General features: G+C 61.5%; 106 protein-coding genes, 1 tRNA gene and 1 riboswitch (2 of these 108 cut by a window edge). Of the genes, 38 read left to right on the top strand and 69 right to left on the bottom strand.

Going from position 1 to position 114,525, the window contains the following annotated elements; all coding sequences use genetic code 11:
* A protein-coding gene (locus VH564_RS11585; RefSeq protein ID WP_423339968.1) for an invasion associated locus B family protein crosses the window boundary here: on the bottom strand, positions 1-322 show its 5' portion. 176 nt of this gene lie to the left of the window's left edge; only the first 322 of its 498 coding nucleotides appear in the window; its start codon is at positions 320-322; its stop codon lies beyond the left edge, outside the window.
* 280 nt (positions 323-602) lie between these two features.
* Here VH564_RS11585 and VH564_RS11580 point away from each other — a divergent pair, with 280 nt between their 5' ends.
* A complete protein-coding gene (locus VH564_RS11580; RefSeq protein ID WP_423339967.1) occupies positions 603-1,448 on the top strand; it encodes a hypothetical protein in 846 nt (281 codons plus the stop codon).
* A gap of 113 nt (positions 1,449-1,561) precedes the next feature.
* Positions 1,562-3,733 (top strand): UvrD-helicase domain-containing protein, encoded by a 2,172-nt coding sequence (locus VH564_RS11575; RefSeq protein ID WP_423339966.1) that lies wholly within the window; start codon positions 1,562-1,564, stop codon positions 3,731-3,733.
* A gap of 5 nt (positions 3,734-3,738) precedes the next feature.
* Here the strand turns inward: VH564_RS11575 and VH564_RS11570 are convergent, their stop codons facing one another.
* Positions 3,739-4,317, bottom strand: a complete 579-nt coding sequence (locus VH564_RS11570; protein WP_423339998.1) for a J domain-containing protein — start codon at positions 4,315-4,317, stop codon at positions 3,739-3,741.
* 714 nt (positions 4,318-5,031) lie between these two features.
* Here VH564_RS11570 and VH564_RS11565 point away from each other — a divergent pair.
* A complete protein-coding gene (locus tag VH564_RS11565; RefSeq protein ID WP_111223035.1) occupies positions 5,032-5,244 on the top strand; it encodes a cold-shock protein in 213 nt (70 codons plus the stop codon).
* Positions 5,245-5,565: 321 nt separating this feature from the next.
* Here the strand turns inward: VH564_RS11565 and dusA are convergent, their stop codons facing one another.
* The 4 genes from dusA to VH564_RS11545 form a co-directional block, all read right to left on the bottom strand.
* A complete protein-coding gene (dusA, locus tag VH564_RS11560; protein WP_423339965.1) occupies positions 5,566-6,579 on the bottom strand; it encodes a tRNA dihydrouridine(20/20a) synthase DusA in 1,014 nt (337 codons plus the stop codon).
* 158 nt (positions 6,580-6,737) lie between these two features.
* A complete protein-coding gene (locus VH564_RS11555; protein ID WP_423339964.1) occupies positions 6,738-6,938 on the bottom strand; it encodes a hypothetical protein in 201 nt (66 codons plus the stop codon).
* A gap of 281 nt (positions 6,939-7,219) precedes the next feature.
* Positions 7,220-7,441, bottom strand: a complete 222-nt coding sequence (locus VH564_RS11550) for a hypothetical protein (RefSeq protein WP_423339963.1) — start codon at positions 7,439-7,441, stop codon at positions 7,220-7,222.
* Positions 7,442-7,488: 47 nt separating this feature from the next.
* The gene (locus VH564_RS11545) at positions 7,489-7,968 is read right to left on the bottom strand and encodes a DUF2938 domain-containing protein (RefSeq protein WP_423339962.1); all 480 of its coding nucleotides are present in this window, start codon (positions 7,966-7,968) and stop codon (positions 7,489-7,491) included.
* A gap of 231 nt (positions 7,969-8,199) precedes the next feature.
* Between VH564_RS11545 and VH564_RS11540 the strand changes: the two genes are divergently transcribed.
* The gene (locus VH564_RS11540) at positions 8,200-9,402 is read left to right on the top strand and encodes an amidohydrolase family protein (protein WP_423339961.1); all 1,203 of its coding nucleotides are present in this window, start codon (positions 8,200-8,202) and stop codon (positions 9,400-9,402) included.
* A gap of 53 nt (positions 9,403-9,455) precedes the next feature.
* Here VH564_RS11540 and VH564_RS11535 read toward each other — a convergent pair whose 3' ends face one another.
* On the bottom strand, positions 9,456-10,307 hold the full coding sequence (locus tag VH564_RS11535; protein ID WP_423339960.1) for an alpha/beta hydrolase family protein: 852 nt from the start codon (positions 10,305-10,307) through the stop codon (positions 9,456-9,458).
* 451 nt (positions 10,308-10,758) lie between these two features.
* Between VH564_RS11535 and VH564_RS11530 the strand changes: the two genes are divergently transcribed.
* Positions 10,759-11,451, top strand: coding sequence for a fumarylacetoacetate hydrolase family protein (locus VH564_RS11530; protein ID WP_423339959.1), 693 nt, complete (start codon positions 10,759-10,761; stop codon positions 11,449-11,451).
* Positions 11,452-11,462: 11 nt separating this feature from the next.
* Positions 11,463-11,993: a gamma carbonic anhydrase family protein gene (locus VH564_RS11525; RefSeq protein ID WP_423339958.1), complete on the top strand. Its 531-nt coding sequence runs from the start codon at positions 11,463-11,465 to the stop codon at positions 11,991-11,993.
* A gap of 183 nt (positions 11,994-12,176) precedes the next feature.
* Here VH564_RS11525 and VH564_RS11520 read toward each other — a convergent pair whose 3' ends face one another.
* The 15 genes from VH564_RS11520 to VH564_RS11450 all read right to left on the bottom strand — a co-directional run bounded on the left by VH564_RS11520 (position 12,177) and on the right by VH564_RS11450 (position 25,705).
* Positions 12,177-12,311 (bottom strand): hypothetical protein, encoded by a 135-nt coding sequence (locus tag VH564_RS11520; RefSeq protein ID WP_423339957.1) that lies wholly within the window; start codon positions 12,309-12,311, stop codon positions 12,177-12,179.
* 86 nt (positions 12,312-12,397) lie between these two features.
* On the bottom strand, positions 12,398-13,258 hold the full coding sequence (locus tag VH564_RS11515; RefSeq protein WP_423339956.1) for an alpha/beta hydrolase: 861 nt from the start codon (positions 13,256-13,258) through the stop codon (positions 12,398-12,400).
* A gap of 287 nt (positions 13,259-13,545) precedes the next feature.
* Complete coding sequence (locus tag VH564_RS11510; RefSeq protein WP_423339955.1) at positions 13,546-14,481, bottom strand: lipid A biosynthesis lauroyl acyltransferase; 936 nt, start codon at positions 14,479-14,481, stop codon at positions 13,546-13,548.
* A 3-nt stretch (positions 14,482-14,484) separates the two neighbouring features.
* Positions 14,485-15,513, bottom strand: a complete 1,029-nt coding sequence (locus VH564_RS11505) for a zinc-binding dehydrogenase (protein ID WP_423339954.1) — start codon at positions 15,511-15,513, stop codon at positions 14,485-14,487.
* 191 nt (positions 15,514-15,704) lie between these two features.
* A complete protein-coding gene (locus tag VH564_RS11500; RefSeq protein WP_423339953.1) occupies positions 15,705-16,991 on the bottom strand; it encodes a beta-ketoacyl-ACP synthase in 1,287 nt (428 codons plus the stop codon).
* Positions 16,992-17,004: 13 nt separating this feature from the next.
* Complete coding sequence (locus VH564_RS11495; protein WP_423339952.1) at positions 17,005-18,207, bottom strand: beta-ketoacyl-ACP synthase; 1,203 nt, start codon at positions 18,205-18,207, stop codon at positions 17,005-17,007.
* A gap of 41 nt (positions 18,208-18,248) precedes the next feature.
* Positions 18,249-18,722 carry a 3-hydroxyacyl-ACP dehydratase FabZ family protein gene (locus VH564_RS11490; RefSeq protein WP_423339951.1) on the bottom strand — a complete coding sequence of 158 codons (474 nt, stop codon included), beginning with the start codon at positions 18,720-18,722 and terminating at the stop codon, positions 18,249-18,251.
* A gap of 120 nt (positions 18,723-18,842) precedes the next feature.
* Positions 18,843-19,121 carry an acyl carrier protein gene (locus VH564_RS11485; RefSeq protein WP_007814022.1) on the bottom strand — a complete coding sequence of 93 codons (279 nt, stop codon included), beginning with the start codon at positions 19,119-19,121 and terminating at the stop codon, positions 18,843-18,845.
* A gap of 124 nt (positions 19,122-19,245) precedes the next feature.
* Positions 19,246-19,674: a L,D-transpeptidase gene (locus VH564_RS11480; RefSeq protein ID WP_423339950.1), complete on the bottom strand. Its 429-nt coding sequence runs from the start codon at positions 19,672-19,674 to the stop codon at positions 19,246-19,248.
* Between the two features lie 142 nt (positions 19,675-19,816).
* The gene (gene cbiB / locus VH564_RS11475; RefSeq protein ID WP_423339997.1) at positions 19,817-20,797 is read right to left on the bottom strand and encodes an adenosylcobinamide-phosphate synthase CbiB; all 981 of its coding nucleotides are present in this window, start codon (positions 20,795-20,797) and stop codon (positions 19,817-19,819) included.
* Positions 20,797-21,795 (bottom strand): threonine-phosphate decarboxylase CobD, encoded by a 999-nt coding sequence (cobD, locus tag VH564_RS11470; RefSeq protein ID WP_423339949.1) that lies wholly within the window; start codon positions 21,793-21,795, stop codon positions 20,797-20,799. The genes cbiB and cobD overlap by 1 nt, the downstream gene beginning before the upstream one ends.
* On the bottom strand, positions 21,792-23,099 hold the full coding sequence (locus VH564_RS11465) for a cobyrinate a,c-diamide synthase (protein ID WP_423339948.1): 1,308 nt from the start codon (positions 23,097-23,099) through the stop codon (positions 21,792-21,794). The genes cobD and VH564_RS11465 overlap by 4 nt, the downstream gene beginning before the upstream one ends.
* Positions 23,096-23,935 carry a uroporphyrinogen-III C-methyltransferase gene (gene cobA, locus VH564_RS11460; protein ID WP_423339947.1) on the bottom strand — a complete coding sequence of 280 codons (840 nt, stop codon included), beginning with the start codon at positions 23,933-23,935 and terminating at the stop codon, positions 23,096-23,098. Before cobA ends, VH564_RS11465 begins: the two co-directional genes overlap by 4 nt.
* Before the next feature lie 267 nt (positions 23,936-24,202).
* The gene (locus tag VH564_RS11455) at positions 24,203-25,153 is read right to left on the bottom strand and encodes a nucleoside hydrolase (RefSeq protein ID WP_423339946.1); all 951 of its coding nucleotides are present in this window, start codon (positions 25,151-25,153) and stop codon (positions 24,203-24,205) included.
* A gap of 129 nt (positions 25,154-25,282) precedes the next feature.
* On the bottom strand, positions 25,283-25,705 hold the full coding sequence (locus VH564_RS11450; RefSeq protein ID WP_423339945.1) for a cobalamin biosynthesis protein: 423 nt from the start codon (positions 25,703-25,705) through the stop codon (positions 25,283-25,285).
* Positions 25,706-25,845: 140 nt separating this feature from the next.
* On the opposite strand from VH564_RS11450, the gene VH564_RS11445 reads away from it, so the two are divergent.
* Positions 25,846-26,631, top strand: a complete 786-nt coding sequence (locus VH564_RS11445; protein WP_423339944.1) for a TSUP family transporter — start codon at positions 25,846-25,848, stop codon at positions 26,629-26,631.
* Between the two features lie 23 nt (positions 26,632-26,654).
* On the opposite strand, the gene VH564_RS11440 is transcribed toward VH564_RS11445, so the two are convergent.
* The 8 genes from VH564_RS11440 to cobU form a co-directional block, all read right to left on the bottom strand.
* Positions 26,655-27,080 (bottom strand): EamA family transporter, encoded by a 426-nt coding sequence (locus VH564_RS11440; RefSeq protein WP_423339943.1) that lies wholly within the window; start codon positions 27,078-27,080, stop codon positions 26,655-26,657.
* Complete coding sequence (cobO, locus tag VH564_RS11435; RefSeq protein ID WP_423339942.1) at positions 27,080-27,727, bottom strand: cob(I)yrinic acid a,c-diamide adenosyltransferase; 648 nt, start codon at positions 27,725-27,727, stop codon at positions 27,080-27,082. The genes VH564_RS11440 and cobO overlap by 1 nt, the downstream gene beginning before the upstream one ends.
* The gene (locus VH564_RS11430) at positions 27,724-27,885 is read right to left on the bottom strand and encodes a hypothetical protein (RefSeq protein WP_423339941.1); all 162 of its coding nucleotides are present in this window, start codon (positions 27,883-27,885) and stop codon (positions 27,724-27,726) included. The genes cobO and VH564_RS11430 overlap by 4 nt, the downstream gene beginning before the upstream one ends.
* Before the next feature lie 7 nt (positions 27,886-27,892).
* Complete coding sequence (locus VH564_RS11425) at positions 27,893-28,174, bottom strand: Txe/YoeB family addiction module toxin (protein ID WP_423339940.1); 282 nt, start codon at positions 28,172-28,174, stop codon at positions 27,893-27,895.
* Positions 28,171-28,431, bottom strand: a complete 261-nt coding sequence (locus VH564_RS11420) for a type II toxin-antitoxin system Phd/YefM family antitoxin (RefSeq protein ID WP_423339939.1) — start codon at positions 28,429-28,431, stop codon at positions 28,171-28,173. Before VH564_RS11420 ends, VH564_RS11425 begins: the two co-directional genes overlap by 4 nt.
* Positions 28,432-28,466: 35 nt before the next feature.
* Positions 28,467-32,534: a cobaltochelatase subunit CobN gene (gene cobN / locus VH564_RS11415; RefSeq protein WP_423339938.1), complete on the bottom strand. Its 4,068-nt coding sequence runs from the start codon at positions 32,532-32,534 to the stop codon at positions 28,467-28,469.
* Between the two features lie 238 nt (positions 32,535-32,772).
* Positions 32,773-33,819: a cobalamin biosynthesis protein CobW gene (gene cobW / locus VH564_RS11410; RefSeq protein WP_423339937.1), complete on the bottom strand. Its 1,047-nt coding sequence runs from the start codon at positions 33,817-33,819 to the stop codon at positions 32,773-32,775.
* Positions 33,820-33,822: 3 nt separating this feature from the next.
* Positions 33,823-34,347, bottom strand: a complete 525-nt coding sequence (gene cobU / locus VH564_RS11405; RefSeq protein WP_423339936.1) for a bifunctional adenosylcobinamide kinase/adenosylcobinamide-phosphate guanylyltransferase — start codon at positions 34,345-34,347, stop codon at positions 33,823-33,825.
* A 151-nt stretch (positions 34,348-34,498) separates the two neighbouring features.
* Positions 34,499-34,890, bottom strand: a riboswitch (cobalamin riboswitch).
* Positions 34,891-35,056: 166 nt separating this feature from the next.
* On the opposite strand from cobU, the gene VH564_RS11400 reads away from it, so the two are divergent.
* From VH564_RS11400 to pbpC, 5 genes are all read left to right on the top strand, one after another.
* Positions 35,057-36,847 carry a chloride channel protein gene (locus VH564_RS11400; protein ID WP_423339935.1) on the top strand — a complete coding sequence of 597 codons (1,791 nt, stop codon included), beginning with the start codon at positions 35,057-35,059 and terminating at the stop codon, positions 36,845-36,847.
* A gap of 109 nt (positions 36,848-36,956) precedes the next feature.
* A complete protein-coding gene (locus VH564_RS11395) occupies positions 36,957-37,811 on the top strand; it encodes an oxidoreductase (RefSeq protein ID WP_423339934.1) in 855 nt (284 codons plus the stop codon).
* 136 nt (positions 37,812-37,947) lie between these two features.
* Positions 37,948-39,816 (top strand): glycoside hydrolase family 15 protein, encoded by a 1,869-nt coding sequence (locus VH564_RS11390; RefSeq protein ID WP_423339933.1) that lies wholly within the window; start codon positions 37,948-37,950, stop codon positions 39,814-39,816.
* A 173-nt stretch (positions 39,817-39,989) separates the two neighbouring features.
* Positions 39,990-45,452, top strand: coding sequence for an MG2 domain-containing protein (locus VH564_RS11385; RefSeq protein ID WP_423339932.1), 5,463 nt, complete (start codon positions 39,990-39,992; stop codon positions 45,450-45,452).
* Positions 45,452-47,536 (top strand): penicillin-binding protein 1C, encoded by a 2,085-nt coding sequence (pbpC, locus tag VH564_RS11380; protein WP_423339931.1) that lies wholly within the window; start codon positions 45,452-45,454, stop codon positions 47,534-47,536. The genes VH564_RS11385 and pbpC overlap by 1 nt, the downstream gene beginning before the upstream one ends.
* An 81-nt stretch (positions 47,537-47,617) precedes the next feature.
* Here the strand turns inward: pbpC and VH564_RS11375 are convergent, their stop codons facing one another.
* Positions 47,618-48,043: a winged helix-turn-helix transcriptional regulator gene (locus VH564_RS11375; RefSeq protein WP_423339930.1), complete on the bottom strand. Its 426-nt coding sequence runs from the start codon at positions 48,041-48,043 to the stop codon at positions 47,618-47,620.
* Between the two features lie 102 nt (positions 48,044-48,145).
* On the opposite strand from VH564_RS11375, the gene VH564_RS11370 reads away from it, so the two are divergent.
* A complete protein-coding gene (locus VH564_RS11370) occupies positions 48,146-49,084 on the top strand; it encodes an aromatic alcohol reductase (protein ID WP_423339929.1) in 939 nt (312 codons plus the stop codon).
* 153 nt (positions 49,085-49,237) lie between these two features.
* On the opposite strand, the gene VH564_RS11365 is transcribed toward VH564_RS11370, so the two are convergent.
* Positions 49,238-50,692, bottom strand: a complete 1,455-nt coding sequence (locus tag VH564_RS11365) for a cobyric acid synthase (protein ID WP_423339928.1) — start codon at positions 50,690-50,692, stop codon at positions 49,238-49,240.
* A gap of 229 nt (positions 50,693-50,921) precedes the next feature.
* On the opposite strand from VH564_RS11365, the gene VH564_RS11360 reads away from it, so the two are divergent.
* The 4 genes from VH564_RS11360 (at position 50,922) to VH564_RS11345 (ending at position 54,979) form a co-directional block, all read left to right on the top strand.
* Complete coding sequence (locus tag VH564_RS11360) at positions 50,922-51,065, top strand: hypothetical protein (RefSeq protein ID WP_423339927.1); 144 nt, start codon at positions 50,922-50,924, stop codon at positions 51,063-51,065.
* A gap of 743 nt (positions 51,066-51,808) precedes the next feature.
* Positions 51,809-52,807 carry an ABC transporter substrate-binding protein gene (locus VH564_RS11355; protein ID WP_423339926.1) on the top strand — a complete coding sequence of 333 codons (999 nt, stop codon included), beginning with the start codon at positions 51,809-51,811 and terminating at the stop codon, positions 52,805-52,807.
* A gap of 212 nt (positions 52,808-53,019) precedes the next feature.
* The gene (locus tag VH564_RS11350) at positions 53,020-53,931 is read left to right on the top strand and encodes an ABC transporter permease (RefSeq protein ID WP_423339925.1); all 912 of its coding nucleotides are present in this window, start codon (positions 53,020-53,022) and stop codon (positions 53,929-53,931) included.
* Positions 53,924-54,979, top strand: a complete 1,056-nt coding sequence (locus tag VH564_RS11345; protein ID WP_423339924.1) for a quaternary amine ABC transporter ATP-binding protein — start codon at positions 53,924-53,926, stop codon at positions 54,977-54,979. Before VH564_RS11350 ends, VH564_RS11345 begins: the two co-directional genes overlap by 8 nt.
* A gap of 58 nt (positions 54,980-55,037) precedes the next feature.
* Here VH564_RS11345 and glf read toward each other — a convergent pair whose 3' ends face one another.
* The 6 genes from glf to VH564_RS11315 form a co-directional block, all read right to left on the bottom strand.
* A complete protein-coding gene (gene glf / locus VH564_RS11340; protein ID WP_423339923.1) occupies positions 55,038-56,204 on the bottom strand; it encodes a UDP-galactopyranose mutase in 1,167 nt (388 codons plus the stop codon).
* 28 nt (positions 56,205-56,232) lie between these two features.
* Complete coding sequence (locus tag VH564_RS11335) at positions 56,233-57,354, bottom strand: DUF707 domain-containing protein (RefSeq protein WP_423339922.1); 1,122 nt, start codon at positions 57,352-57,354, stop codon at positions 56,233-56,235.
* Between the two features lie 77 nt (positions 57,355-57,431).
* Positions 57,432-57,869 carry an adenylyltransferase/cytidyltransferase family protein gene (locus VH564_RS11330; protein ID WP_423339921.1) on the bottom strand — a complete coding sequence of 146 codons (438 nt, stop codon included), beginning with the start codon at positions 57,867-57,869 and terminating at the stop codon, positions 57,432-57,434.
* Positions 57,860-59,398: an asparagine synthetase B family protein gene (locus tag VH564_RS11325; RefSeq protein ID WP_423339920.1), complete on the bottom strand. Its 1,539-nt coding sequence runs from the start codon at positions 59,396-59,398 to the stop codon at positions 57,860-57,862. Before VH564_RS11325 ends, VH564_RS11330 begins: the two co-directional genes overlap by 10 nt.
* Before the next feature lie 50 nt (positions 59,399-59,448).
* On the bottom strand, positions 59,449-61,080 hold the full coding sequence (locus tag VH564_RS11320) for a CDP-glycerol glycerophosphotransferase family protein (protein WP_423339919.1): 1,632 nt from the start codon (positions 61,078-61,080) through the stop codon (positions 59,449-59,451).
* Positions 61,080-62,057, bottom strand: coding sequence for a glycosyltransferase family 2 protein (locus VH564_RS11315; protein ID WP_423339918.1), 978 nt, complete (start codon positions 62,055-62,057; stop codon positions 61,080-61,082). The genes VH564_RS11320 and VH564_RS11315 overlap by 1 nt, the downstream gene beginning before the upstream one ends.
* Positions 62,058-62,261: 204 nt before the next feature.
* Here VH564_RS11315 and VH564_RS11310 point away from each other — a divergent pair, with 204 nt between their 5' ends.
* Positions 62,262-63,473, top strand: a complete 1,212-nt coding sequence (locus tag VH564_RS11310; protein WP_423339917.1) for a glycosyltransferase family 2 protein — start codon at positions 62,262-62,264, stop codon at positions 63,471-63,473.
* A 31-nt stretch (positions 63,474-63,504) separates the two neighbouring features.
* Positions 63,505-63,843 carry a hypothetical protein gene (locus VH564_RS11305; RefSeq protein ID WP_423339916.1) on the top strand — a complete coding sequence of 113 codons (339 nt, stop codon included), beginning with the start codon at positions 63,505-63,507 and terminating at the stop codon, positions 63,841-63,843.
* Between the two features lie 7 nt (positions 63,844-63,850).
* On the opposite strand, the gene VH564_RS11300 is transcribed toward VH564_RS11305, so the two are convergent.
* The 5 genes from VH564_RS11300 to VH564_RS11280 all read right to left on the bottom strand — a co-directional run bounded on the left by VH564_RS11300 (position 63,851) and on the right by VH564_RS11280 (position 68,869).
* A complete protein-coding gene (locus VH564_RS11300; RefSeq protein WP_423339915.1) occupies positions 63,851-64,606 on the bottom strand; it encodes a phosphodiester glycosidase family protein in 756 nt (251 codons plus the stop codon).
* A gap of 153 nt (positions 64,607-64,759) precedes the next feature.
* Positions 64,760-64,918 (bottom strand): entericidin, encoded by a 159-nt coding sequence (locus VH564_RS11295; protein ID WP_423339914.1) that lies wholly within the window; start codon positions 64,916-64,918, stop codon positions 64,760-64,762.
* A 160-nt stretch (positions 64,919-65,078) separates the two neighbouring features.
* A complete protein-coding gene (locus VH564_RS11290; RefSeq protein ID WP_423339913.1) occupies positions 65,079-66,014 on the bottom strand; it encodes a LysR substrate-binding domain-containing protein in 936 nt (311 codons plus the stop codon).
* A 346-nt stretch (positions 66,015-66,360) separates the two neighbouring features.
* Positions 66,361-67,830, bottom strand: a complete 1,470-nt coding sequence (locus VH564_RS11285; protein WP_423339912.1) for a diguanylate cyclase domain-containing protein — start codon at positions 67,828-67,830, stop codon at positions 66,361-66,363.
* Between the two features lie 142 nt (positions 67,831-67,972).
* Entirely contained in the window at positions 67,973-68,869 is an 897-nt protein-coding gene (locus tag VH564_RS11280) for a LysR family transcriptional regulator (protein WP_423339996.1), read from the bottom strand.
* Between the two features lie 311 nt (positions 68,870-69,180).
* Between VH564_RS11280 and VH564_RS11275 the strand changes: the two genes are divergently transcribed.
* Both VH564_RS11275 and VH564_RS11270 read left to right on the top strand, forming a co-directional pair.
* Positions 69,181-70,017, top strand: a complete 837-nt coding sequence (locus tag VH564_RS11275) for an alpha/beta fold hydrolase (protein ID WP_423339911.1) — start codon at positions 69,181-69,183, stop codon at positions 70,015-70,017.
* 39 nt (positions 70,018-70,056) lie between these two features.
* Positions 70,057-70,743, top strand: a complete 687-nt coding sequence (locus VH564_RS11270; protein ID WP_423339910.1) for an alpha/beta fold hydrolase — start codon at positions 70,057-70,059, stop codon at positions 70,741-70,743.
* Between the two features lie 69 nt (positions 70,744-70,812).
* On the opposite strand, the gene VH564_RS11265 is transcribed toward VH564_RS11270, so the two are convergent.
* Positions 70,813-71,316, bottom strand: a complete 504-nt coding sequence (locus VH564_RS11265; RefSeq protein WP_423339909.1) for a hypothetical protein — start codon at positions 71,314-71,316, stop codon at positions 70,813-70,815.
* 204 nt (positions 71,317-71,520) lie between these two features.
* On the opposite strand from VH564_RS11265, the gene VH564_RS11260 reads away from it, so the two are divergent.
* Together VH564_RS11260 and VH564_RS11255 are read left to right on the top strand one after the other, a co-directional pair.
* The gene (locus VH564_RS11260) at positions 71,521-72,309 is read left to right on the top strand and encodes an SDR family NAD(P)-dependent oxidoreductase (protein WP_423339908.1); all 789 of its coding nucleotides are present in this window, start codon (positions 71,521-71,523) and stop codon (positions 72,307-72,309) included.
* A 717-nt stretch (positions 72,310-73,026) separates the two neighbouring features.
* Positions 73,027-73,980 carry an NmrA/HSCARG family protein gene (locus VH564_RS11255; protein WP_423339907.1) on the top strand — a complete coding sequence of 318 codons (954 nt, stop codon included), beginning with the start codon at positions 73,027-73,029 and terminating at the stop codon, positions 73,978-73,980.
* 2 nt (positions 73,981-73,982) lie between these two features.
* On the opposite strand, the gene VH564_RS11250 is transcribed toward VH564_RS11255, so the two are convergent.
* Entirely contained in the window at positions 73,983-74,918 is a 936-nt protein-coding gene (locus tag VH564_RS11250; protein ID WP_423339906.1) for a LysR family transcriptional regulator, read from the bottom strand.
* A gap of 161 nt (positions 74,919-75,079) precedes the next feature.
* Positions 75,080-76,195: a metallophosphoesterase gene (locus VH564_RS11245; RefSeq protein WP_423339905.1), complete on the bottom strand. Its 1,116-nt coding sequence runs from the start codon at positions 76,193-76,195 to the stop codon at positions 75,080-75,082.
* Positions 76,196-76,875: 680 nt separating this feature from the next.
* Between VH564_RS11245 and VH564_RS11240 the strand changes: the two genes are divergently transcribed.
* Positions 76,876-78,126 (top strand): tlde1 domain-containing protein, encoded by a 1,251-nt coding sequence (locus tag VH564_RS11240; RefSeq protein ID WP_423339904.1) that lies wholly within the window; start codon positions 76,876-76,878, stop codon positions 78,124-78,126.
* Positions 78,127-78,206: 80 nt separating this feature from the next.
* On the opposite strand, the gene VH564_RS11235 is transcribed toward VH564_RS11240, so the two are convergent.
* Complete coding sequence (locus VH564_RS11235; RefSeq protein ID WP_423339903.1) at positions 78,207-79,115, bottom strand: LysR family transcriptional regulator; 909 nt, start codon at positions 79,113-79,115, stop codon at positions 78,207-78,209.
* Between the two features lie 105 nt (positions 79,116-79,220).
* On the opposite strand from VH564_RS11235, the gene VH564_RS11230 reads away from it, so the two are divergent.
* The 5 genes from VH564_RS11230 to VH564_RS11210 all read left to right on the top strand — a co-directional run bounded on the left by VH564_RS11230 (position 79,221) and on the right by VH564_RS11210 (position 82,672).
* Entirely contained in the window at positions 79,221-79,787 is a 567-nt protein-coding gene (locus VH564_RS11230) for a chromate transporter (protein ID WP_423339902.1), read from the top strand.
* Complete coding sequence (locus VH564_RS11225) at positions 79,784-80,314, top strand: chromate transporter (RefSeq protein ID WP_423339901.1); 531 nt, start codon at positions 79,784-79,786, stop codon at positions 80,312-80,314. The genes VH564_RS11230 and VH564_RS11225 overlap by 4 nt, the downstream gene beginning before the upstream one ends.
* Positions 80,315-80,525: 211 nt before the next feature.
* Positions 80,526-80,834 carry a hypothetical protein gene (locus tag VH564_RS11220; RefSeq protein ID WP_423339900.1) on the top strand — a complete coding sequence of 103 codons (309 nt, stop codon included), beginning with the start codon at positions 80,526-80,528 and terminating at the stop codon, positions 80,832-80,834.
* A 374-nt stretch (positions 80,835-81,208) separates the two neighbouring features.
* Positions 81,209-82,099: a DMT family transporter gene (locus VH564_RS11215; protein ID WP_423339899.1), complete on the top strand. Its 891-nt coding sequence runs from the start codon at positions 81,209-81,211 to the stop codon at positions 82,097-82,099.
* 144 nt (positions 82,100-82,243) lie between these two features.
* On the top strand, positions 82,244-82,672 hold the full coding sequence (locus VH564_RS11210) for a DUF4174 domain-containing protein (RefSeq protein ID WP_423339898.1): 429 nt from the start codon (positions 82,244-82,246) through the stop codon (positions 82,670-82,672).
* A 218-nt stretch (positions 82,673-82,890) separates the two neighbouring features.
* Here VH564_RS11210 and VH564_RS11205 read toward each other — a convergent pair whose 3' ends face one another.
* Complete coding sequence (locus VH564_RS11205; RefSeq protein WP_423339897.1) at positions 82,891-83,820, bottom strand: TIGR03571 family LLM class oxidoreductase; 930 nt, start codon at positions 83,818-83,820, stop codon at positions 82,891-82,893.
* Between the two features lie 150 nt (positions 83,821-83,970).
* Between VH564_RS11205 and VH564_RS11200 the strand changes: the two genes are divergently transcribed.
* Positions 83,971-84,630: an alpha/beta fold hydrolase gene (locus VH564_RS11200; protein WP_423339896.1), complete on the top strand. Its 660-nt coding sequence runs from the start codon at positions 83,971-83,973 to the stop codon at positions 84,628-84,630.
* Positions 84,631-84,953: 323 nt separating this feature from the next.
* Positions 84,954-87,527: an excinuclease ABC subunit A gene (locus tag VH564_RS11195; protein WP_423339895.1), complete on the top strand. Its 2,574-nt coding sequence runs from the start codon at positions 84,954-84,956 to the stop codon at positions 87,525-87,527.
* Between the two features lie 14 nt (positions 87,528-87,541).
* Here VH564_RS11195 and VH564_RS11190 read toward each other — a convergent pair whose 3' ends face one another.
* Positions 87,542-88,183: a GNAT family N-acetyltransferase gene (locus VH564_RS11190; protein WP_423339894.1), complete on the bottom strand. Its 642-nt coding sequence runs from the start codon at positions 88,181-88,183 to the stop codon at positions 87,542-87,544.
* A gap of 112 nt (positions 88,184-88,295) precedes the next feature.
* Here VH564_RS11190 and VH564_RS11185 point away from each other — a divergent pair, with 112 nt between their 5' ends.
* The 4 genes from VH564_RS11185 (at position 88,296) to VH564_RS11170 (ending at position 91,101) form a co-directional block, all read left to right on the top strand.
* On the top strand, positions 88,296-88,697 hold the full coding sequence (locus tag VH564_RS11185) for a DUF2177 family protein (RefSeq protein ID WP_423339893.1): 402 nt from the start codon (positions 88,296-88,298) through the stop codon (positions 88,695-88,697).
* 28 nt (positions 88,698-88,725) lie between these two features.
* Positions 88,726-89,349: a hypothetical protein gene (locus VH564_RS11180; RefSeq protein WP_423339892.1), complete on the top strand. Its 624-nt coding sequence runs from the start codon at positions 88,726-88,728 to the stop codon at positions 89,347-89,349.
* A gap of 235 nt (positions 89,350-89,584) precedes the next feature.
* Complete coding sequence (locus VH564_RS11175) at positions 89,585-89,794, top strand: hypothetical protein (RefSeq protein ID WP_423339891.1); 210 nt, start codon at positions 89,585-89,587, stop codon at positions 89,792-89,794.
* Positions 89,795-90,054: 260 nt separating this feature from the next.
* Positions 90,055-91,101, top strand: coding sequence for a GlxA family transcriptional regulator (locus tag VH564_RS11170; RefSeq protein ID WP_423339890.1), 1,047 nt, complete (start codon positions 90,055-90,057; stop codon positions 91,099-91,101).
* A 16-nt stretch (positions 91,102-91,117) separates the two neighbouring features.
* Here VH564_RS11170 and VH564_RS11165 read toward each other — a convergent pair whose 3' ends face one another.
* From VH564_RS11165 to VH564_RS11115, 11 genes are all read right to left on the bottom strand, one after another.
* On the bottom strand, positions 91,118-92,458 hold the full coding sequence (locus VH564_RS11165; protein WP_423339889.1) for a diguanylate cyclase: 1,341 nt from the start codon (positions 92,456-92,458) through the stop codon (positions 91,118-91,120).
* A 164-nt stretch (positions 92,459-92,622) separates the two neighbouring features.
* Complete coding sequence (locus tag VH564_RS11160) at positions 92,623-93,453, bottom strand: response regulator (RefSeq protein WP_423339888.1); 831 nt, start codon at positions 93,451-93,453, stop codon at positions 92,623-92,625.
* Positions 93,454-93,581: 128 nt separating this feature from the next.
* The gene (locus tag VH564_RS11155; protein WP_423339887.1) at positions 93,582-96,260 is read right to left on the bottom strand and encodes a mechanosensitive ion channel family protein; all 2,679 of its coding nucleotides are present in this window, start codon (positions 96,258-96,260) and stop codon (positions 93,582-93,584) included.
* Between the two features lie 118 nt (positions 96,261-96,378).
* A complete protein-coding gene (locus VH564_RS11150) occupies positions 96,379-97,437 on the bottom strand; it encodes a histidine kinase dimerization/phosphoacceptor domain -containing protein (protein WP_423339886.1) in 1,059 nt (352 codons plus the stop codon).
* On the bottom strand, positions 97,434-97,880 hold the full coding sequence (locus tag VH564_RS11145; RefSeq protein ID WP_374108266.1) for a response regulator: 447 nt from the start codon (positions 97,878-97,880) through the stop codon (positions 97,434-97,436). The genes VH564_RS11150 and VH564_RS11145 overlap by 4 nt, the downstream gene beginning before the upstream one ends.
* Positions 97,877-99,319 (bottom strand): sensor histidine kinase, encoded by a 1,443-nt coding sequence (locus VH564_RS11140; protein ID WP_423339885.1) that lies wholly within the window; start codon positions 99,317-99,319, stop codon positions 97,877-97,879. The genes VH564_RS11145 and VH564_RS11140 overlap by 4 nt, the downstream gene beginning before the upstream one ends.
* A gap of 243 nt (positions 99,320-99,562) precedes the next feature.
* Positions 99,563-99,979, bottom strand: a complete 417-nt coding sequence (locus tag VH564_RS11135) for a DUF2267 domain-containing protein (RefSeq protein ID WP_423339884.1) — start codon at positions 99,977-99,979, stop codon at positions 99,563-99,565.
* A 156-nt stretch (positions 99,980-100,135) separates the two neighbouring features.
* Entirely contained in the window at positions 100,136-100,603 is a 468-nt protein-coding gene (locus tag VH564_RS11130; protein ID WP_423339883.1) for an RrF2 family transcriptional regulator, read from the bottom strand.
* Positions 100,604-100,773: 170 nt separating this feature from the next.
* Positions 100,774-102,210 (bottom strand): FAD/NAD(P)-binding protein, encoded by a 1,437-nt coding sequence (locus VH564_RS11125; protein ID WP_423339882.1) that lies wholly within the window; start codon positions 102,208-102,210, stop codon positions 100,774-100,776.
* 409 nt (positions 102,211-102,619) lie between these two features.
* The gene (locus VH564_RS11120; protein WP_423339881.1) at positions 102,620-103,102 is read right to left on the bottom strand and encodes a pyridoxamine 5'-phosphate oxidase family protein; all 483 of its coding nucleotides are present in this window, start codon (positions 103,100-103,102) and stop codon (positions 102,620-102,622) included.
* A 29-nt stretch (positions 103,103-103,131) separates the two neighbouring features.
* On the bottom strand, positions 103,132-103,989 hold the full coding sequence (locus VH564_RS11115) for an SDR family oxidoreductase (RefSeq protein ID WP_423339880.1): 858 nt from the start codon (positions 103,987-103,989) through the stop codon (positions 103,132-103,134).
* Between the two features lie 174 nt (positions 103,990-104,163).
* On the opposite strand from VH564_RS11115, the gene VH564_RS11110 reads away from it, so the two are divergent.
* Both VH564_RS11110 and VH564_RS11105 read left to right on the top strand, forming a co-directional pair.
* A complete protein-coding gene (locus tag VH564_RS11110; protein WP_423339879.1) occupies positions 104,164-104,499 on the top strand; it encodes a hypothetical protein in 336 nt (111 codons plus the stop codon).
* A 120-nt stretch (positions 104,500-104,619) separates the two neighbouring features.
* A complete protein-coding gene (locus tag VH564_RS11105) occupies positions 104,620-105,084 on the top strand; it encodes an NUDIX domain-containing protein (RefSeq protein ID WP_423339878.1) in 465 nt (154 codons plus the stop codon).
* A 42-nt stretch (positions 105,085-105,126) separates the two neighbouring features.
* Here the strand turns inward: VH564_RS11105 and xth are convergent, their stop codons facing one another.
* From xth to VH564_RS11060, 9 genes are all read right to left on the bottom strand, one after another.
* A complete protein-coding gene (gene xth / locus VH564_RS11100) occupies positions 105,127-105,900 on the bottom strand; it encodes an exodeoxyribonuclease III (RefSeq protein ID WP_423339877.1) in 774 nt (257 codons plus the stop codon).
* Between the two features lie 82 nt (positions 105,901-105,982).
* Positions 105,983-106,246, bottom strand: coding sequence for a hypothetical protein (locus VH564_RS11095; protein ID WP_423339876.1), 264 nt, complete (start codon positions 106,244-106,246; stop codon positions 105,983-105,985).
* An 85-nt stretch (positions 106,247-106,331) separates the two neighbouring features.
* Entirely contained in the window at positions 106,332-106,565 is a 234-nt protein-coding gene (locus VH564_RS11090) for a hypothetical protein (RefSeq protein WP_423339875.1), read from the bottom strand.
* A 248-nt stretch (positions 106,566-106,813) separates the two neighbouring features.
* Positions 106,814-106,889 (bottom strand) — tRNA-Lys (locus VH564_RS11085).
* A gap of 124 nt (positions 106,890-107,013) precedes the next feature.
* Positions 107,014-107,931 (bottom strand): PhzF family phenazine biosynthesis protein, encoded by a 918-nt coding sequence (locus VH564_RS11080; RefSeq protein WP_423339874.1) that lies wholly within the window; start codon positions 107,929-107,931, stop codon positions 107,014-107,016.
* A gap of 69 nt (positions 107,932-108,000) precedes the next feature.
* Complete coding sequence (locus tag VH564_RS11075; protein ID WP_423339873.1) at positions 108,001-108,741, bottom strand: NUDIX hydrolase; 741 nt, start codon at positions 108,739-108,741, stop codon at positions 108,001-108,003.
* Between the two features lie 236 nt (positions 108,742-108,977).
* Positions 108,978-110,012 carry an ABC transporter ATP-binding protein gene (locus tag VH564_RS11070; RefSeq protein WP_423339872.1) on the bottom strand — a complete coding sequence of 345 codons (1,035 nt, stop codon included), beginning with the start codon at positions 110,010-110,012 and terminating at the stop codon, positions 108,978-108,980.
* Positions 110,000-111,694: an ABC transporter permease gene (locus VH564_RS11065; protein WP_423339871.1), complete on the bottom strand. Its 1,695-nt coding sequence runs from the start codon at positions 111,692-111,694 to the stop codon at positions 110,000-110,002. The genes VH564_RS11070 and VH564_RS11065 overlap by 13 nt, the downstream gene beginning before the upstream one ends.
* Positions 111,695-111,728: 34 nt before the next feature.
* Positions 111,729-112,706: an ABC transporter substrate-binding protein gene (locus tag VH564_RS11060; protein ID WP_423339870.1), complete on the bottom strand. Its 978-nt coding sequence runs from the start codon at positions 112,704-112,706 to the stop codon at positions 111,729-111,731.
* A 219-nt stretch (positions 112,707-112,925) separates the two neighbouring features.
* Between VH564_RS11060 and VH564_RS11055 the strand changes: the two genes are divergently transcribed.
* Positions 112,926-114,525, top strand: partial view of a CASTOR/POLLUX-related putative ion channel gene (locus VH564_RS11055; protein WP_423339869.1) — the 5' portion only. It continues 299 nt past the right edge of the window; the window shows 1,600 of its 1,899 coding nt (coding positions 1-1,600); the start codon lies at positions 112,926-112,928; its stop codon lies beyond the right edge, outside the window.

Below are 114,525 nucleotides of genomic sequence, written 5' to 3'. Positions count from 1 at the left end.
TGGACACCATGGCGAAACGCTTGTCATCGACCGCAACGGTGATCGGCGCGCCCGGCTTCAGCATATAGCCGCGCACCGCCTCGGGCACGAACCCGCCGCCGTTAGACGCCGGAGAAACGAGAAAATAGTTCTTGCCGTGGTCGATCCCCGCAGGCTCCATCTTCTTCGGCATCGACAGCGCATAGCAGACCGTCCCCGATTTCGCCGCATAGGAATAGACACCCCAGTCGTCATACTGCTGGATGCGGCTGGGCTCGGCATGGGCTGACAGAGCGGAGGCGACAAGGGCGGCGACGGCAAGAATGGGGGTTTTTGCGGGCATGATCTTCCAGACAGGTTTTGGACAAACTCAGACCGGATTTTGAAAAACCTCCGGCCGCGATAACGGCCCAATTGGAGCCCGCGGAGGGTTACCGGGAGGTTAAGGGAGTGGTTACGATTTTGTGATGGGGGAGTTTGAGACAAAACCATGATCTCAATTATAAGCAAAAATTCTCTAGCGCGAATTGCAAGCAAGCGTTACACGTATATCTTGCAACCCATCACACTTGAAGTTTTGGTCATTGCCGTCAATACCGTGAATATAGACCGAAAGTCTCTTAATGATCAGCCGGCCACACCCAAAAGAGCTAACGCAAGGCACCATTTTCACGTGTGCAGCATCAGAGAATTACGGCGAGGTTGACGTATACGGACTTATAATCACAGCACGTTGCGACATTGCTAACGGTAAAGCACCAATTTTTAGTTATATACCGCTCTTGTCCTACATGGACTGGGCGGTCCGCGACGGTGCGGGAATTGTGGCATCAAGGATTTCTGCGAATTGCTCAGGCGAACTTCGCAAAATTGTGAAGAGCGCCGGTCTTTCAGACAGCGTTCTTGAGACAATTTCCACTGATTTAATTCTCGACCTTCTCGACAAAGAAAAAAGCAAAGAGGGCAAAGTTCGTTCGACTAGATTTAGAGAAAATCTTCAAAAAAAATCCGACTGTGATGAATATTTGTCAACAGGTAGCATCCAATCCGCTAAGGCCATTATTTCTCAAAGCAACGGAATATATCACGGTCTTGTGAAGGAGCTTGTGGGCAATGGCGTGGCTGACTTTCACTATTTGGATCAAATTGAATTCGGAAAAGAGCCGACAGGATACGTAGCTTCATTGCGCGAAATTCGCTTTATGCCAGCTAGAGTTGCGTCTAGAATTATCGATGGCATTGACCGCCAGACCTATATCGCACTTGACGGGGCAGCAAATGGGGGCATGCACTTCCGCTCAGACGATGACTACGCGATGCCAGTTGGATTGCTGAAGTCACCATTTATCGAATTCCTGATGCAGCGACTGACAACACTGTTCAGTAGGATCGGGGTAACGGATATAACAAGCAACCGAATTGAATCGCTTAAGAACGCGTTTTCCGAAATCGAGAGGGTGTCAAAGTGAAGTACGTCGCGGTACGCGCAGATGCAATTTCGGACCTTATATCCGACCGCTCTCTCCAGTCTGCTGATTTCCAATCTGGGAGAGATTTTGCATCGGTAATGCGAGGTAATAGCATGCAGTTGACCGCGTTACAGGTCGAATGCATGGACGCAGGAGATGGCTTAGTAATTTTCGGAACCGATGCTGACGAAAAGAAATATGTAATATTCGATCTTATTCAAAGCGGCCTTTCAGGAGTGGATTCCGATTACGATATTCTTCAGTACGTGCAGAGGACTTTGCGCTTCTCCATTAAGTACTGGACTAAATCTGTCCGATCGCCAAATGAAAAAATAGTTAGCGCAAGAATTGCTGTTGTTTTTCCATTCTCCCTTAGTCAAAGAAATGGAACGAGAATTGCGATAGACTTAAATCCTGACGTAGATCGCCTTTCTAAACGTGGACAATCTGGGCGATATCTTCTTTTTTACAAAATCAGCAAGAATGAAGGCGCGGGGCCCGACGAAACTTCCCAGCCAAACATTCTTCGGAAATTTATCGACGAGTTACCGAGTGGGCTCACAACGAGGGGCGTCGCGTCGAATAATTACACGCAAGGTACGTCGGGAATTCACTTCCTAGAAACCGTACTGGATAAGACTGCAAAAAAGAATGTCGACATTCACCAATCGTACGAGACGTGGTTACGTCTAATTACGGAAAATCAGCAAAGAGTAATATTTGGGAGCCTTGGGCACCCCGTAAGGATCGAAGGCCCAGCGGGCACGGGCAAAACGCTGACGTTAATACTAAGAGCACTACGAATTTTGAGACAAGCTAAAGATGAAGGAAACGATTTAAACGCACTGTTCTTTACTCACAGCGACGCCACTCGTAGGAACATTTCGACAATTGTTTCCGCAATGGGAGGAGAAGAATACCTTTCCGATCAACCTCAAAAGATACGCTTAAGGGTTGAAACGTTACAAAGCTATTGCGCTGAACTATTGCAAAACGAGATTGAGTCAACAGAATTTGTCGACATAGATGCCTACGATGCGAAGCAGTTGCAGCTTCTTTACGTTGAATCTGCAATTGCCGAGGTTGCGCAAGAGCTATCGACATACGAGAAATTTATGTCCAGCGAATTTCTGGATTACTGGAGTAACGAGGCCTCGGAAATAAAAAATTATCTAGTTCAACACGAAATAGCGTTAGTAATTAAGGGACGAGCTTCTGAAAAACTCGACGTCTACAAGAAAATTGGCCGCGTCAAAAATGGCCTTCCAGTCATTTCAGAAGGGGACAAGGCATTTCTCTGGCGAATCTTCGAGTCGTACCGCAGACAACTTGTGACGGGCGCGCAATTTGACACTGATGATGTGGCAATTAGCGCAATTAGTCAGCTTTCAGCACCAATCTGGCGCCGGCGACGTTTCCGAGAGGGGTACGATGCAATCTTTGTAGATGAAACGCATCTGTTTAATATGAACGAACTGTCGGTTTTTCACTATTTGTCACGCGACGACAAAGCATACCCAATCTCTTATGCCGTCGACAAGTCGCAAGCGATTGGAGATCGTGGCTGGGGTGATGACATCGATGTAACGACGTTACTGCCAGACGAAAAAGAAAGGGGAACTGAGCAGGCTGTCACAGTAAAAGGTATTTTCAGATGTTCTCCAGACATAGTTAATCTTGCCTTCTCTATAACGTCGTCTGGCGCGAGTTTGTTTTCAAATTTTGAAGACCCTATGAGCCTATCTTACAGTCAAATGGGGTTTTCCGAAGAAAAACGCGCACGATCACCAACTTTCCGGCTACTCGCTTCTGACGAGCTGATGATGGAACAAGCGTTCACAATCATCGAGACCTCTCGACGAGAGTCCGGCGACAGCCCACTGAGTGCCGCGATAATTACCCTTTCTGACGAACTATTTCACGGCCTGGCAATGTTCGCCGAGAAAACAGGTCGCTCCTTCGAGGTCATTAAAAGCCGTGGTGATGCAGAGACGGTACGTCGAGCTGTCATAGATGGTAAGTTTATTATTTCTTTGGCTGATTATGTTGGCGGTCTTGAATTCGATGAGGTCGTATTGGTCGGGATTGATGCCGGACGGGTTCCACCCACGGGAGCAGATATGCAGGCCGAGAGCAGAGCCTATCTCGATTTTGCGGCGCATAATCGGCTCTACGTCGCGGTAACCCGTGCGCGGTATTGCGTCACCATCCTTGGAGTCACTGAACGCGGTCCTAGCTCGACCCTCAGTGCAGCATTTGCAGCTGGCGCTATATCTTTGGCGTAAACCCGCTACTCCGCCGCCCTCAACTCCACCACATCCATCTCATACCCATACTCCTCGAGCATCGTATACGCGTGCTCGATGGTCTCCACCTGCGCCTCCGCCTTGCGGATGGCATCGGCGATGGCGGTCGTGCGGGCGCGCAGCATCGAGCCGAGGACGTCGGCCTCGGGCCTGCGGCCGAGGCGGTCCATGTGCTTGCGGACGCGGGCGCGGTGGCGTTCCAGCTCGAGGATGTGAAAGCGGTTCTTGACCGCCTCGTCCGACAGCTTGCGCCGCATCGCGGCGACCGGATCGAAGGAGCCGGGCTCGCGCTCGTCGAGGATGAAATCGTTGACCAGCGCCTCGATCATCGCCGCCCCCTGCAGGTCGCGCGGGTCGGCCAGCTGCGGGTCGTAGCCGGTGTCGTCATAGACCTTGCGGCGGATCGGGTCCTGCAGCAGCTCATAGACCGTCTGCAGCCGGCTGAAATGCTCGGCGTCGCCGCCGCTGTCGGGATGGGCCGTCTTGGCGGCCTTGCGATAGGCGCTCTTGATCTGATCGGCGCCGGCATCGCGCGACAGGCCGAGCATCGCATAGGGATCCATCACATTGCCACCTCTTCCGCCTGCCTGCACGCAACCACTCCGACTAAACCCTTGAACGTCCAGCGTTCACCCCGCCGGCGCGGCCGCCATAATCGGTCCTTGTCGGGACCAAATTGTGGAGACCGGGCCGATATCCACGATTTTCCGCAGGCCTTTGCAGCGCCACGTCAGGCGCTTTCGGCAAGCCCATCCGGCGCGTCCACCATCCTGACAGATTACGCCGCCCTGCGCGAGGGCCTTGGCCGGCAATCGTCCTTCGCCACCAGAATGATGCCCCACCAGGCCCCGTCCGCAGCTTCTGGACGGCCCATCCGGATGGCGCAGCCCTCGCCTCCGGCGCGGGCTTTGGACACCCGGTTTCCGTCCCGAAATGACACGGAAAAATCCATTGGATAACGCTCTCTGCAACCGCTCAAATTGGCACAACCGCGTCACCGGACCGGCACAAAGCCAGGCAAACCCTTGATTTATAGGGGCTATGTAGCCCAGGTTGAAACATGTCAAAATTTTGTCGCTTGCTTTTTTAAAAAATTGCTGGCACGAATTGGTTCTCGGGCATTTACTTGCCGGTGACTGGACAGATGTGGCAAAGCCTGCGTAGACGTTCTTTCCCCGTACGTGACTACTCGACCCGTCTTCCGCGTCGCGCGAAGGCACAACCGTCCGGCCTCGACCACCGGGCAAAATGGACTATGAGGGAAAAGGACTATTTCCATGGCGACCAAGGGCACCGTTAAATTCTTCAACCAGGACAAGGGTTTTGGTTTCATCACGCCAGAAGGCGGCGCGAAGGATGTGTTCGTTCACATCTCGGCTCTGCAGGCTTCCGGCATTCAGTCGCTGCGCGAAGGCCAGCAGGTGACGTTCGACACCGAGCCGGATCGCATGGGCAAGGGCCCGAAGGCCGTCAACATCTCGGCCTTCTGAGACCGCTCCGGTCACAGCGAAAATTCGAAGAACGGCGTGCTGCAGGGCGCGCCGTTTTTTTTGTGGCTGGCGAGTTGGTGAGGCGGGGGATCTGCGTTAGGCGGCGTTTTTTTTGTTTGGGGCTCCCCCCCTCTGTCAGCTGCGCTGACATCTCCCCCACAAGGGGGGAGATTGTTATTTTCCCTTTCGGACTTAGAGCTCTCGGCTGCCCCTCGTCTTCCGACCTCAAACTCTCGGCTGATCTCCCCCCTCGTGGGGGAGATGTCCCGGAGGGACAGAGGGGGGCGATCTTGCACCGCAGCTCACGGCAAACGAAACCGGTCAGGCGGAAAGCGCCTCGGTCTCACCGCACGAAAAATCGACCGCCGCAAAAGCGGCGGCGATGACTTCGGGGCCGGCACCCGGCTTGGCCGCATCACTCGACAGGATCTGCCGGAAGCGGCGGGCGCCGGTCATACCGGAAAACAGCCCAACCATGTGCCGCGTCACCTGCTGCAGCCGGCCGCCGCCGGCAATGTGGGTTTCCGCATAGGCCATCATCGTGTCGCGCAGCGCCGACCAGTCGGGGCTGGCCTGGGGCCTACCGTAGATGCGCTGGTCGACATCGGCCAGAATAGCCGTGTCGCCATAGGCGGCGCGGCCGAGCATGACGCCATCGACATGTCGTAGATGCTGCTCGGCTTCTTCAAGCGTCTTGATACCGCCGTTGATGCCGATGAAGACGTCCGAAAAACGCTGCTTCATGCGATAAACGATCTCGTAGTCGAGCGGCGGGATATCGCGGTTTTCCTTGGGCGAAAGCCCCTTCAGCCAGGCCTTTCGCGCGTGGATCCAGATCGCGTCGGCGCCGGCCTCGAGCACCTTTTCCATCAGCTCCGGCAGCGCTACCTCGGGGTCCTGTTCGTCGACGCCGATCCGGCATTTCACCGTCACCGGCAGGGCGGTCGCCGCCTTCATCGCCGCAACGCCTGCGGCCACCACATCGGGCGTCAGCATCAGGCAGGCGCCGAACGTGCCTGACTGCACCCGGTCCGAGGGACAGCCGACATTCAGGTTGATCTCATCATAGCGATAGTCTTCGGCGATCCGCACCGCCTCCGCCAGCTTGGCAGGATCAGAGCCCCCCACCTGCAGCGCCACGGGATGCTCCTGAAGATGGTGTCCGAGCAGTCGGTCGCGCGGCCCGTGAATGATCGCATCCGCCACCACCATCTCGGTATAAAGCAGAGCCTCGCGGCTGAGCTGCCGATGCAGAAACCGACAATGCCGATCCGTCCAGTCGATCATGGGCGCAACGGCGAATATTTTTCCGCCCTTCTCATAGGGGGATGTCAAAGACGCTGACGCCTCGGCGGAGGCTTTGATGTGTTTGGCATGGTGCTTGGGGTCTTTATCTCAGGGGCGCGGGAAAGGCGCAGATAAACCGCTCTATACAGCGGACCCGAGCAAAAAGCGAGGCCCGGCCGGGAAAGACCCCGGCCGGCTATAGGATATCAGGCGAAAGCGACCGGCATGATCAGTTGGGCGCGTTTGGCGCCGTAGTCGCGTTCGTGCGAGGAAAGGTTGGCCGACTTTTCCTGGGCGATAACGAGATCGGCGATGGCCGGATGCAGTGCTTCCACATTGGCGAAATCAAGATTGTCGATTTCGTCGGTAGCGGCGCGCTTGCGAGCGTTGAAAAAGTTGAAGATCATCGTCGGGCCCTCCTGGTAGCTGGCGAATAAACGGCGATGCCGCCGTATTCGTTCCCATGATAACAGGCGAGTCGTTAAAAATTAACCATGCTGCACTGCACACTGGAACGAATGCCAAGCATAGGCGACGACAAAGACAGAGGCGCGACAGCAGCAAGGCGAAAATCGGGCCATGTCGTGAGCTTCATCCATGCAAGCATTTCCGCCGTCTGCCCCGTTCTAGATATCCCTGCCAAACGGGGATGGGGCCTGCCGAGCGCGACGCCTTTCCTGCCGCAATCTCAGTCGTCGAATTCGAATTTGTGCTTCGACTGCTGCCACTCGCCATTCGCGTCCTTTTCCACGCGCTTGTTGCCGCGATAGAAGATCGGCTTGTTGATGCGCTTGTCGATGGCGTAGCGGCTCGGCGTCCATTTCGCCTTCGGATCGGTGCCGACGACGGAGGCCAGCGCCTCCTTGAACTTGCCGGCCTTGTAGAGCGTCATGAATTCGTCGTCGGTCATATCGAAATCTCCTCATGCGTCGGCGACGTCGGAACGCCACCCCAATATCAGCGGATCAGCAACGCCGTGCCGTAAAGTCCGACGGCAAAGACGGTGTGCGCCACCAGGTTGAGAAAGCGCACCTTGTTCGGGTTCGGCGTCTTCGAGGCCGCCCAGCCGATCCCGAGGCCCGGCTGCAGCAGAAACCAACCGGCGCCCACCGTGATGATACCCCAGATCCAGGCCGGCAGGAATGTCGGCGCCGCCAGCCATCCCGCGCCGGTAAACAGCACGAGAAGAAAGGCATAGACGATGCCGACAGCATAATGGCCGATCCAGCCGAGCGCCAGCTCATGGGCATAGGGGGCGCTTTCCCCGATGTCGCGGTGAAAAACCGTCCCGTTCTTCAGGTGATAGAACCAGCGACCGACCGGCGCCCAGTTCGGCATGCCGCCGCCCGAAAGCTTTGCGTAGAGGATGGCCCAGAGATCCATGAGGATCGTCGCGCCGATGCCAATCGCCAGGCAGCGCCAGAAAATGTCGAACATGTGAGATCCAAGGTTGGGACGGTCGATGCAGGCGCGCACCAAACCATAGGCGGGCGGACCAAGGCAATGGCTGGCAGCCAGCCCCGACCAAAAGAATCACGGGAACACACGGATTCCGACCGACCTGCGATCACCCTGGGCTTTCGCAGACCGCCGATTGCGCTACAAAAGTCGGAGCCGTCGACACAGACGTCGGCTATTGGCAAGCAGAACCCGACGCAGGAGAGAGAATTGACCGCCATCGACACGCTGTTCACCCACGCCCTTCTCGATGACGGCATGTCGAGCGATATCGCCGTGAGCAACGGCCGTATCGTCGCAATCGCCGCCAGCGGCAGCCTCGGTGCATCAGCAACCGAAACGGTCGATCTCGGCGGCGCCCTGGTCGTGCCCGGCTTTGTCGAAGGGCATATCCATCTCGACACCAGCTTTTACGGCGGCCCATGGATTTCCCACAAGCCCTGCACCGACGGTTTCGACGTGCACGAACGGGTAGCCTTCCAGCACCAGAACCTGGCGATCGCCGAGCCGATGGGCGTCCGGGCGCGAAAGCAGCTGGAGCTGGCGATCGGCAACGGCGCCACCGCCATGCGCAGTCACGTCATGGTCGACGGTTCGGTCGGGCTGAAGCATCTGGTCGAGATCCTCAAGGTGCGCGAGGCCTATGCCGGTCTGATCGACATCCAGCTGGTTGCCTTCCCGCAGAGCGGCATCCTCAAGAGCCCGGGCACGCCGGATCTGATGGACGAAGCGATCGCCATGGGCGCCGATGTCGTCGGCGGCCTCGACCCGGCCAGCTTCGACCGCGATCTCAACGGCCATCTCGACGTGATCTTCGACATCGCCGAGCGGCGCGGCGTCGATATCGACATCCATCTCCACGATGGCGGGACGCTCGGCCAGTTCACCATCGAAGAAATCTGCGCCCGCACCCGTTCACGGTCGATGGAAGGCCATGTCGCGATCAGCCACGCCTATGGCCTTGGCGATCTGCCCCTGGAGGCCGCCAGACGGGCTGGCTCGCTGCTCGCAGAGTGCGGCGTGTCGATCATGACCAATGCCCCCGGAAACCACGCCTTCCCGCCCGTGGCGCTGCTCAGGGCTGCCGGCGTCACCGTCTTCAGCGGCAGCGACAACATCCGCGACAGCTGGTGGCCCTATGGCGATGGCGACATGCTGAGCCGGGCCATGCTGATCGGCTACCGCTCCGGCTTCTACACCGACGAGGAGCTGCGCGCCGCCTTCGACGTCGTCACGACAGCAGGCGCAAAGGCGCTGCGGCTTTCCGACTACGGCCTGGCGGTCGGTGCGAAGGCCGATTTCGTCACCCTGCAAGCTGCGCATGTGCCAGAAGCGGTGGTCTCGATGCCGAAGCAACGCAAGGTCTTTAAGGCAGGCAGGCTGGTGGCGGAGGATGGACGGGTCTTACGCTGACGGGAGGTCACCGCTCGGCGATCCAGATGGCTCCACGGATATCCGCGATCACGTCACTGTCCCGTAGGCCGCGGGACGGAAACAAGCTCCCGCTCGAAAGCTGCCACCACGAGATCGATCAACTGGGCGTGCAGCTCGTTGCGCGGACGTCCGCCGCCATCCGTGCAGATGGGATCGCCGACCTTTGCCGCTTCGGCCTTTTCGGCGGCCCCGGGCTTGCAGACCGCAAACATGCTGAAGTGGCTGGCATCCTCGATAACTGAATACCGAGAGGCCACAATCGTCTTCGCCACGTCTCTGGCCCGCGCCGTCAACGGGATGGTGTCGGGACGACCGAGATTGACGATGTCGACCGGAATGGAGATGCGTGAGAAACTGGCTGGCTGAAAGACATCGACCGGTGCCGGATCGATCGCCATGGCGAAGCGGATGCGCCTGTCTTCATTGTCGCGATCCGCAGATCCCATGTCCATGGCATGAAGATCGACACCGCTTTCGCGAAGCCATCCACAAAGCGAGGGGTTCAGTGCGTCGGTATCGCAATAGGCGGAGAGGCGGACAGGATCTATCCGAGCTCCGGCCAGCGCCAAGGCCGTGCCGCCCCCTGCGGAGAGGCCGAGGACGCCGACTTTGCCCTCATCCAGATGCCGCCCGAAGAATTCGTCCTTTTCCACCCCCGTCAGGCTGTCGCTGATGTCACCGGGGCGGAGCCAGAGCTTCAGTGTCTCCTTGGCCGAGCGGTTTATGCCGCCATTGCCTGGATGGTCGGGCGCTGCAACGATGAATCCGCGCTTGGCAAGCGGTGCGGCGATCCAGCTCAAGGCCTGCGCATTGCCGGCCATGCCCGCGCCATGGGAAAGCAGCACGAGCGGGAACGTCCCGTCTGCGATGGGAGCGCCGAGCATGGCTGCGGTGCCGACAAAAAACGGACTTTCCCCAAGCACCGTCGCAGCGCCCCGGCGAAGCCGGATACCAGACGGTGACGTCCAGATCGACACCGCGCTGCGGTGACACGGCCTCGATGTGGGCTACACCGACATTCTCCGCTTCCAAGGCTTGGCCTTGCGCCGCGCAGCCCTCGGCCCTGGCCGCCAGCATGGCGGCCGCGGCCATGCAAAGCATCTTCATGGTTATTCTAGATAGTGGCATTCCGACCCTCATCATCTCGTTCTCGCAGCCTCGGGATATGTTTCGGCTGCCCTCCCGGAAGATGCGACCTAGATCGCGTGGTAGAACGTACCGGAACATGATCGAGGTCCCAGAGCGGCCCGCTCACGCGAACGGGATGATCGAAAGCTGGATTTGTGGATGGAATCGGCAGACAACAGGCTTCCGTTTCTGCCGAGAGTTCCAGCCATGACCGACCCTTCCACAGTCATCCCCCTGCCCGCGCCGACCCTGTTGCCCGTCGACGGCACCACCGCGACCTTCCCGGTCCGCCGTGTCTATTGCGTCGGTCGGAACTATGCCGACCATGCCATCGAGATGGGCCACGATCCGAGCCGGGAGCCACCCTTCTTCTTCCAGAAGAACGCCGACAACCTGTTGCCCGGCGCCGACTTTCCCTATCCGCCGCTGTCCTCCGACGTGCACCATGAGGTCGAGCTGGTGATTGCGCTGAAATCCGGCGGTGCCGACATCTCGGCCGATGCAGCGCTCGACTGCATCTATGGCTATGGTGTCGGCATCGACTTCACCCGCCGCGACCTGCAGGCCGTCGCCAAGAAGGCCGGCAGGCCATGGGAAGTCGCCAAGGCCTTCGAGCACTCGGCGCCTGTCTCGCCCCTGGTGCCGACGGACCGCATCGGCCACCCGCAGGCCGCTAGCATCTGGCTTGAGCGCAACGGCGAGCGCGTGCAGTCGGGCGATCTCTCGCAGATGATCTGGAAGATCCCGGAAATCATCGCCGAGCTGTCGGCGCTGTTCACGCTTGCGCCGGGCGATGTCATCATGACCGGGACACCGGCCGGCGTCGGTCCGGTGGAACGCGGCGACAGCCTTCGCTGCGGCGTCGACGGCGTCGCGGTTCTCGAACTCAAAGTCGTCTGACGGAGACTGCCATGCCGATCTACGCGCTCGGAGATCTGACGCCAAGACTGCCCGAACCCGGCCGCTTCTGGCTGGCGCCGGATGCAACGATCATCGGTGACGTCGAACTCGGCGAAGATGTCGGGATCTGGTTTAATGCCGTGCTGCGCGGCGACAACGCACCCGTTGTCGTCGGTCGTGGCTCGAATATCCAGGAAGGCGCCATGCTTCATACCGATGCCGGCTTTCCGGCGACGATAGGCGAAGGCTGCACCATCGGCCACCATGCCATCGTCCATGGCTGCACGATCGGAGACAATACCTTGATCGGCATGGGCGCTACGGTGCTGAACGGCGCCCGTATCGGCCGCAACTGCCTCGTCGGCGCCAACGCCCTTGTCACGGAAGGTAGGGAATTCGCCGATGGCTCCCTGATCGTCGGCTCCCCCGCAAAGGCTATCCGCCAGCTGGACGAAGCGGCCATCGAGGGGCTGCGTCGCTCGGCGAAGAATTACATTTCCAACTGGCAGAGGTTCTCGCGCGATCTCAGGCGCTTGGATTAGGTAAATCGCACGTCATCGGGATATGCGCTGTGATAGCGCCAATAGAACTTCGGCTGGGTTGGTAGCGCTCTCCCACTCGTGAGCTAACGCAGAGAGGCTCGACCTCGGCGTTATCCGCCGGTCACCCCTCGCGCTGGCCTGAAGCGCAAAGCTCGCTTCTATAGGAATCGACCAAGGGCTGGGTCAGCCCTTGGTCGAATCAACGGCTTTCTTCAGGCCGGCCTGCGCATCTTTTTCCAGATCCTTGCGTGCCTCGGCGGCCTTTTTCGGATCGGTGCGGGTCTCATCGCTGGTCGGATCGGGCTTCTTGTCGGTCATGTCTCGCTCCTGGTTATGAAGGTCAACCATCGCAGACTGCATAAGTTCCCTTCATGCCTCCGCTCACGAAATGTACAACGGTTCGCTCAGACCGTGGGAAGCATGCCGTTCAGCCGCAGCCAGGTCTCGACCAGTTGCGACCAGCTGCGCACGGACGGCCTGGTCTTGCCCATGCCCCATCCATGGCCGCCGGATTGGTAGAGGTGCAATTCGGTGTCGACGTCGGCAGCGCGCAAGGCACGGAACAGCATGAGGCTGTGGTCGACCGGGACGATCGGATCGTCGATGGCATGGGCAATGAAGGTCGGCGGCATGTCGTCGGTGACGTGCTGCTCGACCGAAAACGCCTCCCGCAGATCCTCGCTGGGCTTCTTGCCGCAGATCTTCAGGCGGCTCATCGTCTGGTCGTAGGGTGCCATCATCGTGACGACAGGATAAAGCAGGGCGGCAAAGGCAACGCCGTGCGGCGAATTGTCGATCTCGTCCGTGTGGACGTAGAATTCATCTGCTGCCCCGGTGGCAAGCATACCGGCGACATGGCCACCGGCGGAAAAGCCCATCACGCCGAGCCGGGCCTTATCAATGCCGAGCCGTCCGGCTTCCGCATGCAGGATCTTCAGCGCGCGGATGCCGTCGAGGAAAGGCGCATGGATGCTCCAACCTTCCTGCGGCACACGATAGACGAGCTCGACCGAGGTAATGCCGCGCGAAGCAAAGTAAACGGCGGCCGGCGTGCTTTCATTGACGATATCGACGCGGGCATAACCACCACCCGAGCACATCAGCATGGCGGCGCCGGTCGGCTTTTCCGGCTTGTGGATGATGATGCGCGGCAGGGAAATCTGCGTCAAAGCCCCACGCGGCGTCAGGTTCTCGCCCGAACCAGGCCCGGCACCGCCGGGAGGCGCGCCGGTCCACAGGTTGATGACCTCAACCGTTGAATCCATCGGCGGCGCCGACGTTGCTGCCGTCGCCGCTGCCGCTGCAGATGTCTGTACAGCCGCTGCAGCCACAGCCGCGCCGACTAGGAAATTTCGTCTCTTCAAAGTCATCATCCCTGCCCCGACAGAAGCATATGACTGAACTATGTCACGGTTTTATTGCGAACAACTACCATAATGCACTGCAATATGGATGGTTGCTTTTTCGGGTGCTTTTTCTGTAGCAAGGCAACCGGGACCAAGGGTCGCGAGCCAATGGGCCCTGCCGCAGATGGGCAACTAACCTGCTGAAATCACTTGAAGACGTGCTTCTTGATGTTCCAGCGATCGTGGTACCAGAGCCACTGCTCGGGATATTCCCGCACCCAGCTCTCGACCTTGTCGTTCATCATCTGCGCGGTACCGGGCAGGTCCAGCGCCCCCGTCTCTGTACGCGGCAGCTCCAGCTTCGGCTCGATCTCCAGCCGGTAGCGATTGTTCGGCAAGCGGATGCAGCGGGCCGGATAGACCTCGCATTCGAACTGCCGGACCAGTTTTGGCAACAACGGGTTCGTCTTGACGTCACGACCGAAGAATTTTGTCCTCAATCCCTTGCGAAACTTCTGGTCGACGAGCACGCCGACGCTGCCGCCTTCGTCCAGCTGGCGGGCCAGCGCGAAGGACGAGCCGGCATGCGACGGCACCAGATGGCCCATCCGCTTGGCGCGGAAATCATAGACCTTCTTGGCGACATAGGGATTGTTCGGCGGCCGGAACAGCACGGTCACATCGAGCCCGAAGGCGGCACTGGCGACCGCAAGCAGCTCGAAGTTGCCGGTATGGGCCGTAAACACGATGAACGGTCGCGGGTTTTCGCGCAGCTCGAGGAAGATCGGAATGCCTGACACCTCGATGCGGCCCGGCTCGGTCTTTTCAGGGTCGAAATCGAACAGCCGGTCGAGGAACACATACTCCGCCGCAAGCCGCCCCATGCTGCCCCAGCTCGCCAGGGCGATCGCCTCCACCTCCTCCTCGCTCTTGTCCGGAAAGGCGTTGTGGAGATTGGTGAGCATCAGCGTGTGACGACGCGTGCGCGGACCGATCCGGCGCATCAGCCAGTCCGCGAAGCGAATGCCGCCATCGGCCGGAAACAGCTTCAGGAAGTTCAGGAATCCGAAGGCGAGCTGCGCGATCGACCATTGGCGAAAGCGCCTGATGGCAAGAACGATCCGGGTGATGAAAAGCTTCACCGGTCAGTCCATCTTCAGGATGATCTTGCCGAAGATCTGCCGCGACTCCATGCGCTCCAGCGCCTTGTCGATGTCGTCGAAGCGCACTTCGGTGTCGATCACGGGATGCACATAGCCGCGCGCCATCTTCTGCATGGCGTCAGCCATGTTCTCCATCCGGCAGCCGAACGAGCCGAGCAGCTTCAATTGCTGCTGGAACAGCATCATCAGGTTGATTTCGGTGGAGACGCCCGAGGTCGAGCCGCAGGTGACGAGCCGGCCACCGCGCTTCAGGCAGAACATAGACTGCCCAAAGGTGTCCTTGCCGACATGTTCGAAGACGACGTCGACGCCCTTCTTCTTGGTGAGCTTGCGGACAACGCCCTCGAAACGGTCGACGCGATAGTTGATGACGTGATCGGCGCCCAACGCCTTCGCCCGTTCGATCTTGTCGTCGGAACCGACGGTCGTGATGACGGTGCAGCCGATGTTCTTTGCTAGCTGGATCGCCGCCGAGCCGATGCCGGAACCGCCGGCGTGAATGAGAATGGTCTCGCCCGACTGGAGCTTGGCATTGTCGAACAGCATGTGCTCGACCGTGCCGAAGGTCACGGGCGCAAGGGCTGCTGCAACAGCATCGACGCCCGGAGGCGCCGGCACCAGCAGGCGGGCCGGCAGGTTGACCTTCTCCTGGGCAAAACCGTCGAGGTGGAAGCCGTGGACGCCGCTGACATTTTCACAGAGATTGTCGCGGCCGGCGCGGCAGTGATGGCAGAGGCCGCAGGTGCGCGCGCCATAGATCGACACCAGCTGGCCCGGCAGTACGCTGGACACGCCGGGGCCGATGGCTTCGACCACGCCGGAGGCTTCGGCGCCGATGACCAGCGGCATCTTGCGCTTGGCGAATGCCATGCCGCGCCAGCCCCAGACATCGATATGGTTGAGCGCCACGGCCTTGACGCGGAGCGTCACTTCGCCGGGGCCGGGAGCGTCCGGCTCCGGCAGGTCGGTGATCTCAAGCTTGCGGTCGTCGACGAGTTGCAAAGCACGCATGGAAAAGCCCTCCGCCCGAAGGCGTTATCAAGTAGATCGTGTGGCGACAGGCTCTAGAGCATTTCAGCCTGAACTGGAAGCCATTCCGTTGGCGGAAGACGGTCGTTGCCGCCAGGGGCAACAGGCAACGAAACCGGTCGCCGTCATCCGACCTTACGGGCCGGATGACGTTTCGGATTAAACGAAGGCCCTCAGGCCGGATCGAGCGCCATGACAAGGCTGGCATTCTGCCCGCCGAAGCCAAACGAGTTCGACAGCACGGCGTGGACCTGCGTCTCGCGCTTGACGTTGGGCACCACGTCGAGGTCGATGCTGGTGTCCGGAATAGCATAGTTGATGGTCGGCGGCAGGGTGCCCGTCAGCATCGTCTGCAGTGAGAACACCGCCTCGACGGCACCGGCCGCCGTCAGGGTATGGCCGATCATCGACTTGTTGGACGACACCGGGATCTTCGCCAGCCGCTCGCCGAACACGGCCAGCATGGCGCCATATTCCATCTTGTCGTTTTCCGGCGTCGAGGTGCCGTGCGCATTGATATAGCCGATATCGGTCTCGGCCATGCCGGCATCGGCCAGCGCCGCGCGGATGGTGGCAATCGCCGGCGCGCCATCAGGCGAGGAGCGCGTGCGGTGGAAACTGTCTGCCTTGTCGCCGGCACCCTTCATGATGCCCAGGATCTTGGCGCCGCGGGCAACGGCCGATTCCAGCGATTCCAGCACCAGCGTCGCAGCACCCTCGGCGATGACGAAGCCGTCGCGGTCCTTGCTGAACGGCTTGGAGGCCTTGGTCGGCGGATCGTTCTGCGTCGACAGCGCCGACAGCAGCGAAAAGCGGATCAACGCCTCGGCGCTGAGCGAGCCGTCGGTGGCAACCGACAGCGCACGGTCGGTGCGGCCCTGGCGGATCGCCTCGATGCCGAGCTGGATGGCTGTCGCACCCGAGGCACAGGCCGTCGACAGCGTCACCGGCAGGCCGCGCGTGCCGAACCGGTCGGACAGCCGCTCCGAGATGGCCCCGAACGAGGCAGCCTCGTGGAAGGCCGGATCGGGACGCTCGCGCATCGCCGTCAGGAACCGCTCATAGGCATCGCCCGGATGATCGGCGGGCGGCGAACGGTCGCCGAGCGCAAATCGGGCGCTCCATTCCGGCTCGATCGGCGGTGCGGCGAGGAACAGCGGCCCGTTGAAGTCGCCCGACAGGCCTGCCTGGGCCAGCGCCTCGATGGTCGTCTCGCGGGCAAAGGCATAGGAACGCTCGACGGCGTTGGAAACCGGAACTTCGATGAAATCGACGGTGCCGGCGATGCGGGTCGAGATGTTGTCGGTCGGAAAGCGCGTGATGGCGTGGATACCGGAAACGCCCGATGTCAGCGCATCCCAGTTGTCCTTCAGTCCCTGGCCGAGCGAAGTGATGATCCCCATGCCGGTGACGGCGACGATCGGGCGTCCGAGGTGGTCCCTATAGGCAGCAGCAGTCATGCTAAATCACTCCTCAGGCTTCGGCGGACAGGACGGCAACGCCCTCGCCGCGCGTGTGGCCGACGGTCGTCACAATGGCCGTACGGGCGGCAGCGCCCATCGGCTTTTCATGGGTGGTATCGAAGGCGGGAACCTTGGCCTTGTTGGCCAGCGCCAGCGCGGCAAAGGCGAGCCCGAGCGGAAACTGCGTTTCCAGGCCATGGCCGGTGACGCCGCCATAGCCACGGATCGCGGCCTCAGGCAGGGCCTTGTCCAGCACCGCCTTTTCGCGGGCCGTGATCTCGTGCATGCCGGAGCTGCCGGAGAAGACGATCGTCTCGCTGCCGGAGGCCTTGGCGGGCTCGAGCAACCGCTCGAGCCGGGCTTCGAACTTGCCGTCGTCGCGGCTGCCCCGGTCGCCTTCGATGGCATCGATGGTCGCATAGATCGCGGCGCCGCGGCTTTCGGCGTGGGCTCGCGATTCCAGCACCAGAAAGGCGCCGAGCGAGCCGACGATCATGCCGCCGCCGGTGTGGTCGCCACGGGACCACAGGGGCTGCCAGTCGCCGACGCTATGGCCGCCGATCGATTCGAACAGCAGGATCATGTCGAGCCGCTCGGCCGAAAAGGCGCCACCGACCAGAGCATGGGTCGATTCGCCGGACTTGATGCGATGGAAGGAAGTCTCGACAGCAGAAATGCCGGCCGCTTCCTCACCCATGAAGGTGCGCGACGATCCGGTAACCTTGTGGACGATGGAGATATTGCCGGCGAGCAGGTTTGACAGCTGGGCCAGAAACAGCGTCGGCCGCAGTTCCGTGGTCAGCTTCTCGTTGAGCATCAACTCCCGGTCGTTGCGCTTCAGGCCCTCGTCGACGATCAGCGTGTCGACAGCGATGTCGCGCTCGCCGCCGCCGGCCGCCACGATCATGTCCATCGTGCCGCAGGCCTCGAAATTGTCCTTGAAGCCGGCGTCGTCCAGCGCCAGGCCGGCGGTGAACACGCCGATGCGCTGCCAGTTTTCCATCTGCCGCTGATCGCCGCGCTTGGGGATCTGCTGCGACCAGTCGATCTCAGGCAGCGGGTGCACCGGATAGGGTTTGAACTTTTCCATCTCGACGACAACAGCCGGCGACGCGCCTGCTGTCAGCAGCGCGACATGGGCATCCTTGCCGACGCCCTGGCAGGTTACGATACCGACGCCTGTGATGACGACGTCATTGGGAGCCTTGCTCATACATCAATCCTTTCGGCTGCGCCGCCTTTGGCCAGCACCGTTCAGGCGCTTGCGGCAATGGCGTCGAGAAGCCCGACTTCGGTGGCGCGCTTGCGGACGATATCTGCCAGCGGCACTTCATTAAACGGCAGCGTTCGCAGCTTCAACTGCGCATCGCAGACCTTCTTTCCGGCGACCATGATCTTTGCCTTGGTCACCGCATATCCGGATCCGTCATGCTCCAGGATCGCCTCGATGTCGAGCACGGCATCCGGCTCGACGAAGGCACGCATCTTGGCGCCGTCGACGGTCATCAGGAATGGCATGGCGGCAAAATTCGTCGCCGCCAGCACCAACATGCCCGAGGCTTGCGCCATGGTCTCGATGAGGAGAACGCCGGGAACCAGCGGCATGCCGGGAAAATGGCCTTCGAAAACCGGGCTTTTGGCCGGCACGACGGAACGCGCCTTCAAGAAACCCTTGGACAGGTCGACGGATTCGATCCGGTCGATCATCTGGAAATATTCCAGCAGCATGATACTCTCCGATCCGACCCGCCGGGGAGAAGCAAGGCGGGTGGGAGATAGTGCCAGGAACAAAACCGCCCGGCCGTCCCATGAGAAGCGGCAGGGCGTTCACAAAAATGTCGCGGTGGCTCAGGCCTTAGCGGCGCGCAGCTCGTCGATCTTGGCGCAGAGATTTTTCAGAACGAAATATTCCTCGGTCGAAACCTTGCCTTCGTTGACTTCCTGCGTCCACTTTTCCAGCGGAATCTTGATGCCGAATTCCTTGTCGATCGCAAACACGATGTCGAGGAAGTCGAGGCTGTCGATGCCGAGATCGTCGATCGTGTGGCTTTCCGGCGTAATTGTCGCCCGGTCGATTTCGCTCGTTTCCGCGATGATGTCGGCAACCTTGTCGAATGTAGCAGTCACGCCAGTACCTCTTCAAATGATCTTTCGACCTTCGTCATAGGGAAATCCGTCCCAAAAGCCAATGGCCTCTGCAACAGCCTGCCCAAAATTTGGAAAGGCGACGGCTGCCGGAATGGCAGGACGTCTAGTGGCTGATAACTATACGTGTGTTCTCAAGCCCTACGTCGCTTGCCATGGCGAAGAACAACGCGGCGTTCTCCGTCTCAAGGCGAACGCAGCCATGCGACGCCGGCTGGCCGAGACGGCGGACATGGGTGGTGCCGTGCACCGCATAGCCACCGTTGAAAAAGACGGCATAGGGCATCGGCGCATTATCGTATTTCTTCGAATGGTGGTCGCGCGACAACCACTTGGCGGTATAATTGCCGGTCGGCGTCACATAGCCTGGTCGGGCCGTCGAGACTTTCCATTGGTAGCGGGTGACGCCATCCTTGCTGACAGTCATCGTCTGCGCGGCAATATCGATGCGAGCCAGAAGCACGGAGGCCTCGACGGATGCAGCATAAAAAGACGCGCATAGCAGTGCTGCGGCGGAAAAAATTAGCTTCTTCATCGTCTTCCCCTCAATCGTTGCTTCGAAACGAGCAAATTCGACTGGAGGACGATAGCATGAAGTTGACTATAGTGGATTAATGCAGGCCTTCCGCCGTGAACAATTTCCGGGCGATCATTTTAGACAAGACTTCATTAAGAAATCAAAGAAACAGCAGAAAACCCGCAAGTGTTGCAATCGCCAGGACAGTGCAGGCTGCATTGAAGATCGTCACGCCGACCTCGACATCGCTGACGGTCGCCGTCCCACGCCCCGCGCCATTAATCATCGGCTCACGCACCATCTCCCCGGCATAGATGCGGGGACCCGCCAGCTGGATGTCCAGCGCACCAGCCATGGCTGCTTCCGGCCTCCCGGAATTCGGCGAGCGATGCAGGCCGCCATCGCGCGCGGCGATGCGGAGCGCGTTGTTGAGCGCGGCTGCACCGCGGCGGGCCATTGCACCAAGGGCGATCAGCAGGATTGACAACCGCGCAGCCGGCCAGTTGGCGACATCGTCGAGCAGTGCCGACGCCCGCCCGAAGTCGATGTAAGTCTCGGTTTTATGTCCGATCATCGAATCGGCGGTATTGAGCATCTTGTAAAGCAGCAGCCCCGGAAGCCCGAAGACGGCATACCACAGCGCCGGAGCGACTACGCCGTCTGAGAAGTTTTCGGCCAGGCTCTCGATCGCCGCCCGGCAGACGGCAGGCTCGTCGAGCGCCTCGGGATCGCGGCCGACGATCCGCGACACGGCACGCCGTCCGCCCTCCAGCCCCTCCCGCCGCAGCGCCGTCGACACCGCAATGACATGATCGGCAAGGCTCTTCTGCGCCAGGAAGATCGCCACCAGCAAGGCCTCAGCAATCAGCCCCAGCCAGCCGAAGAGACTGAGGACGTCATGCAGCAGTACCCCGACGACTGCGCTCAGCGCCAGAAGCGCCAGGATCGACATCAGCCCGTTGCGGCGACGGTCGGCGGCCGAAAGCCGCTTCAGATTGAACCGCGTATCGACGAAGCTGATCGCCTTGCCGAACAGCACCACAGGATGCGGCAGCCTCGTCCACAGCCAGTCGGGATCGCCGACGATGCGGTCGAGCAGCAGGGCGAGCACGAGAATGAGCAGGTGTTCGTCTATCATCATCATGCCAACCCCGAAAGCGCCGCCGCCAACCGCCGATCCTGCGTCTCGTCGGCCGTCAGCCCGAAGCGCAGCCAGTCCGTTGCATAGTCGAATTTGCGGACCAAAATGTGGTGTCGGCAAAGCTCGTCGTAAATGGCGGAAGCGCGCGGATCGGCAACGAGGGCAAACAGGTCCGTGCCGCCTACGACCGAAAGACCAGCCTGCGCCAGCACCTGACGCAGGGCCTCGCTGCGCGCTTTTATGCCTGAACCGATAGCCGCATTATCCCCCGCCAGCACCGTTGCTGCCAGCCACAGCGCCGGCCCGGAAACCGCCCAGGGTCCGAGCCAGTCCTCGAAACGGTCCTGCAGCGATGGATCGGCGATGACGAAGCCGAGCCGCAGCCCGGCCAGGCCGAAAAATTTGCCGAAGGAACGGAAAATCAGCAGATTGGCGGATGTCGATGCCAGCGGTGCGAGGCTATTTTCCAGCCTGCCGTCGCCGAAGGCCTCGTCGACAACCAGCCAGGCATCCCGACCAAGAAGTTGCCGCTGCAAGGACGCAAGCCGATCCACCGTCAACAGGCGACCGTCGGGATTGTTGGGATTGACGACGACGACCAGGCCGTGGGCGTCGGTGACCGCCTCGAGATCGGTGATCGCATCGACGGTAAAGCCGGCCAGCTCGAAGACGCGCCGATACTCGCCATAGGTCGGCGACAACACGGCCACTCGTTTTCCCGCCGCAACGAGACGCGGCAGCAGCTGGATGACCGATTGCGTACCGGGCACCGGCAATGGCCGGCAGTCCCCGCTGTCGTAGTAGGCCTGCGCCGCCAAGCGCGCCCTGACCACCAGGTGCTGATCGGGAAGCCGATGCCAGACCGTCTCCGGCACAGGCGGGATCGCCACCGGGTTGGGGTTGATCCCCGTGGACAAATCGAGCCAGTCTTCAGGCGCGCCGCCATGAAGGCGTGCGGCAGCCGTGATGCCGCCGCCATGCGCGATCCTGTCCCTCATGCAGCCTCCCCGTCGAGATCGATCAGGTGCATGTAGGAACCGGCAACATTGCCGCGCTGCAGGCCGGCCGTGCCGAGATCGAGGTCCAGCGCATCCCTGACGGCAAACAGCGGATCGGCCTCGCCTTCGCTGATGAGCGTTGAATAATGGAACTCGTGCGCTTTCATCGGGGCCTCGAAATAGCTACCGGCCAGTGGCGTCACGCGCCGGTAGCCGAGATGCCGCTTGCGCGTCTCGTAGCTGGTGACCACAGGCAACAGGCCGAGCATCGCGTGGCGCGTGCCGGAGGCATCGAGCAGCCCCTCGCCCAGCGTCATGTAGCCGCCGCACTCGCCGAAAATTCGGACACCGCGGCCGGCGGCATCGCGCATGGCCGCCTGGAACACACCAGCCGATGCAATCGCGCCGGCATGCAGTTCCGGATAGCCACCCGGCAGATAGATGGCATCGGCACCGGCGTCCGGCGCTTCATCGGCAAGCGGCGAGAAGAACGAAATCTCGGCGCCGCGCCGACGCCAGCCGAGCAGCATGTGTTCGTAGCAAAAGGCAAAGGCGATGTCGCGCGCCACGGCAATCCTCTGGCCGAGCGGCGCCAGACGGGCGATATTGGCGGGAGATGGCCGCGCATTGCCGCCGGCCCCTGCCCGCAACAGCAGGTCGAAATCGCACTCGGCGGAGACAGCCGCCGCCGCCCGCTCGACGAAGGCATCGAGTCCCGCGTGCTCGCCGGCCTGGACCAGCCCCAGATGCCGCTCCGGCACCGCCAGCGCCTTGTCGGTGCGCACCACCGCCACCACAGGCATGCGGATCGCCTCCAGCGCCTGGCGCAGCATGAGCTCGTGGCGGGCACTGCCGACCCGGTTGAGAACGACGCCGACGATGCGGATGTCGGCGCGGAAATTGGCAAAGCCGCTGACCAGCGCCGCCACCGACTGGGACGTCCGCGCCGCGTCGACGACGAAAACCACCGGCAGCGACAGCATCGCCGAAAGATCGGCGGCCGTCCCGCAGCCATCGGCAGCGCCGTCGAACAGGCCCATCATCGCCTCGACCACCAGCATCCTGCCGCCGGCCTGATGCAGGCCGGCATTGGCGGCGATCAGCTCAGGGCGCATGCCCCAGGGATCGAAGTTGATGCAGGGCGTGCCGCTTGCCGCCGCATGGAAGGCGGGGTCGATGTAATCGGGGCCGGCCTTGCCGGGCGCAATGGCGACGCCACGGTTGCGCAGCGCCCGCAGCAGGCCGAGGGTCACGGTCGTCTTGCCGGACCCCGAGGATGGCGCGGAGATCATAAGGCCGCTCATGCCGACACCTGCCCGACGCCGCCAAGGTTTTCCGGTACCAACGTCCGGCCCGACAGCGCGCCCAGCCAGTCGAGCGACGGTCTCAGCCCCACCACCGCGCCGATGACGACGATGGCCGGCGGCAGCAGGCCGGAGGCGGCGACGTCAGCCTCGGCGGTTCCGAGCGTCGTCTCCAGCACCTGCTGCTGCGGCGTCGAGGCATTGCAGACAAAGGCCACCGGCTCACCCGGCGAACGGCCGGCGGCAATCAGGTTGGCGACGATCTGGGCGATATGCTTCATCGCCATATAGATGACGATGACAGGCGACCCCTTGCCGATGGCCTGCCAGTCGATCGCATCGGGCACCAGCCCGGACGAATCATGGCCGGTCAGGAAGGTCACGGCGTGGTTGACGTCGCGATGGGTGACCGGAATGCCGGCATAGGCAAGGCCGCCGATCCCGGCGGTGACGCCTGGCACGATGCGGAAGGGAATGTTGTGCGCGACCAGCATCAAAGCCTCCTCGCCGCCCCGGCCGAAGACGAAGGGATCGCCGCCCTTCAGCCGCAGCACCCGCTTGCCCGACTGCGCCAGCTCCACCAGTCGCAATGAGATATCGCGCTGCTTGGCAGACGGCTTGCCGCCACGCTTGCCGGCATATTCGAGCACCGTGCCCTTGGCCGCGAGTTTCAGGCAGTCGTCATTGACCAGCGCATCATGGACGATGATATCGGCCTCGGTCATCGCCTTTGCGGCCAGCAGCGTCAGCAGGCCGGGATCGCCAGGCCCGGCGCCGACCAGCCAGACGCTGCCCGGCTCGATGGTCGGCAATGTGGAAAACAGGGTGTCAGTCATGACAGCTGTCCTAAGCGTGGCAGGCTGAAATTGCAACGCCGAGGCAGGCAGCAGAAGCCGGCGTGACGGCCTGTCGCAGCGCACGGGCCAAACAGTCCCCTCGCCTCGGGCAGCAATCCCTAACCCGGTCAGCACCTTACCGACAGGCGCGGACTCAAGCCATGAGAGACGTGATCCGGATTTTGAACGGACCCGCCTAAAACGCGGATCCGACTCACTGAGTACCAGCGACGGCCCGTCCGACCTGGGCGACCTCGTTCGAAAGGATCAAATCCCCACAATCGTATCCCGGATCAGATCCACGACCCTCTCCGACTCGATCCCGACACACACCGTCTGGCTCGGCAGGCCGTCCCACTGTCCCGGCGGAAAATGGCGGCCGTCGGGTTTTACGATCGTCTGGCCATCGGCGATGCCGCCGCAGACGACACGGACTGCGCCTGTGATCGTGGTGAAGAGTTCGGGCGCGACGATGTAGGCGCTGGCGCAGCTGTCGTGCACCATCATGCCATCCTCGACCGCGTGCTTGTAGAAATCGATGTAGGACTGCGACAGGTCGGCCAGCAGCTGCACGTCCTTGCCGCCGGCTTTGGCCATATCGGCAAGGTAGCTGCGGCTCATAGTGGTGATGGCTGTCACGTCGAGGCCGATCAGCACGACCTTCCAGGCGGCGGTCATGACGGCATCGGCGGCTTCGGGGTCGCCGTAGATATTGGCCTCGGCGACCGGCGAGACATTGCCCGGCACATAGAAGGCGCCGCCCATGATGACCACGTCCTTCACCAGCGTGGCGATCTCCGGATCGTGCTTCAGCGCCAGCGCCAGATTGGTCATCCGGCCGACGGCGACCAGTCGCACTTCGCCGGGATTGGCCCGCACCGTGTCGATGATGAACTGGTAGGCCGGGCGCGGATCCGCCGGCAGGTCTATGGTCTCGGGCACGTCGATATCGCCGAGGCCGTTGATGCCATGCACATGCGTCGGCCAGCCATGCTCGGGTCGCGACGGATCGAAGGTCACGTCGGCGCCGCGCGCCACCGGGCAGTCGAAGCCCCACTCCCGCTTCAGGAACAGCGCATTGCGGGTCGTCGTGTCGACCGAGGCATTGCCGAAGATGGTGGTGACGCCGATCAGGTCGATTTCGGGATGACGGTGCAGGAAGAGCAGCGCCATGGCGTCGTCGACGCCGGGATCGGTGTCGTAAATGACCTTGTGCATGAGAAAGTCCTTGTCTCAGAATGGGGTCCGACAGCGGCTCTGGCCGTCGCCGAAAGGCGTTACCATACCGCTGCCCGGCGGTTTCGCAATATCGCAGATGCGCCACTGCGGCTTCGTCCCGCGTGAAATTCAGAGGATCTCGGCGATGGCGACGGTGGCAAAGCCGGACTTTCGTTTCGGCACGACCAGAACCGCATGCCGCCCCGCCGCAGCCAGCGCCGCCGCCTCGGCGACGCCGTGGCAGCCGACCAGCCGGAACACGCGGTCGGATGGGTTTTTCAGCCTTGGCGTCTCCCGCTCAAGCGCCGGAGCATCGAAGAAGCGAAGGGGAATACCGTAATGGGCAGCTACCGCGCCCATCGCCGGCTCCTCCCTCTTGCCGTCGATGGTGGCGAGCGCCTCCAGCCAGGCGGGATCGAGCCCGGCCTCCACAAGGGCCAGCGTAGCCAGCGCCAGAAGATCGCCGGCCGGCGCCCCGCTTTCGCAGCCCATGCCGAGCGCCAGCCGCCGGGGGGCTTCTGCGGATGGACGATCTGATGGCGAAGGGGTCACGGGCGGTCTCTTCGATAGACGGGTTCCCTGTCTAGGCCGCCGCATTCGCGGCGTCAATTTTGCCCACGCCTGCAAACGAGGATTGCGGCAGGCCTCCGGCAATGCCAGAAGACGGGCCATCGCAATCCAGAGTCCCCGCCGTGCAAGACATCTCCCTGCAACTGCTCCTCTTGCTGTTCGCCGCAGCGTTTTTTGCCGGCTTCGTCGATTCGATTGCCGGCGGCGGCGGGCTGATCACCGTCCCGGCGATGCTGATCGCCGGCATACCGCCGCTACAGACACTCGGCACCAACAAGCTGCAGAGCATCTGCGGCGCAGCCTCGGCCACGATAGCCTATGCCCGCAAGGGCCATGTCAATCTCCGCGAGCAGGTACCGATGGCCGCAATGGCCGCTATCGGCGGCGTGCTCGGTGCATTGCTGGCAACGGTCATGCCGACCGAAATCCTGCGCATCATCATGCCGTTCCTGCTGATTGCCATCGCCCTCTATTTCGCGCTGAAGCCGAACATCACCGATATCGAGACGCATCGCCGGATGACGGCCATGCTGTTCGGGCTAACTGTGGTGCCGCTGATCGGCTTCTACGACGGGGCCTTCGGGCCAGGGACGGGCTCCTTCTTCATGCTCGGCTTTGTCAGCCTTGCCGGTTTTGGCCTGCTCAAGGCGACCGCGCATACCAAGCTTTTGAACTTCGGCTCCAATTTCGGTGCGCTTGTGGTCTTCCTGTTCTCCGGCGCCATTCTCTGGAAGATCGGTATCCTGATGGGGATAGGCCAATTCCTCGGCGCCCAGCTCGGGTCTCGATTGGCCATGCGCATCGGCGCAAAGGTCATCAAGCCGCTGCTGGTGATCGTCTGCATCGCCTTTGCCATCAAGCTGCTGGCCGATCCGAACAATCCGGTCCGGCTGTGGATCGGTCACTGATCGGAGACCACAGGCCGCCCCGATCAGAACAGCGCCAGCAGCAGCGCGCCACAGGCGATGAGAGCGACGCCGAGCCAGTTGACCAACCCGAGCTTCTCCCCCAAGAAAACCACGCCGAAGACGGCGACCAGCACGATCGACAGCTTGTCGATCGGCGCGACCCGGGCAGCATCGCCCAGCTTCAGCGCGCGAAAATAGGCGATCCACGAGCCGCCGGTGGCAAGGCCGGACAGGCCGAGGAACAGCCAGGTCTTTGCCGAGATCGTCGAGGGCGACTGCCACTGGCCGGTGGCGGTGACAATAGCCGTCAGGATGACGATGATGACGAGCGTGCGTATCAGGGTCGCCAGATCGGAATTGACGCCGGAGACACCGATCTTGGCAAAGATCGCCGTCAATGCCGCGAAGGCCGCCGAGAGGATCGCCCAGAACAGCCACCCCTGCGTCATCAGTATTCCACTCCCGCCTGCCCCTTGATGCCGGAGCGGAATGGATGCTTGATCAACTCCATCTCGGTCACCAGATCGGCGATCTCGAACAACTCTTCCTTAGCGTTACGGCCCGTCAGCACGACATGCGTCATGTAGGGCTTTTCCTCCTTGAGAAATCGCACGACTTCGGCAAGGTCGAGATAGTCGTAGCGGAGCGCGATGTTGATCTCGTCGAGTAGAACCATCGAGTTGCGCTCGTCGCGGATCAGTTCCTTGGCCTTTTCCCACGCGGCACCCGCCGCCGCCACGTCGCGGGCGCGGTCCTGGGTTTCCCAGGTGAACCCCTCGCCCATCGTGTGGAAGGCGCAGAGATCGGAAAAGTGTTTCTCGATCAGGTCCCGCTCGCCGGTCCACATCGCGCCCTTGATGAACTGCACGACGGCGGACGGCTTGCCGTGGGCGATATGGCGGAAGATCATGCCGAAGGCGGCGGACGACTTGCCCTTGCCCTTGCCGGTGTGGACGATGATCAGCCCCTTGTCGCCGCTCTTCGTCGCCATGATCTTGTCGCGCGCCGCCTTCTTTTTCGCCATCTTCTCGGCGTGGCGGCTATCGTCGGCTTTCGGCTCCGGTGCGGTCTCGGTGTCGGTCGGGTCTTCGCTCATGTCTGTCGTCCTAAGATGTCGGGCTTCTGTACCAGCAGGCCGCCGCGCCAGAGGTGGAGCGCGACCAGCGGCCGGTCGGTCGTCTGCATCGCGTGGCGGATGCAGGAGGGATGGTGGATGGTCTCGCCATTGATGTCGGATTGGATAGCGTCGCTCACAACAGGCTCACTTTTCAGGTCGGACATAATGATAGCGGCAGAAGGCAATCTCCAGCACCTGTTGCTCGGAGGTCCCCTGGAGCCGATAGACGAGGCGATGCTCTCCGGAAATGCGGCGCGACCAGTATCCCCGCAGCTCGCCCCGGAGAGGCTCGGGCTTTCCCAGTCCAGAAAACGGTGTGCGCATCGCATCCTTGATCAGTGCGTTGATCTTGTCGACCATGCCGCGATCGTTTTCCTGCCAGTGGAGGTAATCGAGCCAGGCGCGCTTCGACCATGTAAGTTTCAAGAGCCGTTCTCGATCAGGTCGTGACCGGCGCCCTCACCCGCCTCCAGCTCGGCAATCGATCCCCGTAGAAGCTCGGCATTGACGGGGTTACCCAGCAAATGAAGCGTCTCCTGCATGGCGTCATATTCCTCCTCCGAGATCACCACGACCGCCTTGCCCTGGCGGCGGGTGACGACCAGCGGAGCGCGGCTGTTGACCACGTCGTCGAGATGGGTGGCGAGATTTTGCCGAAAATCCGTAAAGCCGACATGGGCCATGCGTTACACCCCTTTTCTGTACAGGAATATGTACATCAATACGCATCCATCTTCAATGCGCCCGCTTCCATCAGCTCGAACCGCGCGGAGTTGCTGCGCGGTGTCCAGAGCTGCCGGTCGATCGCTTCCAGCAGTCTCTCCTTCATCTCGGCGAAGGCAGCGGGGTTCTTCTCCGTCATGAAGTCGGCGACCCTGAAATCGGCGACGAAGGCCTGGTAGACCGCCTCGAAGTGGTGATCGCGCACCGCCCCGGTGGTGGCCGAAAAGGCGAACAGGAAATCGACCGTCGCGGCGATTTCGGCGGCGCCCTTGTAGCCGTGGCGCATGACTCCGGAGATCCATTTCGGATTGACGACGCGGCCACGCACCACCCGGCCGATCTCCTCTTCCAGCGAGCGGATGACAGGCTTTTCCGGCCGCGAGTGGTCGTTGTGGTAGATCGGCGGACGGCTGCCGCCCAGATGCTCGGCAGCCGCGGCCATGCCGCCTTCGAACTGGTAATAGTCGTCGCTGTCGAGCAGGTCGTGCTCGCGATTGTCCTGGTTCTGGACGACGGCCTGGATCGAGGCCAGCCGCTCCTCGAAGACGCCGCGCTCGGCCTTGCCCTCCTCGCCGGCGCCATAGGCATAGCTGCCCCAGACCAAATAGGCCTCGGCCAGATCGGCGCGCTTCTCCCAGCCCTTTTCGTCGATCAGCGCCTGCAGACCGGCGCCATAGGCACCCGGCTTCGAGCCGAAGACGCGGTAGCCGGCCCGTTTTGCCGCTCCCGCAGCATCCAGCCCTGCGTCCATCAGGCGTGCTGTTTCTCCGCGCATCCGCGCCGCAATCGGGTTGTCCTCGGCATCCTCATCGAGCGAGCCAACGGCCCGGATCGCCTTGTCGAAGAGCGCGATCTGCTCGGGAAAGGCGTCGCGGAAGAAGCCGGAAATCCGGAGCGTCACATCGACCCTCGGGCGACCGAGCATGGCCGGCGGTACGATCTCGTAACCGGTGACGCGGCGCGAGGCCATGTCCCACAGCGGCTTGACGCCGATCAGCGCCATCGCCTGGGCAATATCGTCGCCGCCGGTGCGCATGTTCGACGTGCCCCAGGCGGTGAGACCGATCGAGACCGGCCATTCGCCGTGATCCTGGACATAGCGGCGCACCAGCAGTTCGGCCGAGGCCTTGCCCAGCTGATAGGCGGCCGGCGTCGGCACCGCGCGGCTGTCGACGGAATAGAAATTGCGGCCCGTCGGCAGCACGTCCGGCCGGCCGCGCGTCGGCGCGCCCGAGGGTCCCGGCGGCACGAAGCGGCCGGCGAGACCGGCCAGCAACCCGTCGATCTCGGCCGGTCCGCAGGCCTGGATGGAAGGTTTGAGGCGGACCTCGATTTCGGCAAGCACGGCCTGCGTCTGCGACCAATCCGGCGGGCAGAGGCTGGTGCCGTCGACGAAACGGGCGGCCAGCAATTCGATGCGCTCCACGGTATCGCCGTTGGTGCGCCAGGGGTCGCCGAATACATCGGCGAGAATTTTGGGGCGCGGGCCTGCCCAGGCGTCGGCCATGGCGCAGTCGAGCGGGTCGAAAGTCTGAGCTTGCGGAGGGTTACCCCCCTCTGTCCTGTCGGACATCTCCCCCACAAGGGGGGAGATCGATGGGGCGGCGGCTACCGCCTCAAGGGCTCCAAGAGTTGCAGCAAGCTCCGCAGTTGCGTTGTTGTGACCATGGCGCGGCACACCAATCTCCCCCCTTGTGGGGGAGATGTCAGCGAAGCTGACAGAGGGGGGTGAGGCCGCGAACTCCGATGTTGCGGCGACAACCCCCGAAGCCCCCCCCGCAGAGGCACCCGACAACCCCGCATCGGCCGCAATCGCCCGCTGCAAGCTCCGATCACCGCCCTCGCCGAGGCCGCGCGGCACACGGGCCAGCGCCACCGTCAGGTCGGTCAGCAGCCTTCCCTCCGGCGACACGCCAAACACGTGCAGCCCGTCGCGGATCTGCATCTCCTTCAGGTCGCAGAGATAGGCATCGAGCTTCTGCAGCGCGCTGTCCTCACTCTCGCCCTTGGCGATGCCGGCATCCTGGTCGAGACCGATATCGGTGACGAGGTCGAGGATCTGCTTGCGCAGCAAGAGAATGCGGCGCGGATCGACGCCCGATGCCTCGTAATATTCGTCGACCAGCGCCTCGAGATCCTTCAGCGGCCCGTAGCTTTCGGCGCGCGTCAGCGGCGGCGTCAGATGGTCGATGATGACGGCGGCGGTGCGGCGCTTGGCCTGCGTTCCCTCGCCGGGATCGTTGACGATGAAGGGATAGAGATGCGGCAGCGGCCCGAGAATGGCTTCGGGATAGCAGGTCTCCGACAGCGCCAGCGCCTTGCCCGGCAGCCATTCGAGATTGCCGTGCTTGCCCATGTGAATGACGGCATGGGCACCGAATTCCTGGCGCATGAACGCGTAGAAAGCGAGATAACCGTGCGGCGGCACGAGATCGGGCGAATGGTAGCTTTCCTTCGGATCGATGTTGTAGCCCCGCGCCGGCTGGATGCCGACCAGCATCTCGCCGAAGCGCGCAAAGGAGAGCGCGAAGGCGCCGTCCACCACATAGGTATCGTCCTCCGGCTGTCCCCAGCGGGCCGTGACTTCATCCTGAATCTGAACCGGAAGAGAGGCGAAGAAGTCCTTGTAGCGACTCAGCGAAAGCGTTTCGCGCACCAGCTTGCCGTCGCGGCCGGAATTGGTCGGCCCCTCCATCAGATGGGTGATCAGCGCATCGCCGTCCGCGGGTATGTCGGCGACGGGATAGCCGTTCGCCGCCATCGCCCGCATCACTTCCACGGTGCCGGCGGGCGTGTCGAGCCCGACGCCGTTGCCGAGCCGGCCATCGCGGTTCGGATAGTTGGCCATGACCAGCGCGACGCGGCGGCCAGTCGCCGGCGTGCGGCGGAGCCGCGCCCAGTTGGCGGCCAGTGCCGCCGTGTAGCGCATGCGGTTGGCGGAGGGCTCGCTGCCGACGATGTTGGCCTCGACCCGCTCGTCATAGCGCGCCGCCGATTTGAACGACACGGCGCGCGACAACACGCGGCCATCGACCTCGGGCAGCGCCACGTTCATGCCGAGATCGCGGGCCGACAGGCCCTGCGCCGAGGCCGACCAGGCGTCATGCGACGAGGCGGAGAAGATCGCCTGCAGCACGACGGCATCGCTAGCCTCGAGCACCGTCGGCTTCCGGTCGGCGCCGGGGGCCGAGATGGCAAAGCCCGTGGTGTTGATCACGACATCGGGCGGCGCAGTGCCGAAAATTTCGCCGATGATCGACTTGGACGCCGGGTCCTTGAGGCTATAGGCAAACACCGGCAGCGGCCGCGCCCCGGCCTCCACCAGCGCCGCGATCATCGCCTCGACCGGCCGCGTCTCGCCGCTCTGGACGAGGGCCCTGTAAAAGCTGATGGCGACGATCGGCCGTTGCCCTCCGTTGTTCTCCCCCCTTGTGGGGGAGATGTCGGCCCGGCCGACAGAGGGGGGTAACGCCCCAACCGCAGACGCAAGCCTCCACGCATCGACATCAACAACACCCTGCCCCGGCCACCAGATGCCGGCCTTGGCAAGCGGGCTCGCCGGCTCAGGCTTTTCGGCTCCGGAGAGCATCGCCGAGGCATAGGCCAGAAACGCCCGCGCATTGTCGTCGCCACCCTCGATCAGGTAGGACCACAGCGCATTCAGATCGTCGAGAGCGATGTTGGAAAACGGCATGACGCCGGGATCGGGCTTGGAATCGCCGGGGATGACAGCGATCAATGCCCCCTGCCGCGATGCCACGGCATGCAGCGCTTCCAGCGCATATTGAAAGTAGCTGGCGCCGCCGAGCGCCCGGACGATGATCATCTTGGCGTGGCGGGCGGTGCGCTCGACATAGGTGTCGACCGACATCGGATGTTTCATGCTGATGAGGCTCGCCAGCCGCAGCGAATGCGGCCCCTGCTGCTGACCATGGGCGGCAGCGATGGCGGCAAGCTCGGTATCGGCCGCCGACAAAAAAAGGATGTCGCCCGGCGTCTGGCCGAGATCGATCGCCTCGTCGCCGTCGGATATCGAGCCTTTCTGGGCTAGGAGGAGATGCATGCGGTATCTCCCTGGATGGTATTTCGGGTGGGGCGGCACCCCCCTCTGTCACCTCCGGTGACATCTCCCCCACAAGGGGGGAGATTGGCTGGGGCGGCCTCTCTGCTCACACGAAGACCACCGCCTGCAATAGGCTCATTTGGACGAGAAAGTATCAGCCGCAGCCTCCCGATCTCCCCCCTTGTGGGGGAGATGTCACCGCAGGTGACAGAGGGGGGTAAGCCGCGACGCAGCACCATCAGACCAGCGCCTCGATGGCGCCGCGCACAGCCGCATGGTCCATGTCGTGCAGCCCGATCACCACCAGCCGGGTGGCCCGCACCTCGCCCGGCGCCCAGGCGCGGTCGAAATAATGGTCGACGCGGCTGTCCACCGCCTGCAATTGCAGACGCATCGGCTTGCCCGGCACATCGACGAAGCCCTTGAGCCGCAACACGTCGTGGCGGCCGATCACCGCCTTCAGCCGCTCGATGAAGGTGACCGGCTCGGCGATCGGTCCGAGGTCGAGGATGAAACTGTCGAACTCGTCATGGTCATGCGGCGTCCCGTCGGCATGTTCGATCTCGTGATGGGAAAGGCGGTTGCCGACATCGTCCTCGGTGCCGATGCCGAGACCGAGCAGCACGGTGGCCGAGACCTCACCGTTGCGCGCCTCGATCATCGCCGGCTTGCGCTCGGTCCGCGACAGGACTTCCGCCCTGACGGCGGCAATGCCGGCGGCATCGAGCAGGTCGGTCTTGTTAAGCACGATCAGGTCGGCGCAGGTCAGCTGGTCCTCGAACAGCTCCTCGATCGGGTTGTCGTGGTCGAGCGAGGCATCCTCGGCCCGCGCCGCGTTGACCGCGTCGTGGTCGTCGGCAAACCGGCCGGCAGCGACGGCCACGCTGTCGACGACGGTGATCACGCCGTCGACGGTCACCTGGGTGCGGATGTCAGGCCAGTTGAAGGCGGCGACCAGCGGCTGCGGCAATGCCAGCCCCGAGGTCTCGATGACGATGTGGTCCGGGCGCGGCGAGCGGGCGAGCAGCTGGGTCATGGTCGGGATGAAATCGTCGGCGACGGTGCAGCAGATGCAGCCGTTGGTGAGCTCGATGATGTCGTCGGCCGAGCAGTTCTCGGCACCACAATCCTTGAGCACGTCGCCATCGACGCCGAGATCGCCGAACTCGTTGATGATGAGCGCGATGCGCTTGCCGCCGGCATTCTGCAGCAGGTTGCGGATGATGGTGGTCTTGCCGGCGCCGAGGAAGCCGGTGATGACCGTGGCGGGGATTTTCTGTTGCATGGTTCAGCCTTTCATTTTCAGCGGCAGCCCGGCGGCGACGAAATAGACGTCGGTGGCAGCGGCTGCGATCATTTGGTGGAGACGGCCGGCGTGGTCGCGGAAATCGCGCGCCATGCGGTTTTCCGGCACGATGCCGAGGCCGACCTCGTTGGAGACGAAGACCAGGCGCGCCCGGGCGCTGGGCAGGAATTGGGTGAGGGACGCGAAGGCGGCAGCCATGTCGCGCTCCTCCATCATCAGGTTGGTGACCCAGAGCGTCAGGCAATCGACCAGGATGGCGCGGCCGGGCGCGTCGACAGCTTCGAGCGTGCCGACCAGATCGAGCGGTTCCTCGTGGGTCGTCCAGCCCTCGCCGCGATCGGCGCGATGCTTCTGGATACGATCCGTCATCTCCGCATCCCAGGCGCGGCCGGTGGCGATGTAATGACGATCGAGGCCGGAGCCGGTGACGAGGGATTCGGCAAAGGTTGATTTTCCGGAACGCGCGCCGCCGATCACGAAGGCGGTGCCATGGGATGGGGATGTCATCAGGCTTATCCGATCCTCACGCGGTTGTGCGCGAGGCTGCGAACAGGCAGCCGGTCGGATCGATGGAACGCGTCGAATGGACGCGCGAAAACAACTGTTCAGCCATGACAACCTCCGTGCTGGCATCGGGACGACGTCCCCGGGTTGGGCTTTTCGCCCGGCACGGATGGCAGGTCTCCTGGCTCACGGTTGCGGCGCTCCGACCGGAACGACTTGCATCGTCCCGGTCGGAGGCCACGGATCTTTCTCGCCTTCCCGGCAGATCAACATGAAAAGGCGGACGATTCGTAGCTAAGGAGGCGTCCCACCCCGGTAGATCATGCTGCCACGCCAGTGGCTTTTCCGCTGTCTTCGGCGAAAGGGCCGCCCGCACCATTGCAGGACATCCCCCGTCGCGCCCGAACACCGGACGAAAGACCCTGACCGTTCTACAGTCGCGGGGTCGGCTGTGATAAGAGCGCCCTGGATGGGTCCGCCCGGTCACATTCCCTTTTGATCCCATACCGCTGTCGCGGCGCAGGAACCTTCCGTTATGAAAGACAAGGATTAGGACGTCGCCTTATCCAAGTCAACTGATCGACGATTTTGGTTTCTGCCACATATATGCCCGTACGACGCAGGAATCCTTCCCGGCGTCGGTCTTTTCGTCGCAATTGCCGGTGTAAAGACGTCCGAGATCAGCAACCCGTCCTCTTTCATGCGTATCGCCATGCTTCAACGATTTCATTCACCCCGCTTCGGCACGCTCAGAACACTGTTCGACGCCGGACGGATGCGAGCGATCCTGCGACAGAGCGAAGTCGGCCTGGTGATTGCCGGAGCCTTCGTCGGCATCACCTCGGGTCTGGCCGTCACCGCAATGAGCCTGATCTCCCGCCAGATGCACATGCTGATCTACGGTGTGGGCGACGATGGCCGGCTGAGCAGCGCGGTCATCGACAACAAGCTGCTGCTGTTGCTGGCCCCGATTGCCGGCGGCGTGCTGCTCGGGCTCATGCTGTTCATTCTGTCGAAGACCCGCAAGAAGCCGATGATCGACCCGATCGAAGCCAATGCCCTGCATGGCGGCCGGCTGTCGCTGACCGACAGTATCCTGGTGTCGATCCAGAACCTTATTTCCAACGGCTTTGGCGCGTCGGTGGGGCTCGAAGCCGGCTATACGCAGATCGCGGCGGGCATAGCCTCGAAGCTCGGGTTGAAACTGCAGCTGCGCCGCGGCGACCTTCGCACGCTGGTCGGCTGCGGCGCGGCCGGAGCCATTGCCGCCGCCTTCAGCGCGCCGCTGACCGGCGCCTTCTACGCCTTTGAGCTGATCATCGGCAGCTACACCATCGTCACCCTGACGCCGGTCGTCGTCTCGGCCCTTGTCGCGACCCTGGTCGCCCGGCTTCTGGCCGGCAACGACGTGATGATCGACATCGGCGATTTCGGCAGCGTCGTGCCGGCCGACTACATTCCGGCCCTGCTGCTCGGTGCCGTTTGCGCCGGCTGCGGTATCATTCTCATGCAGGGCGTCTCCTTCATCGAGGAGCTGGCGCGCAAGAGTGCCATCCCGCAATACGTCCGTCCGGCCCTCGGCGGCATCGTGATCGGACTGCTGGCGCTGGTCTCGCCCCAGGTTCTGTCGGCCGGTCATGGAGCGCTGCATCTCAATCTCGGCCGCGATGTCGCAATACCTGCCCTCATGGGCATATTGCTGCTGAAAGCGCTGGCATCGGCGGTTTCGATCGGTTCCGGCTTCCGCGGCGGCCTGTTCTTCGCCTCGCTGTTCATGGGCGCACTACTCGGCAAGATCTTCGCCTATTCCGCACCCTATTTCGACCACGCGACCCTGACGCCAATTATCTATGCCGTGGTCGGCATGAGTTCGCTCGCCGTCGCCGTCATCGGCGGCCCGCTGACGATGACGTTTCTGGCTTTGGAGATAACAGGTGACTTTCCAATCACCGCGCTGGTGCTTGCCGCCGTCATAACCTCGTCGCTGGTGGTGCGCACCACCTTCGGCTACTCCTTTGCCACCTGGCGCTTTCACCTGCGCGGCGAGAGCATCCGCAGCGCCCACGATGTCGGCTGGATCCGCAACCTGACCGTCGCGCGCATGATGCGACCCGATGTGCGCAGCGCCAACGTCAACATCAGCATCGCCGACTTCCGCCACGATTTCCCGATCGGCTCGACGCAACGGGTCGTGCTGCTCGACGAGGCGGAGAAATATGCTGGCATGGTGCTGGTGCCGGAAATCTATGCGAGCCCGGTCGACAAGGACGACGGCGACCGCGGGCTGGACGAGTTCATCCGCTACAAGAACGATTTCCTGCAGCCGCAGATGAATGCCAAGCAGGCCGCCGCGATCTTCGACAAAACGGAGAGCGAAGCGCTGGCCGTCGTCAACAACCTGATCGAGCGCAAGGTCGTGGGGCAGCTCAGCGAAGCCCACACGTTGAAACGTTATTCTGAAGAGCTCGACCGCCGCCGTCGCGAGGAGTCCGGCGAACTCTAAAGCGTGATCCGGGGCGGCATTGACCCGCCCGGGCCAAGCCCTAACTCCCGTCCATGTCCCGTCCGGGATCGCCCCCAGGCGGTTTCCGGCCAACCGCCTGGAAGCAAACATGTCCGATACATCCACTCCCGTCTGGTTCATCACCGGCTGCTCGACCGGCTTCGGCCGCGAACTCGCCAAGCTCGTGCTCGAACGCGGCTGGCGCGCCGTCGTCACCGCCCGCGACAAGGCCCGGGTCGCCGATCTCGTCGAAGGCCACGAGGGCACGGCGCTGGCGCTGGACCTCGACGTCACCGACAGGGCGCAGATCGTTGCCGCCACCAAGGCTGCCGAAGAAAAGTTCGGCCAGATCGACGTGCTGGTCAACAATGCCGGTTACGGCTACCAGGCCTCGATCGAAGAAGGCGACGACGACGCCATCCGCGCCCAGTTCGATGCCAATGTCTTCGGCCTCTTCGCCATGACCCGCGCTGTGCTGCCGGGCATGCGCAAGCGCCGTCGCGGCCACATCATCAATATCACCTCGGTTGCCGGCCTCGTCGGCTTCCCGGGCTCCGGCTACTATGCCGCCAGCAAGCACGCCGTCGAGGGCTTCTCCGACGCGTTGGCCACGGAAGGCCGCCCGCTCGGCATCAAGGTCACCTGCATCGAGCCGGGTCCGTTCCGCACCGACTGGGCCGGCCGCTCGCTGCAGCAGACCGCAAGCACGATTGCAGACTACGACGAGACGGTCGGCGCCCGCCTGAAGGCGACGACCGGCAACAGCGGCAAGCAGAAGGGCGATCCGGTTCGCGCGGCCCAGGCGATGATCATGGTGACGGAGCTGGAGCACCCGCCGCGCCACCTGGTGCTCGGCAGCTTCGGCGTCGACGCCGTATCGAAAAGGCTGTCCGACAGCCTCGCCGAAATCGAACAGTGGCGCGACACCTCGCTCGGCGCCGACTTCCCCGAATCCGAGCAGTAATCCGAACAGCACGAATGACTGTCCGGCGGCCGTCCTTGCGCGGCCGCCGCCACGACCCGTGGCGCCGGTGGCATTGCCCCGGCCAGAATGCAATGGCACCGCCGCGCGTCGGCCGGCGCGAGTGAAGGACTGCAGCATGACCGATCCAGGGGCCGCCACGATAGACGCCGCCCAGCGCGAGAAGCAACCCCGGCCGGACGGATTGCTGACCGCCATTCCAAGGCCGATCGCCGATCACGGCACGATCGGCAACCTGCGCACCACGGCGCTGGTCGCCCGCGACGGCACCATCGACTTCCTGTGCTGGCCGAACTTCGACAGCCCGAGCATTTTCCTGGCGCTGCTTGACCCGGACAAGGGCGGTGCCTTCGAGCTGGCGCCTGACATCGGCGGCGCACGCGCCATCCAGATGTACATCCCGGAAACCAATGTTCTCCTGACGCGCTGGCTTGGCGATGACGGCAGCGCCGAGATCACCGATCTGATGCCGAGCCCGACGGACAAGAGCGAATGCGTCTGCCGCATAGTCCGCCGCGTGGCGGTCACTCGCGGCACCGTCACCATCCGGCTGAAGTGCTGGCCGCGCTTCGACTATGCCCGCAACGTCCCAGAGGTGACCCTCGACGAACACGGTGCCGTCTTCACCGGGCCGGACGGGGTACGCCTGCGATTGACCGCCGCCTGTGCCCTGACCGCAATCGATGGCGGCGTCATGGCCGATATCGTCCTCAAGGCGGGCGAACAGGCCGATTTTACCTTCGGCGACGACGACGGCGTGCTGATGCAGGCCGAACAGGTGACGCAGGTCATCCTCGAGACCAACCGCTACTGGCAGGGCTGGGCAGCGCGGTCCAACTACCGCGGCCGCTGGCGCGATGCCGTCACCCGTTCGGCGCTGGCGCTGAAACTGATGACCTCCTTGAAGCACGGCTCGATTGTCGCCGCCGCCACCTTCGGATTGCCGGAAGCAGCCGGCGGCGAACGCAACTGGGATTATCGCGCCACCTGGATCCGCGACGCCTCGTTCACCGTCTACGCGCTGATGCGGCTCGGCTACCAGGAGGAGGCGATGGCCTTCAACCGCTGGACGGGCGCCCGTACCCAGGAAGACTGGGACGGGCAGTTGCAGATCATGTACCGGATCGACGGCAGTCCGGAATTCGAGGAGACCGAACTCGACCATCTTGCCGGCTACGGCGGCGCCCGGCCGATCCGCATCGGCAACAAGGCAGCCGGCCAGATCCAGCTCGACATCTACGGCGAGCTGATGGATTCGGTCTACATCAGCAACAAATACGGCGAGGCGATCTCGCACCGGGGCTGGCGCGGCGTCCAGCGCACCATCAACTATGTCTGCGAGAACTGGCAGATGCCGGACGCCGGCATCTGGGAGGTGCGCAACGAGCCGTCGGAGCATCTACACTCGAGACTGATGTGCTGGGTGGCCGTCGATCGCGCCATCCGGCTGGCGCAGAAGCGCTCGCTGGCCGCCCCATTCGCCCAATGGGTCACCGCCCGCAACGACATCAGCGAGGACATCTGGGCCAATTTCTGGAATGACGAGAAAGGGCACTTCGTCCAGAGCAAGGGCGGCACCAATGTCGACGGGGCGCTGCTGATGATGCCGCTGGTGCGCTTCGTCAGCGCCACCGACCCGGCCTGGTTGGCCACGCTCGACGCGATCGGCGCCCAGCTGGCGGATGACAGCCTCGTGATGCGCTATCGGCAGGACGACGGGCTCGAGGGCAAGGAGGGCTCGTTTGCCGCCTGCTCCTTCTGGTATGTGGAATGCTTGGCCCGGGCCGGGCGTATTGAAGAAGCGCGCATCAACTTCGAAAAGCTGCTGCTTTACGGCAACCACCTGCAGCTCTATCCAGAGGAGTTCGACACGCGCGGCGAGTTCCTCGGCAATTTTCCGCAGGCCTTCACCCACCTCGCCCTGATCAGCGCCGCCTTCTATCTCGACCGGGCGCTCGATGGGCATTTCGGCCAATGGCGGGCATAGGCCCGCTATTGCGCCATATGTCAGTTTTCTGACGGAATGGTTTGATTCTAATCAAAAATTAACGTCCTGCACCTTCATCCAAAGTCATTTTCGGGCGGTTTCACCTGCGCGATTGACAATTCGCTGATAAGTTCCAAAAGTGCCCTCGGCGGTTGAATGCTGGGGGGATGGCAATGTCACGGCGCACGATTTTTGGGCTTGCAGCTCTATTGTTCGGTTCTTTTCTGTCCGTCCTGCCGGCTCCTGCCGCGGACGGCGGTCGCCAGGTGGAGACGACGCCGGATGGCGATTATTTCGGCTTCGACCTCAGAACCGTCCAGAACCAGTCCATCGCCCAGTGCGAGGCGACCTGCATCGCCGACCATTCATGCCGCGCCTTCACCTATAATCCCAAGGTGAAGTGGTGCTTCCTGAAATCCGATTTCAACCAGCTCAACAGTTTCCCCGGCGCCATCGCCGGTCGCATTGTCGAAGCCAACGGCCAGCCCGACATCGGAGCGGCGCCCGCCCTGCCCTTTGTCAGTGACAAGCTGCGCGACGACGCCGCCCAGGCCAAGGCAAACCTTGCCCTTACCGACGACCAGAAGACCCAGGGCGTCCAGAGCCTGATCGCACTTGCCCATGTCGAGCAGTCGGCCAAGAGCCCGGCAGAAGCGGTGAAGGCGCTTCTCGGCGCTCTGGCCATCACGCCCGATGACGCCGACCTCTGGATCGAGACGGCACGCACCGCCAACGGCATCAAAGATAACGCCGAGATCGCCGGCCAGGCCGCCATCGCCGCCCTGAATGGCTACCAGCTGACCCGCACCAAGGAAAGTCGCGCCGACGCACTTTCGGTGCTCGCCGCATCGCTTACCAATGCCGACGAAAACCGCGCAGCCCTCAGCGCCTACAAGGCAAGCCTGGACCTCGTCAATTCCAAGCTGGTGGCAGCCGCCTATGCCGACCTGAAGGCGCGCAAGGGTTTCCGCATCCTCGCCAACACGATCGACAATGACAGCACCACGCCGCGGGCCTGCGTCCAGTTCTCGGAGAAGCTGGTCAAGAGCGGCACCGACTATGCGCCCTTCGTCACCATCGACGGCGCGGCCCCCAAGGCGCTCGAAGCCAAGGACGACCAGATCTGCGTCGAGGGTCTCGCCCATGGCCAGCGCTACAAGCTGTCCTTCCGCGCCGGCCTGCCCTCCTCCGTCGACGAAAACCTCGAAAAAACGGTCGATGTCTCGATCTATGTCAAGGATCGCACGCCGTCGGTGCATTTCACCGGCGACAACTTCGTCCTGCCGCAGACCGTCCGCCACGGCATTCCGCTGGTCTCGGTCAACTCCACCTCCGCCAACCTCAAGCTCTACCGCATCGGCGATCGCGGCATCGCGCCACTGCTCACCAGCTCGCAGTTCCTGACGCAGATCGACAGCTACAGCGCCCAGCGGCTGCAGAACGAAGCCGGCGAACTCGTCTGGCAGGGCACGATCGACATCAAGACCGATCTCAACAAGGATGTCATCACCAGCTTCCCCGTCGACCAGGCCTTGCCGCAGCGCAAGCCCGGCATCTACGTCATGACCGCTACCGTGCTGAACAGCGGCGGCCAGGAATGGGATGCCCAGGCGACGCAATGGTTCGTCGTCTCGGACATCGGCATTTCCACCTATGCCGGCACCGATGGCCTCACCGTCTTCACCCGCTCGCTCGCCAGCGCCAAGCCGCTGGCCGGCATCGAGCTGCAGCTGCTTGCCAAGAACAACGAAATCCTCGGCACCGCCAAGACCGACGCCAACGGCCAGGCGAAGTTTTCAGCCGGCCTGATGCGCGGCACGGCGGCGATGACGCCGGCCGTGATCACCGCCAGGGATGGCGACAAGGACTATGTCTTACTCGACATGACCCGCGCCGGCTTCGACCTGTCGGATCGCGGCGTCACCGGCCGCAAGACGCCGGGTGCAATCGACATTCTCGCCTGGACCGAACGCGGCATCTACCGCGCCGGCGAAACCGTGCATGCCTCTGTGCTGGCCCGCGACAGCGCCTCGGCAGCCGTCGAGACCCTGCCGTTGACCTTTATCTTCAACCGGCCCGACGGCGTCGAGGACCGGCGCATCGTCAGCAATGGCGGCGTGCTCGGCGGCTACACGATCGATCTGCCGCTGCTTTCGAACGCCATGCGCGGCACCTGGACCATGCAGGTCTTCACCGACCCAAAGGGCACGGCGATCGGCGAGAAGCAGTTCCTCGTCGACGACTTCGTTCCAGACCGGATCGAATTCGACTTGAAGAGCGAGGCAAAGACGATCGACCTCGACACGCCGGCATCGGTCACCGTCGACGGCCGCTATCTCTTCGGCGCACCCGCCGCCGGTCTGACGATCGAAGGCGACGTGTCGCTGAAAACGACGCGCCAGAGCGCGGACTACAAGGGCTATCTGTTCGGCCTGGCCGACGAGCAGGCGAGCGAGGACACCCGCGTGCCGCTCGACGGGCTTGCCCCGCTTGACGAAGCGGGTCACGAAACCTTCGACGTCTCGCTTGCCACCCTGCCGTCGACGACGCAGCTGCTGAATGCCAACGTCACCGTCCGCATGCAGGAAGCTGGCGGACGCGCGGTCGAGAGGTCGCTGACGCTGCCGGTCAAGGCGCAGGGACCCATGATCGGCATCAAGCCCGAATTTGACGGCAACCTCGGTGAGAATTCCACTGCCAAGTTCCACGTCATCGCCATTGACAAGGAAGCCAAGAAGCAGGCCATGACCGGCCTCAACTGGAAGCTCCTCGCCATCGAGCAGACCTACCAGTGGTACCGCGAGGGCTCGAGCTGGAAATACGAGCCGGTCAGCTCCACCAAGCTGGTCGGCAACGGCACGATCGCCGCCACCGCCACCGATGGCGCCGAGATCGCCGCTCCGGTGACCTACGGCCGCTACCGGCTCGAGATCGAAACGGCGGCGGTCGATGGCCCTGCCTCGAGCATCGAGTTCAGTGCCGGCTGGTACGTCGCCGCCTCGTCGACCGAAACGCCGGATGCGCTTGAGGTCGGTCTCGACAAGGAGAGCTATGCCGTCGGCGACACCGCCAAGCTGAAGGTCTCGCCGCGCTTTGCCGGCGAGGTGCTGGTTACCATCGGCACCGAAAACCTCGTCTCCACCCAGACCGCCAGCATCGCGGCCGGCGGCGGCGAGATCGACATTCCGGTCACCGATGCCTTTGGCGCCGGTGCCTATGTCACCACCACCCTGTTCCGTCCCGGCGACGCCCAGGACAGCCACATGCCGATGCGCGCCATCGGCGTCAAATGGCTGAAGGTCGATCCGGCCAACCGCAAGTTGTCGGTCAAGCTGACACCGCCCGACCGCACCCTGCCACGCCAGCCCTTGGTCATTCCGGTCGAGGTCGCTGGCGCCGGCATTGGCGAGGAAGCCTATGTCACGGTTGCCGCCGTCGACGTCGGCATTCTCAATCTGACCCGCTACGAGGTTCCCGACCCCGATGGCTGGTATTTCGGCCAACGCCAGCTCGGTCTTGAAATCCGCGACCTCTACGGCCGACTGATCGACGGCTCGCTCGGCGCCATGGGCAATATCCGCACCGGTGGCGATGGTGCCGCCGTGGCGCTGCAGGGCAGCCCGCCGACCGAAAAGCTGGTCGCCTTCTTTGCCGGACCGGTCAAGCTCGATGCCGACGGCAAGGCCAGCGTCAGCTTCGACATTCCGCAGTTCAACGGCACCGCCCGGATCATGGCGGTCGCCTGGTCGAAGCACGGCGTCGGCCATGCCAGCACCGACGTCATCATCCGCGATCCGATCGTCGTCACCGCCAGCCTGCCGCGCTTCCTCGCCCCTGCCGACACCAGCCGCCTGCGCCTCGACATCGCCAACACCGATGCGCCCGCCGGCGACTACCAGCTGCAGGTCACCAGCAACCCGGCCGTCAGCATCGCCATGAAGGATGCCGCGCAGACCGTGAAGCTCGCGGCAGGTGGCAAGGTGGCCCTTTCGCTGCCGCTGAGCGGTGCGCAGCCGGGTGCCGGCGTGATCTCGGTGAAGCTCTCCGGGCCGAACGGACTGTCGCTGGAGCAATCCCTCGACATTCCGGTCCGGCCCTCCTCCATGCCCGTAACCGAGGCCCGGCCGCTGACCATCGCCGCCGGCGCAAGCCTGACGGTGAACGACGCGCTGCTGGCCGACAGCCTGCTGCCCGGCGCAGCCGTCAGCCTCAGCATCGCCCGCGCTCAGGGCTTCGACATCCCGGCACTGCTGATGAGCCTCGACCGCTACCCCTATGGCTGCACCGAACAGCTGACCAGCCTTGCCATGCCGCTGCTTTACTTCGGCGAGCTGGCGAAGAAATCCGGGATAGCCGACGATCCGGACGTCCGCAAACGCGTCCAGGATGCCATCTACAAGGTGCTCGCCAACCAGAGCTCGACCGGCAGCTTCGGCCTCTGGTCGCCAGGCTCCGGCGACCTCTGGCTCGACTCCTATGTCACCGATTTCCTGACCCGGGCCCGCGAGCAGAAGTTCGACGTGCCGGATGCAGCCATGGTGCAGGCGCTCGACAACCTGCAGAACTCGATCGGCATCGATGCCAACGTCAAGGACAACGGCAACCAGATCGCCTACGGCCTCTATGTGCTCGCCCGCAATCGCAAGGCGGCGATCAGCGACCTGCGCTATTACGCCGACACCATGCTGCCGAGCTTCTCGACGCCGCTTGCCAAGGCCCAGCTGGCCGGCGCCCTGGCGCTCTACGGCGACGCCCAGCGTTCGCGCAACACCTTCCTCGCTGCCATGCAGATGGCCGAAAAGGATGCCGTCACCAAGGTCAGCCTCGTGCGCTCCGACTACGGCTCGACGCTGCGTGACGGCGCTGCCGTGCTGGCGCTTGCCACCGAAGCCCGCCCGGTCCCGCCGATCGTTCCGGAACTCACCAAGCTGGTGGTCAAGGAATGGCAGAAGAAGAGCTACACCAGCACCCAGGAGCAGACCTGGATGCTGCTCGCCGCCCGGGCCCTGCAGACCGGCGACGAAGACCTGAAGCTTGGCATCGACGGCGCGTCCCACACCGGCGCCTACAGCGCCCGGGTGACCGGCGATCAGCTGCTCGACCACCCGATCACCGTCACCAACCAGACGGCCCAGCCGGTCTCCGCCACCGTGACGACGGTTGCAGCGCCCAAGCAGCCGCTCGATGCCAGCAGCCAGGGCTTCACCATCAGCCGGGCCTTCTACACCTTCGGCGGCGAGGAGGCGAATATCAGCCAGGTCAAGCAGAACGAGCGCTATGTGGTGGTCCTCACCGTCAACAGCCTCAACAACTGGCCGACCAAGATGATGATCACCGACCTCCTGCCGGCCGGCTTCGAGATCGACAATCCCGGCCTGGTCAACAGCGCCCAGCTGTCGAACTTCGACTTCCTGCCGGAGACCAACCCGGCCCATGTCGAATTCCGCAACGATCGCTTTGCCGCCGCGGTCGATCAGGGCACCGACGAGACCGGTGCGATCACGCTTGCCTATGTGGTGCGCGCCGTGACGCCGGGCGTCTACGACATGCCCGGCGCCAACGTCGAGGACATGTACCGGCCGCAGTTCTTCGCCCGCACCGCGACGGGCCGCATGGAGGTCGAGGCGGCACAATAATGCGGTTCTGGCGCACTCTCGGCATCGGCTCATCGGCGGCGCTGCTCCTGGCGGTAGCAACGGGCTTTGCCCTGGATGCCGCCGACAGGGCCTATCCGCCACCGCTGGCAAAGGCGTTGGTGACCTCCGCCGAGGTGCTCGACGCCGACGGCCAGCTGCTGCGCGCCTTCGCCACACCGGAGGGGCGCTGGCGGCTGAAGACCACGGCCGCCGATGTCGATCCGCAATTCCTGCGCATGCTGGTCGCCTATGAGGACCGCCGCTTCTACGACCATCACGGCATCGACATCATGGCGATGGCGCGCGCGGTGGTGCAGTTCGTCAGCCACGGCCGCATCGTCTCCGGCGCCTCGACCCTGTCGATGCAGGTGGCGCGGCTGATCGAGCCACGCCCCGAGCGGACCTTTGGCGCGAAATTCCTGCAGCTGGCCCGCGCCATCCAGATCGAGCGACGGCTAAGCAAGGCCGAGATCCTCGACCTCTATCTCACCCACGCGCCCTATGGCGGCAATCTCGAAGGCATAAGGGCGGCCAGCCTTGCCTATTTCGGCAAGGAGCCGCGGCGGCTGACGGTGGCGCAGTCGGCGCTGCTGGTGGCGCTGCCGCAGCTGCCGGAACGACGCCGGCCCGACCGTCATCTGAAAGCCGCGGAGGCGGCAAGGCAGCGGGTGCTCACCCGCATGGCCGTGGCCGAGATCGTCGGCGAGAGCGAGGCCGAGCGGGCCGAGGCGAGCCCCGTGCCCGCCCGCCGGCTGCAACTGCCGGCCTATGCGGCCCATCTCGCCGAGGCGGCGCGGCGCCGGGAGCCCGGGGTCGCAGAGCACCATACGACGCTGAAACGCAGCGTCCAGCAAGGGCTCGAGGCAGTCGCCCGCGAATCCGCCGCCCGGCTCGACCCTAAGGTCTCGCTGGCCATGGTCATGGCCGACAGCCGCACCGGCGAGATCCTCGGCGAGGTCGGCTCGGCCAATTATTTCGATTCCAGCCGCTCCGGCTGGATCGACATGACGCGGATGAACCGCTCGCCGGGATCGACGCTGAAACCGTTCATCTATGGTCTGGCCTTCGAACAGGGCCTGCTGTCGCAGGAGACGATCATCGAGGACCGGCCGGCCGATTTCTTCGGCTATCGGCCGAAGAACTTCGACACCAGCTACCAGGGCGACGTGACGGTGCGCCAGGCCCTGCAGCTGTCGCTCAACGTGCCGGCGGTGCGGGTGCTCGACGCGGTCGGCCCGACACGGCTGCTGGTGCGCTTCCGCCGCGCCAATGTCCGACCGGTGCTGCCGGCCAACGAGACGCCGGGCCTGGCGATCGGCCTCGGCGGCCTCGGCATCACGCTGAAGGACCTTGTCCAGCTCTATGCCGGTCTTGCAAACCGATCGAATCCCGTCAAGCTCGGCGACGGCATCGTCGACAAGCCGGAGGTGCTCGACAGCCAGCCGCTGCTGGAGCCCGTCGCCGCCTGGAACGTCGCCGACGTTCTCTCCGGCATCATCGCGCCTGCCGGCAGCGCCCAGCACGGCATCGCCTACAAGACCGGCACCAGCTACGGCTACCGCGATGCCTGGTCGGTCGGCTATGACGGCCGCTATGTGCTCGGCGTCTGGGTCGGCCGGCCGGACAATGGCGCCGTGCCGGGCCTCACCGGCTATGTCTCGGCGGCCCCCATCCTGTTCCAGGCCTTCGCCAAGTCGGGCGTCGCCATCACCCCCCTGCCCCAGGCGCCGATCGGTGCGGTGCGTATCGCCCAGGCACAGCTGCCGATCAGCCAGCGCCGCTTCTCCATGGATGCCAGCGGCCTGATGGCCGCCACCACCCGCGAACCGGCGCCGCAGATCGTCTATCCGCCCGAGGGCGCCCATGTCGAACTCGGCGAGACCGGCGACGGCCGGATGATGCCGCTGGTGCTGAAGCTGCAGGGCGGCCGCGCCCCCTTCCGCTGGCTCGCCAACGGCAAGCCGCTTGCCGCTGTTGCCCGCAACCGCGTCAGCCAGTGGATGCCGGACAGTGACGGCTACTCGACCCTGACTGTCATCGATGCGGCCGGCCGCGCCGCCACGGTCGGCGTCTTCCTGCAGTAGCGGCATGCTGCTGCATGGTTTGCCTTAGCCGCCGATCGTTGCAGGGCGTGACGCACCTGCCCGAGATCGTTTTCGCGCCCATCAAAACGATTGCCACCAAGGCTTCTCATGCGGTCGTGCATCGTATTCGTCACGCGAGTTGCGAAACTGATCTGAGTTCTCAACGACCCATGTCCAAAGCGGAATCATGCGGATCAGCAGCCCCATCCCCAGTTCGGTAAGCTCGTATTCCACGCGCGGCGGCATCTCCACGAGATCATGGCGTGTGACCAGCCCATCTCTCTCAAGCTGGCGGAGAGTGCGTGTCAGCATCCTCTGGGTAACCCCATGCATTCTACGTCCGATATCCGCATGGCGCAGTCTGCCATAGACGCCCAGGGTGTGGATGACGCCTAGGGACCACCTGTTCCCTGCATGGGTCAGGACTTCGCGTCTTACCCCGTCCTCGTCCTCGCGAAGACCATCGCATACGGCTTGGGAGTAGCTGAGGATTTCGTCTCTGGTCATCTTCCTGCCTTCCGGTATCACGCGTGTACCTTCTTACGACCCCGTCTGAGATATGCCAGTTAACCGTTCATAGGAATGATGAGACTAGAAAGGATTTCCAAGATGAACTCTTCTCAACCAGCAAATTCACAGACGATTCTGGTCATTGGTGCTGGAGAACTCGGTATGCCGGTTCTGCGCAATCTGGCGCGCAAAGCCAAGCATTATCAGGATACGACCGTCAGCGTTCTCTTGCGGGCGTCCGCTGTTGAATCGACCGATTCGGCAAAACAACGTGACGTCGCCGAAATCCGCGACCTCGGCATCAAGATCGTTACCGGCGACATCCTTGCCGCTTCCATAAGCGAATTGGCGGCAATCTTCGCCCCCTTCGATACTGTCATCGGCTGCGCAGGCTTTTCAGCGGGCCGAGACACGCCCATGAAACTTGCCAAAGCCGCGCTGGAAGCCAAACTCAAGCGCTATTTCCCATGGCAGTTCGGCGTTGATTTTGACGTGATCGGTCGAGGCAGCCCTCAGGACCTGTTCGACGCGCAAATCGATGTGCGTGACCTCCTGCGTGCCCAAGACAAGACCGACTGGGTGGTGATCTCGACGGGAATGTTTACGAGCTTTCTTTTCGAACCGATCTTCGAGGTCGTCGATCTCGAAAAGAATGTGGTCAACGCGCTGGGTAGCCTGGATACGGAAGTCACATTGACGACGCCTGATGATATCGGTGCCTTGACCGCCGAAGTGGTCTTTGCCCAGCCGGCGATCCGCAATGAAATTGTCTACCTTGCTGGCGACACCCTGACCTACGGCGAAGTTGCCGACACGCTCCAGAAAGTTCTTGGGCGCCCGTTTGCAAAGGCAGTGTGGACGGTCCCACATCTCAAGTCTGAACTTGCAAAGGACCCGAACAATCACATCGTGAAATACCGTGCGGTCTTTGCCGAAGGCAAGGGCGTGGCATGGCCAAAGCACAATAGCTTCAACAAGCGAAATGGCATCCATGTCACGACGGCCGAACAATGGATCAGCGAAAATCTTCGCTCGTGAGACGGATCCCGCCCGGCGAGGTTGAGTGACCTCGCCAAGCTTTCGCCGTGGCTTGCGCAATGAAATCTCGTGAGCGACGGCTCGGCTCGGCTATCGATCTGACGCGCATAGGCGCGCTGGCTGCTATTCTCGCGCGACGGCGCAAAGCACGCCCTATCCCAACAGCCGGCTCAGCCAGTCCTTGTCAAGCACGCTCGCCAGTTCCTCGGCCACCTCGTCCAATGCCGTTTCGACGCTCTGCCGATAGTCGAGACGCTCGCCCGCGAGGCCAAAACTCTGCAGCAGCCGGGCGCGGTAGGCGTCGCTGCCGAACAGGCCGTGCAGATAGGTCCCCATGATCCGCCCGTCGCCCGAGATGGCCCCATCCGGCCGACCGTCGATCGTCACCGAAGGCCGCGCGCAATCGACGCCCGTCGTCGTGCCGAGATGGATCTCGTAGCCGCTGAGCGGCGCGTCATACTCCGTCGAACGGGCCGCGCTGTTGCGCAGGGTCTTCTCCGGCGCCATCACGGTTTCAACATCGAGCAAGCCGAGGCCCGGGGTCTCCAGCACCTCGCCCTCGAGACCGAGCGGATCGCGGATCATGTGCCCAAGCATCTGGTAGCCGCCGCAGACACCGATGACGCGCCCGCCGCGGCGGACATGGGCCATGAGGTCGCGGTCCCAGCCCTGCCGGCGAAAATCCTCAAGATCGCCGATCGTCGATTTCGACCCCGGCAGAACCACCAGAGCGGCATCTGAAGGCAACCGTTCGCCCGCCCGGACGAACACCAGATCGACATCCGATTCTGCCCGCAACGGATCGAGGTCATCGAAATTGGCAATCCTCGGCAGCACCGGCACAGCGATCTTCAGGGCGCCCGCCTCGCCGCGCGCCAGCCTCTCCAGTACCACCGAATCCTCGGCCGGCAGCCGACCCGCCGACTTCAGCCACGGCACCACGCCGAAGCATGGCCAGCCGGTATAGCCGTGGATGGCGGTCAGCCCATCATCGAACAGCGACACGTCGCCGCGGAACTTGTTGATGATATAGCCCGCAATCATCCCCCTGTCCTCGTCGGACAGAATGGTATGCGTCCCGACCAGGGAAGCGATGACACCGCCTCGATCGATATCGCCGACCAAAACCACGGGCACACCGGCTTTCGTTGCAAAGCCCATGTTTGCAATATCGCCGGGGCGCAGATTGATTTCGGCAGGTGACCCCGCCCCTTCAACGATAACAAGATCGGCATCCGCGCCGACGATGGCGAAGCTCTCGAGTACGGAGGCCAGCAATCGCGGCTTCAGCGCCTGATAGTCGCGTCCCCTGGCCTGTCCCCAGACCTTGCCCTGGACGATGATCTGGCTGCCCGTCTCCGATTGCGGCTTCAGCAGCACCGGGTTCATGTGCACGGAGGACGGCACGCGGGCGGCCAGCGACTGCAGCCACTGCGCCCGACCAATCTCGCCACCGTCGTCCGCCACCGCAGCGTTGTTCGACATATTTTGCGGCTTGAACGGGCGGACCTTCAATCCTCTGTTTGCGGCAAGCCGGCAGAGGCCTGCGACCAATACCGTTTTTCCGACATCGGAGCCGGTTCCCTGCAGCATGATTGCCCTGGTCATCGCATCGCACCCTTGTTCATCACCGGCGGAAAGCCCTTATTTTGTCGAAGTTTTGCCATCATCGCCGCTGGACATACGACGTCGGCGATCCGCCGGATCCGAATTCTCATGCAGTCGTCTATTTGCGACAATCAATGACGACTTCATCCATTGTATCGTGTCGGAAACGGGATTATCTGCACGCCACATCATAGACAAGGCCGGGCGATCCGGCGCGGAGGATACCGGAATGCTTTTCATCTTCAACAACAAGAATTCGATCCAGATCGCCTGGGGTGGCAAGGTCCCGTCGCAGAAGTCTGAAAACCGCGCCCAGGAACTCGACGTGCGCAGCGGCACAGTGGGCGTTGTACGCACCGGCAAGGCTGGCTAAGGACCAAGACCGATCGGCACGAACCACGAAGCCGTCTCGTCGAGGCGGCTTTTTTCGATGATTAGGTGGACGTCCGGAATAGCTGAAGACAAAAAAATCGCGCCGGCGAAACTCGAGCACGGCGCGATTTTTAGTCTACCCGATATCTTCGGCAGAGCCGCGAGACAGGCTTTCTCCGGGACGCAAAACCTGATCCGGAGAAACAGCGGTGTCCCCCGCCGCGTCCCAATCAATAGCTGCACATCGTTACCGGACGGTTATCGAGACCTTAATTAAAGATGAATCGCGTTTTTTTCTGTTTTTTTTCGGAGACAGCACTGACCGTCTCAAAGACGCGAATGGAATAGAAAACGTCTTGCAGGGACGTGTGATCAAAGCTTTTCATCTCTCCAGCCCGATGCACTGTCCTGTTGACGTTCAATCCTGCCCATTTTGCAGCCAGAGATAGCACAAATGAGGCGTTACTTGAAGCCTCCGCCGCTTCGTCTGCAGCGCGCGATCGGCTCTTCATGCGATGGCCGGTTGATTTCTCCGTCCGAATCCTTAGGCTTCATTTCAAGGTGTGAAAAAGCGCGCCACGGGACCAAATTCCTGTGGCTAAAAACAGCGGACATACCGAAAGGGGACCGATCGAGCGGCCACAGAGGCAGGGCGTCGGTAAAGCAAATTCGCTATCAAGGGTCGCCGCGCCAAGGCGTGGCAGATCCTGGTGATTAACTGCAAGAACACTGGGAGAGTATCAAATGAAGAAGCTTATCGCTTCCGTAATATTCGCTGCAGGCACCTTCGCTCTGGCTGGGTCGGCAAGTGCGGCCGGATGCGGCGACGTATCGATCGCCGAAATGAACTGGGCATCTGCCGGGGTCGCGGCCCAAGTCGACAAGATCATTCTCGAGAACGGCTATGGCTGCAAGGTATCGCTGGTCACAGGCGACACCCAGCCGACCTTCACCTCGATGAACGAAAAGGGCCAGCCGGATGTCGCGCCGGAACTCTGGGTCAACGCCGTGCGCACCGCGCTCGACAAGGCCGTCGGCGAAGGCCGCCTGATCGAGGCAGCCCCGCTCTTGAGCGACGGCGGTGTCGAAGGCTGGTGGATCCCGAAATTCCTCGCCGACGCCCATCCCGACATCAAGACCGTTCAGGATGCCCTGAAGCATCCCGAACTGTTCCCTGCGCCGGAAGACAAGACCAAGGGCGCCGTCTATAACTGCCCGTCGGGCTGGAACTGCCAGATCTCGACCGCCAACCTCTACAAGGCGCTCGGCGCCGACAAGCTGGGCTTTACGCTCGTCGACACCGGCTCGGCCGCCGGCCTCGACGGCTCAATTGCCAATGCCTTCGAAAAGAAGACCGGCTGGATCGGCTACTACTGGGCTCCGACCGCCATCCTCGGCAAGTACGAGATGGTCAAGCTGAGCTTCGGTGCACCCCACGACAAGAAGGAATGGGATGCCTGCACCTCGCAGCAGGATTGCGCTGCGCCGAAGGTCAACTCCTACCCGGTCTCCGACGTCTTCACGGTCGTCACCAAGTCGTTTGCCGACAAGGCTGGCATCGCCATGGACTACGTCAAGACCCGCAAGTGGGACAACGGCACGGTCGGCAAGGTTCTGGCCTGGATGACCGAGAACCAGGGCACCAACGAGGACGGCGCCAAGTACTTCCTGAAGACCTATCCTGACATGTGGACCAAGTGGGTCGCTCCTGACGTTGCGACCAAGATCAAGGCTTCGATCTGATCGAACGGACGGCAGGCCGCAAGGCCTGCCGTTTCTTCTCTGCTGCGACGATCACCCTTGCCGGGTGCCCGCACCGGAGCAACGACGACGACGCGTCTGCCGATGGCCGACGGTGAGCAGGCTGAGAACCGGCATCAGTGCTGCGTTATGGACGGCAATCTTGATAGCCACACGGATTGCCTATCCCGGACCGGGCAAAAAAGGGGACTGTGATGGCTCTGCAATGTACCTTCCTGCCGGATGCCCTGTGCAATTTTCCGGCGATCAACGACACGCTCATCCGGGAAGCCCGCAAGAACATCGACGATGGCTTTCGTGGCATGGTGCGTTCCTGGGGCGCGGTCATCGACATCGTCGTGCAGCCGCTGCAATGGTTCCTGAACTATCTCGAATGGCTGTTCACCAACACGCCCTGGTTCATCGTTCTCATCGCCATGATGGCGATCGTCTATCTCGCCAGCCGCAACATCAAGATCGTCATCGGCACCGCCCTGTCGATGGCCCTGATCGGCGTCTTCGGCCTGTGGAACGACACGATGATCACGCTGGCCATGGTCACTGTCTGCACGCTGATCGCCATCGTCATCGGCCTGCCGATCGGCATCCTGATGGCCCGCTCCGACCGGCTGCAGTCGGTCATCAACCCGACGCTCGACGTCATGCAGACCATGCCGAGCTTCGTCTACCTCATTCCGGTGGTCGTCATCTTCGGCATCGGCAAGGTGCCGGGCCTGATCGCGGTGGTGATCTATGCCGTGCCGCCGATGATAAGGCTGACCAACCTCGGCATCCGCCTCGTCGACAAGGAAGTGCTTGAAGCCGCCGATGCCTTCGGCTCGTCCCATACGCAGAAGCTGTTCAACGTACAGATCCCGCTGGCGCTGCCGACCATCATGGCCGGCATCAACCAGACCATCATGATGTCGCTCGCCATGGTCGTCGTCGCCTCGATGGTCGGCGTCGGCGGGCTCGGCAAGAACACGCTGCAGGCGATCAACAACCAGTTCTTCACCGTCGGCTTCCTCAACGGCTTTGCGCTTGTTGCCATCGCCATCATTTTCGACCGCACCAGCCAGGCCTATGGCAAGCGGCTACAGAAGCATTCGGAGGTGGTCCATGGCTAGTCACGCAATCCAGATCAAGAATCTCTACAAGATCTTCGGACCCCGCGGTCGCGACTATGTCGATCAGGTCAAGAACGGCCTCGGCAAGCAGGAACTGAACGTCAAGCACGGCCATGTGCTGGGCCTGCAGGACATCAACATCGACATGCCGGCCGGCGCCATCACCGTCGTCATGGGCCTGTCGGGCTCCGGCAAGTCGACGCTGATCCGCCATATCAACCGCTTGATCGACCCGACGGCGGGCGAAGTGCTCTACGACGATATCGATGTCTGCAAGATGAGCGAGAGCGATCTTCGCGACTTCCGCCGCCACAAGACGGCGATGGTATTCCAGAAATTCGCCCTGCTGCCGCATCGCACCGTCATCGAAAACACCATCTATGGCCTGCAGATCCAGGGCGTCGGCCGCGCGGAAGCCGAGAAGAAGGGCCGCCACTGGATCGCCCGGGTCGGCCTCGACGGCTTCGAGAACCATTTCCCCAACCAGCTGTCCGGCGGCATGCAGCAGCGCGTCGGGCTTGCCCGCGCGCTCACCAACGATGCCGACATCCTGTTGATGGACGAGGCCTATTCGGCGCTCGACCCGCTGATCCGCGTCGACATGCAGGGCGTGCTGCTCGACCTGCAGAAGGAGCTGAAGAAGACCGTCGTCTTCATCACCCACGATCTCGACGAGGCGCTGCGGCTCGGCGACAAGATCGCCATCCTGCGCGACGGCAAGGTCATCCAGCAGGGCTCGGGACAGGATATCGTCTTGAAGCCGGCCGACGACTATATCAGCGCCTTCGTCAAGGAAGTGAACCGCGGTCGCGTCATCAAGGTCGAAACGGTGATGAAGCCGATATCCGGCGAAGGCACGTCGATGCGCATTCCCGGCGACATGACGCTGGAACTGGCGGCGCGCGAGATGACCGGCGCCAACCAGACGCTGGCCATGGTGGTCGACGGCAACGGCAAGCCGGTCGGCGCGCTCGACCTCCACAGCATCATCTCGGCGATGGTCACCCCGACCAGCCACGAGGTCACGGAAGCAAAAGCAGCGGCCTAAGGCCGCTGCACGAGACCAGGGCGGCCCGCAACGTTGCGGAGCCGCCTTTTTATTTGCCTCAGCCGAAGGCCTGGCCTTCGGTGAAGTGCGGCATGACCATGCTGTCGAAGGTCTTCAGCGCCGCGCCGATCGCCTGGTGCATGTCGAGATAGCGGTAGGTGCCGAGGCGTCCGCCGAAATGGACGTTGGCTTCAGCCTCCGCCCTTGCCCGGTAACGCAGGAAGACTTCCTTGTCCTGGCGCGTGTCGATCGGGTAGTAGGGCTCGTCCTTGCGCTGCGCCGAGCGGGAATATTCGCGCACAACCACGGTCTTCTCGTTCTGGTAATTGCGCTCCGGATTGAAGTGGCGGAACTCGAGGATGCGGGTGAACGGCACGTCCTCGTCGGCATAGTTCATCACGGCAGTGCCTTGGAAATCGCCGACATCCAGCGTCTGCTGTTCGAAATCGATCGTCCGCCAGCCGAGCTCGCCTTCGGCAAACTCGAAATAGCGGTCGATCGGGCCGGTATAGATAATCGGCAGGCCGGCCGGCAGCTGCGATTTGATGTCGAAGAAATCGGTGCCGAGCATCGTCTTGATATGCGGCGAAGCAAGCATCTTTTCGAAGATCGCGGTATAGCCGTCCTTCGGCAGGCCTTCATAGGCATCGTTGAAATAGCGGTTCTCGAAATTGTAGCGGACCGGCAGCCGGGTAATGATATGTTCCGGCAGATCGCGCGGGTCCGTCTGCCACTGCTTGGCGGTATAGCCGCGGATAAAAGCCTCGTAGAGCGGCCGGCCGATCAGCGAGATCGCCTTTTCCTCGAGATTGCTCGGATGCTTGCCGGCCATCTCCGCCGCCTGCCCCGCGATCAGCGCCCGCGCCTCGTCGGGCGAGAAGCGCTTGCCGAAGAACTGGCAGATGGTCGCGAGATTGATCGGCATCGAATAGGCCTGATCGCGATAGCTCGTATAGACCCGGTGCTTGTAGTCGGTGAAGCCGGTGAAGCGGTTGAGATAATTCCACACCGTCTGGTTCGGCGTATGGAACAGGTGGGCGCCGTAGCGATGCACCTCGATGCCGGTGTCCTTGTCGAATTCGCTATAGGCGTTGCCGCCGATATGGTGGCGGCGATCGACGATGAGAACGTTCTTCTTCAGATCCGTGGCCACCCGCTCGGCAATGGTCGCGCCATAGAAGCCGGCGCCGACGATCAGAAGGTCGATATTGGAGAAATCAGTCATGGGTTTCGCCTAAGAGTTTGCGGGTTGATCAGCGGACGCCTGGGATCGGAGCGTATGTGAAGCCGTAGGAATTCCAGATAGCGGCCTGTTCGCCGATCGCGCCGCGCACATCGTAGCTGGCACCGATCGGACGCGTATGCACGATGCCGACGGCATCGATGATGCCCATTCGTGTAGCCGGGCGGCCGAGGAAGGATGGCCAGAGATGATCGAGCCCATAGCCTGAGACAGCGTCCTTGATGCTGCCGATGCAGATCTCCAGCGCCCGCTTGGAAAACAGCGGACACATGATTTCGACGAACGGCTCCATCCGCACTTCGCTGCCAGGCTTCTGGGCCGTGATCGGGTGGTTTATGTGGCAGCCGGGAATGTTGCGCAGCGCGGGCTGCGCCAGATCAAGGCCGTATTTGCGGCTGAGGTGGAACATGACGTTCAAGTCTTGCCCGCTGACGAGAAGATCGTCGTCGGGAAGCCATATCCTGTCGTAGTTCCAAAGCGGACTACCCTCGTAGAAGAGGTCATAGATCGGTTTGAACTTTTTCTCGTTGGGCGCATGCGACAGGTATTCCGGGGAAACCGAAAGATCGGGCGTTTCGTTACCATACCAGCTGACGCACAGATCCCAGGACCGGGTCTTGAGGCCGACATCTTCCAGCCAGCGCGGATGCAGAGAATTGGCGTTCGCCCGCACCACGATAAGGTTGGGACGACGATCTTCCGCAGCCGGTTGTTTCAGAAACTTCGCCCGCCGCTCCACATGCGGTGGCGTGGCTAAAACCGGGTGGGGCGGATGATCCGTGGAAGTTAGCACGTAGATCGCATCGACGCCGCCGATGACAGCCCGCCCGGCCAGCGCCGATACCTTGGCGTTTTCCATGCGCGCAACGTTGAAGATGATGGACGGCAAGCCGTTATTGCCGATGAAGAAAAGTCGGTTGTTGAGGACCTGCCAGCTGTCTAGCTGTCCATGAAGGCAGTTTCCGATCAGCCCTTCGGGTGCCAGAACGAGAAACGGCGATAGGGTTTGGTCATCGAGATTGCCGAAGCCCCATTTGGAACCGGACAGCGCCTCGCTGGTCAGCGGCGGCGCTTCGACCCAGTCGCCTTCGGTCGAATCGTTCGTTCGTGCAATCTCAGAAACAGCGAACATAGGGGCGGTCCTTTTTTATCCGCAGGGTCACCAACCGATCGGAATATCCCTGCAATCTTCAATGGCTGTGGGGGACGCTAGACGCCTTCGGGCGGCTGGCCGGCGGTGCGCAGTTGTTCAAGAGTCTGGTTTATCAGCGTCGACGACGTTGTCTTGGTGTAGGGAAAATAGATAATCCGCACGTTTTTGGATGCGAAATCCTGATCCAGCTCCATCCACTTCGACGACTTGTACCAGTCGTCGCCGACAAACATCACATCGAACTTGTAACGGTTGTAGGCATCGAATTTGTCCATGCTTTCCTGAGGCACGGCGAGATCGACATAGCGGCAAGCTCTGACGATATCGATCCGCTCCTCGTAAGGAATGACCGGGCGCTTGTTCTTATAGGAGACGAGCGCATCGACACTCACGCCGACGATAAGCTTGTCGCACATGCTTTTCGCGCTGCGCAAAACGTTGACATGGCCGACGTGAAAAAGATCGAAAACACCCGTTGTGTATCCTACGACCATCGCAGTTCCTCCAGACAAAGATCGTAAAATTGCTTGTATTCCTGATGGCGTGTCATCTGTGTCGGGGTCGCGCTAAAGCCGATCTTGGCGCGCTCCAACGTCCCCGAAATTCCGAGGTTCCGACATGCCGTGCGCAACGGCAGTTTGCCGTACATCTTGTCAATGCGAAGCGATGCCGGTCGCCGGTACATGTAGGTGAGCAAGGCCGTCGAAAGAAATGGTACCCTTGCTTCCTTGGACGCGGCCATCGCCGCAAAGTCCATGCGTCGCAACAGACCGGGCAGATGGAATTCCAGGAAAAAGTCTTCCACAAAGTCCTGGGTCGAGGAGTTGCCCCTTAAGGTTTCGACATAGTCCATCAGCCGCGCCACTGCGGGGGTGACATCCGCATAGCCGTAAACCTGCAGGAAGGCCGCCGCTCCCGGCCACTCGACCTGGTCTGTCGCCCAGCGAAAAATGCGGTCATATCCAAAGAAAAGTTCATCGGCGCCTTCGCCCGTCAGAACGACCTTTTCCTCGCTGCCCATGGCCTGACAGCAGGTGTAGATCAAAGCTTCATTGGGAACACTCAAGGGCTCGCCCCTTATGGCGCAGAGATCACGCCAGGTTTTCCGAATGTCCGCGTGCTGGACGAGTGTGATCGTAATCTTCTTGTCGAGCGCATGCGCGGTTTCGGCGGCAGCAGCGCCCTCATTGTTATCGGTCAGACCGACACAGTAGGTCTGCCGGGTTCGGGACAGGCGGGCAATGAGCGCGCTGTCTATGCCGCCGCTGAGCATCGACACGACCGGCACATCGCTCATCTCGTGGCTGCCGACGCTCTCCGCCAGCAGAGCCTCAAGATCGTCCTGACGAAAGGCCACCGGAGACACACCCTGCCTCGCTCCGAAACGCGCGATCGTGCCATCGGAACACAGGATGCTTCCGGGAAGTAGCTCCTTGACGGCCTTGAAGTAGGTGTGACCGGGCACGGGCCGGCGCGCCACCCGCAACTCCTCGAGCGAAGCGGCATCAATGCCCGATGGGACGAGGACGTTGATCGTCGCCGGCTCCGAGGCAATGATGGTTACATTCCCCTGTCGTGCGAAATAGAGCGGCTTTATGCCAACGCGGTCGCGGACGGCCCACCACCGCCGTGTCTCATGATCAAACAGGACGAGTGCAAACATCCCTTCAAGCAGGACGAAGGCCTCGGTGCCGAGCTGCGCGAATAGCTCGATGATCGTCTCGGTGTCGGAGCTGCGGCGACAGCGCAACTTGAATCGCTCCCTGAGCAGCATGTGATTGTAGATTTCGCCGTTGAAAATGATCTCATAGCGGCCGTTCGCGGATTTCATCGGTTGATCGGAGGCGGCAACAGGATCGATGATCGACAGGCGGTTGTGACCGAGCAAGACAGCACCATCCTGAATGACGGACATGCGGGTTGCGTCGGGGCCACGCCACGTCTGCCTCTCAAGCGCGCGAGAGAACTCAGCGGGGCCAATTGGGCCTCCGCATGGCTGCTCGACAAACAAGATGCCGCACATTGCGATCAACACTCCTCGTAGACATCGGTTGCTGCCGACTGCAGCAGTAATTATCGGGCGGCGGCTCTATAAAGGGGAACATCCACGGCGACGCCGAGACCCTCGGCAATGGTGTCGAGAATGATCGAAGCTGCCGGGCGGCTGTTCGGACGAAGCAGTTTCTTCAATGCGGCGCGTTCCGCTTCAAACCCCCAATGCGCACCGCGCTGGTATTGTCGGACCACGTGCTGCATCTCGTCGAAACGGCGCACCTTATGGGCACAAGCTTCGGCCATCTGTCCTGTCGCGTTGAAGGCGACGTGATTGCCCGAATCGAAGAACACAAGTGGCTTGTCGAACAATTGGTACTCGGTCAGAAACGAAACGCCATCTGTCATCAGCAAATCCGAGGCGTCGAACAATTCCGCATATTCCTCTCCGCATGCGCAGCAGTTTTCCAGAGAGCACCACTCGCTCAGGAACTGCCCATACTCCTGCGGCGTTAGAATGCCGGCCGTTGCTAGCGCATTCTTCAGCCCCGGATGGGGTTTGAAGGCGAACTGTATGCTCCTGTCCTGCCGCGCCCATTCGAGCATCGCTTTGTAGATGCTCGCAAACACGGCAAAACCCAGCGACCGTTCGTTCACCGAATGATGCGGCGCCCAGATGATGCGGAAGCTGCGACCATGCGGTTCGGCTATCGGCCAGGCACCACGGCCGCGGGCCTCAAGCAGACGGTCCACCTTCGGGTAGCCCGACAGAACAAACTTTGCAGGATCCGAGTGACGGAAGCTGCGGAAGAATGCCTGGGAATGCTCGGTTTCGCAGAAAACATACCATGCGACCCGGTGATACTCCTGATCGAAGCCCAATTGCGAGAGAGAGCTTTGATCCGCCTGGGTATCGAATTGCTGAACGATGGTTGTGCCGTAGGGAACAAGGCAAAGGCGGGAGAATGTGAGTTCCCCGGTTGCAAAGCCCGGCGCGATGTCCCCGTCCCACTGTTGCTGGCGAAAGATGACATCAGGTGCGAGGCTTTTGAGGATGGCCAGACCTTGGAAGGAATCCTCCATATCGAAGCGGAGATGCGGAACGCCGAGGCGCAGGAATGCCTGGCTGACGTCTGCCTCGCCACCGAAACCGCCCATTCCGAGGAGGCGCGAATGCAGGCTGATCACGATTGGATAGAAACGGCTGTCGCGCGCCATGGTCTCATAGACGTCGGCCAACGCATCCCACATCGCTATGGAGTGAACGAGAAAGACGCAACGGATCGGTCCGCTGACCGCTCTGTCGCGGACCGCCAGATTGGCTGCCTGCTTTGCGCCCTGAATGGCGGGATAGAGCGCGGACACCACACCCTGCGCCATCTGGTGCAGGAGATTGGGCATCCTGCGAAGAGCATCGAGCTCGGATGTTATCGCGTCCTGCGTGGTGGTTGCAGCCGCAGCCATGGCTTGGCGCAGGACCTCCATCTCCATCTGCTGCCGTCCGCTTGTCAGCTCGAAGAATTTGACGGTCTCGATCTGAATTTCTTCGCCGATCTTTTGATGTTCGATCGCGAGGTCGAGCCGGGCCAAGGCATCGTCCAGACGCCTCTCGATGCTGCCTAACTTTTCCAAGACCATGGCAGAGGCTGGATCGCCCATTCTGTTCTCCGTTAATTCGTGAGTCGAGCGCGGATTGAACGACGGCCTATCCATCACATCACAAGCTTGTGCGGCGCATACTTCAGACGGTAGGCCTGAAGCGCCGTGTCGCGCATCTTCTCATAAACCGCGTGGAAGCATTTTTCGTCGAAATCGGCAAACGACAGAGCCAGCAGGCCCAGGAACTGGTCACGCAGTTGCACCTGAATTCTCGGAAAAAGCCATTGCAGCAGGTCGATCTTGAAGCACAGGAACCAGTGGTAATACTTTGCCTTGGCGTCAGGCATTGCAGCAAAAAGATTGTCGGCGTCGCGCAACGCCGCAAAGACGTCCAACCTTCGCTCGTCGAAGATATTGGTATGCTGCTCCCTGCCCGGGAAAACGCGGTGAGCGACAAGGGGCCTGTCCAAGACCATGAAGTCGCCGGCGTTCAGATAGATGTTCCAATGCGCAAGAATGTCTTCATTGACGCGGCAGGTTGAAAAGGACAGCTTTATTCTCTCGCAGAAATCCCTGCGCATGATCTTGTTCCAGGGGAAATTGATCGTCATGAGAAACTGGCCGCTGGTATCCAGATTGACACGGGTGAAGTCGCGACCGGAGAGGACGCTGTTCCAGATACTACGGTCGCGTGGCTCCATGTCGTCGAGCACACCCGACTCGTTTGCCATCAGCTGATATTTGAACGTCAGCGTACTGACGCCGGTCACATCCATGATCTCGACCAGCTCGTCCAGAGCACCCCAGCGCAGCACGTCATCGGCATCAAGGAAATATATGTACTCGCCGTGGGCTCTCAGGAGCGCGGCGTTCCGGGCAATGCCGGGCCCGCCATTTCGCTCCTGCACCAGCAACTCGATATTCTTGTGTTTTTGCTGGTATAGCTGGACGATCTCGCGTGTATTGTCCGTTGAGCGGTCATCAACGACAATGATCTGCATCGTAGTCTTGTTCGCCAGCACACAGTCAAGGCACTGGGATATAAACTGCGCGACGTTGTAGGCAGGGATGATGACGCTGACCTTAACCATTTATACGATAAGCTGCAGACATGCGCGCCGCCCCTACATTTCACCGGGCGGCTTTGCGCCCTTGAAGACTGCGCCAGAAAGTCAGGTTAGGCTTGCCTCAAGCTGACTCAAACTCTTCTGTACCGCCCTGTCCACCCGCTCCAGCCTCACGAAAGCAACCGCTCCTATCGAATGGGCAAAAGCCTGCTCTGCCTGGAGAATTCGATGTCCCCCAATGAACCGCTGATTCTGTCGATATGCGTCCCGACCTACAATCGGCAGTTTCTGCTGGAACGGAACGTCACTTTCCATCTCGAGGCCTTTCGGAGGATCGGCATTCCGTTCGAGATCGTCATCGTAGACGACTGCTCGACCGACGAGACCGCGCCGTATATTGCCTCGCTCGCCGACCAGCCGGAAATCTCCGCCTTCCGCCGTGCTTCGAACTCCGGCTTCCTCAGCAACTACGCCTTCGCCATGCAGCGGGCCCGCGGACGCTATGCTGTCTTCCTCGGCGACGACGATTTGCTCATTCCCGATAAGGTCGTCGAATACATCCTCCTGATGGAGGCCGATGCCGAGATCGGTGTCGTCCAGGCGCCCTGGCTGCTGGTCGATGCGCGTCCCGGCGGCGGGGATATGGCACCGTTCTACCACGTCGCGGCGCCGACACGGCATCGCAAGGGCGATTTCCGCGCCCTCCTCGATTTCATCCTCGACGGCCATGTCTTCCCGGAATTCATGATCATTCGCCGCGACGTGCTGTTGAAGTCGATTTCGAGCCCGACGCCGTTCATCTTCTGGGCCTTCCTCTACACGACGCGGGCGCTCGACAAGGCTGATATCCTGTTCATGCCGGCACCCTTTGCCCGGGTGACGGCCGTGTCCGACGATCCGCGCCTGCAGCAGGGCAATAAGGAATGCATGTTCCAGTGGGACAGCTACCGCGGCGGCCTCGAATATCTGGCCTCTCAGGCCCTGCGTTCGCCCGACGCGGCGCCGGACTATCGCGCCTCGCTGTTTGGGCGGATCACCGGCTTTATGCTGCAGCGGCAAGGGGTGGCCCTTCGCATGCATGTCTCGGCCAAGAACTGGGTCGAGGCCTATATCATGTATCATCGCATGGCCGCCTATCAGCCGCAGCCGCTGTCGGCCGAAGCCTATGGGCAGATCTGCAAGCTCGCCGGCATCGTCACGGCGGCGACCGAGGCCGCGGCTTTCAACAGCGAGCCGGCAGTCCTCGACCCCGTCATCAACGACACGACCCTGAGCCTCTTGCCGGAATCGGTGCAGAGGCGCCTGACCCGCGAACAGCCGACAGCAATGGACGGCGACCGTCCCCGCGCCTATCTCCGCTTCACGCCGGAATTTCCCGCGCAGCTGAAGGCCAAGGACGGCATGTTCGACATCCTGAGCTATATCGAACAGTTCGTCTGACCACCCTTATGCCGAACCGAAAGCATTGTTGATGACTCCAGCCTTTGCAGATCGCGACAGCATCGCTGCCAAACTCGCCACCCTTTCGGACTTGGACAAGCCGGTGATCGCCCTGATCATGGAAAATCCGTTGCAGGACGTCAGCCTGATCGAGGGTCTTCACTGGCATCTCGACCAGGCGTCCAAGGCGAAGTTCCTGAACAGCCTGAAGCTCGAGGGCCTCGGCGAGTGGCTTGGCCATTCGGCCCCGGCCCGCCTCCAGATCCGACTGTCAGAGGTGGCAAAATCCAGCCAACACCCCGCCTACGCCGCCTTCAAGGCAGGCCTGGCGCGATCCGGCGGCCTCGAGCGCGCCTTTCCGAAAGCCTGATACCGCCTCAGTCGGGCGCGACGGATGTCACGCCGATGATGGGGCCGAGCGGAAAGGCGCTGTCCTCGCGCTGCCATTCGGGCACATAGAGGCTAGAGATGCTGCCGTCCAAAAACAGCGCGTTGCGGCAGGTGAGCACGTCGCGAAACAGCGTCGCCAAATCATGGAACCGGACGGGACTGTCGGAGACCACAAACACCGCCTTTCCATCCGCGGCAACGCCAACGCCATTGCGTATTTTCAGGCTGGTGCTGTCGATGAGAAAGGACGGATGAAACGCGCCGTCGATAACCAGCATCGGGCCGGACTGGGTGGCATAGAGCGGCTCGATGCCGGACGCGGCAAAGGCCTTCGTCTCCATCACGCCGACACTGCCTGGCTGGATGTAGAAGACGCCATTCGGCAACAGGCGGAAGTTTCCCCAGCCCGTCCCGGTATCCAGCGCCTTCTGCGTGCTTCCCAACTCGATATAAAGGCCGACTGGACTTTGATCCGGCTCGTACATCCCGCCATTGATCGCGAATCGCAGCGCAAGCCGGTCGCGCTTGAGCGAGTCGCGCAACGTCTTGAACGAACCATAGGGCTTGCCGCCAGAATCGGTCGAGAACAGGCGGATATTATCCTGGGCGGGGTCGAAGGTGCAGGCGGTGTAGCTACTGCCGAGATGCTCGACCTTGCGGCATGCGCTGTCAGGCGAAAGGGCCTGGGCGGATATGGGCGCGCCAAGAAGCCCTGCGGCCAAAATCGTCAACCATCGGTGCAAGCGCTTACTCCTCGTCGGACAGCCCCTTAGACGGGGAGAATGCGGCGCGAAGGCGACACCGAGTCGAAACATCGGCACGAAAAATGGACGTCTGTTGTAAGGAATAGGAAGAAGTGCCGGCCAAGGCTGACGCCGAGGCCGGCGGATCGGCTATTATTGGGCCGCCTTCTTGACCGTGTGGCCGGCGCTCTGCGTAGCGTTCACGGTGCTGGCTGTGTCCTTGCCCATGCCGCGAATTGTATTCGCGCAGGAAGCGAGGAGCATGAGGGAGACGCAGGCAACACCGATTTTTGCGATGACAGATGACGACATGATGGCGGGTCCTTCAGGAGCGGGGTTATGACGAAAATAAGGCAAAAGCTTTCTTGCCTGCCCATAACGCGCCATCTTTGGAAAAGTTCACATAAATTCTTCGCTATCGTGCTTCGGCACGAAACATCAGCTTTCGCGCCGCCATCTGCTGCGAAAAACATCAGGCAGCGAGCGCCATATCCGAAAAGGCATAGCGAATGCTGTCGGCAACCGCCTTCATCGGATCGGTCAGTTGCCGCGCTGTCAGAAGCCGGATGTCGAAAGTGGTGAGCTCTGGAAGCCCATCCTTTTGCCCGAGGATAGCCATCTCTTCCGTCACGTAGGAGCGCGGAAAAGGCGCCACAGCGAGATCCGAGAGAATGGCTGCCCGCTGCGCCATCGTATGGGCGCTGAGAAAAGCGACGCGGTAATCCCGTTTGTTCTGCTGCAGCTGGGCAATGGCGTCGGAGCGCCAGATGCAGCCTTCCTCCCATATGGATATGGGCAACGGGTCGCGTCGGTGCGCAGTTCCGCCTTTGGCCCCAGCCCATACCAGCCGTTCCGTGTAGATGACCTCGCCCTCGGTCGGAAACGGCCGGGTGGCACAATTGATGAGCGCCAGATCCAGCCGCTGTTCCTCCAGCCGCCGCTTCAGCGCCAGGCTCATGTCAACCACGACGTCGACCATGATGCCGGGATGGGTCTGCGAGAAGCTCTTGAGAATACGCGGCAGCAGTCGCTCGCCGATATCGTCCGGCGCGCCGAGCCGAACGACGCCGCTGAGCTCCGGCATGATGAACCGCGACACTGCCTCGTTCGACAGCGCCAGCATGTTGCGGGCATAGGACAACAGCATTTCGCCCTGCGCGGTGAGGCTGACGGATCGGGCATCGCGGAGAAACAGCACGGCGCCCAGTTGCTCCTCGAGCTTCTTGATCTGCATCGACACCGCCGAAGGCGTGCGATGCACGGCCTGCGCTGCCGTCGAGAAATTCCCGGTTTCAGCAATCGCCACGAAGGTGCGCAGAACGTCATTCTCAAGCAGCGGGACAGGGCGGCGCAACGGAACGGTCATCAGGTTATCTTTCAGAATTTCTGATCCATAGATGCATATCATTTCGTTTTTCTGATTGTCAACCGGAGCCTAAGGATGCGGGACAGCAACAGCTTGGAGCTAAGGATATGATCAAGATCGGATGGACGCTTCTGGACCGCCTCGGCGACAGGCAAGTCCGCGCCGCCCACAGGACGGCGCTCCGACAGCTGGCGCAGCTGCCGCCGCATCTTATAGCGGATGTCAATGCGCTCGATTTGCCGGCTCCGGAACCCGTCGAGGCCTCGAGCAGTCCCAAGGTCCCGCCGGATCGACCTTGGCAACGGCCCAGCAGTCGGCAAAGGTCAACGCTGTCAGGCCATCGCTTGCTGCTCTCTAAGGCCTGAAGCACCAGGATGGGAGGGCAACCTCAGACCCGCCGGGTCATCCAGCTCGACTCGTCCTGGTCGTTGCCAGCCCTCTCGTAATGCTCGCGTTTGGCTTCGTACATCTTGGCATCGGCGCGCTTGACGACCGCCTCCATCGCCTCGCCCGGCTCGCTGGTAGCGGTCCCGCAGGATATGCTGAGCGGCATGCTCGAGTAGAACTGGTTGTTGATCCGCAGCAGCTCGTGGATTGTGTCGACGACGGCGGCAGCTGCGCGGGCATCCGCACCCGGCAACAGCACGACAAACTCGTCGCCGCCGATCCGGCAGGCATGGTTTGGCTGGGAGACGGCACCGTTCAGAATTTCGCCGAACCGCCGCAGCAGCGAATCGCCGACATCATGCCCCATCTCGTCGTTCGCCTGCTTCAGGCCGTTGAGGTCGATGACGACCACGGAGACCGGACGGAGCGCTTTACGCTCGAGCCGGCTTAATTCCTCGCTGTAGAAGGCGCGGTTGAAGAGCTTGGTCAGCACGTCGTGCTTGCCGAGATATTCCAGATAGGCCTCGGCCTTCTTGCGCGCCGTGATGTCGGCCAGCGCCACCTGGACCCGAGACCAGTCATCCTCATATCCGGGAAAGACGGAGAAGTGCAGCAGGATATGACGCTCCGATCCGTCGAGCGCATAGTTCACCACCTCGCGGTGATGGCGGATATTGCCGCTCCAGAGTTCCATCAGTTGCTCGCGGAACTGCTTTTCCATCTCGCCCCGGAAGATGTCGCCGATACGCTGTAACAGTTGCAAGCGGTCGGCACCCCCGAACAGGTCGAGCGTCGCCTGGTTGACGTCGATCACCCTGATCTCGCTCATGCACTGCCGCACGAACTCCGGATGGACATCGGTGAAAGTTCGGAAGTCGGTGATCCCGCGGCTGCGGATGCTGTCCAGCAGCACCTTGATCTGGCTGAAATCCTCGATCCACAGGGAAACCGGCGAATGCTCGAAGACCCCTTCTGCGTAGCTCCGCTGCGCGATCTCGGCGCGCCTCGCAGTCTCGAGGGCGGTTACGTCTTCGGTGGTCAACAGCACCCGCGACAGCGTTGCCTCCGACCCGGGCATCACGCTGCCCCGCAATTGGATGTCCAGCCGCTGTCCTGTCAGCGTGTAGTTCACCGTGGCGCTGGAAAAAGACGTGTTGCCGTCAAAGAGTTCGGCCAGTTCGTTGACATGGGTTTCCAGCATGTCGTCGCGGAACACGGATCCTATGTTGTCCCTGAGTTCATCGATATTCTGCGCTTGAAACAGAGCGAGCGTCTGCCTGTTGACGTCGAGCACGCGAATGCGTTTCGAGCACTCCGATATACGCGCCAGGTCCTCGCGCAGGAACGCCTTTATGTCGGTGACGCCGGCCGACCGCCACTCGTCAAAGAGCGACTTCACCTCGCTGAAGTCCTCCATCCACATGGCGATCGGAGCGAGATTGAAGAGGTCGGACTCGGGCGCAAGTGACATCGCAGATCCTAAGCATCACTGATTTTACTAGCGGTCTTACAAGACCTGCACTTAACGAAGCGTTTTATCGTCCTGTTCCAAGGCTGCAGTTTAAGATCCGTTAGCCCGCGATCGTGCCCGTGCTCTAGGCGTCTCCCGTGCCCTAACCGCTGGCCAGCGATGTGACGACAGGCGAATGCTGCAGATCGGCTGCAAGCGTGTCGACGAACAGACGGACCTTGGGGTGGAGCATGCGATTGCTCGGGTAGACCGCCCATATGCCGAGCGGCTGAGGAATGGCGTCTTCCAGCGTGAAGCTCTCGAGTTCACCGCGCTTGATCTCCTCCTGAACGAACCAGGAGGACAGATTGGCGATTCCGAGCCCCGCGACGCAGGCTTGCAGCAGCCCCTCGATAGAGTTGGCGGAAAAGCGTCCACTCAGCTTCGACCGCTGCTGCTGATTGCCTGTCTCGAACGCCCAGTGCGTCGACCCGCTGAGGTACAGGCACTCATGGCCTTGCAGATCTGCCAGCGTTTTTGGCGTCCCATGCCGCTGCAGGTATGCCGGAGAGGCAAGCATCAGCCTCGGATTTGCTGCCAGACGCTTTGCCATAAGACCGCTGTCGGCAAGGTTGGCGATCCTGACCGCCACATCGATCCCCTCCCCGACGATGTCGATGACACTATCCGTCATCAGCAGGTCGACCCTGACGGCAGGATTGTCTTCCATGAACCGGACGATGATCGGCGTGACGACCTTCCTGCCGAAGGCAATCGAGGCGGTGACGCGCAACAGCCCGAAGGCCCCTTCACCATCCCGCCGGACAGACGCGTAGGCAGCCTCCCGCTCGCTCAGCAACCGTCGCGCATGGGGTAGAAAGGCCTGCCCCTCGGGAGACAACGACAGGGCCCTTGTCGTCCGATAGACAAGGCAGACGCCCAGGTCCTGCTCAAGAGCCGAGAGACGCCTTGTCGCCGACATCGGCGGGATACGCAGCTTTTCGGCTGCCTTTGCCAGGCTGCTTCCATCCGCGATCTCCGAGAAAACCGTCAGTGCCATCCAGTCCAACCGGTGTCTCCTGATATTGTGTCTAACATCTGGGTGTCTCACACTTGATAGATGAGTTTGCTATCGTTCCACAACGACTGATCAGCTGTGTGGTCCTGGCCCGGAAGGAATAGATTTTGTCATCACCCATCCCCGCTAAAGACGATGAAACCCATCCTTCCGCCGCTGCCGGCCATGGCTGGGTCTCCCGTCGTTCGCTTCTCGAATTGGGCGCGCTTGCCGTTGCGGGTGCTGCCCTTTCGCCGCTTTTGCCATCATCGGCGGCGTTTGCTTCAACGCGTGTTTCAAGAGAGGATATTGCTATGTCGACTGTCACCACCAAGGACGGCACCGAGATTTTCTTCAAGGACTGGGGATCAAAGGATGCCCAGCCAATCGTCTTTCACCATGGCTGGCCGCTTTCGTCGGACGACTGGGACGCGCAGATGCTGTTTTTCGTGCAGCATGGCTACCGCGTCGTCGCCCATGATCGCCGGGGCCATGGCCGCTCGTCGCAGGTCAGCGATGGCCACGACATGGATCACTACGCAGCCGATGCCTTCGCCGTCGTCGAGCATCTGGATCTGAAGAATGCCGTGCATATTGGCCATTCGACAGGTGGTGGCGAAGTGGCCCGCTACGTCGCCAAGCACGGACAGCCGTCAGGCCGCGTCGCCAAGGCCGTCCTCGTCAGCGCCGTACCGCCGCTGATGCTGAAGACCGAAGCCAATCCGGAGGGCCTCCCGAGAGAAGTGTTCGACGGCTTCCGTCAGGGCGTCGCGGAAAATCGCGCGCAACTCTATCTCGATGTCGCCGGCGGCCCCTTCTATGGCTTCAACCGCGAGGGCGCCAAGGTCTATCCGGGTGTTGTCCAAAACTGGTGGCGCCAGGGCATGATGGGCAGCGCCAAGGCCCATTACGATGGCATCAAGGCTTTTTCCGAGACCGACCAGACCGAAGACCTGAAGGCCATCACGGTTCCGACATTGGTCATGCATGGCGACGACGACCAGATCGTACCGATTGCCGATGCGGCCCTGAAGTCGATCAAGCTGCTGAAAAACGGGACGCTGAAGGTCTACAAGGGTTACCCGCACGGAATGCTGACCACCCATGCCGACGTCATCAACCCCGACCTTCTCGCCTTCATCAAGGGCTGAGCCACAGGCTCACTCAGATCACCTGAATAGGAAAATGAAATGGCCGATGTAACTGTCGTTCTCGTGCATGGGGCATGGGCCGATGCCTCCAGCTGGCGCAGCGTGATCAAGCTGCTCCAGGCAAATCACATCGACGTTGTGGCGGTCCAGAACCCCACGACGTCGCTTGCCGATGACGTGGCGGCGACCAAGCGGGCGCTCGATCTGATCGAGGGGCCCGTCGTGCTCGCCGGACATAGCTGGGGCGGCACTGTCATCACCGAAGCCGGCGATGACCCGAAGGTCAAGGCGCTGGTCTACGTCGCCGCCTTCGCCCCTGAAGTCGGTCAGTCGACCGGCGATCAGGTCGGAGCCTACCCCGCGCCGCCCGGGCTGGGTGGCGTTAAAGACAATGGCAACGGCTACCTGTCGATGGGCCTGGACAGTTGGATCGCCAATGTCGCGCAGGATCTGCCGGAGGCGGATGCACGCCTTCTGTCGGCCGTCCAAACACCGCTCGGACAGTCAACCTTCACCGACAAGGTCACCAGGGCGGCATGGTCCGACCGACCGAGCTGGTACATCGTGTCGAGCAACGACCGGGCCGTCAGCGTCGAGCTGCAGCGCGACCTCGCCGCCCGGCCCGGAGTGCATGCTACAGAACTGGAGGCGAGCCACATGTCGATCCTCTCCCATCCAGACGCTGTCGCCAAGGTGATCCTGGAGGCCGTCGCGGCGATCGCCTGAGCACCACGCACAACCAGACGCCGCTGCAGCTATTGTCCGGCAGCGGCGTCTTCCTCATTTCGACGAATGTTAAATCCGCTTGAGCTGCAGATCGGTTGTGACGATGGGCTTGCCGGATCGAGGGTCGGTATCGATCGTCCGGATTCTGAGGCCGTCGCCGCCGACCTTCTGCACCGTCAGCATCGCCTTCCGGTCGCCATAGACTTCGCTGGCCCATGTGACGTCGAAGTTGAGAGTGCTGGCATTGCGCTTGCCAATGAGGCTCGACGGCTTACCGGACACGCCGACATAAGTGCCGGAATAGGACCCGCCATTCGCCTTGACCCGGGCGACAAAGCTTCGCGTGACGACGACCAAGGCGCGGCAGGAACCGTCCATGGCAAAGTTGGAAGAGTCCGCCGTAGACTGCATCTTGCAGGACACGCCGACATTGCTGCCGCCAAGGGTCCTGAGAACAGTGCCGCCGCCGGACCAGTTGCCCTCGATGGATTTCAGAAAGTCGGCCTCTGACGCAACCGCCCCGACGGGCGCGAGAGCGACGCAGGCAAGCAGAGCAATGGGAAGGACGCGCATTTTGGTGATCTCCGGTTCAGAGAGATCAACCTGCGATGGACCGAAACGTTCCCGCGAACAGACTGCGGCATCGGGGCGCAAAGGCGTCTGTGCCTCCCACCCAGCAATGGGACGTCGCGCAGGGTCGCTCCAAATATGCCACCGCCGACTTGCCTTGAGGGCACATTGGCGGCATCTCTCAAGGGTTCGAGGAGGAGAGAACGAATGGATCTGGGTCTCAAAGGGAAGAATGCCGTCATCACCGGCGGCAGTGTCGGCATCGGGTTGGCGATTGCGGAGGGCCTTGCGGCGGAGGGGGCGAACGTCATCCTGGCTGCGCGTGGCGAGGAAAGAGTGGAGGCAGAGGCCTCCCGCATCGCGTCTGCCTATGGCGTTTCCGCTACATCAGTCGCTGCCGACGTTTCGACTGCCGAGGGAACGAGCAAGATCATCCGCGCCGCTGCAGATGTCGGGGGAGCGGATATCTTGATCAACAATGCCGGCACCGGCTCGAACGAGACGGTAATGGAGGCAGACGACGAGAAGTGGCAATTCTACTTCGACCTGCATGTGATGGCTGCGGTGCGGCTTGCCAGGGGTCTTGCGCCGCAGATGCAGGAAAAGGGTGGCGGCGTGATTCTGCACAACGCTTCCATATGCGCCGTGCAACCGCTCTGGTACGAACCTATCTACAACGTCACCAAGGCTGCCCTGATGATGTTCTCGAAGACGCTTTCCACCGAACTCATTCCCCACAACATCAGAGTGAACTGCGTCAATCCTGGCCTTGTGCTGACGCCCGATTGGATCAAGACGGCAAAGCAGCTGACCGAGGATAAGGGTGGCGACTGGAAGGGCTACCTCGATGCGGTGGCGAATGAACATGCCCCCATCAAGAGATTTGCTACCCCGCAGGAAGCCGCCGACTTTTTCGTCTTCCTGTGCTCGGAACGCGCGAGCTATTCGGTCGGCTCGACCTATTTTGTCGACGGCGGAATGCTGAAGACGGTTTGAAACGAATTGATCCGATATATGCCGGCCGCGCGATCAGACGACGCGCGGCCGAGAAATGGCATCTCTTTGTATCGCCGCTTGATAGAGCTTAACTGATGATGGCAGCGTCTACCGCGGAGAAGATGCCTGTCGGCGCCAACGGTAATCCCCATTCTCAACGGGGCTCCGCAGCGAAATTCGCGCGGCCATTTTCAGTGTCTGCGCGGGCGGTATGCCGCCGATGCCCATATTGGGCTGTTCGTCCACCTCGATGCCCAACCCCTCGCGGTTGAAGTCGCCCAAGACATTCAACAGTCGGAATTGCCGACCATCGAGCAAGATCGCGACCGGACGGGTTGGGCGCTCGACTGCCGTTTCGTTGGCCACGGGAAGAAACTGGAAAAATCCCCGTGTTCACCATCTCCGTCGTGTCCAGTTGACACAATCGCGATCTCGAAAATGCAATGGGTTTTGAAATCAAAAGTTCCGCAGCGTCCAAACATTCGTTACGAGCGTACGGCCGCCATTAGCGCCGCAGCTCCTGATGGTGGAGTCGGTTGAGTCAGAGCGTGTTGTGAAGCCTTCCAGCCTCTGAAGATCTATCCAGAAAACGGCATAATGTAATCCGGTAACACCCAATAGTGTCCTCTTATCATATCGGCTACCTCGCTTACTCTCGGTTCGGTCGGATCGATTGAACGCCGCCATGGGGCTGCGGACCAGGAGTGGAGATAGCCCGTGAATCACCATGAAAAACCATTGATCGCAATCGTTGGAGCGACCAGCAAGCAGGGCCGAAGCGTCGCAGCTACGCTCCTTGGAAGTCGACGATTTCGCGTTCGTGCGCTGACCCGCAACAGCGGTTCGCTAGCCGCACGCGCGCTCGGGGCTCTCGGCGCTGAGATCGTCAACGTTCCCCTCGAACTGGGTCGGACGAAGGAGCTTGTGCGTGCCTTCGAAGGAGCATCCGGCGTTTTCCTGATGACGCCTCCGGTCGCTCCGCCGGATACGAGTGAAGCACCCCTTGGGCGGCAGTTGGCTGATGCAGCAGTTGCGGCCGGCGTACAACATGTCGTCTTCAGCACACTGGAGAATGTTGCCGGCATTTCATCCGGGGCGAAATACGCGCCGCATTTCACCGACAAGGCAGAGGTCGCCGATTACATTCGCGGGCTTCCCATTTCGCATTCCTTCGTCATGCTCGCCTTCTTCTACACGAACCTGCTGGAATACTACGTCCCTCGTTATGATGGAGACACACTGTTGTTACCCATCTACCTTCCGGAGCATTTCCAAGCACCCTTCGTCGACCCGCTGACAGCCACCGGACCCGTCGTATTGGAGATTTTCTCTGATCCGGCTCACTACGCGGGAAGGACGCTTCCAATTGTCGGCGATATCATCTCGCCGCGGCAGATGGTCGAAACCTTCCAGCGGGTAACCGGCATCAAGGCCGAATACCGCAATGCCTTTACGCGGGAAGGGCTGCTTGAGAATTTCCCGGCCTTCGCGGACAACGAACTTTTGGTGCGGGAGCTTCTTGGCATGGTCGAATATGCCGTCGAGTATGGCTACTTCGGTAAGGAGCATGACCTAGAATGGAGCCGTCGCCTGAGCCCCGGAACATTGAACTGGGAGCAGTTCCTGCGGGCGACAGGCTGGCGGGGCAACCGACAATCATTCGGCGTGTAGCGTCAGCCACTTGCCGATCGATGCGGTGTGATCCCCGGCAGCTTCCTGATTTCATCGACGAGAAAATCCACCAGGAGCCGCACACGGGCAATTCCAGCCCGTTCGGGGACGACGAGCAGACTGACAGGGACCGCATCCAGATCGTATTCGTCGAGCACGGTTTCGAGCTTGCCGGCGTCGAGCAAATCCTGAATGAGCCAGAGGTGCGCCGGAGCGATACCGCGGCCGGCAGCAAGAGCCGCTCGGGCTGCTAGTCCATGATCCACCCGCAATGTGCCGCTGACTGGTACCATCAGGCGTGTCCCGTCGGGAGCAGACAGCAACAGATGCTCGCTTCCGGCGACATTGGACATCACAATGCTGTTGTGGTTCGTCAGTTCTGCTGGCCGCGCGGGTCGCCCGCGGCTCGCTAGATAGTCACGTGATCCCGCCAGTCTCCTGCCGCTTGCGCCGATCGCGACAAGCTTCATCGCATCATCCATGACTGGCCCCAAGCGAAGCGCGACGTCGACGCCCTCGCGCGCGAGATCAATGCGTTCGTCTGTGAGGTTGAGGTCTATCCGGATATCCGGATGCTCGTCTTGGAAAGCAAAAATAATGCGCGCGAGATGCATGACGCCGAGCGCTGATGTACAGGAGACGCGAACCACGCCGACAGGGACGCGCCGGGCATCTCTTGCCTCCTCCGTGGCCTGCTCCACCAGCCGTAGGATCTGCAGACAGTTGGCGTGATACTGGCTGCCTTCCTCCGTCAGCGTGACGCGCCGCGTGGTTCGACCAAGCAGCGAGACACCGAGCGCCTCTTCAAGTTCGTTGATATGGCGCGTGACAGTCGACTGCCCAATACCAAGTTCCCTTGCTGCCGCTGACAAACTGCCGCGTTGCGCAACTCGGACGAATGTCCGCATGCGATCCAGGGAGACGTTCCCGTCATCCATTTTTCGGTATAATTCCGCTCATGATCTTTTGTATTCTGCAAATCTGCTGCTGGCTATAGCCACGACCTCAGAGATGAACGCGCGTTTCTCGCCTTATAACGGGCCTCCTTCGCACGGAAACTGCTCGGCCAAGCGCCGCCAAGATCGCGTTTTGGTACCTGCTAAATTGACCTGAGTGTAATGCGGGTAAGCTCCGCAGGCATTCCCAGTCGCAAAGCAAAGCCCGGCCAGAGACCTGTTCCATTGTTTACGTACAGGCTCATGCTTCCGAGCTTGTAGAGACCGGAGACGAAACCGTTATTCCCCCGCGCCACGAGGCTGGCGAGACCGATAACCATGCCACCGTGCGTGTGACCGGACAACTGGACGGAGACCCCTGCGTCGGCGGCTTTTTGGGCTCCCATCGGCTGATGATCGAGCAAGATGATCGCGGCACCCTCGGGCGCGCCACGAAGGGCCGATTGGAGGTCTGGAGGTGCGTTGCCCGAATGCACGGCGGCGCGATCGGTTACGCCCGCAATGACGATAGCCACACCCTCGCGCTCCACTTGGACGTGTCGGTTCAAGAGCGTCCGCATCCCCAAGCGCTCGTACTCCCGCATCCACTCTCCGTAATCGAAGAAATATTCGTGATTGCCGGGAATGGCCCAGACGCCATCGCGTGCGCGCAGTCTGGCTATCGGTTGCACATCGAGGCGGCGGTGCTCGACATCACCGTCGATGAGATCGCCGGTCATCACCATGACATCGGCATCAAGCGCGTTCGCCTTCGACACGACGGCCTCGGCCCAACGCTTTGTAAACAGGCGGCTGATGTGGAGGTCGGTCAACTGCAGAATTCTGTAGCCATCGAAAGCTGCCGGCAGTCCGACAACGGAAATTTCAACATCTTTCAGGGCCGGAACGCGTATCGCCTGGCTGACGCCAAAGGCCGCCAGGCAGAACGCCGATATCCCCATCCCGTACCTGACTGCCGCCGGAACCGTTGGGAAGCCTCCATCGATCAGCGCGACAGGAACGGAGATTATGTCGAGCGCGATCTGAAACACGGCCAACAGGACCGTCGCACCGAAGACCACATTAAACGCAATGATGATCAGCCTTGGAAACTCCGGCGAAAACACCGATCCAGAAGACAGGCGACAGAACAGGAGATACTGGGAGGCGATCAAAAGCACGGCGGCCAGCAAGATCTTGATCGACCAAGGCCATGGCAACGGCTCGATGAACCGGACCACGACTAGAAGCCACGGGAGCCCGAGGATAACAGTGAACATAGTTGAGGCTATTCCTATAAGTTGGTGCGTTCGCCGCAAGCCGTTTCGAGAGGCGGGCGGCCATGGTGGCGAAAGGTTCTAAGTCTGCTCCACTATCAGTGTCGGGCTGTCTCTGTGTACGAGGAAGATAGTCTTTCAGCTCAAGCTTGCGACGAAATATCCGGCAGGTTGACGTCGAAACGATTGAAGCGGGAACGCGTGCGAATGACCCAGCCAGCATCGGTCTGAAGTGCCCCTCGCCTGTATCATCTTCGGTGTAGACAGGAGAGCGACAAAGCTTGTGAGTGTCGACCTTCGGATGGCCAGACCACCAGGCCCATGAAGTCCAAACGGCCTGATGACGGGGTCAAGTACGACGATCAGCCATTTTGGAAACCTAGGTCTCAAGCAGGCGAAGAGCGATATTCGTGACGACCATGATCGGAAGCAGAGTGTAGAGACGAACGTCGAGAGCGCTGTGGCTCGCCGCAAGGAGAATATCGATAAGCGTTTCCCTCGTAGTGCGTGTCGGTTCAGTCGATCCTGTTTGCCCAAAACCTGCCGGCCGATGCACGCGTTATTAACCATATTAGGAGATAGTTGCATTCGGCCTAACGCTGAAGCACACGCATTCTCCTCGTGTGATCACGCGTGTCGCACCCGCGGAAGGCCACAGTAGAGTTCTTATTGCCGGGTTTGGTATGGCGTTTTTGGCAGCTTCTAAGCGTAACAATTCAAAGCATGTGAACGAGGGTCGCTGGCTACCCGGCGCGGTCGTGTTCGCGGGCGGAACCGTCGCGGTCGCAGTCTTCGCGGGGACAGCGCTTCTATCGGTTTTGACCTATGGCTCCACCGCTCAAAGACTCGCGCTGGGAGACACTCGTTTCAAGATCGCGATCATTGATCATAAACGGCTGCCTGTCGCCCCTGCGATCAGCATGCCGATCGTCTCCTCCCGCAGCGACGCCACGATCGAAAAGGTGGCGGAAGACCTGTTCCCATTGGATGGCTCGGTAGCGACAAAAGCGCCAAGGGTCGTCGCTGTAGCCGAGCAAACGCCGGTACCACCCGTCCCTGAGGTCGCTAGACCCGAGAAAGCTGTCGCCCTGGTGGGGCCAAGTGTCCGGGAACTCGAGCAAGCGAGAACGGCGAGGCTCGCGCTTGTGGATAGCCTCGACCGGCAGAGGCTCGAGCATGCACGACAGGAACGGTTCCCGACGGTATCCGTCCCGACCGCTGGCGACGGACCGATCCAGGAACTCGCCTACGGCCCGATGCCGACGACCCGTCAGGTCATGAACCCGGAAGACGACCCGTTCAACGCGATCCTGCCTGGAAGTGACGAGGGGGAAGCAGGGATCATCCTGCCCGACGACGATGCACCTTTGCCGACGTTCAGGCCTGCGGCCCCGCTGGCGAATGTGCGGCTTCCGAGCCCACCCGCCCCTTCGTCCGAAACCGTCTCGATTAAGCCTGACGCGCCTTCTGAACAGCGCAAGAGCATCTTTTCGATTTTCTCCTCGAAACCCAGCCTGCCACCACGCGGCAGCCGGATCGCGGTCTACGACATCGCAAAATCGGTGGTCTATATGCCAAACGGCGACAGGCTCGAGGCCCATTCAGGCCGCGGGCCCACCCGTGATCGACCGGAATACGCGAACCTTGCGGGACGCGGACCGACGCCTCCGAACGTCTACAGCTTGCGCATGCGGGAGTCCCTGTTCCACGGGGTAGAGGCCATTCGCATGACGCCCGTCGGCTCCGGCAAGATGTATGGCCGCAACGGAATTCTGACGCATTCCTATCTTCGCCGCGTCCCCGGCGACTCCGCGGGTTGCATCGCGTTTGCTTCCTATCCTGAGTTCCTCAAGGCGTTCAAGCGCGGAGAGGTGACGAAAATCATCGTCGTTCCGTCCATGGGCAACCTCCCAGAATATCTCGCTATGCTGTGACACGCAGCATGCGACAGACTATGGCCTATACCGCCTTAGCAGCCGTATTGGCGACGATGCTGACCGGATAAGGGCAGCGATCACCCGCCATGCCCATGCCTAACCGTCTCGACAAATCGCTTCAAAGCGCCGCTGAATTCGGCGCTTCGTGTCGCAAGGTTCAGTGGCGCAACGAGTGGAGTATCCAGCGCGATCTGGAGATAGGCTATGCCCTGCGTCTCCAAGCGAGCCATGGAACGAGGGATTAGGGAAATCCCGAGACCGGCGGCCACAAGGCTCAGCGTCGACAGCAGCCGTGGGGCTTCATGCTTGATCCGCGGACTGAACCCGGCGCTCAGACATGCGGCAATGACCGTATCGTAGAGGCCGGGACCGGATGGACGTCGATAGAGAATAAAGTCTTCGCCCGCCAGTTCGGACAGGTGGATGGTATCGCGCTCGCGGTCTCTCGATGCGAGCCGGTGACTATCCGGCAGCGCCACAAGCATCTCTTCGTCAAGGATGTGCGCGATGGTCAGACCCGACGAATCTTCCACGGGCGACCTGATGAAGGCGATATCGAGCTGCCGGGCGCGAATGGCGGCGATCAGATCGGGCGTGCTCGATTCTTCGAGCTTCAGAGACACCCCAGGCCAATTCACTCCGAACGTTCGAACCGCCGATGTTACCAGGGGATGAAAGGCTGCCGAACTGGTGAACCCGACCGCCAGGACGCCCTCGTCGCCACGCGCATTGTTTCGGGTCGCTTCCACCGCAAGCTCGACATCCCGAAGAATTGCCCTGGCTTTCTCCACGAATGTCCTGCCAGCCTCCGTGACCTCGACACCGCGAGGCATCCGCTTGAACAATGTCGCGCCGACCATCGACTCCAGGCTCCGTATCTGCTGGCTGAGTGGGGGCTGCTGGATACCGAGCCGCTGGGCGGCGCGCGTGATATGCCCCTCGTCAGCGACCACGACGGCGTATCGAAGATGGCGAAGTTCGATCAAGACATATCTCCTGCATATGCATATCCATTAATCCATATATTGGACCTGTACGGACGTGAAGTGTAGACAAGGCGCAATCCTTCATTTCATCGACAAGGCCAACTCATGGATAGACAGATCCAACCACCCGCCGAGGAACTTGCCGCTCCGGACATCAAATCGCTTTTCACGGGCTTCTTCATCCTTGGCCTGACGGGATTTGGCGGTGTCCTGCCGCTTGCCCGCCGAATGCTGGTCGAAACCCGGCATTGGCTGAGTGAGGAGGAATTCACAGAACTGCTCGGTCTCTGCCAGTTCCTTCCAGGCGGAAACATCATCAACCTGTCGGTCGCGGTTGGGCTAAAATTTCGGGGTGTCGCAGGGGCCCTGGCGGCCATTCTCGGTCTGATCGCCGCTCCCACCGCCATCGTTATCTGTCTCGGCGTCGTCTACGACCAGTTCCACGACGACGTCCGCGTCCAGCACGCATTCGCTGGCCTTGCTGCGGCGGCTGCCGGTCTCCTGGTTTCCATGGCCATCAAGATCGTCCTGCCGCTGCGCAGACGTCCGGTAGCCATTGCCATCGCCGCCGTCTGCTTCATCGCCATCGCGATTTTTAACCTGCCTCTCCTGCCGACAATGCTGTTGCTCTCCCCCGTCAGTGTCCTGGCAACGTGGAGGCTGGAGGCATGACCAGCACCCTGATAGCCCTTGCTGTGATATTCACCCAGCTTTCACTTCTGGCGTTCGGGGGTGGCAATTCCATCCTCCCGGAGATGCATCGCCAGGTCGTCGATGTGCACCACTGGATGACCGCCCAGCAGTTCGGCGCGCTGTTCGCCTTGGCCCAGGCCGCACCTGGCCCCAACCTCATGGTGGTGCCGCTCGTCGGCTGGCATGTCGCCGGCTGGGCAGGCGTACTTGTGACGTCGGTGGCAAAATTCGGTCCGTCGTCGATCGTCACGGGCGTCGCTTTTCATCTCTGGAACCGCTTCAAGGACAGACCATGGCGGAGGATCGTGCAGAATGGTCTCGTCCCTATGACGGCAGGACTGGTCGCCGCCAGCGCCGCGGTCATAACCGCAGCATCGGCTCTCAACTGGGTCCTTGCCGCGATCGTCGTGGGCTGCGCGATCGTATTGGTGAAGACGCGCATTCACCCGCTGGCCGTGCTTGCGGTCGGCGCTCTGATCGGCCTGAGCGGATTTGGCCAGGTATGAAGATGATGGACGTTGCCTGACAGCTTGCGCCTAGATCACCTGCCATCACCAGCGGATGGTGCATTTTCTGGCGTGCTTGCGTTCCGCGAGCAGTATGGGGACTGTTGGGCCAACCGTAATCGTGGGGTCTGTCCATACAAAATTTGTATCGAATAGCGGAACGGAACGGACCGCGATTCCGTTGCTTTGTTGAACAGCAAACGGTGTCGTCATGTCTACTGTCGCAAAGCTCGCTTCGATACTCTCTCTCAGCGCGATGTTCGTCGGGTCTGCACTGACGCCCGCCCACGCCTTGAGGATGCCGGTCACCGAAGAAGACCAAGCGACGCCCGAGCAATCCGTTTCGGCATACGCGGGCGACAAGCGAGGGGCGTACAGCTTCGAAGCTTCCATCTTGACGGCAGACGAGGTGAGGCACATCAAGTGGTGTGCCGGTCGCTACACAACGGGATACGACGCTGTCAGCGACACCTACGTGGGCGCTGGCGGCATGCAACTGCAGTGCCGCTCGCCGCGCTAGTATTGCAATATCTCAGAGAAACTTGGGCGTAGAGCAGCTCTGCCGAGCGACGACTTCAATTCTGCAAAGAACCACGGCTGGAGCGGCCATTGACACCTTGATGGAGGCGTTTTCGAGTGACACCTGCGACCTCGGGTTTGCCTTCGTCATTTGCAGGACAGCCTCTCGACAATACCTCTCTGACGCAACGACGCGACTGTCGCGTCCATCGCGTGAGTTGAAGGTAGGCTTCGGCCACACATTTGATGAGCGCTTTCGCATCAGTCGGGTTAGAAAGCGCGAGTTGAACATGCGTTATGAATCCGGTAGGCCAGCCCTCGATGCTTTGCCTCGCTTGGCGGCCTGCCGTCCTCCGAGTATCCCTGCGAGATGAGATGACTTCCGGAAATCAAGAATCCAGGCCGCTTGCAGGCATCGCGCTTGCCTGTGTCGGCTACGCGTGCTTCGCGATACAGGACGCGATCGTCAAATGGCTGGTCGCCGACTACGAGGTGCCCGAAATCCTCTTCATGCGCAGCTTCGTCATCGTCGTTGTCAGTGGATTTCTGGTCAGATACCGCAAGCATCCGTCGGTCTTCAAAAGCCCTCACCGGTCGTCGGTCGTCCTCCGGGCCGCCCTGATGTTCTTCGCTTGGCTTCTGTTCTACAACGCCGCGCGTCACCTTGAGCTTGCCCAGCTCACCACGCTCTATTTCTCCGCGCCGATCATCGTCATCTTTCTATCGATCTGGATACTCAAGGAGAGAGTAGACGCGGGTCGATGGCTGGCATGTATCGTCGGGTTTCTCGGCGTCGCGGTGGCCGCGAATCCGAGCCACACTCCGGATCTCATTCCGACGGCCATGTGTCTTGTCGCGGGGTTCTTCTGGGCCTGGAGCACGATACTCGTTCGTCTCGTCAGCCGAAGCGAGTCGACCCTCACCCAGATGTATGCGACCAGCCTGCTGTTCGGGCTGGCATGCGCCGTCTCGTTTCCCTGGATCTGGAAGACGCCTGACCTGATGGGCTGGGTGCTGATGCTGGGTTTGGGAGCGATTGCCACGATCGGCCAGTTCATCCTCTACGAGGGATTCCGATATGCGCCCGCATCCGCGCTGGCCCCTATCGAGTACACTGGTCTGATCTGGGCATTTGCGTACGGATACCTCATTTGGGCCGAGGTACCAGCCACGAACGTTTTCGCCGGAGCGGCGCTAATCGTTGCGTCCAGTGTTGTCTTGATCCTCTGGGAGCGGCGGCGGGTGCCCTCTGCCGCGCAAGATTAGTCGTCGCGGAAATGGTCTGCCGGGTTCGCTGGAGCTTCCATTCCAAGTCGCGCTGGTCAATTAGCCAATCGAACCAAACGATGGCCGGGTGGAAGCGAACATTGTTTATGCCCGCGCGTTTTGTTGGATGAAGGGAGATTGAACATGAAGACCGTAATCATAGCATCCGCCCTCGCTGTTGCCGCAATCATGGCTTCCCAGGCGTCCGCCACGATGGACGAGCTCAGGAAATATGAATGGAAAAACCGCGTTGTTGTCCTGTTCGGCGGATCGGGCGACCAGAAGCTCGCGAGACAGGTCGAGCTTCTAAGGAGCCACGAAAAGGACCTCGCAAACAGGGACATGGTTGTCATCACAGTGATCGGCGACGAAGTCCGTCCGGTCTACGGCGACGCGACAGGCGTGGACGCCCGGAAGCTTCGCCAGCAGGCCGGCATCGAGGGCAATGCCTTTGAGGCGGTGCTGATCGGTAAAGACGGCGGCGTCAAGCTTCGCAGTTCTGAGGTCGTGACGGATGAGGCCATGTTTGGCCTGATAGATCGCATGCCGATGCGAAAAAACGGCCAGGGCTGATCGCGCGCCCGCAAGCGCCAGCGGATGGAGCATCTGCTTAAGGAGCGTGGAGACGCCACTGCTGAGTGTTGACGGGAAATCGCCATCGATCTGCCAGTGCCCGAAACCGGGTCAGAAGGAGCCGGGATCGCCCTTCGGCGAGCCGTAATCTATGCCACCTATCGCCTGCCCCGTAAGGTTTACTACCCGACGCTCGACGGCCACCCTCCCAAGCTCCATCAAAGTCCCGCCTCCGTCGTCTCGCCGACCTCGTCCATGACGTCCTCGGAGATTTCCTGCAGAATCTGTTCGACCGGCCTGCTCCCCGAAGCAAGATTGAACATCACATGGTTCGCGCCCAGCGCATGGATGTCCTGGAGATAGCGGACCAGCGCATTCCTTCCGACCCGCATGCCAAGACCGAGCGGTTCGGCTGGCGCAACCGGGTCTTCGGAAAGATCCAGCAACATGGACTGGCTGAAGCTACGGTGTTCGGTCGTCACCTTCCCGACAGCCGTCTTCCAAAGCCCGATGCGATCCGCCTGTGCTGCCAACGGACGGTAGTAGGTCGCCCAGCCGACGGCATTGCGGGCAATCCATTCCAGCGATTGCGAAGCCGAGCCGACGGCAAGCATGGAAACCGGTGCGGCTCCTGTGCGCGGCCGTATCTGGAACTCCGGTCTGACAACGCCCTCCTCGTCGAGTACTTCACTACCCTGTCCGAGAGCGGCGGCTAGCCGTGTCCAGTTGTGCCGATAAAGCTCCTTGCGGTGCGCGAAGTCCTTGCCGAAGACGGAAAACTCCGATGGTCTGTCGCCGGATCCAAGTCCGAGCACGAAGCGCCCTTTCGACAGCGCGTTGACAGAGAGGGCAGCTTTAGCAACGTGGAGAGGATGCCGCAGCGGGAGAACGATCGACCCGCTGACGAGATTGATACGCGTCGTTGCCAGAGCAAGGGCACCCAGCAGGACCCACGGATCCGCGTGTCCGGTCGGGTCTGGATAGCTGTCGCCGTTGAGGGGAACGTCGCGAACCCAGATCGCCGAGAAGCCGAGCTCGTCAGCCCGACGGGCAATGGCTAACTGCGTTTCGAAGTCGAAATCGGCCGCCTGCCTCGGCTGTGAAGGGAGCACGATTCCAAGAGTGAGGCGGCCTGGTTCGGTAATCATCGGTGCCCGTCGGTATGATACAAAGATAGCGCCTTACACAGATAGGCCACGTCTTGAGCGCCAACGAGGTCTCCTCGGGATTTAATTCGAAGATGGGGCATCGACCGGTAGCTTCTTTCGATCCGCAGGCGGATCGACTATGAGAGACAGATGGATGTCCAAGAAACGCAACCGATCGAATTCCTGAAATCCGGCCCTGACGACGCCCGGCTAACCGTTCTGCTCGCACACGGCGCGGGCGGACCGATGGACTCCAAATCCATGACAGCCGCTGCGGAGGCCTTAGCCACCGCGGGCTTCAGAGTGGCCCGCTTCGAGTTCGGATACATGGCCGATCGCAGAGCGTCGGGAAGCAGACGGCCTCCGCCGCGGGCCGACATGCTGAACGGCGAGTATGTTGCGGCGGTGACCCAGCTCGATTGCAAAGGACCGCTGATAATCGGCGGCAAATCGATGGGCGGCCGCGTGGCCAGCATGGTTGCGGACGATCTTTATAGGAGTGGAAAAATCGCCGGACTGCTTTGTCTTGGCTATCCGTTTCATCCGCCGGGCAAGCCCGATAACCTGCGAACGGCTCACCTCGCCGCTCTGAAGACACCGACATTCATATGCCAGGGCACGCGTGACGAGCTGGGCACGAAAGAGGAAGTCGCGGGCTACGACCTGTCTCCAGAGATCGACATCCTCTGGCTTGAAGATGGGGATCACGATTTGAAGCCACGCAAGACCATATCCGGTTATTCTGCGGCGGACCATTTGAAGACGGTGTCGGAAGCTGTTGCGGGTTGGGCAAAGCGGGTTTGCGCTTAAGCCGTACTTACGATTGGGCGGTCGTGACATGACCTGGCTTACCGCCAATACCCATATGGCGACCGCCGCTTCCTGAAGGTCGCCGTTGGCCGTCTCCGGAAATGACGATGCAAGATACGACACGGGTCGAGGATTGACGTCCTAAAGCCGGACGACGAAGTCTTCTTGTAGTGCTCCTCTTCTGTTGCAAACCGTCAACCCTCTGCGATGGCAACTCGTTCCATGGAGACGGAGCGCGCGAAATCCGCCAGCGCCGTGCTCGCCGTTGATCGGTGGGACGAGTGTGCTATCTCCCCGCTTAACAGTCACGCTCGAGATCCCAGATGGCGAAAAGACATAGCGACGGTACCGTCCCTCCGACCGAAAGGCTCGAAGGGTTCGTGAGAGTCCGTGGAGCCCGCGAGCACAATCTGAAGAACGTCGATGTGGACATCCCACGGGACGCCCTTGTCGTCTTCACGGGCGTCTCCGGATCTGGGAAATCCTCCCTCGCTTTCAGCACGCTCTATGCCGAGGCTCAACGCCGATATCTGGAATCCGTCTCTCCCTATGCCCGTCGCCTTTTCACGCAGATGAGCGTTCCGGACGTCGATCAGATCGAGGGTCTCCCGCCTGCCGTCGCCCTGCAGCAGCAGCGCGGGTCTCCGACGGCACGCTCGTCGGTCGGCAGCGTGACCACCATCTCGAACCTGCTCCGGATGCTGTATTCCCGAACCGGCACGTACCCGCCTGGCCAGCCTCATCTCGAGGCGGAGTCCTTCTCGTCGAACACGCCGGAAGGTGCCTGCCCGCAATGCCATGGCCTCGGTCGCATCCATGAGGTGACCGAAGCGTCGATGGTGCCGGATCCGTCGCTGACAATCCGCGAGCGCGCCGTGGCGGCATGGCCACTGGCATGGGGCGGCCAGAACCTCAGGGACATCCTGATCACCCTTGGCATCGACGTCGACAAGCCATGGCGGCAGCTTCCGGAAAAAACCCGCGATTGGATCCTGTTCACGGACGAGCAGCCCATCGTCCCGGTCTATCCGGGACTCAGCCATGAGCAGGTAAAGCGTGCTGTCGCGAGGAAGGACGAGCCCTCCTATATGGGCACATTCTCAAGCGCGCGCCGCCACGTGACCCATAGCTTCGCGACAACGCAAAGCGCGATGATGAAGAAGCGGGCTTCCCGCTACATGCTCAGCAGTGCCTGTCCGCTGTGCGAAGGCAAGCGGTTGCGAAAGGAATCTCTCTCGGTCACGTTCGAAGGTCTCGACTATGCCGAGATGAGCAGGCTGCCGATGGCCCGTTTCTCGGACATCTTCGCGCCCTACGCAGACCCTGATGCCGAGAAGCTCGTGGCCATGCGGCGGAAGCACCCTGAGAAGGCAATGGTCGTCCAGCGCATCGCCGGTGACCTTTGCAGGCGGCTGGCGGTCGTTCTCGATCTCGGTCTCGGCTATCTTACCCTCGAACGGAGCACACCGACCCTGTCTCCAGGTGAACTCCAGAGACTCCGCCTGGCAACGCAGGTCGTCTCGAACCTGTTCGGCGTGGTCTATGTCATGGACGAACCCTCTGCAGGTCTGCATCCGGCCGACACCGAAGCTTTGTTACGGGCGCTCGACGGACTGAAAGCCGTTGGAAACTCGCTGTTCGTCGTGGAGCACGAACTCGACGTCGTCCGGCACGCGGACTGGATCGTCGACGTGGGACCGGCTGCCGGCGAACTTGGGGGCGAGATCCTCTACAGCGGCCTCCCGCAAGGCCTGCGGAATGTCGAACGATCGGAAACCGCCCGGCATTTGTTCGCGAAAGCCGGCGAGCCATCGTCAAAGCGGAGAGAACCGGACGGCTGGCTTCGCCTTTCCGGTGTCACCCGAAACAATCTTCGCGACGTCGACTGCGCGTTCCCGCTCGGGGTCATGACGACGGTGACAGGCATTTCGGGATCGGGCAAGTCGAGTCTGGTCAGCCAAGCGCTTGTCGAACTTGTCGGCGAGGCGCTCGGCGCTCCGGTTCGTCAGGAAAGCGACGCGGAGGATGAGGCCGCGCTGGAGGTGGAGCCAGGCCTGCCGACGCAGGGAAGGATCGAGGGCGGGCTGGACAGGATCCGACGCCTCATCGAGGTCGACCAGAAGCCGATCGGCCGGACGCCAAGATCGAACCTCGCGACTTATACCGGGCTGTTCGACCATGTCCGTTCCCTCTTCGCCGCCACGCCGGAAGCAAAGAAGCGCCGCTATGACGCCGGGCGGTTCTCCTTCAATGTCGCCAAGGGCCGCTGCCCGCGATGCGAGGGTGAAGGCTTCGTCATGGTCGAGCTGCTTTTCCTTCCGAGCGTCTATGCACCCTGCCCGACTTGCCATGGTACCCGCTACAATGCGGACACACTCGAGATCGAATACAGGGGAAAAAACATCTCGCAAATCCTGGGGCTTACTGTCTCAGACGCCTGGGAATTCTTCGACGACGCCCCGAGCGTCCGGGCATCCCTGAAAGTTCTGCGCGAAGTTGGACTGAGCTACCTGCGTCTGGGTCAGCCTGCGACCGAGTTTTCTGGAGGCGAAGCGCAGCGGATCAAGCTTGCGACCGAACTTCAGCGAGCCCAGAAAGGTGGCGCTCTCTACGTACTGGACGAGCCGACAACCGGGTTGCATCCGTCCGACGTCGAGCGGCTTGTCGTCCAGCTCAATGCGCTGGTCGAGGCAGGCAATACCGTCGTCGTCGTCGATCACGATATGACAGTGGCAGCGGCGAGCGACTGGGTGATTGATATCGGACCCGGTGCGGGTGACGAGGGTGGAAAGATTGTCGCCAAAGGCACTCCGCAAGACGTAGCCGGCTCGAAGGCAAGCCGGACAGCTCCGTACCTGAAGCGTCTTTTCCAACTCGATGAAGGCGTCACCCTATAAAGCCTTCGGGGACGTCAAAGAGCTTTGAACTCGGCTCCGTCAAGCCTCATCAGCATCTGTGGCGGAGAGGATGTGTCTGAATACGACTGCGGCTCGGAACCTTTCCATTCGCAAAAACCCGCCGACAGATAGAGCCTGATTGCCGCCTCGTTCGTGATCGTGACAGCGAGCAGGACTGACCGGCCGTCCCGAAAGGCTTCGCAGACCGCGGCACCGAGCAAATGCCGCGATAGGCCAGTCCCCCGCGCGGTCGGCCTGACATACATGCCTGACAATGCAGCAACGCCTGTTCGAGGTCCTATCCGCTTTTTAGTCAGAGCAACAACGCCCATCAGAGCGCCTGTCTGGTCGATCCCGCCAAAAACATGGTCAACGTCCAACTTGTCGAGATACCACGCCTCATCGTGCGTGAGCTCCTCGCCAATACTCATGCCCAAGGCGTCGTGATTGTCCGCGATTGCTTCTCTTCGGATATCGCGAAAGACCGCCGTGTCCTGTCCGCCAAGACGACGCACTTCGAAAAGAGGGCTCGATGTCTCAAGTAGCAACCGGCATTCTCCCATGCTTCGCTTCTCGATTGATACCACACTGTGGCCCGACGTGCCCTTGTTACGTCGCCCCTCTTCGGCGGCCGGTGACGTCGATTTCATATGCATGTGCAGCCCATTGATCGCATTTCGAACTCGGGAGAGCATTTCAGACCCTCGATCGGAACAAGCCCACAAGGAGGGTGTTCATTGAGACAACCGGAAAAAAAGGAATCGCTGAATGAAGATCTTCGGCATCGCATATGTAGCGACACTGCTTTCGTTCCTGATAATCGATTCGATCTGGCTGGGGCTCGTCGCTCGCAACTTCTATCGCGACCAGCTTGGCAGCCTGATGCTTCCCTCTCCCAACTTCGTGGTCGCTGCGGCCTTCTATCTCTTCTTCGCGGCCGCAATCGTCATTCTGGCTGTCAGACCGGGCCTCGATGCCGGCTCTGCCATCGCCGCAATCGGCTTTGGTGCCGTCCTTGGTCTTGCGGCATATGGCACTTACGACATGTCGAACCTGGCGACCTTGAAAGGATGGCCGTTGACGCTTAGCGTCGTCGACATGGCGTGGGGGACGGTGCTGACCGGGGTTGCCAGCGGATGTGGGTACGCAGCCGCCCGCTATTTCTCCTAACTGTCCCGCACTAGCCGCGATTGTTCCAATGCCGAAGAAAAAAGACATCCTGCCTCATGCACTCAAGGCGACCTGGACCGTGCCATCCGAGGCGACGCTCGGCTCGTCTGTCAGGGCAAGAGGCATATTGCTGGAGATGCGCGCTCGCCTTCCCAAGGCGGTTCGCAAGTCGCTCGATATCGATGGCCGGGTGCTGACACTCGGTATGCCTGAAGGTGAGACGAACGATTTCGAGCATGCATCGGCCATTGTCACCAAAGCGCTCGACGGCATCAAAGACCTTCCAGTCATTCCGCGGGAAATACAGGACATCCTGAGTATGACGGCTACCGAGCGTCACCGTTGGCTTGCTGACGGACGTCTGCCAAGCGCCGGAACGCGCACAGTCAGACTTCAGGGTCGGGCGAGGAAGATTACGTTCCATGTCTTCGACCCTCGCGTCGTCGTCGACCTGCTTGACAGGGGAGCGATCGACGAGTGGCGCGTCGAGGACGCCGAAGCCAGGGCCGAAAACAGACGCCGTGCGGCTTGGAATGCGAAGCAGGCTCGTCTGCTCAAGAAGAGCAACGAGGCACGACAGGAGCCTGATGACGGAACCCGGCCGAAGCTGGAAGGGTGGGAAGAATTTGGACGAGACGGACTTCTTCGGTGATGATTTGGGTGTCTACCGTTCGATTTGCGAGCAATCAGATCCGCTTGAGCTTCATCAACCTTGCGAAGGAGACAGGCATGTATGCGAGAACGGTCTACTAACTTGAGGCGGGAACATCGTATCGATTGCGCAAAGGTCAAATTTACTGATGACATCCATGAAATCTATTCGTTTGATTGATGCATGTAGCAGGCCCATATTTACTGTCGACACCTGACAGCGAAAGGATGATGACATGACAACCATTACCTATAGAAGCAGTAAGAACAGGCCGGCGTTTTTCGCGGCCGGTGGCACCCTCTACCAGCTTGCCGCCGCTATCGTGACCTATTCCGAAGCATGGTCAAGGCGCCAGGCAGCGCGGCATATCGAGGCGATGCCGTTCGACATGCGCAAGGACTTCGGCTGGCCTGCCGCCGACATCGGAAAAGCGACAGAGGAATGACGGAAAGCCTCCTCGTGACATCGAGCTAGACTGCGACCCGAGCTTAAGAAAACGCAGCCTAGCTCTCGCTACTCGGGTGAACTAACCATTTTTCTTCAACGACTTGCGCCCCATGCCGCACAGCGGCTTTGCAGCCTCCGCTCCCCCTAACATTTGACAAAACATAAATCTGCAACCATGGCGCAAATAAGCCTTTGCGCGCCTGAGCTTCCGTGAGATCGTCGCTTTCAGACTATTGATTTAGATGGGAGCAATCACGCATGGGCACGGCGCAGCAGGTAGTTGAACTCAGCAAGACGCCTGGCAGAAAGCGCACCATCGTGTTCTTTCTGATTCCCCATTTCACCATGCTCCCCTTTGCGGCAGCGATCGAAACCTTGCGCATTGCCAATCGAATGCTTGGCTATACTGCCTATACCTGGCGGCTTTCGTCGACGGATGGGGAGAAAGTCTATTCGTCCAGCGGGATCGGCATCGAGGTCAACTCGTCGCTTTCGGACGAACGGCGCTATCTCGGCGGCGAAAATCGGCCGAACATGGTGCTGATCTCCGCAGGCATCTATGTCGAGGAGTTCCACAACAAGTCGGTCAATGCCTGGCTGCGCGAATCCTACAATCGCGGCGTGGCTGTCGGCAGCCTCTGTACGGGCGCGCATGTGCTTGCCCAGGCCGGGCTCTTGAACGGCAAGCGCTGCGCCATCCATTGGGAAAACCTGCCGGGCTTTGCGGAAGCTTTCCCCCAGGCGGAAGTCTATGCCGATCTCTACGAGGTCGACAGCAATCTCTACACCTGCGCGGGCGGTACGGCCTCGCTTGACATGATGCTGAACCTGATCGGCCAGGACTTCGGCGAGAACCTCGTCAATCGCGTCTGCGAGCAGGCGCTGACCGATCGCGTTCGCAGCCCCAGCGACCGCCAGCGACTGCCGCTCAGGGCCCGGCTTGGGGTCCAGAATGCCAAGGTGCTTGAAATCATCGAGGTCATGGAGAGCCATCTTGCCGAGCCGCTGTCGCTGCTGGATATCGCCGACGATGCCGGCCTGTCGCGGCGCCAGATCGAGCGTCTGTTCCGCCAGGAAATGGGCCGCTCGCCCGCCCGTTACTACCTCGAGATCCGCCTCGACCGGGCCCGGCATCTGCTCGTGCAATCGTCGATGCCGGTCGTCGAGGTGGCAGTTGCCTGCGGCTTTGTCTCCGCCTCGCATTTCTCCAAGTGTTATCGCGAACTCTACAACCGCTCGCCGCAGCAGGAGCGCGCCGAGCGCAAGCTGACCATGTCGAATGTCCGGACAGGCGTTGTCATGTAAAGCCCTATAGGCTCACCTAGAGCTCGGCCTCCGCCGCCATCTTGGCGTCGGAGTAGACGAGATTGCGCCCCCTGTGCTTGGCCATGTAGAGAAACTGGTCAGCGGCATTCAGATAATTTCCAAATTCTTCCCGCGCATTGATCGCGGCGACCCCGATGGAAACGCTCACCCGCAATTCTTCGTCATCGGCCTTAATTTTCAGGGCCGACAGGTTCTTGCGCAATTCATCGCAGAAGATCGTTGCATCAGCCGAATCCATGTCTGTGAACATGATGGCGAACTCCTCGCCGCCGATGCGTGCCAGCAGATTGCGGCTTCCCTGCAGGAATGCCTGTAGCTGCGTCGCCACCGCCTTCAGAACCCTGTCGCCGATCTCGTGACCATAGGTGTCGTTCAGCCGTTTGAAGTGGTCGATGTCGAGGATCCCGATCGACAGGCGCTTCGTACGCCGGAGGCAATCCTCGACGATACGCGGTCCCTGGTCGAAGAAATAACGGCGATTGTAGAGGCCCGTCAGGTAGTCGACGGCGGCCGCGGCGCGCAGTATCTTCAACTGCGACAGGGTGTCGATAACCCGCGCAATGCGACACTGCAGCTCCTCGGCCACAAAGGGTCGCCGCAGGAAATCGGTAGCGCCGGCTTGCAGGAATTCGGTCGCGGCGAGCCGGTCGCTCGACGCCGACAAGCCGATCACCCGCAGCCGGTCGGAGTTGTGCCGATGGGTGATCTGCCGCGTGAGCTCGCAGCCGCTTCCGTCAGTGAGCGCATGGTCGATGATCACCAGTTCGATATCGCTCTGGCGGTCGAGCGCTTCGATCGCGGCGAGCCCAGTCGCCGCCTCAAGGACGACGAACTGCTGCATCTCCAGGCTGTCGACCAGCAGCTTGCGGGCCATCGGCACCGCGTCGACGACAAGGATCGTGATCTTGCTGTTGGCGATCGTCCGACGGACGGAGGAAACCAGGTTGTCGACAGCTTGCGGATTGTCCTTGAGCACGTAGTCGATGACGCTGCGCTCCATAAGCCGGCTGCGCATATCGAAATCGGCACTCGCGGTGAAGACGATGCACGGCAGCCTCTGGGCGAGAAGAAAATCAAGTGCCTCCCCATAGACGGCATCGGGAAGATTGAGATTGACAACTGCCAGGGTAAAACCATGGCCGGCCACGCCAACCGTGTCCTCCAGCATTTTCAGCGACGAACAGACAGTAACCTCAAGGCTGAGTTCGCTGCGAAACCGGTGCGACAGCATCGACACGAACATGCGCGAGTCCTCGACCAGAAGGATCTTCTGTGCGATCTGTCGGGTCGAGGGGCCCATGTCCCACACCCTCGCGTCGAATTTTGGTATACTCATGCCCTCGCTCCCCAAGGATGCGACCGACTCACGTTTCCGACGATCGGCGGCATCTCCTGGATTTCACCACAGAGAGGAAAGGCCCTCTCCACATTTGCAAAGTCGATAATGGCGAACCTGGATGAACGCCTAGTGTCACGGGCATGATTCCTGGCCATAGCTCATCAGGCGTAAGCGCGCTGCTGCCGCATCGACTGGATCTGCAGGAGCGTGTCGAGGTTCTGATTGACCCGGCAATAGAATTCCTCGTCGATGAATGGCCGCAGGATGAAGTCGTTGCCACCGGCCTTCAGAAACCGTGCCGACAGCAGTCTGTTGGTGGAGGAGGACACACCGATGATCCGCAGCTGGTGCGAGCCGATACTGGAGCGGATGCGTCGCGTCAGTTCGAAGCCATCGATATCGGGCATATTGTAGTCTGTAATCATCAGGCCGATGTCGGCGTGGGCTTTCAGTATCTCCAGCGCCTTGGCGCCGTTTTCGGCCACACTGACACGGAAATTGTAACGCTTCAGCCGACTGCTCAGGAGGGCGCGGGCGGTTGCGCTGTCGTCGACGATCAGGACGTGATGACGGTGGTTGGTGAGGAAGCGGCAGACGGATTCAGCGAGCAGCTCCACCGCGAAGATATTGTCCTTGAGGATGTAATCAACGATATCCTTGGCAAGAAGCGCATCGCGGACACCTTCCTGGAAGGTTCCGGTGAAGACGATCGTCGGAATGCTGAGGTCGATCAGATATTCCAGCGCCTCGCCGTTCTCGGCGCCGGGAAGGTTGATATTGGAGATCGCCAGCTTGATCGGCTCGGGCGACTTGTCATAGGCAAGCTGAAGTTCTTCGAAATTTCCGCAGATTTCGATGTCGATGTCAAAAAGTTCTTTGAGCCTTTTACCGATCATCGCGGTGAACAAGTGTGAGTCTTCGACGACAAGAATGCGCGCGCCAGCGAAGGTTCCACCGGAATATTGCATTCCGGAAATGCCTAGAAATCCCATGACTAACCTTCGATTAATCTACCACAACTGAGTTGAGATTAGGGGAAAGCATTTGAGTTTGTGTTAATTTTGCGACGGCTCATTTAATTCTGAACAAGAGCCCCCATGGGCTGTCCTCTTCATCGCCGTCAGGACGGGCCGCGCGTCTTCGCCTCACTCTTCCGCTGACCGCGCTGCCCGTCGCCTGCAGGGGCGTCTGGAGCCTGTATGCTCGAGCTGTCGGCAAGGCGGGGTTCACGCCCATCATCGACGACAGCGCGCGGTTCGTTGACGCGCTCTCGGGTGACGGGGCGGCTGATATGGAGGTCCTGCTGCGGATAGGGCATGATGATCCCTTCCTTCTTGAAGCGCTCCAGGATGGCGATACGCAGATTATTGCGGATCGGCATGCCGTCGGAGAGATCGGCGATATAGAAGCGCATTTCGAAATCGAGCGAGGATGGTCCGAAGCGCAGGAATTCGACATGCGGTTCGGGATTGCGCAGCACTTTCGGAACCGCCTTCACCAGTTCCAACAAGATGGCCATGACCTTGGCCGGATCGCTGTCGTAGCCGACGGAGACCGGGATCTCGGAGCGTGCCAGGCGGTTGCGATGGGTCCAGTTGCCAACCGACGCATTGATCAACTCCGAATTCGGGACGATGATCGATTGCTGGCGGAAGGTCTCGATCTCCGTGGCCCGCACCGAGATGCGCTTGACGATGCCCTCGGATGTCCCGGAGACGATCCAGTCCCCGACCTTGAACGGCCGCTCAACCAGGAGGATGAGGCCGGACACGAAGTTCGAGACGATGTTCTGCAGCCCGAAGCCGATACCGACGGACAGGGCGCTGGCAACGAGAGCAAGGCTGGAAAGATCGATGCCAGCCGCCGAGATGCCGATCACGGCGGCGATGGCCACGCCCAGATAGCCGATGCCCGTCTTGACCGAATTGCGCACTCCGAGATCGACCTGGCCGCGCGCCATGACGTTGCCATCCAGCCAGCGCTGGAACCAGCGGGTGACCAGGTAGCCGCCGACGAAGAACAAAATCCCGGCGAAGATGCCGACCAGGGAAATCTTGATACTGCCGAGCCTGATCTCGGTGAACATCCGATAAAAGAAGAGTTCAAGGTCCTGGATGTGGAAGCCCCAGGACAAAAGGATGAGCGGGATACCGGTCATCAGCGCGAAGACGTAGATCGCCAGCCCCGCCACCAGGCCCGCCTGGTCGAGCATCGCACCGCTGATCTTCAAACGCCGCTGGAGAACGCGGCCGACCGAGGTTTCCGGAAAGGACTCCTGGTCCGAAACCGCCTTGCCGAGCAGGATGCCGAGATACATGGTCACGATGACGGCGCTGGTGACGATCAGCTGCAGGGCGATGAAGCGGGCAAGTCCGACATAGCCGATAAGGGCGGTAAAGATCAGCCCCACGCCGATCAGCCGCAGGATAATCGCCATGCCGTGCGGCCAGCGTCGTCCCGGTGCATCGGGGTCGCCGCTCCGGGAAAGGATCGGCTTGCCGAACGACACGGCAATGAAGACCAGCCCGATGATCAAGGCCGCAAAGAAGCTCTTCGCCACGGTGACGATGACAGGCGATCCCATGGATTCGCTGATGCGGTTGAGAACGAAATCGAGGCCATTGACGATGGAAATCGCCAGCAGGCACCAGCCGACCGAGCGGGCACCCTTGTTGGAAAGCTTCACCAGCCGCCAGCTGGGCTCGAACGGCGCGAAGATGGCGTTCACGACCCGGGCAACGAAATAAACCAGGCCGATGAAGCCGAACACGGCAGCAAAGACGGGCGCGATATCCGGCCGCAGCACATTGAAATTCTGGAGGAGGAAGAACGAGATGACCAGCGCCGCAGCGACTGACAGGGTGCGGATCATAGTCGACCAGAAGGCAATCGACAGACGGCTGATGTAGGCCGGCGCCTCGATTGTCTCGTCGCGATAGAAGTAGCGGCCGAAGAGCCGATATCCGCCGAGCATGAGGACGAGGCCCGAAACAAGCGAAAGCGCGACGGCCGTGATGAGAGGTACGCGCTTGAACTTCCATGCGAAGGTCGCCCAGCTGACGACGGCGTCGCGGAAGTTGACAGCCTCCCGCACCAAGGCCTGCCCAGCATCGTCGAAGGTCGAAAGCGACAATGCCGTGCGTCGGAACAGCGTCTCGGCAAACAGCCGACGCCGCATCTCGGTGATCTGGCCGGAAACCCGCGCGGCAGCCGTGGTCAGGTTGTCGGCGTCGCCCATGACGACATTCAGCTGCGCGATGGACGCCGTCAGCTTTTCGCGTTCCTGCGTGACGATCGGCGCTTCAGGCGGCTGCCCGTCTTTTGGCGGAGCACCAATTTTCGCAAGCCGAGCGGACAATTCATCAAGGTGCGGTTTCAATCGACCGGAGATGGCTGCTGCAGTGCTGTTGAGGTCGTCGGCTTTGCCGGCCAGAGCGACAAGAGCGTCGTCGTCCGACATTGCCTTCTTGATGCTGTCCTCGAGCGAATCGAGCTGCTTTCGCGTCCGTGCAATCTCCGCGGACGTCCGGTCCAGGCCCGGAGTGCTCGCCGAGTTCTCACCTGCCGCTTTGTCCGGCTGGGGAGATGCGGCTTGCGGTGCGGGAGCGGTGGGCGGAGCATTCGGCGATGGCGTATCCGGTGCGACGGTTGCAGGCGGTGAGGCAACGGCGGGAGCGGCTGTCCCAGGCGATGTCAAGTCCTGCGCCAGAGCGCCGGACAGCATCGGCGATACCGACAGACCAAGCGTAAAAGCAAGAGCAAGCAGCGAATTCAGGATCTGGCGCAAATTCTTCCCCATGACGAACGGATAGCCGGCGAGACCGCCGCTGCCGCTTGTAAGGCAAACAAAGGCGACAGAAAGGCAATTGGTTCAGCCTCTTCCACTGGCGAAATGTCCCGCGGGTTTCCGGTATGGCTCAGTCGATGGAGAAGTTCAACATCGCGCGTGTCCCCTTGTGATCGGGTGCATAGAGGATGCTCGCCTTGAGGCTGGAAGCCATGGCGGTCAGGATCTTGGTGCCCAGCCCCGTGCCCTTTGCCGGTGCCGACTGATCGAAGCCGATTCCGTCATCTTCCACATGAACGCGAAGGCCGCCCTGATCGGTCTGATCGAGAACGACGCGGATCTCACCCGCCTGACCTGCAGGATAGGCGTATTTGAAGGCATTGGTGACCAGCTCGCTGATGATCAGCCCGAGTGTGATGACCTTGTCGGTCGACAGCGACACGTCTTCGCAAATCAGCACGACGTGATGCGGTCGCGTCTCATCGCGCATCGAAGCCTCGAGCTCCTCCAGAAGGCTTTCGAGATATTCGTTCAGCCGCACGGTACCGACTTCATGGCTGGTATAGAGCCGGCGATGGACGCTGGCGATCGCGCTGATGCGGATCTGCGTTTCCTGCAGCGCATCGATGGTGACCTGATCCTTGGTCACCGACGCCTGCATGCGAATGAGTGCCGCGACCAGCCCAAGGCTATTGGCGATGCGATGATTGACTTCCGACAGCAGAAGCTCGGCGCGATCCCGCTCATGCCGGATGACCGCTTGCGCGCGCAGCGTGTCGCGCCGGAAACGAGCCCGCTCGAGCCCCTGCGCCAGAGCCGCCGCCAAAAGGTCGAAATAGTCCGACGATACGCCCTTCATCACGTAGTCGTCGGCGCCGGCCTTCAGCGCCGCCACCGCCACGCCGGCATCTCCTGAGCCTGTCGCGTAGATGACGGGCGGGTGGTCGCCGGACGAGACGATCAGTGGCAGGATATCGAGGCCTGTTTCGCCCTCAAGGAAGTGATCGAGGACGATCGCGTCGATACCGCCGTCCGCCAGCCTCTGCAGACCGGCAGCGCCGTCCTTTGCCAGATGAAACTCGTAGCCGCGACGCTGCATGTTCTTGCGCGTCAGAACGCCAAGCGTCTCATCGTCGTCGATATAGAGAATATGGATCGCAGCGCCCGCCGCGAGATCCTGCCCGGTCATTCGACCTCCGGAATCTTCATCACCGCGACAAACATGCCGAGCTGCTGGATCGCATGCACGAACTTGTCGTACTGCATGGGCTTGCTGACATAGACATTGGCGCCCAGATCGTAGCAACGGGCGATCTCGCGCGGATCGTCTGTTGTCGTCAGCACGATCACCATGGCGCGGCGCGTATGCTCGTTGGCCTTGACCTTCTGCAGGATGTCGAGGCCGCTCATGTCGGGCAGGTTGAGATCGAGAAGGATGAGGATTGGCTGTCCTCTCGAAGGCTCGCCGCTGCCGTCCTTGCCGAGCATGAAATCCAATGCATCGCCGCCCGTCACGAAGGGCACGATCTCGTTGGTCACACCGGCACGGCGGATGTTCTTCTCGATCAGCCGCGCATGGCCTTCGTCATCCTCGATCATGATGATCTTGACGGTATTCGGGGAACTCATCATTTGAGATCTTCTCTTTTCAGCCGCGCCAGATCGGCGGCAATCTTGACTTCGAAAGTGGTACCCTGCCCGAGCTCCGAGCGGACAGTGACATCCCCACCCAGTCGGCGCGCCAACGCGCGCACATGGGCAAGTCCGACGCCGTCTCCGGGCATGTCCTGACGGCCCGACCGGCGGAACAGCTCGAAGATACGCTCACGGTCGCCTTTAGCGATTCCACGGCCATTATCGCTGATTTCGACGCTCGCGAACATCCCGTGTCTGCGCCCCTCTATCGCGATGGTGCCGCGACGCGACGCATCCATATATTTGATGGCATTGTCCAAAAGGTTGCCCATGATCTGCTGGAGGGCCAGCCGATCCGAATACACCTCCGGCAGGATGCCCTCAACGGCAACCTCGATCCCCGCCTCATCGAGCCGGTGGCGCAGCGTCGCCAATGTGTCATCGACGAGTTCAGTCAACTTGATGGGATCACGGTGCAGCTCACGGTTTCCGGCGCGCGCAAGCACGAGAATCTGGGTGATCAGGTTGTCCATACGGCGCATGGACGAGCGGATGAAGCCGAGCGCTTCGGGAATATCCGTCTCCACCGCTTCGCGCGCGGCGCTGCCTTCGAGCGTTGCCAGTCCATCGCCATGCTTGGCAAGATAATCCTTGAAGACCTGAGAGGCGCGATCGAGTTCCTCGGTAAAGCCCATGATGTTGACCAGCGGCGCCCGCAGGTCGTGGCTGACGATATAGGCATAGGCCTGCAGTTCGTCATTGGCCCTCTGCAGCCCCTGCGTGCGGGACGTCACCGTTTCCTCGAGGCTCTCATTGGCATCGGCCAATTGCTGGCGTGCCGCCTCCACCTGACGGTGATTGTCGTAGATGAGCTTCATCGCGCCTGCGGCAAGCGCGACGAGCAGGGCCGCGCTGACCGCAATGATCGCGGACAGGGACGTCGTCGATGTTTTCAGCGCCGCAATATGCTCACTGGAATTCTCGCTTCCCCGATCCTGGATCTTGTCGATCTGGTCGCGAAGCTCATCCATCAGTGAAATGCCAACGTTCGAGCGGACGATTGCGATCGCGCCGCTCGGATCGCCGGCAGCCCGGAGGTCGACGGTTCGCTGCATTTCGGAGAGCTTCTGCTCGGTCAGCCGCTTCAGATGGTCGAGCGATGCCTGTGGAACGCCGATTGCCAGGAGATGCGGTGTCAATGCCGCAATCTCGCTTGGGATCGCCTTCGCAGAGGCGGAAAAAGGAGCAAGATAGCGATCATCACCGGTCAACAGATAACCGCGCTGGCCGGTTTCCGCATCCTGTGCGGAGCTAAGCAGGCGCAGCACCCGGCTGTTCAACCGGCTGGCATCGACGGCGAGATCGGCTTCTTCACTGGCGCGGCCACTGAAATAGAGGGCGCCGAGCACGACGACCAGGAGGATCACTGCCCCCATTGCAAGGATTGTCGGAACCGATTTGAATATGGATTTAATATTGATTAACATGCTTAAAACAATATCCCGCCAGCGTATGGTCCGGCAGGGTAGCGAAATCGGGTGCGTATCGCCGTCACGCTCCGCAAAACGCATTTCTTGGCCTTTGGTTCCACAAAAAAATCTAATTGTGAAACAATTTTAGACGGTGACACGTCTGGGCCGGAGGTTTCCCCAGGTGCAGCAATGCCGCCCGACTTCTCGCTAAGACCAGAACGACCGAGCCTCCGCCGGTAGCTTCTCCATACAGCGATTGAAAGCGACAAGATCGACGTACCGGAGGACAACGCGCACGACGTCTCGGATCGCGGTGTCGGGCGAGAAGTTGTGGTTGACGCGCAGGGACTTGACCTCCGAAGTCATGACGTCGACGTCCCACGTCTCGATCCGTTTCGACGTGCTGTCCCAGTCCTGGACAAAAAGCGCTCTGAGCATTGCCGGCAGAACCTGCGCGAAAGCGATCGCATCATGAACGTCGAGCCGCCGCCGGAAGCACCGCAGGACGCCCTCGGTCGTCGTGAACGCCTGGTTTCTGGTTCCCAATCCGGACTCTTCGGCGACCTCGGCAAGGAACTGTTCAAAGTTCTGCGAGGCAAGCCGATATTCCATGGGCACTGGCATCAGAACATCCTCTCACTCATCGCTTACTTCACAGACCCCGTGGTCGGTCGTCATCAGGCTACTTCCTGAAACGCTGTAGCACGAAGCAAAGAATGTCCGATCGGGAAGCGGCGCGGAAATATCGTCCCTTCAGGGTCCGTCCCGCGCAGTCTGACATCAACCGAGCTGGGAGGCCTGGTGACCGGCCGGCTCCTCGTCCAGCCCCTGCGTGCCGCTCGCAACGAATTGCTCGAGCGTCATATTGTCGAGGATCGTCGCAACGGCGTCCCTGACTACGGTCATCGAGCGCCTCACCTGACAGCCCTCCGGATCGACGCAGTCGTCGCAGGCCTCGAAGGCCGTGCGGCTCGCGCAGCGGATCGGCGCCAAGGGGCCGTCGAGGGTGCGGATCACATGCCCGATTCGGATCTCGCCTGCCGGCCGCGACAAGGAATAGCCGCCGCCGGGCCCCTTCTTGGAGCGCAGCACGCCGGAATTGCGCAGCTCCAGCAGGATTGCATCGAGGAATTTCTTCGGAATATTGTTGCGGGTGGCGACGTCGTTGATGAAGGCTGTCTGGCCCGGCCCCAGGCGCGCAAGATCGACCAACGCCTTCAGACCGTATTTCCCTTTTTTCGTCAGCATAATATTCGATTACCTGGAAGGCTTTCGCCGCAGCACTTCGCCACCTGGCGGGCACGCCTGCTGCGTAGCGCCGGCAAGCTGATCAGGCAAGCCGATATCGCAAGAATTGCATCGCTCTCAAGCGATTGTCACCTTTCGTCAGCGCAGAAAGAGATCGAGCGGACCGCCGATCACATCCGATGCAGTCGCCGAACAGCCGGAAAACCGGCAAGCACCGCCTCGGCGAGCCTGTCGGCCACGAAAATCGCGTGTTCGGTGACCTGTGGAAGACCCATCAGCTCGCCAAAAGTACCGCGCGCCAAAGGGCCGGCAATGAACAGGGACGGCGTCGCCTCGCCCGCCGGACCAACCGCCTCGGAGAGATCGCTGCAGGCAAGTCCGAGACCGGTCGGGTCGATCGCAAGGTATCCCTTCGCGGCGAGGCCGGAGAGCAGCGGCTGGCTGCGCAAAATACCCCCATGGCCCGGCCCGGTGGTCACCACGACCGCGTCGAAGTCGCGCTCGATCAGCCGGTGGGACCGACTAAGCCGGAGCCTGCACCGAATGGCGCTGTCGACCATGGATACGCCCGCGACCGATCCGGCGAGCACGTCCATTCGCCCCGAAGCGATGGCGTTCTCGCTCGCCGCCTCGACCTGCGGCGCAACGCGGAACCGATGCACATCCCAGAACGGCCGGAGATGGCGGGCGATGCGCCTTCGCTCCGCAACGCGCAGTCCCCGCCACAGCGCTTCGCCCTGGCCGCGCACGCGGTCGATGACGGCGTGCCATGTCAACCCCTCGGTTGCGGCGGCCCTGATCGCGGCGCGCACACGCTTGACGAGGCCGGAAGCCGTTTCCACCGGCGAGGAAAGGAAGTCGCCGAAAGGCTCCTGGACGGACGGCGGATGGCCGCGCGACCGCAGACCGCGTCGAGAGATCGTGGTGATGCGGCCGATATGCCCGGCAAGACCGAGAGCCGCCACGACGTCGGCCGATGTCAGCCCGTTGCCGACGATCAGCACCCGGTCCTCAGCCCCGATCCCGGCCAGCGCATGCGGCAGGGTCGGATCGGCGACGAAGCGGGGATGGCCCGCAAGGACGGAGGCCAAAGGCTCCGGCGCCGCAGGTGCGGGATGGCTGGTGGCTATGACCAGAAAATCCGCCACGATCGCCTCGCCCGCATCGTCGACCAGATGCCAACGACCGTGCTGCTGCTCGGCCCTCATCAGCCGCCGGCGGACATGACGAATGGCGCCATCCCCGACAAAGGGTCGGACCATGGCATTCATGTAAGCGCCGAACAGGCTGCGCCTGGGAAACAACGCACCGCTGTCGGCACGGGCGTCCGCGTCATCGGCAAGCGCGTCGTTCTCGTCGATCCAGCGCTGAAAATGTTCCGGATCGTCCGGCAGCAGGCTCATCCGCGTCGACGGGACGTTGATCCGATGGGCCGGTTCGACGCTGTCATAGGCCAGACCTGCGCCGAGCATTTCGCGTGGTTCGAAGATGACGATGTCGCCCGTCCGGAACAGACCGGTGCGCGCCAGATGATAACCCACCGCAGCGCCGGAAACCCCACCGCCGACGATGGCAACGACGGGACCTGTTTCAGACGAAGAAGGCATCATTCGCTCCTTTCGTAGAGCGGCGTAGTCGCCGGCCATACGCTTGCAGACTGCGGGATCAATATACGCTGCGTGCGACCTGGCAAGGGACGAGCTTCCGTCGATGGAAGGTCGGGCGGAATGTTTTTGCCGCGGGCTTCCGCACCCGGAAGTTTTGCCATGACTTCGGTCAGTACCCAGAGTACACTAACCATTCTCTTGAGGAGGAGAAAACAATGGAAATCATCAGGATGCTGACGGCGTTCGACTATCTGTTGCTTGCCGTACTGTGCGGCGTTTTCGTACTCGCCATGGTCAACGCCAAGAGCCACTTCTAAACGTCACGATGCGGGCCGGAGCATGGTCAACGCTCCGGCCCGCCCATATTCGACGATCCGTTCCTCCGACTGGGAGAGCGGTCGGGCAGGTGTTAAAGGGTTACCTTGGCATGGTCGCCCATGTCCGGCTTTGAGTCGGAGACGGCGGCAGCGAACATCTTGACGTAGCTGACGACGGTTCCCGGGCTATCCCAGTACTCCGCATATCGCGGGGTGACTTTCAGCACGCGGATGGAAGGGTCGTCGGCATTGTCCCACCAAGCCTTGGCAGGGGTGGAAAATAACTCGTGGATGCGCCCGCGGTCGTTGCTGATCTCTGCATCTCCGGTCACCGAGACATACTTCTGGCCCTTGCTGTCTGCGAAGGCGAGACCGACATTGTGCTTCTGCTCGATTTCCCCGTCCTTGTGGCTGGCGGCGTCGGTCAGAAAATAGATCGCATTTTCGATGGGCTCGACATGAGCCGCCATTGGCCGCGAGCGTATGTCTTCCCCGACCCGGGTGGACAGCATGCAGAACATGATCTTTTCCATCAGTTCCCAGGTGCGGGTCGCGTTGTCGTCAGTCTGTGTCATGGGTATTACCTCTTTTCGATTGGCCGGCATCAGATGAAGGGCTTGCCGCCGGTAACGGCGATCGTTGCGCCAGACACGTAGCTCGACAGCGGGTCGGCGAGCATCACGTAGGCGGTTGCCAGTTCAGCCGGTTGGCCGGGGCGTTTCATCGGCGTCTGCTTGCCGAAGCTTGCAACGCTGTCTTCCGGCATGGTGGAGGGGATGAGCGGTGTCCAGATCGGTCCCGGCGCCACCGCATTGGCGCGAATGCCCTTCTCGGCAAGCATCTGCGCAAGGCCGCCGGTGAAGTTCTGGATGGCGCCCTTGGTGGTCGCGTATGCGAGCAACGATGGATTGGGCATATCAGCATTGACCGACGTGGTGTTGATGATCGAGCTTCCAGGCGCCATATGCGGGACGGCGGCCTTGGTCAGGTAGAACATCGCATGGATGTTGACCTTGAAGGTGAGTTCCCACTCCTCGTCGCTGATCTCGCCAATGTCCTGGAACGTGTCCTGATGGGCGGCATTGTTGACGAGAATATCGATGCCACCGAGTTCCTCCACAGCGGTTTCGATGATCTTTCGGCAATGTGCCGCATCCTGGATATCTCCGGCAACCAGCACAGCCTTCCTGCCGGCATCCTCGATCTGCTTCTTCGTCTCCAGCGCGTCGTCATATTCATCGAGATAGGACACCAGAACATCGGCGCCTTCCCGCGCATAGGCGATCGCCACGGCGCGGCCGATGCCGCTGTCGGCGCCTGTGATGACGGCACGCTTGCCAGCGAGGCGACCTGAGCCCTTGTAGGACGTTTCGCCGTGGTCCGGAGCGGGGTCCATAGCGGCGGTATGGCCGGGCATGGCCTGTTTCTGCGTGGAAAATGGCGGCTGGGGATAATCCGTCATGATGGGTCTCCTGTTTGGCTTAGAGCAGACCGTTTAACCAGTCTGGCGGCTCATGGTTCCGTTGGAGGCACCTGGCGCTGGCTCTCCTTCCCTGCCCGCTGCCACCCTCTGCCGCGATTGTAGGAACTTCGAAGCGCCCCGACTGTTTATCCTCGACACAAGAGGAGTTACGCGATGAACGACAATCTTCAGGAAGCCGACGCCACCGGAACACTCGAACTGATGGGTGAAACAGCGCCAGTGTCCTACAAAGTGAGCGCCGGCGGCGATCAGCAGGACGGCAAATTCGTCGTCAAGGTCGCAGTCAAGGCACCTCGCGACTGGCTGCTGAAGCGCGGATTTAAAACCTCCGCGACATTGGTGAGACAGGATGGAAGCCGGCTGGACCTGCACCACGATGGCGAACTGGATGTCGGCGAAGCGGTTTCGGTTGAGCTAATGGCGGTTGACGACAGCAGCAGCACCGACAGCGATGCATTGCGACGCAACTATCCAGAACTACGCCTTTGACGCAACAGTAGATGACGCCGTAGAAAAAGGGCAACGGCTGCTGCTCGCTCGGCCATGCCGATTTCCGCAGCGTCGACCGCGAGGAGGTATTGCCGGTGCGGGCGCATCTCAGGGGTTCACATGGTCAAGCGCAGCGCCGGTATCCTGATCTATCGTTTCGGCACGGCCGGCGGGCCTGAGGTCCTGCTCGTTCATCCCGGCGGCCCCTTCTGGGCCCGCAAGGATATTGGCGCCTGGTCGATACCGAAGGGCAATGTGGAGCCGGGAGAAGACGATCTCGCCGCCGCGCGCCGTGAAGTCCATGAGGAAATCGGCACCCGCCTCGACGGCCCCTTCCAATGGCTGGGAGAGTTCCGCCAGCCCGGCGGCAAGATCGTGGTCGCCTGGGCCGCACAGGCCGATATCGATGCTGAAAGCGTGGTCAGCAACGATTTCGAGATGCAATGGCCGCCGAAGTCCGGCCTGATCCAGCGCTTTCCAGAAGTCGACCGCGCAGCCTGGTACAATCTGACAAACGCCGAGGAAAAAATCCTTATAGGCCAGCGGCCGATCCTCGCAGCCCTGAAACCACTCCTCTCCCAATGAGACGGTCGTTGAAGGCTGTGGCCGCGTTTTGAGAAATGATTGCTAGTCGTTGAGGATCATCCATGTCGGCGCGTGATCGCTTGCATGTTCCCAACCGCGAACGGCCTTGTCGACGCCTGCATCTGACAAGCGCTCGGCAAGACCGGGACTGAGGAGGAAGTGGTCGATGCGCAGCCCGGCATCTCGCGCATAGGCGTTGCGCAGATATTTCCAGAACGTGTAAATTCGCTCATCCGGGTGCACCGTCCGAAGAGCATCCGTCCACCCCTGGCCGACGAGATCGCCAAAAGCACGACGAACGTCGGGATGGAAAAGCGCGTCGTCGACCCAGCGCTCGGGGTTGTAGACATCCATCTCGTCCGGCATCACGTTGAAATCACCGGCGATGACGACCGGCACCTCGAGTTCCAGAAGCTCAGCCGCGTAGTCGCTCAGGCGCTTGAACCAGGCAAGCTTATAGTCGAACTTCGGACCCGGCCGCGGATTTCCGTTGGGGAGGTAGAGACAGCCAATCAGGACACCATCGACGGCCGCCTCGATGTAGCGGCTCTGGATGTCTTCCGGGTCGCCCGGCAGGCCGCGCCGCGTTTCCAGCGGCGCGCTGCCCCGAGCAAGGATCGCCACGCCGTTCCAGCTCTTCTGACCATTCCAGATGGCGCCATAGCCAGCCCGCTCTATCTCGCGCCGCGGAAACTTGTCATTCGGCGCCTTCAGTTCCTGCAGACAGACCACGTCCGGCTCGGCCTCGTCCATCCAGCGCAGGAGGTTGTCGAGGCGCCCATTGATGCCGTTGACGTTGTAAGTCGCGATTTTCACCGGCAGCCATTCCTCGAGAATTTCAGCGCGATCGGCTAGGAACGCGTCAAGCGGCGATAAGATGGTTCCGGGAGGAAAGGCTTCAGCCTGCGGGCCAGTCGTTCGCCGGTTCCTCCAGCCTGGCAGCCTGAATAGGCTCGCTCTCTGATGGGTCATCGGCGGGATCGGGATCCTTTTCATCCGCCTGACGCAGCTGGGCAACGGTGAAGGTGATCGCGTCGAGCACTTGCTCCTTTGTCCAGCCCCTGGAACTCGCGCTGTCGAGCAGGTCGGCGATAATGGGCATGACGGAGTCCTGCAACTCGATCACGGAGGCGGATGCAGATGTTTCGTTCGACTTGTCCATGGTGATCTCCAGCTGTCTACCGACAACTTTCGTTCCCCGCATTTGTTCCGGGCCACGTCTGAGGCCGCGGAACGCTTCCCTCGGATCAGGGCCGATCCACCTGGTGGATCGACGCGATCTTGATGCGCCATCCATCCATCTCGAAGATCCCGTCGCGACTGGTGACTGCGCGGACAATATCGCCGTCCGTGATCCGCGCCTGCTTCGGCGCGGTCTTGCTGATGATCGTCCGAAGACGCTCCAGATTGAGAACACCGTCATGCAGCACGACGCCTTGGTGATGGACAGAGGCATGGAAAAGCATTGAAGCGTCGATCATCGTCACCTCCCCGGTTTGCGATCTGGCGACCTCAGGAGCTTCAGTCGCCACCGATTTCAGATGTAGGAATTGCGTGAGGATGAGACAATGGAGGCAGGACGGGTTTGTGCGTTGTCGGAAAACAGGTTGAAGCAAGCATTAAGCGCCCGCGCCGGCCGCGGCTTGCGTCCCAGACCGGGACAAAGCAAAGCAACGGCCTCGTGTTTCCTCTGATGGGGAACGCTAAGCCGTTGCTTTATATAAGAATTTGGTGGGTGATGTAGGGCTCGAACCTACGACCCGCTGATTAAGAGTCAGCTGCTCTACCAACTGAGCTAATCACCCGCACCGCTTGTTCTTCCGGTGTGAGGGCGATATAAATAGGATCGCTTTCTTTGTCCAGCCGATTGACGAACTTTCTTTGCAGAATTCTGAAAAAAATCGGGAAAACTGAAAAAAGCCTTATAAATCAAAGCTCCATTGTTCCTGAAGCAATGCCTACCGCCTGCCCGCCGATCCGCGCATTTGCAATTTCGCCGCCGGACACGTCGATGTGCAGGTGGATCAGCGACGGACGCCCCATCTCCACACCCTGTTCTATGATCGACGGATGATGCCCATCGGGCAACCTGTCGAAGTGGTGGATCGCTCCCGACAGAGCCGCCACCGCCGATCCTGTTGCAGGGTCCTCGACGATACCCATGCCGGAGGCAAACATCCTCGCGTGGAACTTGGCGGTGTGGTTGATCGCACCGCGACAATAGAGATAGGCCGAGGCCAGCGCGCCGTCGACGAAGGGCACGGTTTTTTCCCAGAGCTGGGGATCGAACTCCACCCGCCCTGCCGTGCCGATGTCGCGCACCGGTATCAGCAGGAAGGGAACGCCCGCCGACCAGAGCGACGGCGTATGGTTCTCGAAGCCAAGCTCGCCCGGCTGCAGGCCCAGCGCGTTGGCGATACCGAGCTTGTCGAGCGCGAGATTGATTTGCTGGGATTTGCGCGGCAGGTCGAATTCGGCGAAGCTCGCCTGCTGCTGCCGCAGCCGCACCGCGCAGCGCACCGGCCCCACCCTCTCCTCAAGCACGCAGACGAGATCGAGACTACCGCCCTGGCCTGCGTGATCGCGTTCCGCAAGCGCGATTGCCGTACCGACGGTCGGGTGGCCTGCAAAAGGAAGCTCGCGTCCAGGCGTGAAGATCCGAAGACTGGCGCTATGGGCGGGATTGGTGGAGCGGCAGACGAACACTGTCTCGGAAAGGTTCATCTCCCTGGCGATCGACTGCATCGCTTCATCGCTGAGATCATCTCCGTCGAAGATCACGGCGAGCGGGTTGCCTGCCAGCTTGTTCTCGGTGAACACATCGTAGACGCTGTAGTTGCGAACCAAATCGGCCTCCTCAAATACTTGACGACGCGCAACCTGCCCGACCCCGCTTGCGAGCGCAAGGCGATTGGATCAGCTCCGCTCCTCGAAAAACCAGGTCAGTATCCGTGGCATCGCGCCATGGTAGGGCTGTGCCGCCGGGTCGGCAGAGCGAATGGTCACGGCACCCGATATCTCCTGATCGTCGGTTTCGACCATATGCCGCTCGATGGCGGCGACCAGTTCCTCAGCCGTCCGGGCAAATCGGAAGACGCGGAACAGCGTTACCGTCCGACCACTGCAGACGCCATGGTAGCCGCCTTCGGGAACGGCCTCGCCGAGGTCGAGCCCGGTCTCCTCACTGACCTCGCGCGCCATGTTCCGGTCGACGTCACAGCGTCCGTCGAAGATATCGTGCTCGTCGAGGGAGCCCGCCGCAAAGTAGACCGAACCCGGGTTGGCGGTATGCTCTCCCATGCGGATGGCGATCAACGCGCCGTCCGAGCTGGCAATCACAGGATAGGCAAAGACATGCATGCCCGTCCCCTGCCCCATTTGCTTGCGCCACCACAAAAAGGTGGAGAAGGGCACGACATAGGCTTCTCCCGTGATGCCCGACGGGTCGATCGACATGCGGTGCTGTAACACCATGCGACCATCGTAGAGCATTGGATTGGCAGCTATTTCCTGATCCCAGTTTGCCTCGATCGCATCGAGATGGCGCAAGCGGACCGGATGTTCGCCTGGCAGAACCCTAAGCTCGATTGACGGTACGGCAAAGACGGTCTGCTCCGGCGGCCATCCAGCGGTATCCTCGGAAAGTGCAGCGTTCATTTCATATCCAGTATCATTGGGGCAAGAAGGTCAGTTGCAGCAGGAGGCTTGCATCGCCCGCTTATCGGCCGAGGAAACCCGCCATCGTCCGGCGCAAGCCGAGACCTTGCAGACGGCATCCGGTTTGAGATCGTCAAGGCTTGGACGGACATGGTGCGAATCCCGTAGAAGGAAAGGCAAATCAACCACAGGCCTCCGGTGGGGACAACAGGCTTGTCGCAACCCCAGTTCATCTACTAAAGCCGCCAGCCGGCTCGCAGCGAGAAACGCAGCCTGTCCCCCGGCACAAGCCGCTGCCGCGAGTAGGCGCGCAGCACCTGCCCATCAGCGAGCGCCAGGCGGAGCGCGTAACGCTCGCCCTCATAAAGGACCGCCTCCACGGTGCAGTCGATGCCATCGGGATCGGCGATCACATTCTCCGGCCGCACCAGAATATCGGCGCGCGGCATCGCTGCCGGCGACTGCCCGTTCAGCATCGCCGAAAGCGCCGTCCAGTCGAGCAAGCGTTCGGGGGCGGCGCTCTGCATCGGCAAGGAGAGGATCGCGCCTTGGCCGATCAGGCTGCCGACCAGCCTGCCTTCCGGGCGGGCATAGATTTCGGCCGGTTCCGCCACCTGCAGCAGCCGACCCTCGGACATCACGGCGACATCGGTCGCCAGCGCCATTGCCTCGCTTTGGTCATGCGTCACATAGACCATGGTCGCGCCGGACCGCTCGTGGAAGTCGCGAAACGTCTCCTCCATCTCCTTCTTCAGATGCCGGTCGAGATTGGCGAGCGGCTCGTCGAGGAGGACAACGTCGGGCGACGTCACCAGGCAGCGGGCCAGCGCCACCCGCTGCCTCTGTCCGCCGGAAAGATCGGCCGGGCGGCGCGTGGCGTAGTCTGCAAGGCGCACGGTGTTGAGCGCATCCATTACACGATCGCGGTAGTCGGCCCCCGAGATGCCGCGTACCTTCAACGGATAGCCGACGTTATCAGCGACGTTCATATGCGGCCACAGCGCGTAGGACTGGAAGACCATCGCCATGTTGCGCTTTTCCGGCGGCAGCGTCGCATTGGCATCGGCAAGCAGCCGGTCGCCGAGATGGACTGATCCGCCGGTCGGCTGCTCGAAGCCGGCAATCATCCGCAGGACCGTGGTCTTGCCGCAGCCGGAAGGCCCGAGCAACGCCAGGAAGCCACCCTCGCGCACCGTCAGCGAGACGTCTTCGACCGCTGCACGGCCGTTGCCGAAATCCTTGTGCAGGGCTTTGAGGATCAACTGCGCCATGGGACAACCCCTTTCGGCAGGCGGTGGGCGATCAGTTCCAGGAGCAGCATCAGCACGACCACCATGGCAACCACCAGCACCGACATCGCCGAAGCGAGATCGGCACTGCCGCCGTCGTCGAGATTGTAGATGACCACCCCGAGCGTCTGCGTACCGGCCGACCACAGGAGGGCCGAGACCGTCAGCTCGTTGCAGGCAATCAGGAAGACGAGGATGACGGAGGCGCCGGCCGCCGGCGCGATCAGCGGCACGATGATGTCGATGAGGCGGCGGAAGAAACCCGCGCCCGAAAGCCGCGCCGCCTCCTCCAGGGCCGGATCGAACTGCAGGAAGGCGCTCATGACAGGCTTCAGGCTGACGGAAAAATAGGCCGAGAAATAGGCGAGCAGGATGATCCAGATCGTCCCGTACAGCGTGACGTTGATCAGCGGCAGCGGCGCTGCGAAGACGAGAATGAAGCAGACCGCGATGATGATCCCTGGCAGCGAATAGGGGATCTCGATCAACCCGGCGACCACCCGGCTGGCGAGATCCTTGCGCTTCGTCAGCATATAGGCGGCAAGCACTGTCAGGGCCAAAAGCCCGAACGCGGTGGCACTCGCCAGAAACAGCGAATTGGCAAAGGCTACCCGTGTCACCGACTGGTGAAACAGGATCTCATCGAAGGCATGCAGCGAGGCCGTCTTCAGCGACAGCGGCACGCCATAGGCCGGCACCAGCGCCCCCGCCACCAGCGCCAGGAAGGGCGCCACCAGCATGATGAAGATGAGCCCCCAAAGCAGCGGCAGAACGACGAGCCGCCAGCGACCAAGGACAAAGGCAGCGGTTGCGCCGGACAAACCGATCAGGCGGTAGTCGCGTCCGCGCAGTGCGCGGTTCTGCACGGCCAGCCCCAGGATCGAAATGATCGCGATGATCGACGACAGCACGGCAACATCTCCGAAGGTGCGCGGGCCAAACGCCGAGAACTTGGTGAAGATCAGGGTCGACAGCGTGAAGATCGAGGCCGGAATGCCGAGGATCGCAGGAATGCCGAAATTGCCGATCGAGGAGACGAAGGCGATGGCCGCGCCCTCCATGATACCCGGCAGCGACAGTGGCAGCGTAATGTCGCGAAAGACGCGCCAGCCGCCGGCGCCCGACAGCCGTGCCGCCTCGACGCCATCGCGCGGCAGCGCCATCAGCCCGGCCCTCAGCGCCAGATAGACCAGCGGCGCGTGCTGGACGCCATAGAGCAACGCGATGCCACCGACCGAATAGAGGGGCTGCGGCGACCCAAGTGGCGGGGCGATGTGCAGCGCCTTTAACAGCGGGCTTGAGGGGCCGCTCATCTGCACCCAGGCCAGCGCGGTCACCTGCGGCGGGATCATCATCGGCAGCACGAACAGGAAACTCAGCGCACCCTTCCCCGGCAGGTCCGTCAGGCCGAGCAGGAAAGCGAACAGGCAGCCGATAACAAGCGAAATGACGGTGCCGATGACGGCGGTCTCGAGCGTGTACCAGGTCGACTGCCAGAGGCTGGGATCGGTGATCAGCGTATAGGCGCCGCCCCGCATCAGCGCCGCGACGCCGGTCACGGCCAGCCGCGCCAGCGGCAACGCCGAAAGGATCAGTACCGCAAGGACAACGAAGGGAAACAGCCAGCCCGGCTGGCTGTTTCCCCGACGAAGGTATTCGTTCATGCAAAGCCCAGGTTGATCGACGGGATCTTGTATCTCACTTCGCGCCGAAGAACGAGGAGAAGGTCTTCAGGTCCTGGTCGGTGTTCTTGACGGCGGCCGGCGCATTCAGCGGCAGCACCTTGATCGTCTCGCGGGCGGGGAAGCCTTCGGGCATCGCGGCGCCATTGCGCGCCGGGATGTAACCGAGCTTGACGAAGCCAGCCTGGCCCTTTTCGGACAACACGTAATCGACAAAGGCCTTGGCAGCGTCCGCGTGCTTGGCGCTCGACAGGATCGCCACCGGCTCGGTGACAGCCGACACGCCTTCCGTGGGAAAAACGAAGGCGAGCGGTGCGCCCTTGGCCTTCTCGCGGATCGGCATGTAGTCGACGATCATGCCATAGGCCTTTTCGCCTGACGCAACCGACTTCAGCACCTGCCCGTTGCCGCCGGCGGCAATCGCGCCATTGGCCGCAAGGCTCTTGTAGAAATCCCAGCCGAGGCTCGGGACGCCGGCCAGTGTCTGTGCATGGATCAGCGCCGCGCCTGAAGCCAGCGGGCTCGGCATGACGACGAGCCCCTTTGCCTCGGGCTTGGCAAGATCCTGCCAACTGGCCGGCTTCATGGTCGCCGCCGTGTTGTAGACGATGCCTGTCGTGATCAGCTTGGTGGAGTAATAGTAGCCGTCGGCATCATAGAGAGCCGGGTCATAGTGGCTGGCTTCCGGCGACTTGTAGGCCATCAGCTTGCCGGCTTCCTTCAGACGCTCGAGCGTCACGGTATCGGCGATCATCAGGACGTCGGCGGCAGGGCTGCCGGCTTCCATCTCGGCCTGCAGCTTGGCGATGATCTTCGGCGTACCGTCGCGCACCCAGTCGACCTTGATCGAGGGATTGGCGGCCATGAAGCCGTCCACGGTCGCCTGGGCGTCCTCGTTCGGCTGGCTGGTATAAAGCACGAGGTCGGCAGCGGAGGCTGGCAATGCGGCGAAACTGGCGGCAAGCAGCGCGGCGGCGGTAGCGATCATCTTCATGGCTCGGATCCTCATTGCGGGTTGCCTCTCCCATAGGGATGGCGCTTTACAGTCGTGTGACAGGCGAGAAGGTAACGCGGATACACGCGCTTCGACTGTGTCCGCCACTCATTATTGGTTCGTTCGGCCGACCGCAGACGAGAACAGTTGATTGCATCAGCAATTTCTGGAATGCCCTGATAACCGACGCGCTACGCCAAAAAGCCAATGAGGCCCGCCATGAAGACATCTCCATCCCGCCGGGCACGCCTGCGTTACCAGTTCGACAAGAGCATGGCCGCCGGCCCGATTGCGCTGATCGGCTGGCTGGCGATCATCTCCCTGATCATCATCGTCACTGCCGGCATCTTCCTCGCCCTGACCGGCATCGCCCAGGACGGCGGACAGCCGATGAGTTTCGTCGAAGGCGCCTGGGAATCGCTGATGCGGACGATGGACGCCGGCACGATGGGTGGCGATCTTGGCTGGGATTTTCGCGGCGTGTCGCTGTTCGTCACCATCGCCGGCATCTTCGTCTTCTCGGCATTGATCGGCGTCCTGAGTTCGGGGCTGGAGGAAAAGCTGAGCGAGCTGCGCAAGGGGCGCTCGCAGGTGCTGGAGAAGGACCACACCATCATCTTCAACTGGTCGCCGTCGATCTTCGACATCATCTCCGAACTGGTGATCGCCAACGAAAGCCGCCGCAAGCCGCGCATCGTCATCATGGCCCGAAAGGACAAGATCGAGATGGAGGACGAGATCTCCGACAAGATCGGCAAGTTGGGCAATACGCGCATCATCTGCCGCAGCGGCGACCCGACCGACCTCTACGACATCAATATCGTCAACCCGCAGACTTCGCGCTCGATCATCGTCCTGTCACCAGAAAGTGACAGTCCGGATTCCGAGGTCATCAAGACGGTGCTGGCGCTGGTCAACGATCCAGGCCGACGCGCCGAACCCTACCTCGTCGCCGCCGAAATCCGCGACGCCCGCAATGCCGATGTCGCCCGCATCGTCGGCGGCAAGGAGCTGCAGCTGATCCTCGCCGACGACCTGATCTCGCGCATCGTCGTGCATTCCAGCCGCCAGTCCGGCCTCAGCGGCGTCTATTCCGAGCTCCTCGATTTCGACGGTTGCGAGATCTACACCATCGAGCAGCCTGGTCTCGCCGGCAAGAGCTTCGGAGCCTCGGTCATGGCCTACGAAAGCAGCACCCTGATCGGCTATTGCGACAGCGATGACAATGTCCACCTCAACCCGCCCGCCAATCGCATCTTCCTGCCCGGCGAGCGCGCCATCCTGATTGCGGAGGATGACACGACGATCACAGCCGGCAACGGGGAAATCCGCGTCGACCGCAGTGTCATCCTGGCCGCCCCCGCTCGCGTCAGCGTGGCCGAGCGAACGCTTGTTCTCGGCTGGAACCGGCGCGGACCGATCATCGCCCACGAGCTGTCGCGCTACGTCGCGGCCGGTTCGCAGCTGATGATCGCCGCCGAAACGCCGGGCCTGGAGGACGAGGTGAAGGGCCTCAAGCTCGCCTCGAACAATCTTGAGGTGATTTCGCGCGTCATCGATACCAGCAGCCGCGTGGAACTGGATGGCCTCGATATCCCCGGCTATGACCATGTGCTGGTGCTTGGCTACAGCGACCACATGGCGCCCCAACCGGCCGACACGCGCACGCTCGTCACCCTGCTGCAGCTGCGCAAGATCGCCGAGCAGGCCGGCCGCCATATCAGCATCGTCAGCGAAATGACCGATGTCCGTAACCGTGAACTGGCGGCGGTCACCCGCGCCGACGACTTCGTCGTCAGCAACAAGCTGGTCAGCCTGA

The sequence above is a fragment of the Rhizobium sp. HT1-10 genome, assembly GCF_049472505.1.
Lineage (GTDB): Bacteria > Pseudomonadota > Alphaproteobacteria > Rhizobiales > Rhizobiaceae > Rhizobium.
Note: the sequence above shows the minus strand (reverse complement) of the source record. Positions and strands in the feature narration are given on the sequence as shown.

What these genes read in the sequence shown, in the direction of transcription:
- VH564_RS11370 (WP_423339929.1), top strand. Translation starts at nt 48,146, where the DNA reads ATGAACTCTTCTCAACCAGCAAATTCACAGACGATTCTGGTCATTGGT.
- VH564_RS11205 (WP_423339897.1), bottom strand. Translation starts at nt 83,820, where the DNA reads ATGATTACCGAACCAGGCCGCCTCACTCTTGGAATCGTGCTCCCTTCA.
- VH564_RS11570 (WP_423339998.1), bottom strand. Translation starts at nt 4,317, where the DNA reads ATGGATCCCTATGCGATGCTCGGCCTGTCGCGCGATGCCGGCGCCGAT.
- VH564_RS11195 (WP_423339895.1), top strand. Translation starts at nt 84,954, where the DNA reads ATGGCGAAAAGACATAGCGACGGTACCGTCCCTCCGACCGAAAGGCTC.
- VH564_RS11565 (WP_111223035.1), top strand. Translation starts at nt 5,032, where the DNA reads ATGGCGACCAAGGGCACCGTTAAATTCTTCAACCAGGACAAGGGTTTT.
- VH564_RS11175 (WP_423339891.1), top strand. Translation starts at nt 89,585, where the DNA reads ATGACAACCATTACCTATAGAAGCAGTAAGAACAGGCCGGCGTTTTTC.
- VH564_RS11180 (WP_423339892.1), top strand. Translation starts at nt 88,726, where the DNA reads ATGCCGAAGAAAAAAGACATCCTGCCTCATGCACTCAAGGCGACCTGG.
- VH564_RS11245 (WP_423339905.1), bottom strand. Translation starts at nt 76,195, where the DNA reads ATGTTCACTGTTATCCTCGGGCTCCCGTGGCTTCTAGTCGTGGTCCGG.
- VH564_RS11140 (WP_423339885.1), bottom strand. Translation starts at nt 99,319, where the DNA reads ATGGGGGCAGTGATCCTCCTGGTCGTCGTGCTCGGCGCCCTCTATTTC.
- VH564_RS11105 (WP_423339878.1), top strand. Translation starts at nt 104,620, where the DNA reads ATGGTCAAGCGCAGCGCCGGTATCCTGATCTATCGTTTCGGCACGGCC.
- VH564_RS11495 (WP_423339952.1), bottom strand. Translation starts at nt 18,207, where the DNA reads ATGAGCAAGGCTCCCAATGACGTCGTCATCACAGGCGTCGGTATCGTA.
- VH564_RS11185 (WP_423339893.1), top strand. Translation starts at nt 88,296, where the DNA reads ATGAAGATCTTCGGCATCGCATATGTAGCGACACTGCTTTCGTTCCTG.
- VH564_RS11170 (WP_423339890.1), top strand. Translation starts at nt 90,055, where the DNA reads ATGGGCACGGCGCAGCAGGTAGTTGAACTCAGCAAGACGCCTGGCAGA.
- VH564_RS11490 (WP_423339951.1), bottom strand. Translation starts at nt 18,722, where the DNA reads ATGCTGCTGGAATATTTCCAGATGATCGACCGGATCGAATCCGTCGAC.
- VH564_RS11320 (WP_423339919.1), bottom strand. Translation starts at nt 61,080, where the DNA reads ATGGATAGGCCGTCGTTCAATCCGCGCTCGACTCACGAATTAACGGAG.
- VH564_RS11365 (WP_423339928.1), bottom strand. Translation starts at nt 50,692, where the DNA reads ATGACCAGGGCAATCATGCTGCAGGGAACCGGCTCCGATGTCGGAAAA.
- VH564_RS11220 (WP_423339900.1), top strand. Translation starts at nt 80,526, where the DNA reads ATGTCTACTGTCGCAAAGCTCGCTTCGATACTCTCTCTCAGCGCGATG.
- pbpC (WP_423339931.1), top strand. Translation starts at nt 45,452, where the DNA reads ATGCGGTTCTGGCGCACTCTCGGCATCGGCTCATCGGCGGCGCTGCTC.
- VH564_RS11505 (WP_423339954.1), bottom strand. Translation starts at nt 15,513, where the DNA reads ATGCGTGCTTTGCAACTCGTCGACGACCGCAAGCTTGAGATCACCGAC.
- VH564_RS11555 (WP_423339964.1), bottom strand. Translation starts at nt 6,938, where the DNA reads ATGATCTTCAACTTTTTCAACGCTCGCAAGCGCGCCGCTACCGACGAA.
- VH564_RS11360 (WP_423339927.1), top strand. Translation starts at nt 50,922, where the DNA reads ATGCTTTTCATCTTCAACAACAAGAATTCGATCCAGATCGCCTGGGGT.
- VH564_RS11500 (WP_423339953.1), bottom strand. Translation starts at nt 16,991, where the DNA reads ATGACTGCTGCTGCCTATAGGGACCACCTCGGACGCCCGATCGTCGCC.
- VH564_RS11385 (WP_423339932.1), top strand. Translation starts at nt 39,990, where the DNA reads ATGTCACGGCGCACGATTTTTGGGCTTGCAGCTCTATTGTTCGGTTCT.
- cobD (WP_423339949.1), bottom strand. Translation starts at nt 21,795, where the DNA reads ATGAGGGACAGGATCGCGCATGGCGGCGGCATCACGGCTGCCGCACGC.
- VH564_RS11530 (WP_423339959.1), top strand. Translation starts at nt 10,759, where the DNA reads ATGACCGACCCTTCCACAGTCATCCCCCTGCCCGCGCCGACCCTGTTG.
- VH564_RS11550 (WP_423339963.1), bottom strand. Translation starts at nt 7,441, where the DNA reads ATGACCGACGACGAATTCATGACGCTCTACAAGGCCGGCAAGTTCAAG.
- VH564_RS11260 (WP_423339908.1), top strand. Translation starts at nt 71,521, where the DNA reads ATGGATCTGGGTCTCAAAGGGAAGAATGCCGTCATCACCGGCGGCAGT.
- VH564_RS11120 (WP_423339881.1), bottom strand. Translation starts at nt 103,102, where the DNA reads ATGACACAGACTGACGACAACGCGACCCGCACCTGGGAACTGATGGAA.
- VH564_RS11125 (WP_423339882.1), bottom strand. Translation starts at nt 102,210, where the DNA reads ATGCCTTCTTCGTCTGAAACAGGTCCCGTCGTTGCCATCGTCGGCGGT.
- VH564_RS11165 (WP_423339889.1), bottom strand. Translation starts at nt 92,458, where the DNA reads ATGAGTATACCAAAATTCGACGCGAGGGTGTGGGACATGGGCCCCTCG.
- VH564_RS11390 (WP_423339933.1), top strand. Translation starts at nt 37,948, where the DNA reads ATGACCGATCCAGGGGCCGCCACGATAGACGCCGCCCAGCGCGAGAAG.
- VH564_RS11095 (WP_423339876.1), bottom strand. Translation starts at nt 106,246, where the DNA reads ATGGACAAGTCGAACGAAACATCTGCATCCGCCTCCGTGATCGAGTTG.
- cobW (WP_423339937.1), bottom strand. Translation starts at nt 33,819, where the DNA reads ATGCAACAGAAAATCCCCGCCACGGTCATCACCGGCTTCCTCGGCGCC.
- VH564_RS11075 (WP_423339873.1), bottom strand. Translation starts at nt 108,741, where the DNA reads ATGAACGCTGCACTTTCCGAGGATACCGCTGGATGGCCGCCGGAGCAG.
- VH564_RS11440 (WP_423339943.1), bottom strand. Translation starts at nt 27,080, where the DNA reads ATGACGCAGGGGTGGCTGTTCTGGGCGATCCTCTCGGCGGCCTTCGCG.
- VH564_RS11335 (WP_423339922.1), bottom strand. Translation starts at nt 57,354, where the DNA reads ATGTTCGCTGTTTCTGAGATTGCACGAACGAACGATTCGACCGAAGGC.
- VH564_RS11110 (WP_423339879.1), top strand. Translation starts at nt 104,164, where the DNA reads ATGAACGACAATCTTCAGGAAGCCGACGCCACCGGAACACTCGAACTG.
- VH564_RS11065 (WP_423339871.1), bottom strand. Translation starts at nt 111,694, where the DNA reads ATGAACGAATACCTTCGTCGGGGAAACAGCCAGCCGGGCTGGCTGTTT.
- VH564_RS11515 (WP_423339956.1), bottom strand. Translation starts at nt 13,258, where the DNA reads ATGGATTCAACGGTTGAGGTCATCAACCTGTGGACCGGCGCGCCTCCC.
- VH564_RS11155 (WP_423339887.1), bottom strand. Translation starts at nt 96,260, where the DNA reads ATGGGGAAGAATTTGCGCCAGATCCTGAATTCGCTGCTTGCTCTTGCT.
- cobN (WP_423339938.1), bottom strand. Translation starts at nt 32,534, where the DNA reads ATGCATCTCCTCCTAGCCCAGAAAGGCTCGATATCCGACGGCGACGAG.
- VH564_RS11150 (WP_423339886.1), bottom strand. Translation starts at nt 97,437, where the DNA reads ATGACCGGGCAGGATCTCGCGGCGGGCGCTGCGATCCATATTCTCTAT.
- VH564_RS11295 (WP_423339914.1), bottom strand. Translation starts at nt 64,918, where the DNA reads ATGTCGTCATCTGTCATCGCAAAAATCGGTGTTGCCTGCGTCTCCCTC.
- VH564_RS11280 (WP_423339996.1), bottom strand. Translation starts at nt 68,869, where the DNA reads ATGGCACTGACGGTTTTCTCGGAGATCGCGGATGGAAGCAGCCTGGCA.
- VH564_RS11525 (WP_423339958.1), top strand. Translation starts at nt 11,463, where the DNA reads ATGCCGATCTACGCGCTCGGAGATCTGACGCCAAGACTGCCCGAACCC.
- VH564_RS11060 (WP_423339870.1), bottom strand. Translation starts at nt 112,706, where the DNA reads ATGAAGATGATCGCTACCGCCGCCGCGCTGCTTGCCGCCAGTTTCGCC.
- cbiB (WP_423339997.1), bottom strand. Translation starts at nt 20,797, where the DNA reads ATGATGATAGACGAACACCTGCTCATTCTCGTGCTCGCCCTGCTGCTC.
- VH564_RS11265 (WP_423339909.1), bottom strand. Translation starts at nt 71,316, where the DNA reads ATGCGCGTCCTTCCCATTGCTCTGCTTGCCTGCGTCGCTCTCGCGCCC.
- VH564_RS11130 (WP_423339883.1), bottom strand. Translation starts at nt 100,603, where the DNA reads ATGCTGACGAAAAAAGGGAAATACGGTCTGAAGGCGTTGGTCGATCTT.
- VH564_RS11285 (WP_423339912.1), bottom strand. Translation starts at nt 67,830, where the DNA reads ATGTCACTTGCGCCCGAGTCCGACCTCTTCAATCTCGCTCCGATCGCC.
- VH564_RS11480 (WP_423339950.1), bottom strand. Translation starts at nt 19,674, where the DNA reads ATGAAGAAGCTAATTTTTTCCGCCGCAGCACTGCTATGCGCGTCTTTT.
- cobA (WP_423339947.1), bottom strand. Translation starts at nt 23,935, where the DNA reads ATGACTGACACCCTGTTTTCCACATTGCCGACCATCGAGCCGGGCAGC.
- VH564_RS11275 (WP_423339911.1), top strand. Translation starts at nt 69,181, where the DNA reads ATGTCGACTGTCACCACCAAGGACGGCACCGAGATTTTCTTCAAGGAC.
- VH564_RS11190 (WP_423339894.1), bottom strand. Translation starts at nt 88,183, where the DNA reads ATGCATATGAAATCGACGTCACCGGCCGCCGAAGAGGGGCGACGTAAC.
- VH564_RS11305 (WP_423339916.1), top strand. Translation starts at nt 63,505, where the DNA reads ATGACTCCAGCCTTTGCAGATCGCGACAGCATCGCTGCCAAACTCGCC.
- VH564_RS11070 (WP_423339872.1), bottom strand. Translation starts at nt 110,012, where the DNA reads ATGGCGCAGTTGATCCTCAAAGCCCTGCACAAGGATTTCGGCAACGGC.
- VH564_RS11575 (WP_423339966.1), top strand. Translation starts at nt 1,562, where the DNA reads ATGCAGTTGACCGCGTTACAGGTCGAATGCATGGACGCAGGAGATGGC.
- VH564_RS11230 (WP_423339902.1), top strand. Translation starts at nt 79,221, where the DNA reads ATGGATAGACAGATCCAACCACCCGCCGAGGAACTTGCCGCTCCGGAC.
- VH564_RS11250 (WP_423339906.1), bottom strand. Translation starts at nt 74,918, where the DNA reads ATGGATGACGGGAACGTCTCCCTGGATCGCATGCGGACATTCGTCCGA.
- VH564_RS11400 (WP_423339935.1), top strand. Translation starts at nt 35,057, where the DNA reads ATGCTTCAACGATTTCATTCACCCCGCTTCGGCACGCTCAGAACACTG.
- VH564_RS11115 (WP_423339880.1), bottom strand. Translation starts at nt 103,989, where the DNA reads ATGACGGATTATCCCCAGCCGCCATTTTCCACGCAGAAACAGGCCATG.
- VH564_RS11270 (WP_423339910.1), top strand. Translation starts at nt 70,057, where the DNA reads ATGGCCGATGTAACTGTCGTTCTCGTGCATGGGGCATGGGCCGATGCC.
- VH564_RS11310 (WP_423339917.1), top strand. Translation starts at nt 62,262, where the DNA reads ATGTCCCCCAATGAACCGCTGATTCTGTCGATATGCGTCCCGACCTAC.
- VH564_RS11350 (WP_423339925.1), top strand. Translation starts at nt 53,020, where the DNA reads ATGGCTCTGCAATGTACCTTCCTGCCGGATGCCCTGTGCAATTTTCCG.
- VH564_RS11240 (WP_423339904.1), top strand. Translation starts at nt 76,876, where the DNA reads ATGGCGTTTTTGGCAGCTTCTAAGCGTAACAATTCAAAGCATGTGAAC.
- VH564_RS11290 (WP_423339913.1), bottom strand. Translation starts at nt 66,014, where the DNA reads ATGATATGCATCTATGGATCAGAAATTCTGAAAGATAACCTGATGACC.
- VH564_RS11520 (WP_423339957.1), bottom strand. Translation starts at nt 12,311, where the DNA reads ATGACCGACAAGAAGCCCGATCCGACCAGCGATGAGACCCGCACCGAT.
- cobU (WP_423339936.1), bottom strand. Translation starts at nt 34,347, where the DNA reads ATGACATCCCCATCCCATGGCACCGCCTTCGTGATCGGCGGCGCGCGT.
- VH564_RS11315 (WP_423339918.1), bottom strand. Translation starts at nt 62,057, where the DNA reads ATGGTTAAGGTCAGCGTCATCATCCCTGCCTACAACGTCGCGCAGTTT.
- VH564_RS11325 (WP_423339920.1), bottom strand. Translation starts at nt 59,398, where the DNA reads ATGTGCGGCATCTTGTTTGTCGAGCAGCCATGCGGAGGCCCAATTGGC.
- VH564_RS11455 (WP_423339946.1), bottom strand. Translation starts at nt 25,153, where the DNA reads ATGCACAAGGTCATTTACGACACCGATCCCGGCGTCGACGACGCCATG.
- VH564_RS11545 (WP_423339962.1), bottom strand. Translation starts at nt 7,968, where the DNA reads ATGTTCGACATTTTCTGGCGCTGCCTGGCGATTGGCATCGGCGCGACG.
- VH564_RS11215 (WP_423339899.1), top strand. Translation starts at nt 81,209, where the DNA reads ATGACTTCCGGAAATCAAGAATCCAGGCCGCTTGCAGGCATCGCGCTT.
- VH564_RS11160 (WP_423339888.1), bottom strand. Translation starts at nt 93,453, where the DNA reads ATGGGATTTCTAGGCATTTCCGGAATGCAATATTCCGGTGGAACCTTC.
- cobO (WP_423339942.1), bottom strand. Translation starts at nt 27,727, where the DNA reads ATGAGCGAAGACCCGACCGACACCGAGACCGCACCGGAGCCGAAAGCC.
- VH564_RS11200 (WP_423339896.1), top strand. Translation starts at nt 83,971, where the DNA reads ATGGATGTCCAAGAAACGCAACCGATCGAATTCCTGAAATCCGGCCCT.
- VH564_RS11210 (WP_423339898.1), top strand. Translation starts at nt 82,244, where the DNA reads ATGAAGACCGTAATCATAGCATCCGCCCTCGCTGTTGCCGCAATCATG.
- VH564_RS11225 (WP_423339901.1), top strand. Translation starts at nt 79,784, where the DNA reads ATGACCAGCACCCTGATAGCCCTTGCTGTGATATTCACCCAGCTTTCA.
- VH564_RS11345 (WP_423339924.1), top strand. Translation starts at nt 53,924, where the DNA reads ATGGCTAGTCACGCAATCCAGATCAAGAATCTCTACAAGATCTTCGGA.
- VH564_RS11535 (WP_423339960.1), bottom strand. Translation starts at nt 10,307, where the DNA reads ATGCTCGGCGCTCCCATCGCAGACGGGACGTTCCCGCTCGTGCTGCTT.
- VH564_RS11580 (WP_423339967.1), top strand. Translation starts at nt 603, where the DNA reads ATGATCAGCCGGCCACACCCAAAAGAGCTAACGCAAGGCACCATTTTC.
- VH564_RS11145 (WP_374108266.1), bottom strand. Translation starts at nt 97,880, where the DNA reads ATGATGAGTTCCCCGAATACCGTCAAGATCATCATGATCGAGGATGAC.
- VH564_RS11330 (WP_423339921.1), bottom strand. Translation starts at nt 57,869, where the DNA reads ATGGTCGTAGGATACACAACGGGTGTTTTCGATCTTTTTCACGTCGGC.
- VH564_RS11355 (WP_423339926.1), top strand. Translation starts at nt 51,809, where the DNA reads ATGAAGAAGCTTATCGCTTCCGTAATATTCGCTGCAGGCACCTTCGCT.
- glf (WP_423339923.1), bottom strand. Translation starts at nt 56,204, where the DNA reads ATGACTGATTTCTCCAATATCGACCTTCTGATCGTCGGCGCCGGCTTC.
- VH564_RS11465 (WP_423339948.1), bottom strand. Translation starts at nt 23,099, where the DNA reads ATGAGCGGCCTTATGATCTCCGCGCCATCCTCGGGGTCCGGCAAGACG.
- VH564_RS11090 (WP_423339875.1), bottom strand. Translation starts at nt 106,565, where the DNA reads ATGATCGACGCTTCAATGCTTTTCCATGCCTCTGTCCATCACCAAGGC.
- VH564_RS11375 (WP_423339930.1), bottom strand. Translation starts at nt 48,043, where the DNA reads ATGACCAGAGACGAAATCCTCAGCTACTCCCAAGCCGTATGCGATGGT.
- VH564_RS11420 (WP_423339939.1), bottom strand. Translation starts at nt 28,431, where the DNA reads ATGGCCCATGTCGGCTTTACGGATTTTCGGCAAAATCTCGCCACCCAT.
- VH564_RS11135 (WP_423339884.1), bottom strand. Translation starts at nt 99,979, where the DNA reads ATGCCAGTGCCCATGGAATATCGGCTTGCCTCGCAGAACTTTGAACAG.
- VH564_RS11395 (WP_423339934.1), top strand. Translation starts at nt 36,957, where the DNA reads ATGTCCGATACATCCACTCCCGTCTGGTTCATCACCGGCTGCTCGACC.